This window comes from Aeromonas schubertii (assembly GCF_000820105.1).
Classification (GTDB): Bacteria; Pseudomonadota; Gammaproteobacteria; order Enterobacterales; family Aeromonadaceae; genus Aeromonas; species Aeromonas schubertii.
Window position 1 is genome coordinate 1 of sequence record NZ_CDDB01000011.1, and the last position, 113,207, is coordinate 113,207.

Annotated in this window: 110 protein-coding genes, 4 tRNA genes and 2 pseudogenes (1 of these 116 running past the window's edge); 64 read left to right on the top strand and 52 right to left on the bottom strand. The window is 58.4% G+C overall.

Going from position 1 to position 113,207, the window contains the following annotated elements; all coding sequences use genetic code 11:
- Positions 1-53 precede the first annotated feature (53 nt).
- The 6 genes from BN1133_RS02415 to queF all read right to left on the bottom strand — a co-directional run bounded on the left by BN1133_RS02415 (position 54) and on the right by queF (position 8,322).
- Complete coding sequence (locus BN1133_RS02415) at positions 54-1,061, bottom strand: isocitrate dehydrogenase (RefSeq protein ID WP_050664965.1); 1,008 nt, start codon at positions 1,059-1,061, stop codon at positions 54-56.
- Between the two features lie 111 nt (positions 1,062-1,172).
- The gene (xni, locus tag BN1133_RS02420; protein ID WP_050664966.1) at positions 1,173-1,949 is read right to left on the bottom strand and encodes a flap endonuclease Xni; all 777 of its coding nucleotides are present in this window, start codon (positions 1,947-1,949) and stop codon (positions 1,173-1,175) included.
- Between the two features lie 68 nt (positions 1,950-2,017).
- The gene (ppnN, locus tag BN1133_RS02425) at positions 2,018-3,373 is read right to left on the bottom strand and encodes a nucleotide 5'-monophosphate nucleosidase PpnN (protein ID WP_050664967.1); all 1,356 of its coding nucleotides are present in this window, start codon (positions 3,371-3,373) and stop codon (positions 2,018-2,020) included.
- Between the two features lie 145 nt (positions 3,374-3,518).
- Positions 3,519-5,081, bottom strand: coding sequence for a GGDEF domain-containing protein (locus BN1133_RS02430; RefSeq protein WP_050664968.1), 1,563 nt, complete (start codon positions 5,079-5,081; stop codon positions 3,519-3,521).
- A gap of 51 nt (positions 5,082-5,132) precedes the next feature.
- Positions 5,133-7,400: a tetratricopeptide repeat protein gene (locus BN1133_RS02435; protein WP_050664969.1), complete on the bottom strand. Its 2,268-nt coding sequence runs from the start codon at positions 7,398-7,400 to the stop codon at positions 5,133-5,135.
- A 73-nt stretch (positions 7,401-7,473) separates the two neighbouring features.
- A complete protein-coding gene (gene queF, locus BN1133_RS02440; protein ID WP_050664970.1) occupies positions 7,474-8,322 on the bottom strand; it encodes an NADPH-dependent 7-cyano-7-deazaguanine reductase QueF in 849 nt (282 codons plus the stop codon).
- Positions 8,323-8,376: 54 nt separating this feature from the next.
- Here queF and syd point away from each other — a divergent pair, with 54 nt between their 5' ends.
- Positions 8,377-8,916: a SecY-interacting protein gene (gene syd / locus BN1133_RS02445; RefSeq protein WP_050664971.1), complete on the top strand. Its 540-nt coding sequence runs from the start codon at positions 8,377-8,379 to the stop codon at positions 8,914-8,916.
- Here the strand turns inward: syd and yddG are convergent, their stop codons facing one another.
- From yddG to BN1133_RS02475, 6 genes and pseudogenes are all read right to left on the bottom strand, one after another.
- Positions 8,917-9,810, bottom strand: coding sequence for an aromatic amino acid DMT transporter YddG (gene yddG / locus BN1133_RS02450; RefSeq protein ID WP_197273644.1), 894 nt, complete (start codon positions 9,808-9,810; stop codon positions 8,917-8,919).
- A 42-nt stretch (positions 9,811-9,852) separates the two neighbouring features.
- Positions 9,853-10,623 (bottom strand): Zn-ribbon-containing protein, encoded by a 771-nt coding sequence (locus BN1133_RS02455; RefSeq protein ID WP_050664972.1) that lies wholly within the window; start codon positions 10,621-10,623, stop codon positions 9,853-9,855.
- A gap of 30 nt (positions 10,624-10,653) precedes the next feature.
- Positions 10,654-10,917, bottom strand: a complete 264-nt coding sequence (locus BN1133_RS02460; RefSeq protein WP_050664973.1) for a hypothetical protein — start codon at positions 10,915-10,917, stop codon at positions 10,654-10,656.
- Between the two features lie 19 nt (positions 10,918-10,936).
- Positions 10,937-11,167, bottom strand: a complete 231-nt coding sequence (locus BN1133_RS02465; protein WP_050665118.1) for a DUF2789 domain-containing protein — start codon at positions 11,165-11,167, stop codon at positions 10,937-10,939.
- A 96-nt stretch (positions 11,168-11,263) separates the two neighbouring features.
- Positions 11,264-11,527 (bottom strand): annotated as a pseudogene (locus tag BN1133_RS02470) (DUF3301 domain-containing protein); the annotation flags it as partial.
- The gene (locus tag BN1133_RS02475) at positions 11,524-12,558 is read right to left on the bottom strand and encodes a DUF3549 family protein (RefSeq protein ID WP_050664974.1); all 1,035 of its coding nucleotides are present in this window, start codon (positions 12,556-12,558) and stop codon (positions 11,524-11,526) included. The pseudogene BN1133_RS02470 and the gene BN1133_RS02475, both read right to left, overlap by 4 nt.
- 171 nt (positions 12,559-12,729) lie before the next feature.
- Here BN1133_RS02475 and BN1133_RS02480 point away from each other — a divergent pair, with 171 nt between their 5' ends.
- The 3 genes from BN1133_RS02480 to BN1133_RS02490 are packed head-to-tail and all read left to right on the top strand — an operon-like array spanning position 12,730 to position 14,297.
- Entirely contained in the window at positions 12,730-13,068 is a 339-nt protein-coding gene (locus BN1133_RS02480) for a YqcC family protein (protein WP_050664975.1), read from the top strand.
- On the top strand, positions 13,065-13,805 hold the full coding sequence (gene truC / locus BN1133_RS02485) for a tRNA pseudouridine(65) synthase TruC (RefSeq protein ID WP_050664976.1): 741 nt from the start codon (positions 13,065-13,067) through the stop codon (positions 13,803-13,805). Before BN1133_RS02480 ends, truC begins: the two co-directional genes overlap by 4 nt.
- 48 nt (positions 13,806-13,853) lie before the next feature.
- Entirely contained in the window at positions 13,854-14,297 is a 444-nt protein-coding gene (locus BN1133_RS02490) for a flavodoxin (protein ID WP_050664977.1), read from the top strand.
- Between the two features lie 61 nt (positions 14,298-14,358).
- On the opposite strand, the gene BN1133_RS02495 is transcribed toward BN1133_RS02490, so the two are convergent.
- Together BN1133_RS02495 and BN1133_RS02500 are read right to left on the bottom strand one after the other, a co-directional pair.
- Positions 14,359-14,787: a PliI family lysozyme inhibitor of I-type lysozyme gene (locus BN1133_RS02495; protein ID WP_050664978.1), complete on the bottom strand. Its 429-nt coding sequence runs from the start codon at positions 14,785-14,787 to the stop codon at positions 14,359-14,361.
- A gap of 19 nt (positions 14,788-14,806) precedes the next feature.
- The gene (locus tag BN1133_RS02500) at positions 14,807-16,834 is read right to left on the bottom strand and encodes a M13 family metallopeptidase (RefSeq protein ID WP_050664979.1); all 2,028 of its coding nucleotides are present in this window, start codon (positions 16,832-16,834) and stop codon (positions 14,807-14,809) included.
- A gap of 204 nt (positions 16,835-17,038) precedes the next feature.
- On the opposite strand from BN1133_RS02500, the gene tilS reads away from it, so the two are divergent.
- A complete protein-coding gene (gene tilS, locus BN1133_RS02505; protein WP_082177870.1) occupies positions 17,039-18,373 on the top strand; it encodes a tRNA lysidine(34) synthetase TilS in 1,335 nt (444 codons plus the stop codon).
- On the opposite strand, the gene BN1133_RS02510 is transcribed toward tilS, so the two are convergent.
- The gene (locus tag BN1133_RS02510; protein ID WP_050664980.1) at positions 18,370-19,221 is read right to left on the bottom strand and encodes a GGDEF domain-containing protein; all 852 of its coding nucleotides are present in this window, start codon (positions 19,219-19,221) and stop codon (positions 18,370-18,372) included. The two genes, tilS and BN1133_RS02510, sit on opposite strands and share 4 nt — an antisense overlap.
- Positions 19,222-19,381: 160 nt before the next feature.
- Between BN1133_RS02510 and BN1133_RS02515 the strand changes: the two genes are divergently transcribed.
- A complete protein-coding gene (locus BN1133_RS02515; protein ID WP_050664981.1) occupies positions 19,382-21,331 on the top strand; it encodes a cation:proton antiporter domain-containing protein in 1,950 nt (649 codons plus the stop codon).
- 2 nt (positions 21,332-21,333) lie between these two features.
- Here the strand turns inward: BN1133_RS02515 and BN1133_RS02520 are convergent, their stop codons facing one another.
- From BN1133_RS02520 to BN1133_RS02550, 7 genes are all read right to left on the bottom strand, one after another.
- Positions 21,334-22,479 (bottom strand): patatin-like phospholipase family protein, encoded by a 1,146-nt coding sequence (locus BN1133_RS02520; protein ID WP_050664982.1) that lies wholly within the window; start codon positions 22,477-22,479, stop codon positions 21,334-21,336.
- Positions 22,480-22,584: 105 nt separating this feature from the next.
- Positions 22,585-23,211: a response regulator transcription factor gene (locus BN1133_RS02525; protein ID WP_050664983.1), complete on the bottom strand. Its 627-nt coding sequence runs from the start codon at positions 23,209-23,211 to the stop codon at positions 22,585-22,587.
- Between the two features lie 128 nt (positions 23,212-23,339).
- A tRNA-Tyr gene (locus BN1133_RS02530) sits at positions 23,340-23,424 on the bottom strand.
- Positions 23,425-23,444: 20 nt separating this feature from the next.
- Positions 23,445-23,529, bottom strand: a tRNA-Tyr gene (locus BN1133_RS02535).
- 33 nt (positions 23,530-23,562) lie between these two features.
- Positions 23,563-23,647 (bottom strand) — tRNA-Tyr (locus tag BN1133_RS02540).
- Between the two features lie 130 nt (positions 23,648-23,777).
- Positions 23,778-24,257, bottom strand: a complete 480-nt coding sequence (locus BN1133_RS02545; protein ID WP_050664984.1) for a C40 family peptidase — start codon at positions 24,255-24,257, stop codon at positions 23,778-23,780.
- 78 nt (positions 24,258-24,335) lie between these two features.
- Positions 24,336-24,728: a hypothetical protein gene (locus BN1133_RS02550; RefSeq protein WP_050664985.1), complete on the bottom strand. Its 393-nt coding sequence runs from the start codon at positions 24,726-24,728 to the stop codon at positions 24,336-24,338.
- Positions 24,729-25,115: 387 nt separating this feature from the next.
- Here BN1133_RS02550 and BN1133_RS19480 point away from each other — a divergent pair, with 387 nt between their 5' ends.
- Positions 25,116-26,450 carry a tyrosine-type recombinase/integrase gene (locus BN1133_RS19480; protein WP_082177871.1) on the top strand — a complete coding sequence of 445 codons (1,335 nt, stop codon included), beginning with the start codon at positions 25,116-25,118 and terminating at the stop codon, positions 26,448-26,450.
- Between the two features lie 9 nt (positions 26,451-26,459).
- Here the strand turns inward: BN1133_RS19480 and BN1133_RS19955 are convergent, their stop codons facing one another.
- Positions 26,460-27,383: a hypothetical protein gene (locus tag BN1133_RS19955; RefSeq protein WP_153006713.1), complete on the bottom strand. Its 924-nt coding sequence runs from the start codon at positions 27,381-27,383 to the stop codon at positions 26,460-26,462.
- Positions 27,384-27,865: 482 nt separating this feature from the next.
- On the opposite strand from BN1133_RS19955, the gene BN1133_RS19485 reads away from it, so the two are divergent.
- From BN1133_RS19485 to BN1133_RS02560, 3 genes are all read left to right on the top strand, one after another.
- Positions 27,866-28,042, top strand: a complete 177-nt coding sequence (locus BN1133_RS19485) for a helix-turn-helix transcriptional regulator (protein WP_013724060.1) — start codon at positions 27,866-27,868, stop codon at positions 28,040-28,042.
- Between the two features lie 388 nt (positions 28,043-28,430).
- Positions 28,431-29,099 (top strand): YagK/YfjJ domain-containing protein, encoded by a 669-nt coding sequence (locus BN1133_RS02555; RefSeq protein WP_050664986.1) that lies wholly within the window; start codon positions 28,431-28,433, stop codon positions 29,097-29,099.
- A 123-nt stretch (positions 29,100-29,222) separates the two neighbouring features.
- On the top strand, positions 29,223-30,245 hold the full coding sequence (locus BN1133_RS02560; RefSeq protein WP_050664987.1) for a Fic family protein: 1,023 nt from the start codon (positions 29,223-29,225) through the stop codon (positions 30,243-30,245).
- 38 nt (positions 30,246-30,283) lie between these two features.
- Here the strand turns inward: BN1133_RS02560 and umuC are convergent, their stop codons facing one another.
- Together umuC and umuD are read right to left on the bottom strand one after the other, a co-directional pair.
- On the bottom strand, positions 30,284-31,543 hold the full coding sequence (gene umuC, locus BN1133_RS02565) for a translesion error-prone DNA polymerase V subunit UmuC (RefSeq protein WP_050664988.1): 1,260 nt from the start codon (positions 31,541-31,543) through the stop codon (positions 30,284-30,286).
- Positions 31,524-31,967, bottom strand: coding sequence for a translesion error-prone DNA polymerase V autoproteolytic subunit (gene umuD / locus BN1133_RS02570; protein ID WP_050664989.1), 444 nt, complete (start codon positions 31,965-31,967; stop codon positions 31,524-31,526). The genes umuC and umuD overlap by 20 nt, the downstream gene beginning before the upstream one ends.
- A gap of 116 nt (positions 31,968-32,083) precedes the next feature.
- On the opposite strand from umuD, the gene BN1133_RS02575 reads away from it, so the two are divergent.
- On the top strand, positions 32,084-32,272 hold the full coding sequence (locus BN1133_RS02575) for a DUF3283 family protein (protein WP_050664990.1): 189 nt from the start codon (positions 32,084-32,086) through the stop codon (positions 32,270-32,272).
- 44 nt (positions 32,273-32,316) lie between these two features.
- On the opposite strand, the gene BN1133_RS02580 is transcribed toward BN1133_RS02575, so the two are convergent.
- Positions 32,317-33,234: a BrxR family helix-turn-helix transcriptional regulator gene (locus BN1133_RS02580; protein WP_050664991.1), complete on the bottom strand. Its 918-nt coding sequence runs from the start codon at positions 33,232-33,234 to the stop codon at positions 32,317-32,319.
- A 203-nt stretch (positions 33,235-33,437) separates the two neighbouring features.
- On the opposite strand from BN1133_RS02580, the gene BN1133_RS02585 reads away from it, so the two are divergent.
- From BN1133_RS02585 to brxL, 13 genes are all read left to right on the top strand, one after another.
- Positions 33,438-34,757: an ADP-ribosylglycohydrolase family protein gene (locus BN1133_RS02585; RefSeq protein WP_197273645.1), complete on the top strand. Its 1,320-nt coding sequence runs from the start codon at positions 33,438-33,440 to the stop codon at positions 34,755-34,757.
- A gap of 87 nt (positions 34,758-34,844) precedes the next feature.
- Entirely contained in the window at positions 34,845-36,128 is a 1,284-nt protein-coding gene (locus BN1133_RS02595; protein ID WP_231686229.1) for a metallophosphoesterase, read from the top strand.
- A 44-nt stretch (positions 36,129-36,172) separates the two neighbouring features.
- Positions 36,173-36,457: a hypothetical protein gene (locus BN1133_RS02600; RefSeq protein ID WP_050664993.1), complete on the top strand. Its 285-nt coding sequence runs from the start codon at positions 36,173-36,175 to the stop codon at positions 36,455-36,457.
- Between the two features lie 680 nt (positions 36,458-37,137).
- Entirely contained in the window at positions 37,138-37,737 is a 600-nt protein-coding gene (locus BN1133_RS02605; protein ID WP_050664994.1) for a DUF1819 family protein, read from the top strand.
- Positions 37,734-38,357, top strand: a complete 624-nt coding sequence (locus BN1133_RS02610; protein ID WP_050664995.1) for a DUF1788 domain-containing protein — start codon at positions 37,734-37,736, stop codon at positions 38,355-38,357. The genes BN1133_RS02605 and BN1133_RS02610 overlap by 4 nt, the downstream gene beginning before the upstream one ends.
- 173 nt (positions 38,358-38,530) lie before the next feature.
- Positions 38,531-42,226 carry a BREX system P-loop protein BrxC gene (brxC, locus tag BN1133_RS02615; protein ID WP_050664996.1) on the top strand — a complete coding sequence of 1,232 codons (3,696 nt, stop codon included), beginning with the start codon at positions 38,531-38,533 and terminating at the stop codon, positions 42,224-42,226.
- 74 nt (positions 42,227-42,300) lie between these two features.
- On the top strand, positions 42,301-43,545 hold the full coding sequence (locus tag BN1133_RS02620; RefSeq protein WP_050664997.1) for an AAA family ATPase: 1,245 nt from the start codon (positions 42,301-42,303) through the stop codon (positions 43,543-43,545).
- 2 nt (positions 43,546-43,547) lie between these two features.
- Positions 43,548-44,309, top strand: a complete 762-nt coding sequence (locus BN1133_RS02625) for a hypothetical protein (RefSeq protein WP_050664998.1) — start codon at positions 43,548-43,550, stop codon at positions 44,307-44,309.
- A gap of 50 nt (positions 44,310-44,359) precedes the next feature.
- Entirely contained in the window at positions 44,360-48,040 is a 3,681-nt protein-coding gene (pglX, locus tag BN1133_RS02630; RefSeq protein ID WP_050664999.1) for a BREX-1 system adenine-specific DNA-methyltransferase PglX, read from the top strand.
- Between the two features lie 155 nt (positions 48,041-48,195).
- Positions 48,196-48,906, top strand: a complete 711-nt coding sequence (locus tag BN1133_RS02635; protein WP_153006715.1) for a DUF3944 domain-containing protein — start codon at positions 48,196-48,198, stop codon at positions 48,904-48,906.
- 39 nt (positions 48,907-48,945) lie between these two features.
- A complete protein-coding gene (locus BN1133_RS02640; RefSeq protein WP_050665001.1) occupies positions 48,946-49,896 on the top strand; it encodes a hypothetical protein in 951 nt (316 codons plus the stop codon).
- Positions 49,897-50,113: 217 nt separating this feature from the next.
- Positions 50,114-52,759, top strand: coding sequence for a BREX-1 system phosphatase PglZ type A (pglZ, locus tag BN1133_RS02645; protein WP_050665002.1), 2,646 nt, complete (start codon positions 50,114-50,116; stop codon positions 52,757-52,759).
- Positions 52,760-52,861: 102 nt separating this feature from the next.
- On the top strand, positions 52,862-55,108 hold the full coding sequence (brxL, locus tag BN1133_RS02650; protein ID WP_050665003.1) for a protease Lon-related BREX system protein BrxL: 2,247 nt from the start codon (positions 52,862-52,864) through the stop codon (positions 55,106-55,108).
- 59 nt (positions 55,109-55,167) lie between these two features.
- Here the strand turns inward: brxL and BN1133_RS19495 are convergent, their stop codons facing one another.
- From BN1133_RS19495 to BN1133_RS02685, 8 genes are all read right to left on the bottom strand, one after another.
- On the bottom strand, positions 55,168-55,512 hold the full coding sequence (locus BN1133_RS19495; RefSeq protein WP_082177875.1) for a type IV toxin-antitoxin system YeeU family antitoxin: 345 nt from the start codon (positions 55,510-55,512) through the stop codon (positions 55,168-55,170).
- Between the two features lie 91 nt (positions 55,513-55,603).
- Positions 55,604-56,101, bottom strand: a complete 498-nt coding sequence (radC, locus tag BN1133_RS02655; protein WP_050665004.1) for a RadC family protein — start codon at positions 56,099-56,101, stop codon at positions 55,604-55,606.
- Between the two features lie 111 nt (positions 56,102-56,212).
- Positions 56,213-56,470, bottom strand: coding sequence for a hypothetical protein (locus BN1133_RS02660; RefSeq protein WP_050665005.1), 258 nt, complete (start codon positions 56,468-56,470; stop codon positions 56,213-56,215).
- Positions 56,463-56,873 (bottom strand): hypothetical protein, encoded by a 411-nt coding sequence (locus tag BN1133_RS02665; protein WP_050665006.1) that lies wholly within the window; start codon positions 56,871-56,873, stop codon positions 56,463-56,465. The genes BN1133_RS02660 and BN1133_RS02665 overlap by 8 nt, the downstream gene beginning before the upstream one ends.
- A 9-nt stretch (positions 56,874-56,882) precedes the next feature.
- Positions 56,883-57,308, bottom strand: coding sequence for a DUF2787 domain-containing protein (locus BN1133_RS02670; protein ID WP_050665007.1), 426 nt, complete (start codon positions 57,306-57,308; stop codon positions 56,883-56,885).
- A gap of 61 nt (positions 57,309-57,369) precedes the next feature.
- Positions 57,370-57,948 carry a lecithin retinol acyltransferase family protein gene (locus BN1133_RS02675; protein WP_050665008.1) on the bottom strand — a complete coding sequence of 193 codons (579 nt, stop codon included), beginning with the start codon at positions 57,946-57,948 and terminating at the stop codon, positions 57,370-57,372.
- An 87-nt stretch (positions 57,949-58,035) separates the two neighbouring features.
- Positions 58,036-58,485 carry an IrmA family protein gene (locus BN1133_RS02680; RefSeq protein ID WP_050665009.1) on the bottom strand — a complete coding sequence of 150 codons (450 nt, stop codon included), beginning with the start codon at positions 58,483-58,485 and terminating at the stop codon, positions 58,036-58,038.
- Between the two features lie 8 nt (positions 58,486-58,493).
- The gene (locus BN1133_RS02685; protein ID WP_050665010.1) at positions 58,494-59,306 is read right to left on the bottom strand and encodes a hypothetical protein; all 813 of its coding nucleotides are present in this window, start codon (positions 59,304-59,306) and stop codon (positions 58,494-58,496) included.
- Between the two features lie 161 nt (positions 59,307-59,467).
- On the opposite strand from BN1133_RS02685, the gene BN1133_RS02690 reads away from it, so the two are divergent.
- Entirely contained in the window at positions 59,468-59,818 is a 351-nt protein-coding gene (locus BN1133_RS02690; RefSeq protein ID WP_050665011.1) for a helix-turn-helix domain-containing protein, read from the top strand.
- Between the two features lie 11 nt (positions 59,819-59,829).
- Here BN1133_RS02690 and BN1133_RS02695 read toward each other — a convergent pair whose 3' ends face one another.
- The 5 genes from BN1133_RS02695 to BN1133_RS02715 all read right to left on the bottom strand — a co-directional run bounded on the left by BN1133_RS02695 (position 59,830) and on the right by BN1133_RS02715 (position 64,331).
- Positions 59,830-60,810 (bottom strand): recombination directionality factor, encoded by a 981-nt coding sequence (locus BN1133_RS02695; protein WP_050665012.1) that lies wholly within the window; start codon positions 60,808-60,810, stop codon positions 59,830-59,832.
- Positions 60,807-61,796 (bottom strand): YqaJ viral recombinase family nuclease, encoded by a 990-nt coding sequence (locus BN1133_RS02700; protein WP_050665013.1) that lies wholly within the window; start codon positions 61,794-61,796, stop codon positions 60,807-60,809. Before BN1133_RS02700 ends, BN1133_RS02695 begins: the two co-directional genes overlap by 4 nt.
- A gap of 94 nt (positions 61,797-61,890) precedes the next feature.
- Positions 61,891-62,841 carry a DUF932 domain-containing protein gene (locus BN1133_RS02705; protein WP_050665014.1) on the bottom strand — a complete coding sequence of 317 codons (951 nt, stop codon included), beginning with the start codon at positions 62,839-62,841 and terminating at the stop codon, positions 61,891-61,893.
- A gap of 209 nt (positions 62,842-63,050) precedes the next feature.
- A tRNA-Arg gene (locus BN1133_RS02710) sits at positions 63,051-63,127 on the bottom strand.
- Positions 63,128-63,179: 52 nt separating this feature from the next.
- A complete protein-coding gene (locus BN1133_RS02715; RefSeq protein WP_050665015.1) occupies positions 63,180-64,331 on the bottom strand; it encodes a flagella assembly protein FlgT in 1,152 nt (383 codons plus the stop codon).
- A gap of 185 nt (positions 64,332-64,516) precedes the next feature.
- Here BN1133_RS02715 and BN1133_RS02720 point away from each other — a divergent pair, with 185 nt between their 5' ends.
- Together BN1133_RS02720 and BN1133_RS02725 are read left to right on the top strand one after the other, a co-directional pair.
- On the top strand, positions 64,517-65,137 hold the full coding sequence (locus BN1133_RS02720; RefSeq protein ID WP_050665016.1) for a FlgO family outer membrane protein: 621 nt from the start codon (positions 64,517-64,519) through the stop codon (positions 65,135-65,137).
- A gap of 10 nt (positions 65,138-65,147) precedes the next feature.
- The gene (locus tag BN1133_RS02725; protein ID WP_050665017.1) at positions 65,148-65,567 is read left to right on the top strand and encodes an LPP20 family lipoprotein; all 420 of its coding nucleotides are present in this window, start codon (positions 65,148-65,150) and stop codon (positions 65,565-65,567) included.
- Positions 65,568-65,617: 50 nt separating this feature from the next.
- On the opposite strand, the gene pheA is transcribed toward BN1133_RS02725, so the two are convergent.
- Entirely contained in the window at positions 65,618-66,787 is a 1,170-nt protein-coding gene (gene pheA / locus BN1133_RS02730; RefSeq protein ID WP_050665018.1) for a prephenate dehydratase, read from the bottom strand.
- Between the two features lie 330 nt (positions 66,788-67,117).
- On the opposite strand from pheA, the gene BN1133_RS02735 reads away from it, so the two are divergent.
- From BN1133_RS02735 to BN1133_RS02795, 13 genes are all read left to right on the top strand, one after another.
- Entirely contained in the window at positions 67,118-67,711 is a 594-nt protein-coding gene (locus BN1133_RS02735) for an HAD family hydrolase (protein ID WP_050665019.1), read from the top strand.
- Between the two features lie 10 nt (positions 67,712-67,721).
- Positions 67,722-68,570: an adenine nucleotide alpha-hydrolase family protein gene (locus tag BN1133_RS02740; RefSeq protein ID WP_050665020.1), complete on the top strand. Its 849-nt coding sequence runs from the start codon at positions 67,722-67,724 to the stop codon at positions 68,568-68,570.
- Positions 68,571-68,649: 79 nt separating this feature from the next.
- Positions 68,650-69,198: a DUF3157 family protein gene (locus tag BN1133_RS02745; protein ID WP_050665021.1), complete on the top strand. Its 549-nt coding sequence runs from the start codon at positions 68,650-68,652 to the stop codon at positions 69,196-69,198.
- Positions 69,199-69,333: 135 nt separating this feature from the next.
- Complete coding sequence (locus BN1133_RS02750; RefSeq protein WP_050665022.1) at positions 69,334-69,972, top strand: outer membrane beta-barrel protein; 639 nt, start codon at positions 69,334-69,336, stop codon at positions 69,970-69,972.
- A 139-nt stretch (positions 69,973-70,111) separates the two neighbouring features.
- Positions 70,112-71,050: a YbgA family protein gene (locus BN1133_RS02755; protein ID WP_050665023.1), complete on the top strand. Its 939-nt coding sequence runs from the start codon at positions 70,112-70,114 to the stop codon at positions 71,048-71,050.
- Positions 71,047-71,862 carry a MerR family transcriptional regulator gene (locus BN1133_RS02760; RefSeq protein ID WP_160327885.1) on the top strand — a complete coding sequence of 272 codons (816 nt, stop codon included), beginning with the start codon at positions 71,047-71,049 and terminating at the stop codon, positions 71,860-71,862. Before BN1133_RS02755 ends, BN1133_RS02760 begins: the two co-directional genes overlap by 4 nt.
- 1 nt (position 71,863) lies before the next feature.
- A complete protein-coding gene (gene phrB, locus BN1133_RS02765; protein WP_050665025.1) occupies positions 71,864-73,258 on the top strand; it encodes a deoxyribodipyrimidine photo-lyase in 1,395 nt (464 codons plus the stop codon).
- 194 nt (positions 73,259-73,452) lie between these two features.
- Positions 73,453-73,677 carry a TIGR02450 family Trp-rich protein gene (locus tag BN1133_RS02770; RefSeq protein ID WP_160327886.1) on the top strand — a complete coding sequence of 75 codons (225 nt, stop codon included), beginning with the start codon at positions 73,453-73,455 and terminating at the stop codon, positions 73,675-73,677.
- 148 nt (positions 73,678-73,825) lie between these two features.
- Positions 73,826-74,293: a Dps family protein gene (locus BN1133_RS02775; RefSeq protein WP_050665027.1), complete on the top strand. Its 468-nt coding sequence runs from the start codon at positions 73,826-73,828 to the stop codon at positions 74,291-74,293.
- Between the two features lie 189 nt (positions 74,294-74,482).
- Positions 74,483-76,132 (top strand): hydroxylamine reductase, encoded by a 1,650-nt coding sequence (gene hcp / locus BN1133_RS02780; protein ID WP_050665028.1) that lies wholly within the window; start codon positions 74,483-74,485, stop codon positions 76,130-76,132.
- Positions 76,133-76,204: 72 nt separating this feature from the next.
- A complete protein-coding gene (locus tag BN1133_RS02785; protein ID WP_050665029.1) occupies positions 76,205-77,194 on the top strand; it encodes an FAD-binding oxidoreductase in 990 nt (329 codons plus the stop codon).
- 84 nt (positions 77,195-77,278) lie between these two features.
- On the top strand, positions 77,279-78,292 hold the full coding sequence (galE, locus tag BN1133_RS02790) for a UDP-glucose 4-epimerase GalE (protein ID WP_050665030.1): 1,014 nt from the start codon (positions 77,279-77,281) through the stop codon (positions 78,290-78,292).
- A 143-nt stretch (positions 78,293-78,435) separates the two neighbouring features.
- Entirely contained in the window at positions 78,436-80,976 is a 2,541-nt protein-coding gene (locus tag BN1133_RS02795; protein WP_050665031.1) for a family 14 glycosylhydrolase, read from the top strand.
- Between the two features lie 27 nt (positions 80,977-81,003).
- Here the strand turns inward: BN1133_RS02795 and BN1133_RS02800 are convergent, their stop codons facing one another.
- Positions 81,004-82,854: a DUF3413 domain-containing protein gene (locus BN1133_RS02800; protein WP_050665032.1), complete on the bottom strand. Its 1,851-nt coding sequence runs from the start codon at positions 82,852-82,854 to the stop codon at positions 81,004-81,006.
- Positions 82,855-82,893: 39 nt separating this feature from the next.
- Positions 82,894-83,121 (bottom strand): YejL family protein, encoded by a 228-nt coding sequence (locus BN1133_RS02805; protein ID WP_050665033.1) that lies wholly within the window; start codon positions 83,119-83,121, stop codon positions 82,894-82,896.
- Between the two features lie 73 nt (positions 83,122-83,194).
- On the opposite strand from BN1133_RS02805, the gene yejK reads away from it, so the two are divergent.
- The 5 genes from yejK (at position 83,195) to BN1133_RS02830 (ending at position 89,624) form a co-directional block, all read left to right on the top strand.
- A complete protein-coding gene (gene yejK / locus BN1133_RS02810; protein ID WP_050665034.1) occupies positions 83,195-84,214 on the top strand; it encodes a nucleoid-associated protein YejK in 1,020 nt (339 codons plus the stop codon).
- A gap of 405 nt (positions 84,215-84,619) precedes the next feature.
- Positions 84,620-85,801 (top strand): maltose/maltodextrin ABC transporter substrate-binding protein MalE, encoded by a 1,182-nt coding sequence (gene malE, locus BN1133_RS02815; RefSeq protein WP_050665035.1) that lies wholly within the window; start codon positions 84,620-84,622, stop codon positions 85,799-85,801.
- 72 nt (positions 85,802-85,873) lie between these two features.
- Entirely contained in the window at positions 85,874-87,523 is a 1,650-nt protein-coding gene (gene malF / locus BN1133_RS02820; RefSeq protein WP_050665036.1) for a maltose ABC transporter permease MalF, read from the top strand.
- Positions 87,524-87,533: 10 nt separating this feature from the next.
- Entirely contained in the window at positions 87,534-88,424 is an 891-nt protein-coding gene (gene malG / locus BN1133_RS02825) for a maltose ABC transporter permease MalG (RefSeq protein ID WP_050665037.1), read from the top strand.
- 63 nt (positions 88,425-88,487) lie between these two features.
- Entirely contained in the window at positions 88,488-89,624 is a 1,137-nt protein-coding gene (locus tag BN1133_RS02830) for an ABC transporter ATP-binding protein (RefSeq protein ID WP_050665038.1), read from the top strand.
- A gap of 83 nt (positions 89,625-89,707) precedes the next feature.
- Here the strand turns inward: BN1133_RS02830 and ppk2 are convergent, their stop codons facing one another.
- On the bottom strand, positions 89,708-90,511 hold the full coding sequence (ppk2, locus tag BN1133_RS02835; RefSeq protein ID WP_050665039.1) for a polyphosphate kinase 2: 804 nt from the start codon (positions 90,509-90,511) through the stop codon (positions 89,708-89,710).
- Positions 90,512-90,617: 106 nt separating this feature from the next.
- Here ppk2 and BN1133_RS02840 point away from each other — a divergent pair, with 106 nt between their 5' ends.
- Positions 90,618-91,418 carry an alpha/beta fold hydrolase gene (locus BN1133_RS02840; protein WP_050665040.1) on the top strand — a complete coding sequence of 267 codons (801 nt, stop codon included), beginning with the start codon at positions 90,618-90,620 and terminating at the stop codon, positions 91,416-91,418.
- 63 nt (positions 91,419-91,481) lie between these two features.
- Here BN1133_RS02840 and BN1133_RS02845 read toward each other — a convergent pair.
- From BN1133_RS02845 to BN1133_RS02855, 3 genes and pseudogenes are all read right to left on the bottom strand, one after another.
- Positions 91,482-92,276, bottom strand: a pseudogene (locus BN1133_RS02845) (MipA/OmpV family protein).
- A gap of 65 nt (positions 92,277-92,341) precedes the next feature.
- Positions 92,342-93,412 (bottom strand): AI-2E family transporter, encoded by a 1,071-nt coding sequence (locus tag BN1133_RS02850; protein ID WP_050665041.1) that lies wholly within the window; start codon positions 93,410-93,412, stop codon positions 92,342-92,344.
- Positions 93,413-93,646: a sulfurtransferase TusA family protein gene (locus tag BN1133_RS02855; protein WP_050665042.1), complete on the bottom strand. Its 234-nt coding sequence runs from the start codon at positions 93,644-93,646 to the stop codon at positions 93,413-93,415.
- Positions 93,647-93,762: 116 nt separating this feature from the next.
- Between BN1133_RS02855 and bepA the strand changes: the two genes are divergently transcribed.
- The gene (bepA, locus tag BN1133_RS02860) at positions 93,763-95,220 is read left to right on the top strand and encodes a beta-barrel assembly-enhancing protease (protein WP_050665043.1); all 1,458 of its coding nucleotides are present in this window, start codon (positions 93,763-93,765) and stop codon (positions 95,218-95,220) included.
- A gap of 43 nt (positions 95,221-95,263) precedes the next feature.
- On the opposite strand, the gene BN1133_RS02865 is transcribed toward bepA, so the two are convergent.
- Positions 95,264-95,755 (bottom strand): TlpA family protein disulfide reductase, encoded by a 492-nt coding sequence (locus BN1133_RS02865; protein WP_082177876.1) that lies wholly within the window; start codon positions 95,753-95,755, stop codon positions 95,264-95,266.
- Between the two features lie 67 nt (positions 95,756-95,822).
- Between BN1133_RS02865 and arsC the strand changes: the two genes are divergently transcribed.
- Both arsC and BN1133_RS02875 read left to right on the top strand, forming a co-directional pair.
- Complete coding sequence (gene arsC, locus BN1133_RS02870) at positions 95,823-96,173, top strand: arsenate reductase (glutaredoxin) (protein WP_050665045.1); 351 nt, start codon at positions 95,823-95,825, stop codon at positions 96,171-96,173.
- A complete protein-coding gene (locus BN1133_RS02875) occupies positions 96,170-96,553 on the top strand; it encodes a DUF2069 domain-containing protein (RefSeq protein WP_050665046.1) in 384 nt (127 codons plus the stop codon). Before arsC ends, BN1133_RS02875 begins: the two co-directional genes overlap by 4 nt.
- 12 nt (positions 96,554-96,565) lie before the next feature.
- On the opposite strand, the gene BN1133_RS02880 is transcribed toward BN1133_RS02875, so the two are convergent.
- Together BN1133_RS02880 and BN1133_RS02885 are read right to left on the bottom strand one after the other, a co-directional pair.
- Positions 96,566-97,183 (bottom strand): acyl carrier protein phosphodiesterase, encoded by a 618-nt coding sequence (locus tag BN1133_RS02880; protein ID WP_050665047.1) that lies wholly within the window; start codon positions 97,181-97,183, stop codon positions 96,566-96,568.
- Between the two features lie 342 nt (positions 97,184-97,525).
- A complete protein-coding gene (locus tag BN1133_RS02885; RefSeq protein WP_050665048.1) occupies positions 97,526-97,972 on the bottom strand; it encodes a CBS domain-containing protein in 447 nt (148 codons plus the stop codon).
- Between the two features lie 224 nt (positions 97,973-98,196).
- Here BN1133_RS02885 and queA point away from each other — a divergent pair, with 224 nt between their 5' ends.
- The 7 genes from queA (at position 98,197) to nlpI (ending at position 105,120) form a co-directional block, all read left to right on the top strand.
- Positions 98,197-99,246 carry a tRNA preQ1(34) S-adenosylmethionine ribosyltransferase-isomerase QueA gene (gene queA, locus BN1133_RS02890; RefSeq protein WP_050665049.1) on the top strand — a complete coding sequence of 350 codons (1,050 nt, stop codon included), beginning with the start codon at positions 98,197-98,199 and terminating at the stop codon, positions 99,244-99,246.
- A gap of 71 nt (positions 99,247-99,317) precedes the next feature.
- The gene (gene tgt / locus BN1133_RS02895) at positions 99,318-100,454 is read left to right on the top strand and encodes a tRNA guanosine(34) transglycosylase Tgt (RefSeq protein ID WP_050665050.1); all 1,137 of its coding nucleotides are present in this window, start codon (positions 99,318-99,320) and stop codon (positions 100,452-100,454) included.
- A gap of 54 nt (positions 100,455-100,508) precedes the next feature.
- Positions 100,509-100,844 carry a preprotein translocase subunit YajC gene (gene yajC / locus BN1133_RS02900; RefSeq protein ID WP_050665051.1) on the top strand — a complete coding sequence of 112 codons (336 nt, stop codon included), beginning with the start codon at positions 100,509-100,511 and terminating at the stop codon, positions 100,842-100,844.
- A gap of 18 nt (positions 100,845-100,862) precedes the next feature.
- Positions 100,863-102,707 carry a protein translocase subunit SecD gene (gene secD, locus BN1133_RS02905; RefSeq protein WP_050665052.1) on the top strand — a complete coding sequence of 615 codons (1,845 nt, stop codon included), beginning with the start codon at positions 100,863-100,865 and terminating at the stop codon, positions 102,705-102,707.
- 11 nt (positions 102,708-102,718) lie between these two features.
- Positions 102,719-103,666 (top strand): protein translocase subunit SecF, encoded by a 948-nt coding sequence (secF, locus tag BN1133_RS02910; RefSeq protein WP_050665053.1) that lies wholly within the window; start codon positions 102,719-102,721, stop codon positions 103,664-103,666.
- A gap of 54 nt (positions 103,667-103,720) precedes the next feature.
- Positions 103,721-104,089, top strand: a complete 369-nt coding sequence (locus tag BN1133_RS02915) for a rhodanese-like domain-containing protein (RefSeq protein WP_050665054.1) — start codon at positions 103,721-103,723, stop codon at positions 104,087-104,089.
- An 89-nt stretch (positions 104,090-104,178) separates the two neighbouring features.
- Positions 104,179-105,120 carry a lipoprotein NlpI gene (gene nlpI / locus BN1133_RS02920; protein ID WP_317986266.1) on the top strand — a complete coding sequence of 314 codons (942 nt, stop codon included), beginning with the start codon at positions 104,179-104,181 and terminating at the stop codon, positions 105,118-105,120.
- A gap of 16 nt (positions 105,121-105,136) precedes the next feature.
- Here the strand turns inward: nlpI and BN1133_RS02925 are convergent, their stop codons facing one another.
- Both BN1133_RS02925 and ubiU read right to left on the bottom strand, forming a co-directional pair.
- Entirely contained in the window at positions 105,137-106,006 is an 870-nt protein-coding gene (locus BN1133_RS02925; RefSeq protein ID WP_050665056.1) for a U32 family peptidase, read from the bottom strand.
- 9 nt (positions 106,007-106,015) lie between these two features.
- Positions 106,016-107,011, bottom strand: coding sequence for a ubiquinone anaerobic biosynthesis protein UbiU (gene ubiU, locus BN1133_RS02930; RefSeq protein WP_050665057.1), 996 nt, complete (start codon positions 107,009-107,011; stop codon positions 106,016-106,018).
- A 182-nt stretch (positions 107,012-107,193) separates the two neighbouring features.
- Between ubiU and ubiT the strand changes: the two genes are divergently transcribed.
- Positions 107,194-107,721 carry a ubiquinone anaerobic biosynthesis accessory factor UbiT gene (gene ubiT, locus BN1133_RS02935; protein ID WP_050665058.1) on the top strand — a complete coding sequence of 176 codons (528 nt, stop codon included), beginning with the start codon at positions 107,194-107,196 and terminating at the stop codon, positions 107,719-107,721.
- On the opposite strand, the gene BN1133_RS02940 is transcribed toward ubiT, so the two are convergent.
- Entirely contained in the window at positions 107,662-108,093 is a 432-nt protein-coding gene (locus tag BN1133_RS02940) for a hypothetical protein (RefSeq protein ID WP_050665059.1), read from the bottom strand. The genes ubiT and BN1133_RS02940 overlap by 60 nt on opposite strands.
- Before the next feature lie 176 nt (positions 108,094-108,269).
- Between BN1133_RS02940 and trmJ the strand changes: the two genes are divergently transcribed.
- From trmJ to hscA, 7 genes are all read left to right on the top strand, one after another.
- A complete protein-coding gene (gene trmJ / locus BN1133_RS02945) occupies positions 108,270-108,995 on the top strand; it encodes a tRNA (cytosine(32)/uridine(32)-2'-O)-methyltransferase TrmJ (RefSeq protein ID WP_050665060.1) in 726 nt (241 codons plus the stop codon).
- Positions 108,996-109,087: 92 nt separating this feature from the next.
- The gene (gene iscR / locus BN1133_RS02950) at positions 109,088-109,594 is read left to right on the top strand and encodes a Fe-S cluster assembly transcriptional regulator IscR (RefSeq protein WP_050665061.1); all 507 of its coding nucleotides are present in this window, start codon (positions 109,088-109,090) and stop codon (positions 109,592-109,594) included.
- A 56-nt stretch (positions 109,595-109,650) separates the two neighbouring features.
- On the top strand, positions 109,651-110,865 hold the full coding sequence (locus BN1133_RS02955) for an IscS subfamily cysteine desulfurase (RefSeq protein ID WP_050665062.1): 1,215 nt from the start codon (positions 109,651-109,653) through the stop codon (positions 110,863-110,865).
- Between the two features lie 33 nt (positions 110,866-110,898).
- Complete coding sequence (iscU, locus tag BN1133_RS02960) at positions 110,899-111,285, top strand: Fe-S cluster assembly scaffold IscU (RefSeq protein WP_050665063.1); 387 nt, start codon at positions 110,899-110,901, stop codon at positions 111,283-111,285.
- Positions 111,286-111,295: 10 nt separating this feature from the next.
- The gene (gene iscA, locus BN1133_RS02965; RefSeq protein WP_050665064.1) at positions 111,296-111,619 is read left to right on the top strand and encodes an iron-sulfur cluster assembly protein IscA; all 324 of its coding nucleotides are present in this window, start codon (positions 111,296-111,298) and stop codon (positions 111,617-111,619) included.
- A gap of 12 nt (positions 111,620-111,631) precedes the next feature.
- Positions 111,632-112,150, top strand: a complete 519-nt coding sequence (hscB, locus tag BN1133_RS02970) for a co-chaperone HscB (protein ID WP_050665065.1) — start codon at positions 111,632-111,634, stop codon at positions 112,148-112,150.
- A 6-nt stretch (positions 112,151-112,156) separates the two neighbouring features.
- On the top strand, positions 112,157-113,207 hold the 5' portion of the coding sequence (gene hscA, locus BN1133_RS02975) for a Fe-S protein assembly chaperone HscA (protein WP_050665066.1). 788 nt of this gene lie beyond the right edge of the window; only the first 1,051 of its 1,839 coding nucleotides appear in the window; its start codon is at positions 112,157-112,159; its stop codon lies beyond the right edge, outside the window.

A 113,207-nucleotide genomic window follows, 5' to 3' on the forward strand; every position in this document is an offset into this window, starting at 1 on the left:
TCCTTAACTGATCGGCATTAGCCGTAAAGGCTCCTTTTGCGTCTCTTTAATAATCAGAGTTTGGCCATCACGGCCTGGGTAAACTGGTCAGTGGTGGCGCAGCCACCCAGATCTCGAGTCACGCACTGACCCGCCTCTATGGTGCTGCGCACTGCGGTCAGAATGCGCTCGGCCTTCTCTTGCATGCCGAGATACTCAAGCATCTGCACCGAGGCAAGGATCACTGACGTGGGGTTGGCAATATTCTTGCCGGCGATATCGGGCGCGGAGCCGTGTACCGCTTCGAAGATGGCGGCGCCGCTGCCGATATTGGCCCCCGGTGCCATGCCAAGGCCCCCCACCAGACCGGCGCAGAGATCCGAGAGGATGTCGCCAAACAGGTTGGTGGTGACGATCACATCGAAGCGCTCAGGGTACATCACCAGGTTCATGCAGGCGGCGTCGACGATCATCTCCTCACACTGGATCTCCGGGTGGCGTGCCGCTACCTGGCGCGCGACCTCCAGGAAGAGACCCGAGGTGGATTTGAGAATGTTGGCCTTGTGCACCACGGTCACCTTCTGGCGGCCCTCTTTCTTGGCCAGATCAAAGGCAAACTCGACGATGCGTTCGGCCCCTTCGCGGGTGACTATGCTCATTGCCTCGGCGCTGTTGTTATCATCGCTGCGGCGTTGACCGGCACCGGAATACATCCCCTCCGTATTCTCACGTACCGTAATGATGTCGATGTTCTCGTAACGGCTCTTGGTCCCCTTGAAGGAGATAACCGGGCGCACGTTGGCGTAGAGGTTAAATTTCTTGCGCAAGGAGACGTTGATGGAGGTGAAGCCACCACCAACCGGCGTCGTCAGGGGGCCCTTGAGGGTCACCTTGTTCTGGTCGATGAGATCCAGGGTTGCCTGGGGCAGCAGCTCACCATGTTTTTCGAGCGCAGTCAGGCCGGCGTCGGCGTAGTCGTAGTCGAAATCGCAACCCGCTTTTTGCAGGATCTGGATGGCGGAGTCGATGATGCTGGGGCCGATGCCGTCACCCGGGATGACGGTGATTCTTGTTTTGGACATAGGGCACTTCCGAGGTACAGATAGGTGTAGAAGTCGGTGTTTCTTATACCATTTTAGAAACATTTCCTCCATTTTTCTTTACATCATGGCGCCATTTTGAGCGCCTTCTCCTCAGTCGGGGGAGGGGAGTCTCAGATCCTTGAGATTAAACCCGAGTTCGATGTCGTCTCTCAGCCGCACCAGCTCAAAGGCCAGGCGGGCCTCATCGGCGTGAGCCTGCACCTTCTTTACCCCCTTGTCGTCGCTCTCTGCTGCCAGCAGGGCTGCCAGGCTGTCGTGGTCCTGCAGCAGCGCCGTGGCACTCTTGGGCCCGATCCCCGGTACCCCCTTGATACCGCTACCTCCCACACCGGTCAGGGCCCAGTAGTCGACCAGCCGACCTGGCGCCACGCCAAACTGACTCTGGACGAAGGGCAGATCGAGCCAGCGCTTGTTGAAGTAGTCGCGGATGCGGATCTCCGGGCAGAGCAGTTGGCAAAACCCCTTGTCGGTCGACACTATGGTCACACACTGGCCGTGACGGGCCATCTTGCGGGCCAGGGTCGCGATCAGATCGTCCGCCTCATCGGTCTCCGAGAGCAGGGCATCGATGCCGAGCTCCCAGAAGGCATCCTGCAGACTATCGAGTCCGGCACGCAGTTCCGGCGGCATGGGGGTTCTTCCCTCCTTGTAGGCGGGAAAGCGTGCCTTTCGCCAGCCGTCCACCTCGGCGTCGAAGACCGCGATGGCATGGGTGGGGGCCGCCCGGGTGAGCAGTTTGCGGGTGGTATTGAGCAGGGTTGCCCGGGTCGCGATGAGGGCCTGATCCGGCGTCAGAGACTGGCTGGCTTGCACCGCGTGAATGCGGCGGATGAGATTGAGGGCATCGATGATCAGCAGATGGGACATGGAGGGCTCGCTCGGTTCGGGCCCGCCATTGTAACAAAAGGGGGCGCGTCGCGCCCCCTTGCGGCGTCTTAACGGACTATCTCGTAGCAAGGCACATAGGCCGAGCCCGGCAACTTCATCCGTTGCTGCTTGACGAAGCTTTGCAGCAGCTTGTCCATCAGCAACATAAGCTCCTTGTCCCCATGGATCTTGAAGGGCCCCTTCTTCTCGATGGCGCGGATGCCCCCCTCCTTGACGTTCCCGGCTACGATGCCGGAGAAGGCGCGTCGCAAGTTGGCCGCCAGGGATTGGGGCGGCTGGTTGCGATGCAGGTTGAGACTACCCATGGTCTCGTGGTTGGGCTCGAAGGGCAGCTGGAACTCCGGCTCTATCTTGAGAGACCAGTTGAAGGAGTAAGCATCCCCGACGGATTTGCGATACTCGCGGATCTTGGGCATCGCCTCTTTCAGGGCGCGGGCAACCTCGGGTGCATCGCCGATGATGATGCGATAGAGGCGGGTGGCTGCCTCGCCCAGGGTGGCACGCACGAAGTCGTCGATGGCGGTGAAGTAGTCGGCGCTCTCTTTGGGGCCCGTCAGTATGATGGGAATAGGCTGACGCTCGTTGGCCGGGTTCATCATGATACCGAGCAGGTAGAGCAGCTCTTCGGCCGTGCCGACCCCGCCGGGGAAGATGATGATGCCGTGACCGAGGCGTACGAAGGCCTCCAGTCGCTTCTCGATATCCGGCAGGATCACCAGCTCGTTGACGATGGGGTTGGGCGGCTCGGCGGCGATGATCGAGGGTTCGGTCAGGCCGATATAGCGACTGTTCTTGATACGCTGCTTGGCGTGTCCCACGGCGGCTCCCTTCATGGGCCCCTCCATGGCGCCCGGACCACACCCGGTACAGATGTTGAGCTCGCGCAGGCCCAGCTCATTGCCGACGGCGCGGGTGTAGTTGTACTCGACCTCGTTGATGGAGTGGCCACCCCAGCAGACGACCAGATTGGGATCGGCGCCGGGCAGGATAGCCTTGGCATTGCGCAAGATGGCAAAGACCACGTTGGTGATATGAGTGGAGTTGGTCAGGTTGACCTGGCGATTGGACTCGAGCTGATTGGAGACATAGAGGATATCGCGCAGCACCGAGAAGAGGTGTTCCTGGATACCGCGAATGATCTCGCCATCGACGAAGGCGTGCTCGGGGGCGTTGAAGAGCTCCAGCTTGACCCCCCGCTCACGACGAATCACATGGATGTCGAAGCTCTTGTAGCGCTCCAGTATCTCCTTGGAGCTGTCGGTGTGGCTGCCGGAGTTGAGTACCGCCAGGGAGCAGTTACGAAACAGCTGATAGATATCGCTGGTAGCGGTCTGCTTCAGGCGATCCACCTCGAGCTGTGACAGCAGATCCATGCTGCCGACCGGATTGATGTGGGTGATCATAGGCCCCCCTTAGGGTTGTTCTTATCATTCTTCCTGATTCATCAAAGGGATACCGACTGGTATCCCTTCCATCCGATACTAGATGCAAGCGGGGCAAAAGGGGAATAGGGGGCGAGTTCGTCTGCTGCTTTTTTGTGCTTCCCGATCAGAACACCAGGTTGACCTGGTCGCGCCCCGAGTGCTTGGAGTTGTAGAGCGCCTGATCGGCTCGCTCGAAAGCATCCGTGGGCTGGTCCCCCTCCTTGAACAGGGTGGCGCCGATGGAGATGGTGATCTCTACCCGGGCATCCTTGAAGCGGAACGGGATGCTCTTGATGGTCTGGCGCAGCTTGTCGAGGGGTTTTTGGAACTTGTCGGGGTTGATATTGGGCAGCAGGATCACAAACTCCTCACCACCGAAGCGGGCGATGAAGTCCGTATCGCGCAGGGTCCGTTGCAGCGCCTTGGCCACAACCTTGAGGGCCTTGTCACCGGCCATGTGGCCATAGTTGTCGTTGATGGTCTTGAAGTGGTCTATGTCTACCACCGCCAGACAGAGGGGGGTCTGGTAGCGCAGCCAGCGTTTGTACTCGAGCTCGAGCCGCTCGTCGAGGGCCGCCCGGTTGTGTACCTGGGTCAGGCTGTCGAGGAACAACTTGTGCTTCTGGATGGTGAGACGCTTCTTGTATTCGGCGGTCTCATCCTTCATCAGTCGCAGCTTGGCCTCCATGGCGGAGAGGCGGGTCATCAGGCCACGCTCGCGTTGATAGAGGGCATCCCGTTCGCTGAGCAGGTGCGAGATGGCGTCCATATGGCGGTGGATGGCGAGCTTGAGCTCTTCGACCGTCTGCTGGTTGCCAAGCGTCTTGCCGATGGCCTGCAGCTCCTTGTTGAGGGCCAGTCTGCTGAGGGTGGTTTCATCTTGCAGGCTACGCCCCTCGTCGAGGGTCTCGGTAAAGCTGAAGTGAACGGCGTTAAGGCTTTCGTTGAGGCTGCTCAGGAAGGAGTGGGAGGCTTTGCGCTCCTCACGGGTCCCCTGAATGATCAGCTCAATGACCTGCAGGGCCATATTGGCCAGGTTTTCCAGGGGAACCCCTTGCAGCAACTCGCGGCGGATGCTGTCCAGCTGTTCGCCAGTCTGGCCGGCGAAGTCGAGCTCTGTGATGAGTCGTTGCAGTTCGTCGGCCAGTTGGCCTGACGAGCCGGGCTCCAGCTCCGCGTCGGGGAGGGGGACGTCCTGATTTTCTTGAAGCAGGGGGGATTGGGCGGACTGGTACTTCAGGGCTTGCTGGTAATACTCAAGCAACTTCAATACTTTGCGATGATAATCGCCAAAGCTGTAGCCATCGTCGGCGAGCAGATGCTCGCGCAGGGTCTGGCAGGCCTTCTCGGTGAAGTCTCGTACCGGACGGATATTTTTTGCGCCAAAATGGACCGCATCACGAACCGAATCGATCGAGTCTTGAACGGCGTCAGAGTGACGCTGCAGCAGCCGCTCGATGAGTACCATCTCAGCATCGAGAGTCATATAGGTGTGGTTGACGTCGATCCGCTGCTTGAGCTTCGCGAGTCGGGTGTCGAGCTCGCGATCATGACCCCGGCAGGCCAGCATCAATTTGGTAAGGAATTGGGTAATCCGGGTGCGCTCGACGACCGTCTGCTCCCTCAATTCGCTCAGCTTAACTCTCAGCTCGTTCATCTGTTCTGCCGAAGTGGCCATGTCCTTCATAAAAGAGGTCACCTGTCATTGTTATTATGAGCATAAAAAACGGTCGCGTCGTCAGTGTTCAGATGCCTGCTTCCTGGCCAGCATATGCCACTCAATCCACTGTTTTTCATGTGAAGAATTCACTTTAACCAGCCCTTTGTCAATTGCCATCAGGCAGCGCTCCCAGACATCCCCATGGAAGAACGCCGCCTGTTGGCAATCCACGGCGGCCAGTTCAACCCAGGCTGCCCGGCCGTCGCTGCGGCCGGCCGATACCGCACCGGCCAGGGCCAGGTAGCAGAGGTCAAACAGACGGCGATGATCGAAGGCGCCGGCCGCCTTGGGCAGGAAGGGGTAGCTGATGATACCGAGGGCTACCCGGCGATCGAGCTCCAGGTCGCTTGGGAAGGCATCGAGCCAGGCGATGAGCTCATCGGCCAGGCGGGGGAGATCGGTCACATGGCGCTGGGGGACGACATAGAGCAGATGCCCCTCGCGCAGATCGTAGATGCGGCCATCCCTGGGCTTGCCCGCCTCCAGATAGTGGCCAAAGGCCTGCTCCAGCTCGCAGGCGACCTGATGTCCGAAGCGTTCGCGGCAATCGATCAGGAAGGGGACCTTGAACAGCAGGTAATGGAGCTTGTCATCGAATGCCTTCTCCCCCTCTTCGGTCAGATACCAGAGATCCGAGCTCTGCTGGCGTTTGGCCATCTCCTCCGGGGTGCGTTGCAGCAGCCGTTGCCAGTTGGGCAGGCCGGTTCTGGCCTCTTTTTGCAAAGCCCGGCCGAGCGCCTTGTTTTGCAGGCGCAGGGTGCGCAACTTGAGCCAGAGCGTAAAGAAGAGCCAGATGAAGAGTGCCAGTGAGAGGCCGGTCAGTATGGAGGTCCACTGGTAGCGCTGGCGAGAGCGCTGTTCCTCTTTGAGGGTCTTGTCGAGCTGGCTGATCATCTGCTCCCGCTCGACCCGTTGATAATGCTCTTCCAGCCCATCCTGATAGAGGTCGGTCTGCTGCTGGCGTACCTGTTCGCTGCTCTGGTGGAAGCGTTTGTAGCTGGCCAGCGCCTGCTGATAGAAGCCCTTCTGCTCATAGGCTCCCGCCAGCAAGCGGTAGAGCGCGATCTGCCGCGCTTTGTCCCCGAGTTGATTGGCCAGGGTCAGGGCATTTTCGAGCTGCAAGATGGCGATGCCCGCCTCGCGCTGGCGCAGGTGCAGCTCCCCCAGCAGTTGCAATGTGTCGACCAGGGGCGCCTTGTCGTCGCCAAACTCATAGGCCTGGCGGGCGGCGTTGAGGTAGTTGCGCGCCAGCACCAGATTACCCGCCTGCAGGTAGGTCTTGCCAATTTCGAACTTGAGCCTGGCCCCTTGCTGCTGCGGGGCCCTGTCGTCTTGCAGATCCAGGGCGTTGAAGAAATAGACCAGGGCCATGTTGAGATCACCCTGCTCCCGGTTGAGCTGGGCCAGGGCGATTAACGCCTGCTGCAGGGGGCGAGGATCCCCCAGATTCTGATAGTGATCGGCCGAGCTGCTGGCGAATTCGAGCGCCTTCTTGAGGTTACCCTCGTCGCGATAGAGGGCGGCGATCTGGGCGGTCAGCATGCCAAGGAAGAAGTGTTGCTCCATCCCCTCGACCCGCTTGAGGGCATCGAGATATTGACCCAGCGCCATCTCGGGTTGGCGGATGGCCAGATAGAAGTCACCCTGCACGGCCCCGTACCAGGCGAGCTGGATGGGGTCTGCGCTCTTCTCTGCCGCCTTCTGGCTCTTTGCCAGCAAGTCTTTGGCCTGCTCGAGCTGATGATGGCCGATGGCCAGGGAGGCCTCCAGCAGGGGGGCATAGACTTGCAAGGGATGGGCCCGGAGCGCCGGCTCTGCAAGCAGGCGATCGAGCTGTCCCAGCAGAGGGCGAGCCTCATGAAGGCGGCGCTCATCCCGGGTCAACAAGCGGGAGTTGAGGTAGAGGGTGCTTGCCAGCTGGCTGGTGAACCCTTCCTTCTGGGCAACTTCCTGGGCCTGGGTCAGGGTGGCCAACGCGGCCTGAATCTCGCTGGCCTGGGCCAGACAGATACCCTTGAGCATCAGTGCGGCATTGACCTGCTCCTGGGTACGGTAATTGAGCAGTGGCTCCCGATAGGAGTTGGTCTGGCTGCTGCTCAGCACCTGGGTCGGATTTTCCCCGATGCGCTGGAGGAAGGCATCGGCGAGGCGCACGCACTCACGGGGCTGGTTGAAGGCCTGAGCCTGGGCCGAGATGAGCTCGCTGGGCAGGGATGTCTTGGCCAACTCCAGTTCGGGAGTCGACAGGGAAGACATCATCATGGCCAGAAAGAGCAGTTGGTTCATTGTCAGTAACAGCGCGCAAGGGGTCAGGGCATGTTAGCCAAGGGGCCCCTTGCGCGTCCAGCGCTGGAAAAGATTACTGGCGAATCAGTCGGATATTCGCGGGGGAGCGCTCAAAATCGCTACGGAACGGGTTGATATCCAGTCCGCCACGACGGGTATAACGGGCATAGACGGTGAGTCGGTGGCAGCCACACAGGGCCTTGAGGTCGGTAAAGATCCGCTCGACACACTGCTCATGGAACTCGTTGTGTTGACGAAACGAGATCAGGTAGCGCAGCAGCTTCTCCCGGTCGATACGTGGGCCCTGATAGTGGATCACCACTGAGCCCCAGTCCGGCTGGGAGGTGACCAGGCAGTTGGACTTGAGCAGGTGACTGTGCAGTGTCTCTTCCACCTCCTCGTCGCCGGTGGCGCCGTCGAGCCAGGCGCTGTCGAAGTGGTAGTCGTTTACCTCGATGTCGAGGTGATCGATACACTCCCCGGGCAGGGTGGCGATGGTGGCCGGTGCCTCATCGAGGTGCCACAGGGTCACCGCTACCGGCGCGCCGGCACAGGCCCCGAGATCTTGCTCGAGCAGCGCCTGTACGGCAGCCAGGCTCTCGCAGCGGGTCTGGTTGAAGGAGTTGAGGTAAAGCTTGAATGACTTGGATTCAATCAGATTCGTGCTGGTGGCCGGAATGCGAACCTCTCCCAGGGCGACCACGGGCTTGCCCTTGCTATCGAGCCAGGAGAGTTCATAGAGGGTCCAGATATCCTCTCCCTGGAAGGGCAGGGCATCGCCCAGAGAGAGGTCATCGCGGTTCAGGCTGCGCGGGACCGGTTGCAGCAGGCTTGGTGTGTAGCTGCTGATGTAGTCGGATTTCTGGCCGAGGGAGAGGCCGGCCAGAGCCTTGGCGCCGGCGTAACGGTCTTGGTTGGTCATGGTGTCGATGTCGCATAAAATGACGGGCTTTGGCGGCAATTGTGGTGAATTTGGATGACGGATCAAGTGTTGTGTGCGCTGGGGCGCCTGTTTGTACGCTGGCAGCAGCTGGGGGAGAGCCGGGGCAGCCTGCCCCTGTGCGAGTTTGAGGCGGGATGGCATTCCCCGTGTGAGCTTGGAGAGCCCCACGATGGGCGGGTCGCCTGGCGTCCTGCCGCTCGCCCCGAGGCGGAGGACTTCTCCGCGCTCGAGCAGGCCCTCGAACTCCCCTTGCACCCCTCCATCAAGGCCCTCTATGGCCACTGGTTCAGCCGCCCCCTCACCCTCTGGTTCAAGGGGCTGCGCCTCTGCCTCATCCAGCCATGGAACCAGGAGGATCTGGATCTCCTCAAGGAGAACCTCATCGGTCACCTGCTCATGCAGCGCAAGCTCGGGCGTACACCGACCCTGTTTCTGGCCAGTTGCCGGGACGAGATGGGGATCATCAGCCTCGATAACGGGAGTGGTGAGGTGCTCTTCGAGCGGCTCGACAGCGACAAACGCACCATCATAGCGCCGGATCTGGCGACCTTCCTCGACCGCTTGCTCCCCTGATTAGCTACGGCTGCCCCACCAGCAGAGCAGGGAGCCCAGGCTGACCATGGCCACCCCGCCGAAGAAGCCGGCCCCGGGGGTAACGCCGAGCCAGAGGCTGGCGAGCACCATGGAGAGGATGGGGGTGAAGTAGGAGGCGCTGGCCAGCAGGGTCAGGTTGCCCCCCTGCACCCCATGATTCCAGCAGGAGTAGGCGGTGGCGGTAAAGACGCCGAGCAGCAGCACCTGCAGCAGGCCCCCCGGGTGGAAGGGGAGAGGGGGCTCTTCCCCCAGCAGGTACTTGCCCCACAGCATCAGGGCGGTGGCGGCGAGAAACAGGGGGATGACCCGCTCCCCGCGACCGAGCAGGCGCGTCACCAGGGAGTAACAGGCCCAGATAAAGGCGGCGGCCAGAGCCAGCAGATAGGCCGTCGGATTGTCGATGATGCTCTGCCAGCTATGGGTGAGTGACCCCCCACCATTCCCCTGCATCACCCGGCCGATCCCCGCCAGACAGAGACCGAGCCCGGGCAGCAACAGGAGCGAGCCCCGTTGCTGACGGCTCAAGACCGCCAGCAACACGGTCAGGCTCGGCCAGAGGTAGTTGAGCATGCCGAGCTCGAGGGCCTGGGCCCTGTCATGGGCGAGGCCGAGTGCCAGAGCCAGCGAGATCTCGTAGGCCACAAACAGACCTCCTCCAATCAGCAGGTAGGCACGTGGAATGGCGCTCAGGCGCGGCCAGCCCGATGCCAGGGTGGCGAGCAGGGCGCTGGCGCTGAAGATGAGCGCCGCCCCGCCGGTCGGCCCGAAGATCTCCGAGATACTGCGAAACAGTCCGATCGACCCACTCCAGAGCAAGACGGCGGTCATGCCGATCAGGGTGGCCCGGCGACGGGAGTGCGGGGAGAGGGGCAAGGGATCAGCTCCGTCTGGATGATGGCCCACGGGGCACGAACATTACTCCTTGAAATCCCAGGAGATGTTGGAAACCAGCCGGCAATCGTCGCACTTGAAGTCGAAGATCTCGTGAAGGGGCGCGGGGAGGCGCCACTGTCCGCCGCACTGGGGGCAGGGACGGGTGAGCTCCTCCTCACGGCTGCCGCCGACCCGATAGAGGTAGTAGTAGGTCGGCGTCTTGGTCAGGTATTCGATGCGCTTGCACAGATCCCAGCCACGGCGATGGAGACGGCTTCCTACCTCGCCAATTTCGTGCAGGGCCGCGTGCTCGGCGATGGAGCCGTTCATCTGCAGCTGATCGCATGCCTCCCAATCCTCCTGCCACTTGATCACCTGCTTGTGATCCCCGTTGGCCACAGGCGGGATGCGGTAGAGGGGGATGGGGGCGAAGTGATCCCCGCAGCGCAGGGGTGAGCAGGTGTGCAGGAAGCTGGTGTAGAGCACCTGCCAGCTCGGGCTTTCGCACGGATCTGTGCTGTCGGAGAAAAGATCCGGGCCATCGAGCTCCACCTTGGGGGCGAGCAGGCCGGCGTCGCTCAGGCGCAGCTCGGCCAGTTGCACCTGTTCGCTGTGATGGCGTGGGTGCAGGCTGTCTGGCTCGGGGCAGACCACCCGGCTCTTGAACCACCCCTCCTGCACGCTGGTGGGGAGCTCGCGCCCGATGATTTGGCCGTTGTAGCGCAGGGCATCGAGATAACCGAGGATCCCCTGCTCGGCACGGGAGAGGGTGGTGTCTTCGAAGCATTCGAAGATGAGGTCGACAAGGTACATGAGGTGTCCAACGGGGCGGAGCGGCCGCCCTTAGCGTGATTGCAGCAGGGTGATCAGGGTATCGAGTTTGGTCTCGATGCGGGTCAGGCGTGCCTCCAGGCTATCGGCTGGGGCCTCGGGTTGTGCGGGGGCCGAGGGGAGGGGGTTCCCCTGTTTCCAGCTGGCCAGCACCGACATCAGCTCGGCCATGGGGACCGGTTCACCGAGGCGGGCCTTGATCATGGCGGTGGTCGGGGTGGTACCCCGTTCGGCCAGCTCGTTGGCGATACGCAAGATGGCGTCGCGATGGGACATCTTTCTCTCCAATACAGGGTTAGCGGCGCAGTTGTCGGTCCAGCTCGTCGATGCAGCTCGACCAGTCAGAGTCGTTATAGAGGGCATCGCGCAGGAAGTCGGCCTGAGCCCGGCTCCAGAAGGTGGCTTCGGGCAGCAGGGTGTGCGAGTCCAGGGCGTGACTGTTGATGAACCGGCGAATGCTGAGCTCGTCTGAGGGCAGCCCCAACTGCGCGAACAGGTGGCTCAGGGTGTGATGCGGGCTCTCCATGGTTTTCGTCTCCAGCTTGACTGGATCTGAGTATAGTTCTGCCTCCATCACCCTCCCCGAGCGGTCGTTCCCGCTCATGCGAAAGGGGGGGAGGTCTATCCCCTCTATCTGGTTGCCACGCAGGCGCAGCTGGCCCGTGTAGTGGCTCTCCCCGTCGCTCGAGAATTCAAACTGGTAGCAGTTGACCAGACCGCTACGCCCAAAGCGCCGGTGGCTCAGGGCCACCGAGAGGAGCTGCAGTCCGTTGGCCTTGCAGTAGCGGCGCAGGGCCAGGGCGGCGAGCTCGCTCTTTTGCCGCTCACGCCAGAACAGGGCTGCCCCGAGCAGGAGCAGCAGGATCAGCCAGAGTTCGCTGCTCATCCGCCGTGTGCCGCCTTGAAGAGCTCGCCGATGGCCTGGCCCAGGGCCGCGCTGCGGTTGGGGTCGCGCAGCTTGCCCAGCAACCCGGGTCGCAGGTTGGGCAGGGTGACCAGCTCGGCAAAGAGTTGGCCAAAGAGGCGGGTGTCGAGGGCGGCCAGGGCCTCGAGGAAGGCGCCAAGCAGGGCCTCGTCCTCCAGATCGCCGGGCAGGCGCCCGGCAATGGCGAGCAGCAGGGCCTGGCTCGGATGGGTGGTGAGCAGGGTCAGCAGCTTGGCCCGGCGCAGGGCCTGGGGCGGACAGGAGGCCTGGGCCCGGCACAGGTGCGCCAGGGTCTCGTCACTCGGCTCGGCGCGCTCCTGCTCCTGATTGATGCGCTCGATGAGCGCCCCTTGCAGGGCCGGGGGCAGGGCGACCGACTCCAACGCCTGACACAGGGCGTGCAGCACGGGCTCGGGCAGGCGCGGCAGGCTCTTGCACACCAGAGGGAGGATGTCTTGATCACTCACCCGCTCGGCCAGGTCGGCAAAGCCCTGCAGACCGAGCTGTTGCCAGCCATCGCTCCGGGGATCGGCGAGGTAGCCGCACAGGGGGGCGAGATAGGCCGAAGAGGGTTGGGCCAGCCGGCGTGACAGGTGGGCATGGAGCGCCGCCATCTTGGCCTCGGCCGGGCGGAAGGTCCAGGGGTTGTTGGCCAGCTTCTCGGCCTTGGCCTCGTCGAGCTCGCCGGTGAGCTGGTAGCCCAGGGTCTCGACCACCAGATCCATAAACTGTTTGGGGCCGGCCCCCATCAGCAGCCCCTGCTCGTCGAGGGGGAAGGTGAGGAACCAGAGATAGTGCTTGCCCCCTTCCTGATAGAAGTGCACCGCCAGCCAGGCCTTCTGCTGCAGGGGCCAGGGGTAGGGCTCCTGCTGGCGCTCGATGTGCTCGAACCGGTCGCGCTCCAAAACTCTGAGCTGGCGGCCCAGATCGAACAGCTGGAATTCGGTGCCGGCTTGAGTCAGAAATTGGGTCAGGGTATCGATGGTGGACATGCCTTGCTCTCGAGTCTGGGGGTTGGTGCCCGATTATAGGGAGCCTGAGTGCCGGCGCAAACCGTTCCCTGCGGTGCATAATCAAAAGAGCCTGCTCTGCCGCGTCAAGGCGGCATGGTATAGTAGCGCCCCCCCGCGCCCCTGGGCGCCCGGCAAATTAAGGACGTTCCCATGTTCAACAAGCACCTGCTGGTCTCAGAGCTTCTGATGGAGATGACTGTGGAGATGCAGCGCATCGGTCGCTGGCAGAGTGAGGCACCGAGTGCCGAGGCCCTGGCCAGCCAGCTCCCCTTCTGTGTCGATACCCTCAGCTTCGATCAGTGGATCCAGTTCATTCTGATCCCGCGCATGCAGCAGCTCATCCTGCTGGAGGCCGAGTTGCCAAGCAGCGTCTCCCTCTATCCCATGGCCAGCGAGGTTTATAAGGAGGAGCTGGCCGAGGTGGAGCAGTTGCTGCGTCTCATCGGCCGCTTCGATCTGTTGCTCTCGGGTAAAGTGGTGGACCGATGAGGCTCGAGCTCCTCTATCAGGATGACTGGCTGGTGGCAGTGAACAAGCCCTCCGGTCTGCTGGTGCATCGCAGCTGGCTCGACAAGCACGAGACCCGTTTTGCCATGCAGATGACCCGGGATCTTATCGGTGGCCGTCATGTCTACCCGGTGCACCGGCTCGATCGCCCCACCTCGGGAGTGCTGCTGTTTGCCCTCGACCCGCAGACCGCCCGCACCCTGACCGAGGCCTTTGCCAACCGTCAGGTCCACAAGGAGTACCTGGCGCTGGTGCGCGGCTGGGTGCCCGAGCAGGGGCTCATCGACTATCCGCTCAAGGAGCAGCTCGACAAGATTGCCGACGCCTTCAGCAGTCCCGACAAGCCGGCCCAGGATGCGGTCACCAGCTATCGCCGGCTGCAGCGGGTGGAGCTCCCCCATGCGGTTTCCAAGAAGCACCCTACCAGTCGCTACAGCCTGGTGCGGCTGCACCCGCACACCGGGCGCAAGCATCAGCTGCGCCGCCATCTCGACCATATCTTCCATCCCATCATAGGGGATACCACCCACGGTGACGGGCGCCACAACCGCTTCTTCAAGCAGGAGCTGGGCTCGGATCGGCTACTGCTTATTTCCCGTAACCTGAGCTTTACCCATCCGGTGCTCAAGGTGCCGATGCGCATCCAGGCGCCGCTCGGACGCGAGGTGCTGGCCCTGTTCGAGCGACTCGGTTGGCCGGCCAGCGAGAGTGACTATTGATCCCCCTCTGTGCCATGCTGGGGCTTATCGTGGAGAAGGAGAGTGACGATGGCGCAAGTGGATCTGTTTGTGGGGACCGTCTATGGCTCGGCGGCGCTGGTGGCCGAGCAGCTGGCTCGTGAGCTCAAGCGTGGCGGGCACAGGGTCACAATCAATGAGGAGGCGCGGGCCAGGGATCTCAGCCCGGAGCGTTTCCTGCTGCTTGTCACCTCCACCACGGGGCAGGGGGATATACCGGAAAACCTGGCTCCTTTCGCCGACGATCTGCGCCACCAGTCTCCCTGGCTCTCTCCCCTGCGCTACGCCCTGATTGCCATGGGCGACAGTGGTTATGGCGATACTTATTGCGGAGCCGGTCGAACCCTGGATGGTCTGCTGCAAGAGCTGGGGGCCCATCCCCTGGTGCCCCGTCTCGAGATCGATGCCGGGCAAGAGGATGAGCCGGAGCGTCCGGCCCTGGCCTGGCTCAAGGGGTGGATGGGCCATCTCTGAGCCTTCGGGGGCCTAGATAGCAAACAGGGGAGCCATGGCTCCCCTGTCCGGTTATGGTCGATCACTCCTGCGGCGCCCTGAGTGCCTTGACCAGATCGCTGTCCGGGGGCAGATCCACCACCTGACTGTAGCTCTCTATGCCCTCCGGGGTAACGGTGAAGGCATCGGCCGAGAGATAGCCACCGCTGCCGGCACTTTGGGCCACCACGATCAACTCTGGTTGCTTGTCATCGTTGAGATCGACCAGCCTGGCCGCGACCAGGCTGCCGTTGCGGGGCATGATGATGCCGGCGATAAAGTCATCGAGAGGAAACCGGGGATTGCTCCCGGAGTAGAGGCGAAGGGCATAGCTGCCGATAGAGGCAGGCTCGCCGCTCCCCTGCTCCAGCGTGATCACCAGTCCCGTTGGCAGGGTCAACTGCCGCGGGAGCTCTCCCGCCTGCGTGGCGCCGGCCATGGCCAGCAACAGGGTAAAGCCCCATCTTTTCATCATCATTTCCTCAGGGTCATCACCAGATCTTGACCCGTTTTTCCGGTGGCAGGTAGAGCTTGTCGCCGGGTTTGACGTTAAAGGCATCGTAGAATGCCGGAATGTTTGGCACCACACCGTTGACCCGATACTCGGGCGGAGAGTGGGGGTCGGAGCGCAGCAGCATCTGCATCAGCTCGGGGCGATACTTGCCCTTCCACACCTGGGCCCAACCCAGGAAGAAGCGCTGCTCGCCGCTATAGCCATCGATGACCGGCGCCCCCTTGCCATCGAGGGAGAGGAGATAAGCCTTGTGGGCTATGGTAAGGCCACCCAGATCGCCGATGTTCTCACCCAGGGTGAAGGCGCCGTTGACGTACTGTCCCTCGATGGGCTCGAAGCGGTTGTACTGGGCTACCAGGCGGCTGGTGCGGAAGCGGAACTCCTTGAGATCTTGTGCACTCCACCAGTTGGTGAGGACGCCGTCGCCATCCGATTTTGCTCCCTGATCATCAAAACCGTGTCCCATCTCGTGGCCAATGACCCCGCCGATGGCACCGTAGTTGACCGCATCGTCCGCCTGCATATCGAAGAAGGGGGGCTGCAGTATGGCCGCCGGGAAGACGATCTCGTTGTTGCTCGGGTTGTAGTAGGCGTTCACCGTCTGCGGCGTCATGTGCCACTCGTCCCGATCCACCGGCTTGCCGAGGCGCGCCAGGTTATCGGCGTATTCAAATTCGCTGGCCCGCAGCAGGTTGCCCACCAGATCGTCGGCGCGCAGGGAGAGGGCGCTGTAGTCCTTCCACTTGTCCGGGTAACCAATCTTGGGGCGGAACTTGGCCAGCTTCTCGAGGGCCTTGGCCTTGGTGGGCTCGCTCATCCAGTCGAGTTCCCGGATGCTCTCGCCGTAGGCGGTGCGCAAATTCTCCACCAACTGCTCCATGCGCGCCTTGGCGGCGGGGGGGAAGTAGCGGGCCACATAGCGCTCGCCGACCGCCTCACCCAGATGATCGTCGAGCACTCCCAGGGCACGCTCCCAGTCCGGACGCTGCTGCGGCGTACCGCTCAGGGTGGTGCCGAAGAAGGCGAAGTTGAGGCGGTCGGTCTCCTTGTCCAGATAGGGGGCCCAACTGCTGATGAGATGCCAGCGCAGGTAGGCGCGCCAGTCTGCCAGGGGCGTCTCCTGCATCAGCGCATCGACACCGGCCAGGTAGTCGGGCTGGCCGACGATGAGGCGCTGTTGCTTCGCAAGCCCGGTATCGTCGAGCCAGCGTCCCCAGTCGAAACGGCTGGCCAGTTGTTTAAGCTCGGCCTGGCTCTTGGGGTTATAGCCCTTCTCCCGGTCGCGCAGGGTGACATTGTCCCATTGCAGCCTGGCGATCCGGGTCTCCAGGGCCAGGATGCGGGCGGCTTGGGTATCGGCCTCGGCAGCGGGGATGCCGCTGCGGGCCAGCATGGCGGCGATATGAGCCTGGTACTTTTGCTGCAGTGCGCGCGCCTCGGCGTCGTCTTTGAGGTAGTAGTCCCGATCCGGCAGGCCGAGGCCGCTCTGGTAGAGGGTGACGCTGTAGCTGTCGGGATCTTTCTCGTCGGCCCCGATCCAGAAGGCGAAGGGGGCGCCGCCACCGATGCGTGCACTGCGGGCGAAGGCGTGGGCCAGATCGCTTTGGCTCTGGACCTTGTCTATCTCGGCAAGCAGCGGGCTGAGGGGGGCCATGCCCAGGGCATCGCGCCGGGTGCGGTCCATGTAACTTTCATAGAGGGCCGCGATCTGCTGATCGCTCCCCTCGCTGGCGTTGGCCTTGACCGCCTCATCCACCAGCACCTTGACGTCGGCCAGGGAGCGATCGCGCAAGGCATAGAAGGCGCCGTCGGCGGGGCGGTCGGCCGGAATCCGGGCCGTACCGAGCCAGTGGCCGTTGGCATAACGGAAGAAGTCATCGCCCGGCTTGACGCCGAGATCCATGTTGGCGCCCTGCAGTCCGCTGTGGCGAGGCGGGGTGCTCTGGCAACCGGCCAACAGGGCCAGGGCCACCAGAGAGGCGCTTAAGGTCAGCTTATGGGTCATTGTTATTCGTCTCTTGCTATCCAATAGGGGTTCAGCCTGTCCATGTTGCCGGGCGGCATGAGGGGAACACTCTATCAGTGCCCGATCCCGTGACTCAAGTGGTGGTACTGTTGCCGGGCGCGATGAGGGGAACACGTTATCACATTGGCCGATGCTGCGATTCAAGTGGTGGTATGATGCCCCGATCTGTACCCGGGATGCCTTATGACCACCTTCAGCGACTCTCCTCTGCGCCTGGCCCTGCATCAGGCGCTCGGCGACTACCCCTCTGCGCCCCTGTGTCTGGCCCTGAGCGGGGGGCTCGACTCTGCCCTGTTACTGACCCTGCTCGCCGCCGACCCGACGTGGCGACATCGCTTGGTGGCGATCCATGTGCACCATGGTCTGAGTCCCCACGCCGACACCTGGATGGCCTTCTGTCAGGCTCGCTGCGACGAGTTGGGGGTGCCCTTGGTGACGGAGCGGGTCCTGCTGGCCAGAGGGACGGGGGAGAGCCTGGAGGCCCAGGCGCGTGAGGCCCGTTATGAGGTGTTGCGAACCCGTCTTCCGGTGGGAGGCGTGCTGCTCACGGCCCATCACGGAGACGATCAGCTCGAGACCCTGCTGCTGGCCCTCAAGCGGGGTAGTGGTGTGCGCGGCCTGGGGGCGATGCGCCCTGCGCAGCCGTTTGGAGAGGGGGTACATCTGCGCCCCTGGCTCTCTTTCTCCCGCCAGCAACTGGCCGCGGCGGCGCAGCACGCCGGGATAGATTGGGTCGATGACGAGAGCAACGGCGACGCTCGCTTCGATCGCAACTTCTTGCGCCTGCACCTGGTGCCCTTGCTGCGCGAGCGCTGGCCCGCCATCTTGCAGACGGCCGGGCGCAGCGCCGAGCTTTGTGCCGAGAGTTCGGCGCTGCTCGACGAGGTGGCGGCCGAGGATCTGCAGCGCGCCTCCTGCGGGGAGGGGCTGGCCATCGCCGCTCTGGGGGCGTTTTCGGCTACCCGTCGTCATAACTTGCTGCGTTACTGGCTCCGGCACTGTGGTGCCAGCGCGCCCTCTCGCGAGCAGTTGCAGCGCCTCTGGCTCGAGGTGGCCTGTGCCAGGGAGGATGCCAATCCTTGCCTCAGCTGGGATGAGTGGAGTTGTCGCCGCCATGACGGGGCGCTTCACCTGCTGCGTCGTAGCGAGGGAGAGGCCCGCCCCCTGGCGTGGCAGGGGAGCCTGCAGCCGGGTCTGTCGTTGACGCTTCCCGAGGGGTTGGGGCACCTGCAACTGCGGGAGACACAAGGGGGGGCACTGCGATTGCCCCGGCAGGGGGAGCTGCTGTCGGTACGCTTCGACGTGCCCCCAGGATGCCGCTTGCATCCAGAGGGGCGGGCTGGCAGCAGAAGGCTCAAGAAGCTGTGGCAGGAGTATGGGATCCCCTCCTGGCAGCGAGGGCGCATCCCCATCCTCTATTACGGCGAGACTCCGGCGGCGGTGCTCGGGGTCTTCATCTGCCAGGGATTCATCTGTGAGGCCGGCAGGGGGCTCGCCTGGCAGTGGTGCCAGGACTAGCCGCGCCGCACCTTGCGCAGGTAGAGGTCGGCATCGGCCAGCTCATAGAGCTGGTGAACGCTCATGCCAGGATGCCAGCTGGCTCCGCCCATGCTGCAGCCCACCGAGAAGGTGGAGAGCTCACGGTGGCAGGCCAGCTGCTCGTTGAGCCTGAGCCAGACCGGCTGCCAGGCGGCCGGCTCGGCCGGCTGCAGGATCAGGGCAAACTCGTCGCCGCCGAGGCGGAAGGCCTGATCCGTGGTGCGGATCACCTCCTGCAGCAGGTGGGCAAAGCGGGTGAGCACCAGATCGCCGACCGGGTGCCCCCAGGTGTCGTTGATCTGCTTGAAGCGATCCAGATCGACCAGCGCCAGCACCAGGCCACGGGAGTCGCGGCTGTGCTGCTCCACCGCCCGGCCAATGGCCTCGTCAAAATAGGCGCGGTTGCCCAGGGCCGTGAGGTGATCGAGGCGCACCTGCAGTTGCAGCTGCTCCAGGCGCAGCATCAGGCGCAGGGGTTGCACCAGCACCAGGTGATACTGCTCCAGCAGTCGCAATTGTCCCTGGCTCGGGGTCTGATCCAGCCCATAGTGGATGAGGCCGAGCAGGTGGTTGTCACTGCCGCGCAGCTCGAAGCTGTGATGCAGTACGGCGCCCTCGCTGTTGATGATGTGGCGGGGTTGTCCGCAGTCGATGAGCAAAGAGCGGATCCGGACAATCTTTGCCGCCTCGCTGGCAAAGGTTGCCAGCAAGTCGCTCAGGCTCTGTTGGGCGAGCAGCGACTCGATCAGCGTGATCCGCTCCGCACTCGAGAGGCAGGTCAGGCGTTCACTCTGTCTGACCCAGTGGTCGAGCCCCTGGCTCAACATGCCGGCCGTCGTTGTATTGTCCACAGCCTACTCCTTACAACCCGGGGAATGACATTTTCCCCCTCTTCACGCAACACTTCTGCAAACAACGTGCCGAAAAGATGATCACTGCCTCCCGATTTGGCTGACTAGACTTAAGTCAATCAAACAGGAGGAAAAATTGTACCGGGAACTGCTGCTACTCCTGCTCGTCGCCGTCCTCTTGGTGGCACTTTTCCGACGCCTCGGGTTGCCGGCGATCCTCGCCTACCTGTTGGTGGGGGTGCTGCTGGGCCCCTATGGCAGCGGGGCGGTCAGCAATCAGGAGGTGATGCATACCCTGGGCGATCTGGGGGTCGTCTTTTTGATGTTCTCCCTCGGTCTGGAGTTCTCCCTGCCACGACTCATCGCCATGCGCCGCCTGGTGCTTGGTGTCGGTCTGCTGCAGGTATTGCTCACCTCCCTGCTCTGTGTGGCGGTCCTGCTGGCCTGGTCGTTCTCCCTGCCCCAGGCCCTGGTGGTGGGGGGCACCCTGGCCATGTCCTCGACGGCGGTGGTGATCAAGCAGCTGGGCGACGAGAACTTGCTGCATACCCGGCGTGCCCAGCTGGGGGTGAGTGTGCTCCTGTTTCAGGATCTGGCGGTGGTTCCCCTGTTGGTGATGATCCCCATTTTTGCCGAGCCTGAGGTGGAGGGGGTTGCCCTGCTCCAGCTGGTGCTGATCGCCTCGGGCAAGGGGATGCTGGCGCTGGTGGGCCTGTTGGCGGTGGGGAAGTGGCTGCTGCCCAGACTCTTCTTTGAGGTGGCCCGGGTTCGCTCTGACGAACTCTTCGTGATGACGACCCTGCTGGTGGCGCTGCTCGCGGCCCTGCTGACCAACTGGCTGGGCCTCTCCATGGCACTGGGGGCCTTCCTGGCCGGCATGATGCTGGGGGAGTCCCATTACCGGCACCAGCTTGAGGTCGATATTCGCCCCTTTCGCGACATGTTGATGGGGCTCTTCTTCGTCACCGTCGGCATGAGCATGGAGTGGCAGCGGGTGGCCCAGCACTGGTCCTGGGTGATGGGGGCCGTGCTCGCGCTCATGCTCTGCAAGGCGGTGCTGGTCATGTTGGCCGGGCGCCTGATGGGGGAGCGCAAACGAGACAGTTTGGCCGCCGGCATCATGCTGAGCCAGATGGGGGAGTTCGGCTTCGTGCTGCTGGCGCTGGCGGCCCAACACGGTCTGCTCAGCCGCGACCAGACCTCCCTGCTCATCGGGGTCGGGGTGCTCTCCATTGCCATGACTCCCTGGCTTATCAACCGCTCCCAGGCATGGGCCGCCTCATTGACCCGCTCACGGCTGCTCGCCCAGTCCGAAGTGGCCCAGAGCGGCCTGGGCAAGTGCGATCATGTGATCATCGCCGGCTTTGGCCGGGTCGGTCAGACCTGTGCCCGCTTCTTAAGGCTCGAGGAGATCCCCTTTCTGGCACTGGATCTCGATCCGGAGCGAGTCAGCGAGGCCAGGCTGGCCGGAGAGCAGGTGGCCTTTGGGGATGCGGGACGACGGGAGATCCTGCTGGCGGCCGGTCTGTCACGGGCCCGGCTGCTCATCATTACCTTCGACGACAGGCGGCGTATCGAAGGGATGCTGGCGCTGGTCAAGGAGCTGGCGCCCGGGGTCAAGACGCTGGTGCGCACTCGGGATGATACCCATCTCGAGGCTTACCTGGCGGCCGGCGCCCAGGAGATAGTACCCGAGTCCCAGGAGGGGGCGCTGATGCTGGTCTCCCATGTGCTGGTGAATTGCGACATTCCTATCGGGCGCATCATCCGCCGTATGGAGCAGGAGCGGCGCACCCACTATCGCTTCTTGCACGGCTTCTACTGGGGTGACCAGAGCGGCGCCGGGATCGAGCGGGAGCTGGTGCTGGAGCGGTTGCATCCGGTGCTGCTGGAGGGGCAGGCCTGGGCCATAGGGCGACGCATCGAGGAGTTGGGGTTGGCGGTGCATATCAAGGAGGTGCTGCGCGAGCAGGAGAGCCTGGAGCCCCTGTCGACCCTGCGTCTGATGAAGGGGGATACCATCATTTTGTTTGGCAACAGTGCCGACATCGAGCAGGGGGTCCAGCGACTGTTGGAGGGGGGCTAGCCTCAGGCCGGTTGCTCCGCCCGGTAGGGGGGGATGAGATCGAGAAAGGCGCAGACGCGCTCCTGATCGGCCAGGGTATCTTCATAGCCCAGTCGGATGAGGCGTTGGCAATAGCCCGGATGAAACATCAGGAAGCTGGCCAGGGTGCTCGGCTCATCCCCCTTGACCCCCAGGATCCGCAGCAGGCGACGCACATGGACGGGGAGCCTGGGCAGATAGGGGATCGCCAGTTCGTCGAGATCCTGGCTCGGCTTGAGCAGACAGGTTTCGACCGACTTGAGTTTGAGTCGCTCACGCTCCCCCCGCGGCAGCATGGCGAGCGTCTTGTTGATGCGCCACAGTCGCTCGAGATCCGAGTTGAGGGTGTCGGTGAAGACGGTGTTGAGCAGGTGGCTGGCGATCTCCGAGCTGGTCAGGCTGTGGCTGTGGGGCCGCTCCTTGTGGGGGGCATCGAGGGAGATCACCAATATATGCTCGGCCCCCAGGTGGATGGCCGGGCTTAGGGGGCTGAGCTGATGGATGGAGCCATCCCCATAGTAGTGCCCCTCGATCATCAGGGGGGGGAAGACGAAGGGGAGCGCCGCCGAAGCCAGCAGATGGTCGGTATTGATGACGGTTCTGACGCCACGGCGCCTCGCGCGCTCCCACGGGAGGTGATCGGGTCGCCCCTGAAAGAAGGTGGTGGACTGGCCACCATAGTAGTCTGACGCCGTGATAGCCAGCGCCTCCAGAGTGCCGTAGAGGAGGTTGTCGTCGATCCGCTCATAGTCGATGAGCTGATCCAGCAGGCGGCGCAGGGGGTCGTGGGAGAAGAGGTTAAAGGCCGGGTTGGGGGTGGGGCGAATCAGCCCCGCCGATCCCTCAAACAGGAGGCGGCGCAGCACCTGACCTGGAAAGAAGGTAAAGATATGGCGCGTCTCGAAGCGGCGCCACACCCACTCCAGCTTGCGTGCTCCCAACTGAAAGCAGGAGGCATAGCAGGCCAGGGCCGTCACGTTGATAGCCCCGGCCGAGGTACCGCAGAGGATCGGGAACGGGATCCCGATATTGCGCGGGTAGAGTTCGGCGATGGCCTTGATGGCCCCCACTTGATAGGCGGCGCGGGCGCCCCCCCCGGTCAACAGCAGTGCGGTGTTGGGCCTCGACATACAGCATGTTCCTACGACTTTTTTTTTAACTATAAGTCGCTGTCATCGAAGACCATTTTTTTTTCGTTATCGGGCTATCCGGGTTGCCGGCGCCGACCTGTTCGTCTACAGGTCGAGCTGCTGCAGGGCGATCACCGCCTGGGTGCGATTCTTGACCCCCAGTTTGCGGAAGATGGCGGTGATATGGGCCTTGATGGTCGCCTCGGAGACGCTGAGCTCCCAGGCGATCTGCTTGTTGAGGCTGCCATCGCGCAGCATCAGCAGCACCTTGTATTGCTGGGGAGTCAGGCTGGAGAGTCGCTCGGCCAGGGGATACTCCTCCTGTTGCAAGGCGATGCCCTCCGGCAACCAGGTGTCGCCACCGAGTACCGTCGTGAGCGCGTCGACCAGGGTCTTCATGGGGGAGGACTTGGGGATAAAACCGAGGGCCCCCATGGCCATCACCTGACCGATAATGGCGGGCTCCTCGGCTGCCGAGACCACGACCACCGGCAGATCCGGGTATTGGCCACGAAGGTGGGCGAGCCCCTCCAGGCCATTGGCCCCGGGCATCTTCAAATCAAGCAGCAACAGATCCACCTCGTCATGCTCTCCCAACAGGGCAAGCAAGGAATCGATAGAGTCTGCCTCGAGCAGGTGTGCCTGGTTCATGGCCAGGTGTACAGCCTGATAGAGGGCACCGCGAAAGAGAGGGTGATCGTCGGCGATGACGATGGTGAGTGAGCTGTCCATGGCGTTGTTAACAGATTGTTTTGTCAGGAAGCTAACACCCCGGAACGGTCGGGTCAAATGAGGGGAGGGACAAATGTGAGACGGGTGGAAAAGCGAAACCCCGGCACTGGGCCGGGGTCTCTGAATAGTGGTGGAGGGAGAAGGATTCGAACCTTCGAAGGCAGAGCCGTCAGATTTACAGTCTGATCCCTTTGGCCGCTCGGGAACCCCTCCACAGATTGTGTTCAGGAAAGTGGTGGAGGGAGAAGGATTCGAACCTTCGAAGGCAGAGCCGTCAGATTTACAGTCTGATCCCTTTGGCCGCTCGGGAACCCCTCCACGGGGTACTTCCTGATTGTCGCACTTGGTAGATGGTGGAGGGAGAAGGATTCGAACCTTCGAAGGCAGAGCCGTCAGATTTACAGTCTGATCCCTTTGGCCGCTCGGGAACCCCTCCTCAAGTGCGAGGCGAATACTACCAGAAACTTTTCGCTTGTGAACCCCGAAAAATAAAAAGATTGGTAAAAAAGCCTGTTTCACCCTGTTTTTTGGTTTGTTTGCTTATTTTTCGCCCTTTTGTGAGCGTTTCATGACCCGGAAGCGCCTTGCTGCGCCATCATCAGGATGGGATCCATGCGGCGGGCCTGCCAGTAATGGCGTTTCCAGTAGACGTTATCGAGGCGCGAGCGGATCACCCCCTTGCTGGTCGAGGCGTGGATAAATTCACCGCCCCCCGTATAGACACCCACATGGTATTGGTTCCAGCCGGTCTTGAAAAAGACCAGGTCCCCGTGACGCAGAGCGGAGCGGGAGACGGGAAGGCCGAGTTCGGCCTGGGATTCGGTGGTGCGGGGCAGGGGCAGCCCCAGTACCTGGCGATAGGCGAGCTGGGTAAAGGCTGAGCAGTCCAGGCCGTTGCGGGAGCTGCCGCCGAGTCGGTAGGGGACACCGCGCCACTCCTGATAGAAGCCTTCGAAGGCAGAGTGTGTTGACACCGGGGGAGGTGGAGGTGGCGTGGACGAGCAGGCAGCCAGCAGCATGAGAGTGGAAAGAAGAAGGTATCGCATCGACGTCTCCGCAAGATCCTTGTCTTATGGAGTGTAAAGCAGGGGGGTATTCAAAGAAAACCCGATGCCGATACCGGTTCAGTCGTGAAACAGGATAGCGCCCTCCCGATGCCATTCGGGAGGCTCGCCGGCGGGAGGGGTGCCCAGCACGAGCAGGGGGGCACCCGCTTTGAGCAGCGCGCGAAGAGCCCGCAGATCAGCATGCCAGTGATGCTCGCCGCCAATGCGGCAGGCCCCGTCGAAGGGGACGATCGAGCTCATGCGATGCAGGGGGACGGCCCGTACCGGTACCCCTCCCCGGGCTGAGGCGGTCATGGCGGCCGGAATGGCGTCGCAACAGGCGCTCACCACCATGCCGGCCTCGCGCAATGCATGGCAGAGGTGACCGTCATCGCCGCTGATGAGGATGTGGGCGCCGGGAGTCAACCGGTCGAGCAGTGGAGCCAGCTCAATCTGGTTCGGATGGGTCATGGGATTAGCCCTCCCGTCATAAGAGGAGAACACGGGACCTCGCAACATGAGGGACTCCCGCTTCGCCCTTCGACTTAGAGTGTAACGGCTGCCGCGCGGCCCCGCGGGACCTGCGGCCGGAAAGACCAAGGGGTTGGCATCGTGATGATGCCAACCCCTTGTTTTGTATGGCGCTCCCGACAGGAGTCGAACCTGTGGCCTGTCCCTTAGGAGCCAAGGTAGGTAGTGTTTCAGAAGGTTTTATAAAGTTGAGTTGCTGATGGTAACTGATTGTTTTTAATGTTTATTTTTCTTGTGTTGGGTTTCAGCTAGTTTCATGAAGTCTCACCCTATATCATGTTTGCTGTGGTACCCCAAGTGGTACCCCAAACAGGGGGAGAGAATGCTATGGCAAGAAAACCGGTAACGCAGGATCGAGAGATCCCCTCATTGATTTTGCAAGGTGAGGCTTCGATTACCCGCTATGCGGTGAAATCTCCTCATGGCGGTGGATTAGCCATTGAAGTTAGGGCTGGGAAGAGCAAGCGGTTTGTCTATCGTTATCGGATTGCTGGTACTCAGGCGACAGTTGTTCTGGGTAATTACCCGGCGTTGTCGTTGGCGCGAGCCAGGCTTGAGCATGCAGAGCTGGCTGCCTTGGTAAAGAAAGGGATAGATCCACGCAAGCATGTAGCTAGTGAAAAGGCTAAAAATGAAACCGCCCTGACGATGGATGAGTTACTTGGGCGATGGCTCGATGCACAACGTATTGCTCAGGTCGTCAAACCCAAGACCCTCCAATGTCATCAGGATCGTTGGAATCGTCATCTCAAGAAGACCCTCGGCAATATTCGTTTAATCGATCTGACTCGTGCACACCTGGCACAAGCGTTAGAGATAACTCGGCGTGCAACAAAAGACGAAACCCGTAAGGGGTTGGGAACGCTGAACCAGATGTTGGATTATGCGGTGGTTCACTGCCTTATCGAGGCCAACCCTGCGAGACTGTTGCGGCCCAAGGATTTTGGTGCCAGTGCTGGTTCGCCAAGAGAGAGATGGCTGACAGTCCCCGAATTGCGCAGGCTATGGAAGGCGATGGATGAGGATCTTGGCAGTGGTGGTAGCTTGGCGGCTGGAGGGCGTGGTGTTTCTCGCCATGCCACTATTTCTCTACCAGCAGCGAATGCGATCAAGCTATTAATACTGACTGGATGTCGTAGAGGTGAAGTCGCCAATATGCGTTTTTCACATATTAGAGACGATATGTGGACGATCCCTGATACCAAGAATGGGAGGCCACATTCGGTATTCTTATCTCGACAGGCGAAAGCGTTGATTGATGAACAGGCACTATATGTAAACGGTGACTTTGTTTTTGAATCAGACAGACCTAAAAGTGATGTTATTGAGCCAATTTTAGTTGACTCGATAACTAGAGCTTTAAGGCGTTTAATTTCTCGTTCACTATCTGATATGGAGCCATTTACCGTACATGACTTACGACGTAGTGCTGCAACCAATTGGGCTGAGAGATTAGATGCAGAAGAGAGAGTGATCGAATTATGTTTGAATCATCTCCCACTCAATAAGTTGGTTAGAACCTATCATCGTTCGCGACATGATGATAAGAAAAAAATGCTATGGCAACGCTGGGGCGAATTGGTTGAACTTGAGATAGCAAATGAGCCGCAAAAAAATAATAATCATGGGAATGTTATTGAATTCATCAAAAAAGTAAAATAAAAAGGCGGACTAGTGTCCGCCTTCTTTTATTTTTTCATATTCTTCTCTAATCAGTCTTGTGACTACCTCATTTTTTCTTCTATCTGTGTTTTCACAGATAAAGTCTAGTTTTTTAATAATATCTTCAGATAGCACAATGCTTACCGCCTTTTTGCCGTTGTTCTTATCACGATATGCCTTTTGTGACCAAGCTGATTTCATTTTTGCTAGCAATAATTCTCTTCTATCTTCAGAGTCGTTGAGTAAGTCGAAGGTTGTTATTATTCCATTTAAGTGATTTTTTGGATGCCCATTTTCGACAAACCATATCGGATTGCTACCTTTGTAAAGGTAGTTCCAAGCCCACTCTTTATTGTTTGAGTCTGCCCATTGGACAACATCACGTATCTTACTTACGAATATCCACTTTTCTTTTAAAGTATTAAGTATGGTGTTTTTTATTTTTGGTTCATTGTTCAATAAATCAAAAAAACAAATGATAGCTGCTTTCTTTGCTTTACTATCTTTTGGCAGGAGTGGGATTTTATTTATCTCAAAGAGATAGTTGTTAGTTAAGTTAAGACTTACTCCATTATTGAAAATATCCACTTTATCTATATTAAGATTATAGTATGATGTTGATGGTTTTAAAATTCTAACGCAAGACCAAATATAATCGCATAACCTTTCATTTTCTGTATCAATCCAGTCAAAGTTACTTAGTTTAATGCATTCAAAATTGATATAATCAATCAACGTAACCTTGTCAATGTTTTGTTCGGCACGGAAAACTTTATATGCCGCGCGGTTTAATATAGCGCTGGCGTTTTTTTGAATTTCTTTTAAAAAGGTATTTTCATCATAAATATGATTGAAGTCTACATTCGGAATTATTTTTGATAGATAGTTTACTTGTCTATTTGTAAGGCCAATTGAATTGATTGTTTGAGGCATTTTAGTGTCCACTCTTTTCAATTACTTAGTAATTTATTGTGTAATTAATGTGTTTTTGTCATGTATCTATGACTGCTTATGGAGTGATTTTCAACTCAATTATGTCACATTTCTGAGCATGATCACTTAAGTTGGATGTTCTATCTATGCTGGATTTATGTTGTTTAAGGCTCAATGCTACATAAAGTGCTTATGGCTTTGTGCTGCAGTCATTGTGTCTACCTGGAACAAGATTGCATCACTCATCCGCTTGACCTTGTAACAGTAATGAAGGGGTTGAGCTGTTATCTAGATATCCATTTTGAATAATAAAGCGTTACTCTTATGTATGACCATAAATGTCATATGCAGTACAAGTAATGCTTTTATGTATGTTGCAGGACTTATAGTGCGGTGTGTCCTGTAGTTGTTTTTGCTGGTGCTCTGATGAGGCATGTTTTTTACATGTGGACATTCTCCTATGGACGACAAAGGAGCTCATCATGAAACTACTTAAGTTGAAAGATGTCATGGCAATGACATCACTCTCTAAGGCATCTGTTTACCGTCAGATGAATGACGGGAAATTTCCAGCATCAGTCAAGATCGGCCCAAGATCTGTTGCTTGGGTTAGCTCTGAAATAGAGTCATGGATTGAAGAGAAAATAAATCTTCGCTAGGGGTAATTTCTGACGAGCAATTGAAATGAATTGGCTCGTTGCTCAGGCTAGAAGTCTGGTCCTATCAGGGATTAGAGTTATTTAGCTGGTTTGACATTCAATGCTTTGATGTCGGCAATAGTAATATATAAATAAAGAGTGTAAATAAGGAGTGAAAATAAACACTAAATAAAATTGCATACACAGTATGTATATCGGCAGTGCAGATATGTGGATGTCATAACCATCAGCATACCGAAATTCATAACCCATCATATCGCTAAGTTGATAGCACCGTTTCAAACCCTCAATGAAAGTGTGCTAGTGCACACTCGCAAACAGCCACCTTAATTCTAATACCGGCATACATTCTCAGAATGTAGCCCTTCTTCTATCTATGGAGTTTAATATGTTTAACACTCTTAATGAATATCGAGTGGCGGCTGAACGCCACTATCAGAATAGTGGGTATACTTTCGATAAGGATAACCTCAGTAAAATTGTTGCTGTGATGAATCATGCTTTTGCTCAATACTCTAGGGTATTTGCTTTTAGAGTTGACCTTCGCTTCCCTGATAATTTGTTTACCAGGATGCTATCAGAAGGTAGTTCACGTTATCATGGCGCTGTGTTGAAAGCATTCTTTGCGGAGCTTGAAAAACTGTTTGTTCTGGATCAGCTGTCCCAAGCTACAAATGGGAAAAGGGTTCGCAAAACAGAAATCAGATATGTTTGGGCGAGGGAGCAAACAGCAGAGGCTGTCGTTCCTCACTATCACTTGATGTTTTTCTTAAATGGGGATGCCTATTGCTCTCTGGGGAGATTTAAGTCTGAGAATATGAATCTGGCAAACAAGCTTAGAGTGGCTTGGCATCGAGCTGTCTTTGAGGCGGATGTATCAATTGATTTTTGCAGGAGGCGAGGGTTAGTTGAACTTTCAGAGAAGGGACAGCACGAAGTTTTTTCAGGTGATCCTGTGGCTATAAAAAAAGTGCTACTCCATGCGGCCTACCTTGCCAAAAAGGAATCGAAGCGCCGTGGAGAGGGATATCAGTGTTTCGGGGGGAGTAACCTTTGAAGGCTTATTGGTGTTGATAAAAAGACTTTTACTGCAGTTTTAGATGGCATCTGATCTGGGAGTTTCTGCTCCCGGATCTGTTAAGCTAACCCTCATTTGTTATCGCATCAGTTGGAGTAACCCATGGCAGCCTATTCCCCTCCCTTCACCCTGACCCACGCCATGTTGAGTCGAGTGGCGGAGATCGCCGAGTTGGTGGGGCAGTGGCGGTTTACTCAGAGCTCTCAGGTGCCGATGCTGCGTCGAGAGAACCGGATCCGCACCATCCAAGCCTCGCTAGCTATTGAGCACAATACTCTGAGTGTTGAGCAGGTGACGGCAGTGATTGAGGGGAAGATGGTGCTTGGGCTTCCACGGGAAATCCAAGAGGTTCGTAATGCATTTGCGGCCTATGAAGCAATGCCTGATTGGGATCCGGCTTCAGCGGAAGACTTACTTGGTGCTCATGGACTCCTGATGCGTGGACTCTGTGATGATGCGGGTCACTGGCGTAGCGGTGGCGTAGGTATCTATCGAGGCGAGCAGTTAGTGCATATGGCTCCCCCTGCGAACCAGGTCCCTCGTCTAATGGGACAGCTATTGACTTGGCTGGCTGAGACCGAGGCTCATCCGCTGATCGCTTCCTGTGCCTTGCATTATGAGTTGGAGTTTATTCATCCCTTTGCGGATGGAAATGGTCGGATGGGACGTTTATGGCAGACGGTGATATTGAGTCGCTGGCAGCCAGTAATGGCCTTCTTACCAGTGGAGACGGTGATCAAAGCTCGGCAAGATCACTACTATCAGCAGCTAAGTCAGGCTGATAGTCGCAGTGATTGTACCGATTTCATCCTCTTTTTGCTGGAAGCGCTGCGCGATGCGCTGACCCAAGCGATTGCGATTCAACCAACAGCAGTATCACCTCATCAGGAAAAAATGCGGGTAGAAATGAAGGTTGAAACGCAGGTAGAAAAACGGGTGAAAACACCGCAGGCTATCTTGGCGGAATTGGCGGCTGAGCCGACCATAACTCTCAAGCAAGTTGCAGAGCGGATTGGCAAGTCGACCAGTACAGTGGAGAGAGCTGTGGCCGTGCTGGTCAAAGACGGACGATTACGCTTTGTTGGACCGCGTAAGAGCGGACGTTGGGAGGTTACTGGATCCTGACGTGTAATCATCTAGCCTCGCAGCTAACCGACTCAGGGCTACCTCGCCACCGGCAGGTCCTCCCAGCGGGTGGTGTAGCAGGGGCTCAGGTGCTCTTGTCGCATCATCCACTCAGGCGACCCCGTACCTTGGCTGGCAAAGCCTACGCGCCCCAATCCCTTGGCTTTGATCTGGTCCATCACTGCCATCAGCGCATCTGATTGAGCGGAGGACGGGGCAAACAGATCGGCCTGTTGCTGCCCCTTGGGGGTGAACTCACTCAGCATGATGCCCCCCTTCTGATAGCGGTAACCGTCGCGCCAAATCTGCGGTAGCAGCACGTTCACTTGCTGCAGCAGCAACCGGGTATCATCGCTAGGGCAGACCAGCCGGACGCCAGCCTGCTCACTGTAGTAAGGCGCTCGTTCGTCAAAGGGGCTGGTTCGCACGAACAGGTGCACCCGCTGGCAACACATCCCCTCGGCCCGCAGCTTCTCGGCTGCGCGAGCCATAAAGCCTGACAACGCTTGAGCCATTTCTCCACGGCCAGTCACGCGCTCACCAAAGGAACGGCTCGAGAGGATCTGCAACTTCGCCGCGGGTTCAACGGTCAGCTCTGCGCAAGGCAGGCCACGCAGCTCCTGTACGATCCGCTCGACCACCACGCCGTATTGGGCGCGTAACCCTTTGGCGTCGCTAGCCACCAGGTCAGCAACGGTGTTGATGCCTTGTGCCACCAACTTGGCCCCCAAGCGCAGTCCTATTCCCCACACCTCGTCCACCGGGGTGATAGCCATCAGCCGGGCACGGCGCAGCTCGTCACGCAAGTCCACAACGCCGCCCGTGGCAGGCCACTTTTTGGCTGCATAGTTGGCCAGCTTGGCGAGGGTCTTGGTGGGGCCAATCCCGACTCCTACCGTTAGGCCGGTCCACTGCCACACTCGCTGCCGGATCTGTTGTCCATAGGCTGTCAGGTCCCCGGCAAACGACTCCGACAACGCCATGAACGCTTCATCGATGGAGTAGACCTCAAGCTCAGGGGCCATGGTCTCCAACGTGCTCATCACCCTGCCAGACATATCGCCGTAGAGCGCGTAGTTGGAGCTGAATGCCACACCGCCATGCGCCTCGAACTGCTCGCGGATCTTGAAGTAGGGCCCGGCCATCTTGATACCCATCGCCTTGGCTTCGGGGCTGCGCGACACCACGCATCCATCGTTGTTGGAGAGCACCACGATCGGGCGGCCACGCAGCTCAGGGCGAAACAGCCGCTCACAGCTGGCGTAGAAGTTGTTTACATCAACGAGCGCTATAGCCATCACGCTGCCTCAGATTGCCAATCACATGGGTGACCACTCCGAACAACTCCAGGGAGAGGCTCATACAAGGGTCGACAGGCGCGAACGCCGGATTGGCTGGCAACAGCCGCAACCTCGGCTTGAGCTGCAAGGTCTTTACCGTGAAGCCGCCATCGAGTAGTGCAATCACCACATCACCATGGCGCGGGGTGAGGCTCTTATCGACCACCAGCAAGTCACCGGGAAAGATGCCGACCCCGGTCATGCTCTCCCCCTCGGCACGCAGATAGAAGGTTGCTGCAGGGTGGGCCACGCAGTGGGTGTTGAGGTCCAACTTCCCTTCCAGATAGTCGCTGGCTGGGCTGGGAAAGCCGCAAGAGGCGCGGTGCAAGAACAGCGGGATGGTCACCTCGGCGGGTGATGGGTCTGGGGTTAACAACTTCATGGTAATAACGCCTGTATTTATATACAGGTATTATAGCGCACCACCTTTGAACCAGCGCAAGTCCCGCATGCCAGTGATGGCGTACCATGGTGCCAACAAATAACAAAGAGGTCAGTATGAGTCACAATCTGTGTGCCCTACCGAAAGAGCAGCAAGAACGGGTCGAAGTCGAGAAGGCCGCCGCGTATGCGGTATGGAAAGAGCGCAACGGTCACTTGGCCAGCGCAGAAAGCGAAGCAAGCCAGCATAAGGGTGAGTTGGGCAGCTACTTTCTTGAGCAAGTAAGTAGGTACAAACGGGGCTAGCCTTCCTGTAGCCATGTTTTTATTCTGGGAATACCCTAAGTACCTTAACTCTCGCGCAAATCCGGGCGTCGGAGCTTGAAGATGCAGCCCTTGGCTACCAACTCGTCCCGGTTTGCCAGCACCAGCGGGTAGAGCAGCGGATGCTGTTCGTGATCGCCGTTATAGCTCACCTGCATGCGCTCCAGCGCGTAATGCATCAAAGGGATGCGCTGATTGAGCAGCAGCTTGCCATCCGGCATGGCATAGTCACTGGCAATGATGGCCTGTTGTCCTGCGCTGAGGGTTGGGTTGGGTATGACCACCGCAGTGACCTGAGTGCTCCACTCAAGATCCTGATCCCGGCCGTGAGGGGAGGTATCCAGTAGCTCAGGTTCCCCACGAAAGCGGCTCATCACAAAATCCAGATACACCCCTTTTTTCTCGCAGTAAGCGCGAACGTGCCAGCGGATCCCGTCATAGACCAGGGTATGGGGCACGATATTGCGGCCGCTCTGCTCCTCTGAGCTGAGGGATACGTAATCGACATCGACCCGCAACTGACCGCGAGCCGCTTGCACCAGACCCCGCACAATCTTGGGGTCGATATGGCGGTTGGGTACCTCCAAGATCTCGATATGGCCGTAGCGCAAATCCATCAGCGGCAGGGTCAACAGCTCCGCTTCATGTTGGCGTTGGTGCTGTTTTTCACGATGTAACAACATCAGGTACTCATCTACTTTTCCTTCACTAAAGCGGGGCACAAATTGCGCGGTAGGTTTGTACCCTTTCAGGCGTCGGTCATAGACCAGCCCTTCTGGTGAGTAGTAGGTCAGGTAGTGATTGATATCCCGTGATGCTTGCTGGCGGCCGATATTGAAGGCGGTCATCAAATGATTGGTGGTCAGCCGCCCCTCCCACTGCAACACGATCTCCAGCAGACGAAAGCGCATGGTCTGATCCCAGGTGAGCTCTTTGGGGGTCATATGTGCTCCAAAATGCGACATGTGTATGTAGCCAGTATTTTCATGTGTATTTAGACTACACATACTCATTCTACTTGATCAGTCAATCAGCAGGGTAATGGGGGGCTTTCCTTCACTGGACAATTTTCCACATCATTGGCTCGCAACAGTCTCAGTCTTGCCAGAGCATTGGTGCCTCTCTCTCTTCCATGGAAATTACACGTATGAAAAACAGACAAAGCGCCTCCAAGGGATGCCTGCTGGGCCTCGCTATTGGCGATGCATTGGGGACAACCCTAGAGTTTGCTCCCCGTGATAGTTACACGACATTGACAGATATGATCGGGGGCGGGCCATTTAAGCTCGAAGCTGGTCAATGGACCGATGATACCAGCATGGCGCTATGCCTAGCTGACAGCCTGTTGGCATGTCATCGTCATGACCCGCTCGATCAGTTAGCTCGCTATCAACGTTGGTATCGGCAGGGTGAAAACTCAGTGACAGGCTATTGCTTTGACATCGGTAGCACTGTCAGAAGTGCGCTGCGTCGGTATGGCCAAAGCGGCGATCCTTATCCCGGCAGTGAAGATGCCATGAGTGCAGGAAACGGCAGCTTGATGCGATTAGCTCCCATAGTTCTCTTTTACAGTCAGCATAGGGTGCAAAGAGAGAATGCTCTGCAATATCTCTTGAATATGGTTGCACTGAGTTCTCGTACTACCCATGGTGAGGCTCGAGCCGTTGCGGCATGTCAGTTGATGGCGCTGTTTATTGATAAGGCGTTGCTCATCGATCCCTCCCAAGATGATGGCAAAGATGCGGTGCTGAAACTGACGGAGTCTGAGCTGAGTGCGTTGGGAGTATTGCCTGAGGAGATAGCCTCGATCGCGTGTGGAACTTATCGCCACAAGACTCGCCACGAGATTTCCAGTAGTGGTTATGTTGTGCACAGTCTGGAGGCGGCACTATGGAGCTTCTGGCATAGCACTACATTTGCCGAAGGTGCTTTGCTGGCTGCCAATCTAGGGGATGATGCCGACACTGTCGCTGCCATTTATGGTCAACTGGCCGGTGCCTATTACGGCGAAGAAGGAATCCCGGCTAGTTGGCGTGAGCGTTTAGCCTGGTATGACAAGATTTCTAATATGGCACTGACTCTACATGACGCCAATACCTGCCGCTTGCCTCAGGACTGCGAATTGGCCGAACTGGTTATGCGTATGCAAGGTGCTGTGGATCAGAGTGAAGATCAGCAGGCATCGGTGCTCGCCTCCGCCTGCTATGAGCTGGGAATTATGCAGCCAATCGGTTCGGATTGGCCACAAGCCAGCGCTGTAATGGCGCAGCCATCATCCCTGACACCGGCAGAGCAAGAGCAGGCACAGAGTGCCGTAATTGCGACCTGGTCCAGGCTCGACTGCTGCTGCATGTTGACCGCACTCATTCGGATGGATCGTTTGTGCGACAACCTTCTCTATGATGCTGTGCGCAGTGGCCTTGTTGCCATGATATTGCAGAGACTGTCTCAACTACTGGAGGTTTAGTTGGGTACTATCGGCTCTCAAGCTGGATCGTCTGTCATTTCATTCTCAATTGCTCAATCTTCTTCACCTCCAGATTTTAGGTAGTTCATGACGCGACAACATTTGATTTTTATCGGCGATATACATGGGCAACACGGGAAGCTGCGTGCGCTGCTCGAGCATCTCGATTTTATTCCTGATCCGCACCAAGAACGCCGCAAGTTGGTTTTTCTCGGTGATTTGATCGATAACGGGCCAGGGCATGAGATAGATCATCGAGGGGCGCTGACCATGGTCAAGGCCCTGTGTGAGCAGAAACTTGCCTGTTGCGTGATGGGCAACCATGAATTTAATGCTGTGGGTTGGGCGCTACGTCACCCCCAAACAGGCTTGCCGCTTCGTCGCCACAGCGATAACAACCGCAAACAACACCAGCGTTTTCTAGATGATGTGGAGGAGGGGAGCGAGCAACATCAGGCCTGGATCCACTGGTTTATGACGCAGCCCCTCTTTCATGACTTCGGCCATGTCAGGGCTATTCATGCCTGTTGGCACGAGGGCTCCATCCAAAGGATCCGGCCATATCTCAACGAGGACAACAGCCTGAAGGCTGAGCATTGGCCCGATGCCTTCGACGAGCGACACGAGCTGTATCAGCTGTGTGAAACCTTGCTCAAGGGACCAGAGTTGGCATTGCCGCAAGGTTACAGCTTCTTGGATAAATCCGGCACCGAGCGTCACCGGGTCCGTATCAAGTGGTGGTGTGAAGAGGCCAAGACCTATCGCGATATAGCCCAAGTACAACCCGAGATGGTCAGTGGGATCCCCTCTGTGCCTCTGGCTGGAGAGCACCGTAATCCGGTGATCGAAACCCCGGTTGTTATTGGTCACTACACACTGACAGGGCTCCCGGCTCCACTGAGCGATAAGGTGGTGTGTGTCGATTACAACGCGGCGAGTACCCAAGGGGCGTTGGTGGCCTACTGCTGGTGGAATGATGAAACGCCGCATCAGTTGCATGAACGCAACTTTGAATACCTGGGCACCATGGCGTTCGGTCAGGAGGGGTTGGTGGCAATGATGGCGTTGTTCAATCAACTTGCAGGTCGTTATCCCCCCGTGTCATTGACGCCAGATCAATGTGAGGTGATTCGTCACTGTCTGCTGAACCATTGGGATCCCGCCTTCGTAAGCGGGCTCGAGGAGTGCCGGAGTGAATATGACGACCACATCACTACGCTTGCTACCTTGGCTCAACAAGCGAGCTGGGGCGATTTATCCGCTTATCTGATGGGAATAACCAAAGTCTATTTCAATCAGGATCTGGATCCTGTTTGTGCGGACCGTTTGGCCAAGCGGTTGCGGTTGATTATGAATCAAGACAGGGATTGATCCCGGGCCCGCATCGATAACTTATTTAGCAGGAAAGCAGAAACATGAAACGATATTTGAAAGTGGGTGATCGCTGCAAACAGTGTGACACCCCTCGGGTAGACATTAGCCATGAGATACTACTCGAGATTCAACGTGAGCTTCACCCGTCGATTAAATCAATTCCTGCGAGTGTGCTGGCAAAGGGCAGGGATATTTATGCGATCTGCCCGTGTTGCGATCTTTATGCGCTGGGCATGGATCTGGAGACCGGTTACCCCTTTACCGAGGTTGATGGGCAGACCACCACCATTCACGAGCTCACTTCAAGGCCAGAATGGCGATGGTAAATCGCATTCCTGCCTGAAAACACGACATGTGCAAAACCCCAGTATCGAAGCTGTGCGGCTGGCCCGGTATAGTCAGCCGAGTTCACGTCAGAGGGGATATGCGATGAGTAACCAACCCGGCTTTTGGTTAGCGACACGCCCGTTGTCACTGATCGCCCTGTTGCTGGGCCTAACGCCGCAAATCGTGTTTGCTGCCAACTGCACCTATCGGTAAGGTACGTTGGGCCATACCCACTACCGGTGTGACGATGGCAAGCAGGGTGTCCTGCGTGAGGATACTCTCGGCAATATCAGGGATTCGGGCTCGGGCATCACCTGGCGCACTGATGTCTTGGGCAGCCTCAAGGGCAGTGACGGTACAACCTACCGTGAAGATGCATTGGGTAATGTGCGTGGTAGCAACCCAAAAACTGGGGAGCGGGTGATCTGGCGTGAGGATAGCCTCGGCAATTTACGTGCTTCCGACGGTACCGTCTGTAGAACCAACGCTCTGGGGCAGTTGAAATGCAGTGGTGAAAGCCTGCCGCCAGTCTTGTTGGGGCAATGACCATCGAAAATGAGGTAGTTGTCGTCGTTCAGGCAGCCCCAGAGGGATAACTGTGCGCTTGGTTAAAGGCAATGTGGCTCGTTTCGCGTATGATAACCGCGTCTTAGAACCCATTGTCGAATAGAGAGTAGTTATGACGGCCAAAGCATATCTGGGCGACATCATCGGTGGCAGTATCATGTTGCGTGAGAGCAGAGTGGTTGCTGAACTACTGCTACAACATCAGGATGAAGTGAGCTGGAGTGATGCCATTGTTAACGAAAATGCATTACAAAAAACCTCTGTGCATAGTGCTAAGCGGATGGCATCAACTCTTCGCAAAAGACTTGAGCCGATGGGACGGGATTTCTGGACTGCACTGCTGCAGGTGTCTGATGACCTGGCAAAGCAGATGTTACTGCTGGCAACCATATGTCAGTCTCCCGTTCTAGGCGATTTTATGGCAACGGTTGTTTCCGATGCTAGGCGCATGTATCGAGAATCACTGCGTAGCGATGACTGGCAGGAATTTATTTTGTCTCGGCAACGGGTTGTTGATGGCCTTGAACAATTTTCAGCGAGCTCAATTCAGAAAATGGGGAATAACGTTTTTAAGATCCTGGCAGATGTTGGGTATCTGGAGTCTGGTCGTTCGAGAAAATTGCAGAATCTTTACCTGTTACCCGAAGTGAGAGAGTGGTCGATGCGCTTGGGCTGTCCAAAAGCCTATGAGGCGATGGAGTCAGCACGATGAAGGTGCGGTGGGATAGCGAGCCGCAACTTAAGGCTCGCTTGGAGCAGATAGAAGCGCGCTTGCAAAGTGACAGTTTCTTGAACAACCGAGAATTGGGAGGGGAGATCGGATTTTATATCTTCGATTATCCGCCTCAATTTGAGTTGATCGTGCGCGAGTATCTCGAATCAAGCCTGCTCCAGGTGCGCAAGCAAGGGCTGCAATTTTTGCACCTCAACTTGTTTGAAGAACTACTCGACATGTTGCAGGGACGAAAGCTGTTAGATAAGGCCTTTGAACTGGAATTGAAAAAAGGGACGGATGAGTTGGCCAAAGCGTTGAAAGGCCCTCTCGAGCAAGGGCGTGTTGCCCAGCATTTGATGAGCAAAATTCGTCCGACCAATCCGCAGTTTGTGCTGTTGTCCGGCCTTGGCCAATGTTGGCCATTACTTCGTGGCCACAGCTTGCTCAATGCTCTTCATGCACATATGGGCGCGATCCCTCTGGTGCTGTTTTATCCAGGGCGATACAACGGTCTTGAGCTCTATCCCTTTGACCTGGATCGCGCCGAAGTGGCAACAGCCAATTACTATCGTGCGTTCCAGCTAGTGCCGCATGCTTCAAAATACCAAGGTGGATAGCCACCTTGGTTTTCAGAGATAGGCCAATGAGCTGTGACTGAAGTGGCATAGAGGGGTTGTTTCGTTACAAAAACTTTCGAACCTCAGCTGTTGGTAAGCCAATGGCGCGATAACGTAAATCACTAAACCGCTACAAGAACGGTAACCTGCAAACAAGAGACATGGGATCATCGATGCAAATCAAAGAGCTATTTACCAAACAACTGGATCGTCCAATCAATGGCGTGGTGAAAGCCGAACAGCTGGATGAGCAAATTATCTGGACTGAGTTGGATGAATATGTGGTGACCCGTGAACTTGATCGCCATCTCCGCCATTTCTTCGAGACCTATTTGCCTGGCGTCACCCATCCTGATGATCCCAGCGTGGCTGGTAAGATAGGTATCTGGGTCTCCGGTTACTTTGGCTCCGGTAAATCGCACTTTATCAAAATTCTCTCTTATCTGTTGGGTAACCAGAGAGCCGTTCACGGTGAGCAGAGCAAAGCTGCTATCGATTTTTTCAAAGATAAGATCAGTGACAACCTGCTCTACAGCGATATTCACGCAGCGGTGAATCGTCAAACTGAGGTGATTCTTTTTAACATCGACAGTCGTGCTGATACTGAAGATAAAGAAGATGCCATCCTGAAAGTGTTCCTGCGGGTGTTTAACGAGCGGCTCGGCTATTGCGCCGATCATCCTCATATTGCACACCTTGAGCGAGAGCTCGATGCTCGTAATCAATATCAAGCGTTCAAGAGCAAATTTGCCGAGTTGACTGGCTCCTCTTGGGAAGAGGAACGTGATGCTTATGGCTTCTGCCGCGATGAAATGGCGCAAGCCTGGGCTCACGCCACAGGCCAATCGGAAGCCTCCTCGGTGCAGAGCATGGAAAACTTGGAGTCCATGTTTACGCTCGATATCAGCAACTTCTGCAAGTGGGTGCGGGAGTATCTGGATCGCAGTGCCCAAGAGAGTGGAGGTGATGGCAAACGCATCATCTTCCTGGTTGATGAAGTCGGTCAGTTTATTGGCAATAACACCCAGATGATGCTCAAACTGCAGACCATCACTGAGAATCTGGGGACTGCATGTGGTGGACGTGCATGGGTTATCGTTACCTCACAAGAGGATATCGATGCCGTACTTGGCGATCTCAGTGCGAAAAAAGGGCAGGATTTCTCAAAAATCCAGGGACGTTTTCATACCCGGATCTCCCTCTCCTCGTCCAATACCAACGAAGTCATCCAAAAGCGTCTGCTCGAAAAAACAGAAGCGGCTAAAGATCAGCTTGCTGAGTTGTTTATTCAGAAAGGCGATATCTTGCGCAACCAGCTGGCGTTTGATGCAACTACGACTGCCGAGTTGGCGAACTATCGCGACAACGTCGAATTTGTCGATCACTACCCTTTCATTCCCTATCAGTACTTGCTTGTGCAGAAGGTGTTTGAAGCGATCCGCAAAGTGGGGGCAACAGGTAAACACCTTTCTCGTGGTGAACGTTCTTTGCTGGACGCGTTCCAAAATGCGGCACGTCAGCAGATGAATCAAGGTGTTGGGGTATTGGTGCCGTTCCATGCCTTCTATCCGGCTATCGAATCGTTTCTGGATACCAACGTCAAACGCATTTTCGAACAGGCGGCTGAGAAACAGAGCCTCGACCCTTATGATGTCAGCATCCTCAAGTCACTGTTTTTGATCCGTTATGTCGATCTGGTTAAGTCCACGCTCGATAATCTGGTGACCCTCTCAATCGAAGAGATTGATACCGATAAAGTCGCGCTCAGAAAACGGATCGAGGCCAGCTTGCAGCGCTTGGAGAATCAACTGCTGATCGCCCGCAACGGTGATGAATATGTGTTCCTCACCAACGAAGAGAAAGAGGTCGAGCAGGAGATCAAACACACTCTGGTCGAGAGCACTGAAATTACACGTCTGCTGTCGAAGGTCATTTTTGATGAGGTAATGGGAGGGCGCCGCCAGTATCGTTATCCTGTCAACAAACAAGACTATCCAGTGAGTCGTTTCTGTAACGGTCATCCTTTCGATGGCAGCTTGCAGACTGATCTGGTGCTCAAAGTCATCTCTCCGCTTGATGCCAACTTCGATGGTTACAACGATCAGGGCTGCAAGGCGCTCAGTCTGGAAGGTCAAGGTAGCATCGTGATCCGCTTGCCTGATGAAAAGCGGCTATGGGACGAATTTGATACCTGGCTTAAAACCGAGAAGTTTCTGGCTGGTAACCGTATCCAGCGGCCGGAACAAGAGAAGCTGTTGGCTGAAAAGGCGTTGGAGAATACTCAGCGCCGCAATCGTCTGAAGTCGCTGTTTGAGGAGTTGGTAAAGCAGGCTCAGTTTTTTGCTATTGGCAACGAGCTACAGACCAAGTCAGGCAGTGTCGCGAATATGCTCGATGAAGCCTTTAGCTACGTGATCGAGAATTCGTTCCAAAAGCTCAGTTTGCTCAAGAGCTGCGGTGCCAACCCGATGCAAGAGCTTAAAGCGGTGATCGTTGCTGATGATACGGCGCAGCTCAACATGCATCTGGGTGACCAGGATCCGAACAGCAGTGCCAAGCAAGAAATTGAGTTTTACCTGAATGTATCGGAAGAGGCGAACAAGCCGGTCTACCTCAAAGAGTTGCTTGAGCGTTTCAGTGCTCGCCCTTATGGCTGGAACCGTGATGAAGTGATGCTGCAAGTCGCCCATCTGGTGTTGCTGGGTAAGGCTGCCCTATCGACCCCTAACGGCGATCTGCCACTTAATCGCAGCTATGACCAGTTCACCTCGGTGCGCAGCCATACCAGTCTGCGTATTCGCCGGGTGCGCCAGCATAGCGAGCAGCAGATTGTGAAGGCTGCACGTCTTGCCAAAGAGATCTTCCAAAAACCTTTCGATAGCAGTGAAAAAGAGCTGGCGAGCAAGCTGCAAGGCGAGCTAAGCCAGTGGCAGAAACTGCTTCAAGAGTTCGAGTTCAAGGCAAAGCAAGGCCATTGCCCTGGACAAAGCGTGCTGGAGAGTGGCAAACGACTGGTGGCAGGCCTGTTGGATCTGGGAAATAACAGTTATGCCCTGATCGAAGCGCTATGTGCCCAGGCCAATGATTTGCAGGATTTTGCTGAAGATTTTGAAGAGGTTGAAGAGTTCTATACCCGACAGTTTGACACCTGGCTGCAACTGCACCGCGCCTTGGGGGAACAGTTCCGCGCTAACCGTCATGCGCTTGAGCAAGACCCGGATGCCGCAGCGCTATTGGCACAACTGCAAGCTATTCATGATGACAAGCAGCCCTATGCCAAGTTGCGTAACGTCGGCACCTTGGTTGAGCAGATTAGCGCGATTAACCTTCGTTTGGTTGAGCAGCAGCGGGTAGTGAGCCTGCAAGCTATCGAACGAACCCAAATGGGAATCAAATCTTCCGTCAGTGACTTGCCAAGCGATCTACAAAATCAGGCCATGCGCCCCTTTGTATTGCTCAAAGAACGGGTCAGCAAGAGCGTCTCGCTCCATGAGCTGGTTAGTCTGGTCAAGGAGGCTGATGACGAAGAAGACAAGGTGATCGAGCTTATCAACCGCTTCAGTGCGCAGCAGTTGCAGGAAGAAAAAGACCGTGCTGAAGCTGCCAGAAATGTTGGCGTATCCGCACCGTCACAGGTCCAGGAGCCAGCCGCAGGGACGAGCTGCGGTAGCGCCCAGGCGACTGTTGAAAAGCCGGTTGCCAAACCTAAGCCCACCCCTAAGCCGATCGAACTGGTCTCCCCCACCGAGCTGCTGGGCGATAACCACCTCTTTATTGAGACTGAGCAGGATATCGAAGCCTATCTGGGCAAGTTGCGTAGCCGCTTGCAGCAGGCCATTGATGGTGGCAAACGGGTGCGGATCAAATAACGATCAAATAGATACTCCTCTTGCCTATGTTGGCAAGAGGAGTATCTGCGGAACAATCAAAAAAGGAGCAGCACATGCTGACCCATTTTGAAATAGACAACTTTAAATCGTTGGTTGGTTTTAGCCTGCCGCTTTCTCGCTTTAACTGTTTGATTGGGCTTAATGGTGCGGGAAAAACCACTGTGCTGCAGGCGCTCGATTTCGCCTCTCATGTCATGAGTGGCGAGGTAAGGGAGTGGCTGGATGCCCGTGGCTGGTCGGCTGCCGATCTCACGAGTCGCCTCGGTAATAAATCCAATATTGAACTGGCGTTAGAGTTAGATATCGATGGGTTGTTACTGCGATGGGAGGCAACGTTTAATCGCGTTCGACTAGCATGCACACGGGAGGAGGTGAAAGTAAGAAGCTCAGTACTGGAGGGTGCCAGGCAATACGAAATCATTGTTCGTGTAGATGGTGCAATCTACGAGCTTAAATCGGGTAAATATTGGCACCGCTCGGAAAGTGCAGACCCATCACAATGGAACGAAATTCCTTTTATTTACGAAGGCTCACTGCTTTCTCAGCTCAAAGACAATCAGCTCTCACCATTGCTACGTGAACTGCGCGAACGTATCAAAGCGATTCGTTCTCTCGATCTACTCTCACCAGAACAGCTGCGGCGTAAAACCCGTCTGTCGGATTTGACGGATGACATAGGCAGTGGTGGTCAGCAACTGGGCGCTTTTATTCACCAGCTTAAAGCTGTGCAGCGAGATCAACTGCTGCAAAGATTGCAGCGTTACTATCCTCAGGTCACCAAGATCCACACCAGCGTATTGCGCGGTGGCGCGATCAAATTGGAATTACATGAGAGCTATCAAGCGACTGCCCAAGATGGGCAGGAAAGCTTGCTGGCACAAGACATGGTCACCGAGGCCCGCCATATCAACGACGGTATGCTGCGTCTGCTGGCTATTTTGGCTCAGCAATTCAGCCCATATCAGTTTGTACTGTTCGACGAAGTTGAGAATGGCGTCAACCCCGAGATCACCGAGGCGCTGGTGGATGCGTTGGTTAGCTCATCCAAGCAACTGCTGGTGACCACTCACAGTCCTCTGGTGCTCAACTACTTAGAAGATGACATTGCCCGCCAGAGTGTGCTGTTGATCTACAAGCGGCCAGATGGCATCAGCCGGGCGATACGCCTGTTTGATGTGCCCATGGCCGCCGAGCGGTTGGAATGTCTCTCGCCGGGAGAGTCGATGCTGGATCTGTCGCTGACTCGAGTCGCAGAGGCTGCTGAGCAGATGGTTGATCCCTCCCGTGGTGAGGGTTAACCATGCTGCGTACCCTACTAACCTTCGGTGAAGGCCCGACCGATATGGGCCGTAGTCGTAATGCCCAAGCCTATGCTCATGGCGACGATCTGGAGGTCGGTCCCATGCTACGCCTGGCTCATCGGTTGTTGGGGCGTCATTTACCAGACTGGAATACTGACCTGTTCGACTTGCAGCAGGAGCACGCCATTCCCTCGGTATTGGTGGCCCCGGCAGAGATGAAGTCCTTGGTAAAAAGCTCTGCCATCAAATTGCCCAGTAAAAAGACCAAGCAAGGCTATCTCATTCATAGCAAGCGAGGCGCAGTATTGGGTGAGCTAGCTCAGCAGACCGGTTCACTCACCGAAGCTCAGCTGGCGATCTACTTTCACGACACAGACGGCACCAATCGCGAGCCTCATGACCCGAACGATCTAGTGCAGGCCGTGAATGAAGGGTTTCGCGCCGCAGGCTTTGCGGGTCAAGGCGTTGCCATGGTGCCGCAACCGACTTCAGAAGCCTGGCTTATCTGCTCGTGTAAGCCTGATGCCTATCAACATTGTGCCCAGCTTGAAACCCAGCTATCCGGCAATGATCGCTCACCTGCTCGCGCCCCCAAGCTGGTGCTGGGGCACCATTTGGGAAACCCCGATTATCACCGCGGTGATCTCTTACCTGTGGTGAATGCTATCGAACTCGACCGGTTGGATATGCCGACCTTTAACCAGTTTCGAGATGATTTAAAGCAAGGGATCCGCAATCTGTGCGGGGCGGTAGATGACTAAGCCCGTCATCAGCTAGCACACGTTGCTCAAATAAAAATAATGAGAAAAAGATGAACACCAACAACTTGAAAAAAGTCGCCCCTCGGGCGCGTACCGCCTTTATTAAAGCCATTACCGCCCGTGCCGGTGAGTTTGGTATCACCGCCAAGGGTGTGAGTGCCCCAACAATCAGTGGCGATGTATTGCAAGTGGCGGGTTTTACCCATCCTGCTCGCTTTGCCCCGGCCATTACCCGTCTGCAAGAGCGAGTGGCAAACGAGGGATTTGCTCAACTGATCGAGCAGATGGCCTACACCTGGTTCAACCGTTTCTGCGCTATCCGCTTTATGGAGCTGAAAAGCGAAGAGGGATATCTCGAGCACGGGGTGCGCCTGCTTTCGCACCCTACCCAGCCCCAGGGTTTTGAGGTGCTCGACCGAGCGCCTGAGGTGATCGAATCCTTAATGAGCGAAGGGGTTTCCCTTGATAAGTCAGCGCTGCTCGAGTTGATGCTGGCGGGGAACGAGCAAGAGGCGTTATTCCGTGAGCTGTTGCTCGGTCAGTGCCACCGCCTGCATCAGGCGATGCCTTTTCTGTTTGAAGCCATCGACGACGAAACCGAGTTGCTGCTGCCCACCGGCCTGACCCGTACCGATGCATTCTGGCGTGAACTGGTGGATGGGATACCGGAAGAGGACTGGACTCAGGTTGAGGTGATTGGCTGGCTCTATCAGTTCTATATCAGCGAGAAAAAAGAGCAGGTGATCGGCAAGGTGGTGAAATCGGAAGATATCCCGGCGGCCACCCAGCTGTTTACCCCTAACTGGATCGTCCAATATCTGGTGCAAAATTCGGTGGGGCGCTATTGGCTGCAGACCTATCCCGATTCTCCATTACAGCAGGCCATGCCCTACTATGTCGCCTCTGGTGAGCAGCCAGATGAGGTGCTAGCTGAACTTGCTCAGATGACTCCTGCGAGTATCGAGCCTGAGTCCATCAAGGTGCTCGATCCCGCCTGTGGCTCTGGCCATATTCTGGTGGAAGCCTATAACCTGCTTTATCGCATCTACGAAGAGCGCGGTTACCGCAGCCGCGATATCCCCACGCTTATCCTGAGCCACAACCTCTATGGCCTCGATATTGACGACCGCGCCGCACAACTGGCCGGTTTCGCCCTGCTGATGCGTGCCCGTCAGGATGATCGCCGTCTCTTCTCACGGGAGATCAAGCTTAACGTCCACGCTTTGCAGGAGAGCCGCCACCTCAATATTCCCACACTGTGGCAAGCCCTTAACCTCAATGCCGAGTGGGATCGTGGTCAAAGCCAGGATCTGTTTGCTGTTGCACCGGCCAGCTTGGCGAGTAATGACCCGCGCTTGGGTCTGCTGAACGATTTGCACCTGCGTTTCCTGTCTGCCAAAACCTTGGGGTCGCTTATCGAAGTGCCCGCCGAGCAGGTGCAGGCCATCGACGAACTCTGTGCCACGCTACAAACCCTGAGCATCAGTGGTGATGCCATGCAAAAACCAGCCGCCCAGGAATTACTGCCACTGCTCAAGCAAGCCAGCGTATTGGCTACACGCTATGATGCAGTGATCGCAAATCCACCATATATAGGTTATCGATATTTAAATCAGGATGTTAAGAGTTATTTAGATGTACACTACAAAATTGGCAGTAAGGATTTATATGCTGCATTTATTATTGCCAATTTAAAACTTGTTAAAGAGAATTGTTTTTCCTCATTCATGACCCCAATGGTTTGGATGTTCATAGATTCTTTTTCGTCGCTTCGTAAATTTTTGTGTTTGAATAACACGATTACATCACTAATACAACTAGAATATAATGCATCAGGTAGTGTGCGAGTGCCACTATGTACATTTACGGTTAAAAAAGGCTTAGTGCACAAATCACATCAAGGTACATTCATTCGTTTGACAGATTTTCCTGGCGATGAGATGCAACCGATAAAAGTTATAGAAGCTATTAAAAAAAGATCTTGTGGCTGGCTCTATGAGGCTAAGCCAGCTAGCTTTGATAATATAGATGGAACTCCAATATCGTACTGGCTTGGAGAAAATGATTTATCGGTTGTTCGCTCTTTACCAAAGATGTCTACGTTTGCAAATGCAAAGCAAGGTCTTTCGACAGGAGATACAAATAGATTTTTGAGATTCTGGTTTGAGGTGAGTCTTGACAATGTGGCGTTTGGATGTAGAAATTCCGAAGAATTTATTCTTTCTGGTCGTAAATGGTGCACATATAACAAAGGTGGCGCATTCAGGAAATGGTATGGGAATGTTGATTATGTTGTAAATTGGGCAAATTCTGGCGCTGAGTTGGAAGCGTTTAAACCTAAGTCTGTTATAAGAAGTAAGTCATATTACTTCAAAGAGTCTATTAGTTGGTCAGATGTAACTTCATCTATAACTTCGTTTAGAAGTTATCCCAATGGATTCATATTCGATACTGTTGGGCATTCAGCATTTTTTTCAAATCAAGAGACTAGTTATAAAGCACTAGGATTCTGTAACTCTCAATATATAAAGAGGTTGATTCCTGCAATTAATCCAACATTGCATTTCTCTGGTGGTTATTTCTTAAAGCTGCCATTTATAAATAATGCAACAACTCAAGATGTTGACATCATAAAGAAATTAATAGAAATACATGCATATGATTGGAGTAGTGTAGAAACATCATTTGATTTCAAAAATAGCTTTTTGTGTTGCTTGCCAGTTGTTCATGGGAAAGATAAGTTACAAGATAAAGTACAATGTTACTATGAACATAATGTTGATTTGATTTCAAAAGTACAAAGTTTGGAAAATGACCTTCAACTTTATTATTCCAAACACTTAGGGGTTGAATATGTAGAGGTTCCTATCAATGAGGTTACTCTCACATGCAATCCCCATTATAGATATGGTGGAAACTTAACTTATGAAGAGCGTGATGCTCGCTTGCAATGTGATACTATCTGTGAGCTGATCTCCTACGCCATTGGCTGCATGATGGGCCGCTATTCCCTCGACCGTGAGGGGCTGGTGTACGCCCATACCGGTAATGAGGGCTTTAAGGCTCTGGTGGAAGAGGGCGCTTATGCCAGCTTTGCCGCCGATGAGGATGGCATCCTGCCGCTCACCGCCGATAACTGGTTCCCCGATGATGTGGCGGCGCGATTCGAGCAGTTTGTCCGCACCGCCTGGGGGGCTGAGACGTTGGAAGAGAACCTGCAATTTATCGCCGATAGCCTCTGCCTTGCAGCGATCAAGCCGGCGAAAAAGGGCGGCGAAACCGCCCGCGAAACCGTGCGCCGTTATCTCTCGACCCAGTTCTATAAAGACCACCTCAAGACCTACAAGAAGCGCCCCATCTACTGGCTGTTTAGTTCAGGTAAAGAGAAGGCCTTTGAGTGTCTGGTCTATCTGCACCGCTATAACGAAGCGACCCTGCCGCGAATGCGCACCGAGTACGTGACACCACTGCTCGGTCAGATGGCCGGGCGTATCGAACGCTTGCGCCTGCAGCAAACCGAGGCCAGCACCAGCGATGCCAAACGCATTGGCAAAGAAATTGACAGCCTAACCAAACAGTTGGCCGAGCTGCGCGCCTTTGATGATCAGCTGAAACACCACGCAGATATGCGCATCCGGCTTGATCTCGATGACGGGGTCAAGGTCAACTATGGCAAGTTCGGTACCCTGCTTAGCGATGTGAAAGCCATCACCGGCGATAAGGGCGAGTGATCGACCTATCGTCCATCAAATCAAGGCGAGAGCTGCCGCTTGTGCGGCAGCTCTCATTTTGCTTATTGTCGTTCAAGGTAGAGGGTTATCCCTTGGACTTGACTGGTGAGGGCGTAGTATTTTATTGATATTTATCATGAATTGGTGGCGTGAATATGGATATTAATATTGCAAGCAGATATTACAAGTACAGAGAAGATGAAGATCTGGCATTTATTGCTCACTGCACCCATGAGCAACTCGCGCCACTGGTTAGTTATTTGACAATTGATCGTGATGGCAAGCCAAGATTGGCTGAAACCTTGACCAATAACCCCGAATTTAAAGCAAACAAGCATGATTTTTCTCGGGCATGGCAAGCCATCTGCACAGAACTGCAAACATATGGCAACTCGACAACATTAAATATCGTGACCAGAAAGGGGGCCGCGTATAAGGATATTGTGCAGTTTACTGCAAAATCCGTTGGCTGCGTGATAGACAAGCAGAGTGATGTGCAGACCCTCGAGCAGGCGATAGTGGCCAAGGTGCTGGAGTTGCAGATGGATAAGATGACGCAGGCTGAGCGGGAAGCGTTTATTAAAACCATGAAGAATGACTATCAAGTGAATAATATCGACCCTTTAAAGTGGACGGTCAGGGATTTTAGTGTGATATCGGGCGTACTGGCGGGTGCATTCGGTGGGGCTGCTGCGGCTGGAGCTATGTTGCTGCCAAGAGCATTATTATTTTCTAGTCCACTTGGGCTCGTCGGTGGATTATTCAGTGCTGTGGTAGAGGGGCCTGCACTGCGAGTCACCTTGCCGTGCGTTATCCATATCACCATGTTGCGTGAGTTCCATCGTCACGGTAACCCGTTCAACTGAATCTGATAACACAAGTCTTGACAACACAAGGATATTAAGATGCTTGAAGAGACGCTCAAAGTGATTATGGTGCCTGATTGGGCCAAAGTTGACCCTGAGATTCGCGAGTTGATCGAAACGGGCCATATGCGCCTGCGTGAAGGCGTCATTTATTGGGCCAAGGGTAAAAAACTGGTAGAAGGCGCGGGGAGTATTGTCAAGCACCTTCCCTTTAAAGAGATGACGGTAGATGTCAGCCAGGGCGTTAATGTCGAGCAGTTGATGAAAGCCACCGCCGCCATGCAGAAAAGCATCGGCCTAGCGGTCGGGTTATCAACCGGGATTATTCTCGCTGCGATAGTGATTCAAACCGCCTATCTCTCTCAAAAGCTCAATAAAATCCAGGCGTCGATAGATAAAATTGCTGTTGAAATTCAAACTCAAAATCAGCTCTTTTATCTTGAAAAACTTTCATCGTATATGGGTAGCATTATGGCGGCCCATGAGATGTTGGCTGTTTCTAAAGAGAGCGAGGCATACCCTGAGGTGATTGCACCATTATTGGCAACACTTGCTCAGCAAAGAAACGAATTGTGTACATTCTTGATGAACCTGATTGGCTGGATCGACCACAGTAAAGCAATCGAGAATAAAATTACCGATGAACATGCTGCATTGATAGTTGATTTTGTGACAAGCGTATTGGACGTTATGCCAAAATCAATTTATGTGGAGTCTGCACTTTATACCATTCTTGGTAAATATCATCATGCGGATGCACTTGTTGAGTCGGCAGCAATAAAATATAAGTCTGTTTTGAACTCTTATCGGTTATGGGCAAAGGATGGCTATGATCAGTGGTTAACCGGCAAGGCCAGCCGCAGTAGTCATCTATTGGTTAATAAGTTTGAAGATATTAAAAGCCTGTTGCGCTCTATCGAAAATCAGCTGCTGCTGGGCAACAGTCAGCAATTATGCAAACAGCAATTGGAGTATGTTGTGACACCGTAACATAGTGCTGGGTTGTCAGAGGCTATCAAGAGGACAGGCAACTGGCCTGTCTTCTCTACCACCTGGCTGAGTCCACTAGTGGCGCTTGCCAAGGCGTACCATTCGATGGCCCCTGGCCTTACGCTATACGGATTGTTCCATGAACTCTAAGAGCATTTCGATTACCATATGGTTTTGTTGTAAATCGGAGCCTAATGGCTTGTCGTGACGGATTTTTATGGATATCACCCAGCTCCAAACCGGGCTAAATAAGAAATTCGAGCAGAGCCGGATCGTCTTTTGGCATGATCCCGAGCAGAGCTTTACAGCACAGCTGGCAGAGCTTGCCGATCCCCAGGCCGGTTTGACCCGCGAAGGCCAGCCTGTGGTGGTGCTCAACATGTCACAGCACTCCCAATTACAGGTGAGAAGGCGCATAGAACTCGATGAGCAGACCACGCCATTTCTGCTCTACTGGCCAAGCCCTGAGCCTGCAGCAGCCAAAGATTGGCTGCTCGATATGCGTCGCTACAGCGCTACTTTTTATGCCGATGCGGCATCGATCCTGCTCAACGAGCTGGGTCTTGCCAATATGGCGTTGCGTGATTATATCGCGTCACGCAGCAGCTTTTTTGCCAACAAGGAGCGTACCTCAGCCCTCAAGCGTCGTTTGGATGGCCGCAGTGGGGTGGAAGACTCGCTGTCGCTCGATCTAAAGATGATCAGCGTGTTGTTGGGTTGTCTTGCTCAACCTGCTGATGTAGTCAGGGAACTAGGCGCTCGCCTGTTGGATACTCATCTTGAGCCCGCAGATGCTCTGGCATCACTTGACCAACATGGGTTGCTGCCGAGCCTTTGGCAGTTGTTAGAACGGGATTATGGTTATCAGGTCGCCGAAGAAAATAAGGCGTCTTTGCGGGAGTTTATCCGCAAGCTTTTTGCCAGTGAGAGTTATGAGTTGCTGGAGGTGACCAAGCAGGAGCAGCGCCCGGCTTGGTTGCAATCGCAGTTGCTGGTGACGCCGACCGGCCGAGCCAATGCCATGGCATTGCTGGCGGGTTGGCGCGATTCATTACAACACAGGGGGGCGTTTGCCCAGCTTTCACAAGAGGTGGCGACGCAGCTTGAGTTGTCAAACAGGTTGAATAGCCTGACGACTCAGGAGGTATGGTGTTGGGCAGAGGTGACCAGTTTTGAAGCGGTTGAGCAGGCCTTGATCCGAGAGTTGGTTGCTGGATTGATGGGGGGCGATCTCGGTTTGAGTCGCAGCGACTTTAGTCAGCTCATCTCGCGCCGTCGTCAGGGCTTTTGGCCCGGGTTCGACCCCAAGTATGCCTATCTTTATCAGGCGCTGCAGCATGCTGAAAATCTGTTGGAACTGCGCAGAAACTACCCGGATGGTTTTCATTTTTCATCGGCTCAGGCCATGTATCAGGCTTATGAAACCGAGTTGTTCCAGTTTGATGCTGCATATCGTCTCTTTAACGAGGCATTACTCCATTTGCAGGGGCAGGCAGTTGAGGTATTGGCCGCTTTAGCCGACAAGATCGAAGATCTCTATGTTAACTGGTACCTCTACCAGCTTGGCTTGGCATGGGATGGATTGCTGGCCAAGCAGCAACTGCTGGCACGCTGGGAGTTGGGCGTACCAACACAAGCACGATTCTACGATACCGTTGTTAAGCAGCGTTTTGCCCAGGCAGGGGTAAAGCGGCAGTTTGTGATCATCAGTGATGCGCTGCGCTACGAGGTAGCTCATGAGTTGCAGGGGCAAATCAACGAGGCCAAGCGTTTTGCCGCCAAGCTCACTAGTCAGCTGGGAGTGTTGCCCAGTTACACTCAGCTCGGGATGGCTGCCCTGTTACCCCACCAGCAGATTGATTATGCACAAGGGAGTGCGACTGTATTGGTGGATGGTCAAAGTAGTGCCGGATTTGATAATCGCAGCGCAATTTTGGCTAAAGTGGGGGGCATTGCGATATCAGCCAAGTCGCTGCAAGGTTGGACCCGCGCTCAGGCCAATGAGGTGATTGGCGATGCTCGGGTGATCTATGTCTATCACGATGTCATTGATGCCATCGGTGACAAGCAGGCGACTGAGCAGCAAACATTTTCGGCAGTTCGTCAGGCCATCGATGAGCTCAATAATCTGGTCAGCAAGATCATCAATGGTTTTGGTGTTACCCGAGTCGTCGTCACGGCAGATCATGGGTTCTTGTTCCAGCGTGAGGCGCCGGAAAGTGGGGTTAAAGCCCAACTACAGACAGAGCCTTCTGGCACGCTTGAGGCCAAAAAACGCTATCTGATCGGACGGCAGTTGCCTGTTAATGAAGATGTCTGGCAGGGCAGGATCTGCGACACGGTCGGCGGAGATTCCGATGTCGGATTCTGGCTGCCCAAGGGGGTAAGCCGTTTCCACTTTGTGGGCGGTGCCCGTTTTGTGCATGGCGGGGCCATGTTGCAGGAGATCTGTGTGCCGGTGATGGAAGTGCAGGAGCTTCGCGGCAAAAAGCAGGCGCAGCATGAGAAGAGCAAGGTGAATATTGTACCTGCCTATCAGCCCATCAAGTTGGTCAATGCCATCGACAAAATCCGGTTCTTGCAGACCGATGCCGTTGATGAACGGCATAAGCCGCGCACGGTGCGTTTTGTGGTGATGGATGCCAATGGACAGCATGTATCTGCTATCGAGAAGCTCAGCTTTGATGCCGCTTCCGGTACCCTTGAGCAGCGCCAGCAGGATGTTCGCTTGAAGCTGACTGGTACCAATTTTGACCGCAAGGCGCAATATATGTTGCTGCTGGAAGATGATGAGGATGGCATTGAGCTGGCCCGCTACCCGGTGACCATTGATCTGGCGATCCAGAACGACTTCGGTTTTTAATACCGGAAATTGTTGAGACGATTTGTCAGTGATGAGCCCGAATCCCTTGAACTTTTATTGATGAAATAAGGCATAGCTCAGGTTATGCCTTGGAGTGACCCGATGCCACATGATGAAATGAGTGCAACTGAAGGCGAGTATGTCGGTAAAGATCAACCGGACGAGCAGGCCACATCTGTTACCCATATCACCAACAATGTGCTGATCCAACAGATGGATGTGTACCCTGGAAGTAAGCCAAGTGGTGATGAGAACATTCCTGAGCACGGTTTGATATCCGGTTATCCGTTCGCAGGGGCAGCAGATGAGTTGGCTCAGCATGCCAGCATGGATCTCGATGCTCGCCTGAATCGCTATTTCAAAGGCAAAGTGGTGCGCAAGGATCTGACCAAACAGCTCAAGGAAGGGGCCAATGTCCCCGTCTATGTCCTGGAATATTTGCTCGGGATGTATTGTGCCTCTGATGATGATGAAGTGGTGCGCGAAGGGTTAGAAAACGTCAAGAAGATCCTGGCCGAGAACTATGTGCGTCCCGACGAGGCAGAGAAGGTCAAGTCACTGATCCGTGAGCGTGGCAGCTTCAAGGTGATTGACAAGGTGGGGGTCAAACTCAATCAGAAAAAGGATGTCTACGAGGCGCAGCTCTCCAATCTAGGCATCAAGGATGCGGTGATCCCTGCCAATATCGTCAAGCAAAACGAGAAACTGCTGACCGGCGGGATCTGGTGCATCATCACCCTCAATTACTTCTATGAGGAAGGGCAGAAGATCTCGCCCTTCTCAATTTTTACCCTGAAGCCGATCCAGATGCCCTCCATGGATATGGAGGAGCTGTTCGCGGCTCGTGCCCATTTCAATACCGATCAGTGGCTGGATGTGCTAATCCGCTCCATCGGCATGGAGCCGACCAACTTGCAGCAACGGGTCAAGTGGCATCTGCTGACCCGGATGATCCCCTTTGTTGAAAACAACTACAACGTATGCGAGCTGGGGCCGAGGGGGACGGGTAAAAGCCATGTCTATAAGGAGTGTTCACCCAACTCTTTGTTGGTCTCAGGTGGGCAGACAACGGTAGCTAACTTGTTTTACAACATGAGTTCGCGCCAGGTTGGTCTGGTGGGCATGTGGGATGTGGTGGCTTTTGATGAGGTGGCGGGGATCACCTTCAAGGATAAAGACGGCGTACAGATCATGAAGGATTACATGGCCTCAGGGTCCTTCTCCCGTGGTCGTGATTCAATCGAGGCAAAAGCCTCCATGGTCTTTGTCGGCAACATCAACCAGAGTGTTGAGACCCTGGTCAAGACCAGCCATCTGCTTGCGCCGTTCCCGGAGGCGATGATCGATACGGCCTTCTTCGATCGTTTTCATGCCTATATCCCCGGTTGGGATATTCCCAAGATGCGGCCAGAATTTTTCACCAACAACTATGGCCTGATCACCGATTATCTCGCCGAGTATATGCGCGAGATGCGTAAGCGCAGTTTCTCCGACGCCATCGATCGTTACTTCAAGCTGGGCAACAACTTGAATCAGCGTGATGTAATCGCCGTTAGGCGTACTGTGTCTGGGCTGTTGAAGTTGCTCCATCCACATGGTGTGTTTGATAAAGAAGATGTGCGCCGCTGTTTGACTTATGCACTGGAACTGCGTCGGCGCATCAAGGAGCAGCTCAAGAAACTTGGTGGTATGGAGTTTTTTGATGTGCATTTCAGCTACCTCGATAATCAGACCTTGGAAGAGTTCTTTGTCAATGTGCCGGAACAAGGTGGCAGCCAGTTGATTCCGGAAGGATTGGGTAAGCCCGGGGTGGTGCATATGGTCACCAAGGGCGGGGCAGGGCAATTAGGCCTTTATCGTTTTGAAACCCAAATGACACCCGGCAATGGCAAGCATTCAACCTCAGGCCTGGGTTCCAATACGCCAGCGAAGGAGGCGATCCGGGTCGGTTTCGATTACTTCAAAGGCAACCTGAATCGGGTCAGCGCAACGGCCAAGTTCTCCGAGCATGAGTACCATTTGCATGTGGTCGAGCTACATAACTCCGGCCCCAGCACCAAAACCAGTCTTGCCGCGCTGGTGGCGTTTTGTTCCATTCTGATGGGCAAGCCGGTGCAGGAGCAGATGGTGGTGCTGGGTGACATGACGCTAGGCGGTGTGGTCAATCCGGTTGAGGATTTGGCTGGCAGTCTGCAACTGGCAATGGACAGTGGCGGAAAACGAGTATTGCTGCCGATGGCGTCAGCCTCGGATATTCCAACCGTACCGGCGGAGATCTTCTCCAAGTTTCAAATCAGCTTTTATGCTGATCCGGTGGATGCCGTCTACAAGGCATTAGGGGTTCAGTAGTCAGCCAAAAAAAGAAGTCTCAGATAGGGTGAGCTACATGCTCACCCTCTGCCTCAGATTTATCTTTTCGTGGCTTGAACATTACCGCATTCCTGCCGGTAGACATCCAGATAGAGATATCCGTAGCTGGCTTTGGGATTAGCCAGACATACCCATTCCCCTTGCTGTAACGTCACCAATTTATCTTGGTCACTCAGTAGTTCTCCTTGTTGAAAGAGCTTGCTAAGGCGCTCAATAAAACTCGGTATAACGGTATCAATGTCGGTAAGCCATTGCTCGTCAGCATCGCCATAGACGCCGCAGCGATCCCAAAGCAGGGAAACCCTGCTTCGTTCAACAATTGCACGTGCGCCAAAACGTGGTTGGACTTGGGTGTGTAATCCCCAACTCCCTATGGTTCCCATTTTCTGTGTACTCCTAATGATGGTAAGTCGTTGTAGAGCTCACTGCTGGCCATGCCTTCTTCCTCCATGGACTCCCTGACCGGCGTGGTAGTTACAAATTCCCTCGTTCTGCCAGCGACACCACACCCTCAGTACCGACGACCAGATGATCCAAAATCCGGATATCCACCAGTGCCAGGGCATTCTGTAGGCGCAGGGTGATCTCGATATCTGCCCGGCTGGGTTCCGGGTATCCCGACGGGTGGTTATGCACCAGCATCAGGGCGGCAGCATTGTGGTGCAGTGCTCGCTTGACGACATCGCGGGGGTAGACGGTCGCAGCGGACAGGGTGCCAAGGAACAGTTCCTCGTAGGCCAGGATCCGGTGTTGGTTATCGAGGAACAGTGCCGCAAAAACTTCTCGATCCCGTGTTTGCAGCAGCCCTTGCAGGGCCTGATGGGCCAAGTGTTTATCGGTAATAGCTTCTCCCTTAGCCAGTTTCTGCCGGGCAACAGCTTGGGCGATGGTGAGCAGGTCATCGTCGGTGACAAGGTCAGTCACCCGGTAGGTGCCGGGTTGCTCCCCGGCGGTGAGTTTTTGATGCAACATGATTAGGCTCCATACGCCATCGCCCCACCGCATTGGACGCGGCAGGCTAGGCGAAGTAGTTGGTTAATGGGTTACTGAATGGGGTGTGACCGCAGGCTTGGCTGGCTGTGTTCAGGCCGCCAAGGTGTGCGGGGTGTAGTCGTGTAGCGGAATGTGGTAACTGGTGGCGAGCATGGTGCCTAACTGGGTTAGCCAGCGGTGATCCGGATGATCGCACAGCCATTGCGCCAGTCTGTCACCCAGTTCGTTTTCATAGCGTAGGTAGAGGGCGTAACCGGCCACCGGCTGGCCTTGGTCATGGACCACTTCAATCTGACCATTGTGCTCAAGGTAAGCCTCCAGCTCGATGGCGATCATGGCGTTAATCATCTTCGGTCTCCTTGTCGGGGATGGGGTCACTCGCCACGGCATAGCCGCGATGAATACAGATGCGTTGCAGGTCGGTCAAAAAGCTTGCCAGTACACAAGGCTGCTCGGTGAGCGGCACCGGCCCTGCTTGGCAATGCCAGAAGCAATTGCGCTTGGGGTCGATGCAGATCTCATCTCTCGGCTGACTCATGGTGTGCCAGTCCTCAGCATTGGTGAGGGAGAGCAGTTGCCACTGCGACCCGGACCAACGGACTTGCAGGGTGACTGTGCGGAAGTATGGGCTATCCGGTGTCAGGTGAAGCAGCCAACGCTGACCACTGTGGGTGGGGGTTAGCTTGGCGCTGGTGGCGACTCGTCCCAGCCACAGGCGTGTGTAGTGGGAGAGCGCTAATTCTTGGATCATCGTTACCTCCTAATCTCCTGCGACCGTGACGCTGAAGCATTCCAACCGGCAGTAGGCAATGAAGTTGCTTTGCCAGATGTTGAACAATTCCCGCGCTTCGGCCAGCCGCAGAGGCCCCCAGCCCAGCATGGTGTGGTCCCCATCGAGGAAGTTGAAATCGAGCTCCTTGCAGAGCTCGGCATCCTGGCCCAGCCCTTGGTAGCTACAGTCGGTGACGTAATCGAACAGCCAGCCATCGAGCCCACGTATCAGACGGATCTCGACTGGGTGCACGCCGCCTTGCTCGGCGCTATAACCGGGGTTACGAAAGTTGAAGGTCAGTTGGGTTAAGCGCTCAATATTGAGCTCGGTTTTAGCTATTTCTTGGTCGAGCAGAGCCAGCAATGCTTGGGCAACGGGCAGGGCAAAGCCGTCCCGGAAAAAGGGAATTGTCATGGTGTTTCCTCATTGAGTTCAAGCAGGGGGGAGCCCCCTGCTTTTGCTTTGAAGTGATGGGTCAGTCGTTTAACCAATCCCACAGCTTGCTGACGCCATAGGCTGCGACGGCACCCACGGCAAGGGGGGCTAACAATGGGGCTGTGGCAATACCGGTCACCGATACTACCGTTGCAGTTGCGCCACTACCGCCAGCTGTTGTGGCTAGTGTGCTGGCAGCAAGTCCTGCCGTTGCACTGGTGGCCGCCTTACCTAACGTGTGACGAGCGACTTCGGCAGCCACCACCGTTGCTACAGCGGTCTGCAGCAGCTTGGGGGGACGGGCAAGTCCATCGATGCACCAGGTAACAAATTGCTCGCCACTGGCAAATGGCTGGCCTTGTTCACCTTCGTTGAGCCGTGCGTAAGCCCGTGTCAGGATCTCCTCTCGACTGAACAGCCGTTGGGCATGGGGCTTGACCTCAATAGCGCAGTGCTGACTGAATTCAGTCAGCGAGGTCAGCATCAACTGGCCTGAGTGCTCTCCAGAAGTGAATGGTAGACAGTGAATGACCTGGTCATGGCCAACAAAGAGGCCATGATGATGGCCTTCAGGCTGTGGTGTTACCAAGTGATCGCCGATAATGAAATGTCGTGTCATGGGGTGATGTTCCTCATCAAGAGTTGGAAATGAAAAAGGGCGTCACCGTGATGGTGACGCCCTTTGGCTTTGTTTTTGCTGAGCGGGCTACTTGTTGCCCACGGTGATCTTCAGTGGTTGATGAAACTCAGGGGTGAAGGTCGAAACTGGCAGTCGGGTGACTTCGTTGTGAGCGAGCACCTCGGTCGCCTGAATGATGGCGATGGACTTGGCCTGCTCTACCTGTCCGCAGTCAACCTCCGTAAAGCCACCGCCATAGCGAGTGGCTGAGCTCCCGCCGAACGATTCAACCTCCAGAGTTGATTTGGCCAGCGCTTTGCCCTTCTTGTCATTGAATTGCAGCGTGATGTACAGCCGACCAAACTCATCGGCCCCACCGCTATCGAGGGAGAAGTGGTAGGCGCAGACGCCCTGGTTGGCGTAGACGGTGTCAGTGTGCTGGATAGCTAGAGATCGCTGATCTTCTGCATGGCTGACGGTTGTACAGAACAGTGCGGCAACAACGGTAGTCAATAGCGTGTTCTTGATAGTTATCATTTGGTTGATTACCCCCGGTAATATTCACACGGTGTTTGAAGCTGAACGGGCTTCATCTTCCATATCGCGACGGCAGTCTCGTCTTTATAAGCTGTGACTTTGGATGCGGCCAAGAGGGTGCTGACAAGGTCAGTCCATTGCGCCTGATTGGTTACCTTCGCGGAGAGACGCTTGCCATCGACCTCAATGGCATCGACAAATTGGCTACCTTTGCCATTGGTGTGTACCAGGCTTGAGGTGGAGCGCCCATCTGAGGTTTCAAATTTACGAGAGCACTTAAGCGTTAACAGATTCACGCCTTGGAATAGGTCGTATTGGGTGCCTTGGTTACTCATTTGCCATTCGGCATGTCCTACAGGCTCTTCAATCGACACAGGTTGTTTTTTTGCGTTCTCTTCTGCCTTTTTCCAGGATGCAACCTTACCCTCCTTACGTTCTTCCAGGTACATCCAGGTATCCAGTGGATAACGCTTGATGAGTCGGTCACCGACCATGACATCGATGTTGTTCAGCCGATTGTAGGTATTGACCTCGATACTGGCCGAGGTGCTGCAGGTGCCGGTATCGAGCTTTTTAAAGCTGCGGCTAGCGTGTTCGGCAACCAGCAGGTCACCGATGGCACAGCCTGTTTGGGAGCGGTTGTTTACCAAGGCAATGTAGTGGCTGTTTTTGTAGAGCAGCTCACAGGTACTTTTGTTATTACACGCTTGAGCCAGGGTGGTGCCATCACTGTCTTGATAGGACCAGATGTCATTGGTGTTGCTGGCCATGATACTCGGTGCAGTGACTGCCAGGGTGAACAATGGAACGAGTCGTTTCATGAGAACTCCTATTGGTAGTAAGTCGTAGAGAAGGGGATAACCCTAGTCCGGTGAGATAGGCAGAAAATGCCCAATATCAACCTTTTGGGTTGATCCTCACCTTTTGTGGTTCTTCATGTCAACGAGTCCACCCCCAACTATAGGGGTTGGTTGGAGGACTTATGACAGATATCAACTTTGAGCAGTTAGCCAAGAGCGTGGGTAAGGCGATTGGGCGTCAGCGTAACCAGGCCGGGTTTACTCAGGAGCAGGTGGCTGAACACCTCAATATCGGGATGGAAGCCGTTTCCCGGATGGAGCGAGGGATTGTGGTGCCGACCGTGGTGCGGCTGGCGGAGCTCGCTCAGCTGTTTGGCTGTGAGCTGGCGGACTTTCTGCGCGAGACCAGTAACCGCCCGACCGAGCAGGGCATTGTGCTGAGCCAGCAACTGGCTCGGCTTGATGATGCTGACCGAACCTTGTTGCTGGAAACGGTAGAACGGTTGGTGGAGCGGTTGGCGCGTCCAAGCTGATTATCCGCCATTCACTGGGGAGGGGATGGGCTCCCTTTTCCCAATTTGTTGGTGAGTGGGCTCCTTCTTGGTTGCGGCCTCTGTGACGCTATGGTTGCTTGGCTTTGCGGTGCGTTAAGCGAGGTAGTCGCCACTGCATCAGCGTTACCATTCGCTGTCTCGTCGCTGTTAGCTTCGGGATAGAACTCCTCCAGCAGCATCGGCACCTCTTCATCGATATCCTCAAACTGGCCGTTACGCAGCAACTCGCGAGCAGCCTGCTCCATCTGCTTGATGGCCAAGCCTGCTTCTTGGTCACGCTGGGCCGTCTCCTGTGCCAACCTGACTGCCTCAGTCAGGTTGGTCTCTTCCCGCAAGGTCAAATCCACGTAGTAGACCGGTGTGCGGTAGGACTGTGTAGTGCTCTTGGCCCGCAGCCGCAGGGTGAGTGGCAGATAGCGGGTATGACCACCGCTCACAGCCTCCAGGTACTTGAGCCGGGCCGCCAGGGTGCGAACCGAGTTGTAGCCGGTGGTGCGGAAGATAAAGCTGCCCAGCTCATCCCCTTGTCCCTCCACAAACAGGTTCAGTCGTCCGTACAGCTTGCAGCCCTGTTGCCCTGCAAAGGCACAGCGCTCTGGTCCAGGGCAGCTGACCTCCTCCATGCCTTGCGCCCCCACGCGTCTTGCCACCTCCCCATTCCCGACACAGAGCGGCCTGCCGGTTTGCCGGTCAAATGCGCTGTATTCCGCCCGCAGGTTCAGGTCGCTGTCGTTGAACAGCACTCGCACCGGAATGGCGCGGATCTTGGTTTGCTCCTGCCCTTGGCCACTTTTCTGCGATGAGTAGTGTTGATGCAGGGGATGGAGCAACCATCCCCCCTTTTGCTGTATCTGGGTGGTGAGGGTGAAGCTGTCGTCCTTCTCCGGTACCCACTTATCCTGTTTTTGCACCAGCTTGCCGATGCAGATCCGCCCGATCACGGGCGGGGTAATCGCCAGTCCTTTGATCATGGTGTTTGCCTCAAGGGTTGAATGGTGAAACGGCGCACGCCGGGCACTGGTTTGACGTAACGGGTGAGCAGGTCAGGATGATCCTGACCGAGCTTATCCAGATCCGGTGCCAGCCGGTCTTTGCTGCGCTTCCAAGTGATCTTGCCATCGGCAAACAGCCCTGCTGTCGCTTCACCCAAGGTGGCTTGCAACCGCTGCTTGAGCTGCGACTCTTGCAGCTCGACGGCTTCCTTTTGCTGACGCAATCGCAATAGCTCCCCAAACAGCTGGTTGAACTCGGGGGAATCGGAGAGATCCACCGTCTGGCCATCGTCACGGGGAAACAGCCAGCTCAGGGCATTGGCGGCATCACTGGATCCGTCAGGCTCAGGCTGCTGATCTTGTTGAACCATCTGCCAGAACTGCGCCTCCCGCTCGGTGAGATCTTGGAGCTTCTCCTCATCACGTTCGATGCGGTAAATCCGAAAATCCTGGCCGCCGATGAGCACTGCCACCTCAGCCCAGGCATGGCCGGTAACAGCCAGCTGATGCAGTACCTGACACTGGTAAGCCACCGGCACTCCTTCCTCCCACTGGGGAGCGCTGTGATAGCTGGCAGTTTTGATCTCCAGAATGCCCGGCCCATCGGGGTGGCCGACTACCTCCCGATCGAGGTTGGCGAGCATGAAGGGTTGCGCGGGGTGTTGCAGCACTGCATTGACCCGTCGCACACGAAAGCCGGTGCGTTTGGCATAGACCTGCGCTAACACAGGCTCCAGCTCAATGCCCCACAGCACGGCTTCCTTGTGGGAGATATCCTCCGGCTCCTTGCGACCGGTCTTCTCCAGCCAGAGGCTGAGCGGGCATTTGTAGGGGGAGAGCCCCACTGCGACGGCGGCATCGGAGGAACCAATGCCGAGTTTACGGATAGCGAGCCACTGCTCGCGGGTTAACTGGGTAGTAGAGGCTAGCCGCAGGGCTTGGCCGTATTTGGCTTTTGCTTTCATGACTATTCCTTGTTGACGGCATAAATGGCTACGCCCGGATTGGCTTGCGCCAGTCCGGGTGAGGTCGTTATGCGGTTTGAATGGGGAAGCGTAATTACTGCAGCAGAGTGAGTGCCTGATTCAGGGCTTGGGATTTGAGTTGGGAGCCCTGACCAAACCAGGCGGAGTCGAGCCGGTGATCCTGGCTGCGGGCACGGCGGTGGTGATCCACGTATTCAGTGACCGCATTGACCAGCCCCCAGGCGGTATTGCGGGAGCTCGCAAGTTCTGAGCCCATGCCTGCGCCCTGATAGAGTTCATGCAGTCGTTGTACCGGCTTGGTGAGAATGATGTTCTCCTCATCGAGCGGTTGCGCCAACAGATCGCTGAAAAAGCGCAGCGCCTCTTCGGGGGCGACGGGCCGCTGTGCCAGCGCCTTGGTCTGTGCCTTGAACTCATCCCAATGGGAGAGCCCCAGCCCGAGCGACTCTTTGACGGTCGCCGCATCGAACTGAGTGGAGTGGGGCACCTTGATGGCGCCGGTAGCGCCGCGCAGTGCCATCTGCAGGGTGTTGTTGCAGACTACTCGCAGCGAGGTGAACTGTGCCGTGGTGCAGAGTGAGCCGTCGCAACTGGTCGCCAGCAGCAGATAGGACTTTACCAAGTCATTGCCTTTGAGTTTTAGATCTTGGCCGGTCTTAGCGAGTGCCCACAGCTTGCGGCCACCTTTGAGCGAGCCTGCTGTTTCCAGCTCAAAGCCACCGGCTTCCACTAGGTCTTGATAGAAGTGCAGTACCTCATGAGGCTGTACCACGTTGTAGCGACTTGAGACCACCGACAGGGGGGCAAGGGTATCGGAGCGATAAAGTACCTTGCTGTCGCTGTAGGGGCGGATATGTAGTGCATCGGAGGCGACGTTAAACATCACGTCGCTCTGCTCGATGGTCCAATCCATCCCGGCTGCCTGTAGCCAGATATCGAGAGATTGTTGCGGGGGCAAAATATTGCCAAGGCCATGCCAGGGTGTTTGACCGGTGTAGGCCATCGTATCGATCCGGTGAGCCATGAGAAATCTCCAATGAAAAAGGGACTGCACAGAGCAGTCCCTTGGGTAGGTTCATGGAGATAATATATATCTGAAATTAATTGAAATGAGACTCATTTATCTCTATGGTTTGTAGCTATGGAATGCGCGCTGTGGTACCCCGTGTGGTACCCCAGGCCAAAAACGACCAAGGGGTTAGCACCATGAAGATGCTAACCCCTTGTTTTATATGGCGCTCCCGACTGGAGTCGAACCAGTGGCCTGTCCCTTAGGAGGGGACCGCTCTATCCTACTGAGCTACGGGAGCGGCGCGTGGGCGGCATTATACAGCAAGATGATCGTAATTAAAGCCTTGATTTCTATTCCAATATGGCAAAGTCGCCGATCTGGATATTAAATGGCTCATAGCGGCTCTGGGTGCGCAAAATTGCACCATCGTCGAACACCTGAACCACCTCGAAGAGGCCGGTGGCGGGGTTGCGCAGGGCCCGGGCATCCCCATAGGCATCCACGAAATCGGCCCTGTGCTGGATGCGGAACTGGTCCCCGAGCTTGACCCCGTTGCGCCGTCCCAGGTTGATGTGAGGGCCTCGCTCGTTCTGGGCGATGACGCGGGCCATGACGGGGGCGCAGGCAAGCTCGCCGGCCACATCCTGGGCGGCCCGCTCGAGCAGATGGTCGACCTCCTGGCCATAGCTGGAGCTCCAGAAACGGCTGTCAGTGGTTCCCACCTGCTCGCGTTTGTCGAAGGTCCACAGGGCTGCCCCCTCATAGGCCTTACGGCTCAGCATGGCGCCGTTGATGCCGTCAAACAGGTAGAGCTGCAGGCGGAAGTGGCGCAGGGGATCCTGATACCAGGCGGTGAGGGCATTGCCCTGACTCTCCACCGAGACATCGTCGATGCTCCCCAGCAGCAAATACTGGCTGTCGGTGCGTTGACTCAGCGCCTTGATCTCTTCCATGTAACTGCGATCCCCCTGCTGCAGATATAGGGGATCGATACGCAGGTTTTCGTCCAGCCAGCGCCGTGCCACCAAGGCCTTGTCGTTGTCGGCGATCTTCTCGAACAGGCGGCGTGATACGGAGGGGGGAAGGTCATTGAGGGCGCCGTAACTGGTCTGCTCGGGGTTGCGCAGACGCAGGCGTACCAGCGTCAGATCCTTGGCGTAACGTTGGGAGGGGCAGAGCTGACGTTCGGCACGGATGTCGGCGCGCAGGGTGATAAACATGCGGTTGTTACGCACCTCTTCGCGCAGCAACTGGTATTGACGGATTTCGCCCCCCGAGCGTACCTGAAAGCGATCCTGCTTGATGCTGCCATTTTCCAGGCGTTGCAGGCTGGAGACGGAGGCGCCGCTGTCGAGCAGGGCCTGGCGCAGGGCATCCCGGGTGGCCTGCTCGCGGGCATAGGCTTCATCGCCACCCGTGATGGCGGCACTGCCCCTGGCCTGGATCCAGGCGGCCTGGGCCGGAAGAGTAAGCAGCAGGGCGAGCAACAGGGGGCATTTCATGGCAGTGACCTTTGCTTGTAATGTGGGGCCTCGGTGACGTCACTCTGACTGGGGCGAGGCGATGGCTCCTCTTATCAAAGCAAGAATCATGCAAGGTTTTACTCTTCTTCTTCTGTCATTAAATGAACTCAAGAGTTTGTAGTATGAACCGATAACCGGACATGACCTCTTTCAGGATGATGTTCATGAAGCGTGTGATGATGACGGCCCTGCTCTGCATGAGCCTGCTCGGCTGTTCGACTGATCCTATCGATCGGGGGGTGGGCGATCCTCGTCAGGCGATGCCGGGCATGGAGCTTACCTGGCTGACGGCGCGCATGGCCGATCAGATGATGGAAAAGCGCTCCCCCTCGACCCTGACCGAGCCCATTGCGGTGGCGGCCTTTGTCGATCTCGATACGCTGCAGGATACCAACTGGATGGGCCTGCAACTGCAGGAGAGTTTTATCCACGAGCTCAACCGCCGCGGTGAGGTGGTGGTGGACTTCAAGTTGACCGGAGCCATCAAGGTGACCCCCCAGGGGGACTTCGTCCTCAGCCGTAACTACAAGGACTTGGCGGGACGCCTGCCCATCTCCCGTATTCTGGTGGGGACCTTTAGCCGTAACAAGCAAGGGGTACTGGTCAATGCCCGCATCATCGACATGCGCACCAAGATGGTCGAAACCACGGCACAGAACCTGATCCCCCAGGCCTACCTGAATGGGGCGGCCAACTCCTTCGGTCGGGCCTCCCCCAACCGGGGCTATGTCTATCGCAGTAACATCGTCGGCCCGAGCGGCCGGCTGGTAAACCCTGTCTATTGAGGAGACGGTCATGAGAGTGCTCTGGATCCTGCTCGGCGCCCTGCTGCTCACCGGCTGCAGTGGTAATCGGGTCGTGGACTACACCAATCAGAAGCCGGACGACTTTCCCGTGATCCGTGCCGTGGGCTATGCGGTGATCAGCATCCAACCCGGCCCGAGCCAGGATGAGAAGATGCTTCAAGCGATCCGGGCTTCCAAGATGGATGCCTATCGGGAGCTTGCGGAGTCCCTCAATGGCCAGCAGGTGATGGGCCGCTCCAGTTACAAGGATCTGACCCAGGTCTCCAATGCTCTCGATGTGTCGGTTGAGGGCATAGTACGCGGAGCCAGGGTGGTACGCAGTTATCCCAACGGCAATACCTATGCCACCGAGATGGAACTCGACACCCGGGATCTCTACAACATCAATCAGCTGGCTTACGGTTACTGAAGGCAGATATACAAAAGAGGCGGGGTGACCCGCCTCTTTGGTTTTTATCACTACCCCAGCAACACGGGGGGGACGTCGGTCGGTTTGACATCCTCGCTCGGATAGCAACCAAGCACCTTGATGTGGCGGGTGATCTTGGTCAGCTCCACCAGGGCGGCCTGCATCTGGGGAGTTTGCAGATTGGCCGAGACATCCAGATAGAACATCTCTTCCCAGGGATTGCCCTGCACCGGACGGGACTCGAGCTTGGTCATGTTGATCTGGTGGCTGCGCAGTACCAGCAGTGCCTCAACCAGGGAGCCCGCCTGCTGGGAGGTGGACATGATGAGGGTGGTCTTGGCCGGGATCTGGGGGGCCACCTCGATGGGCTTGCGGGCCACCACGATGAAGCGGCTGTAGTTCTCCTTCTGGTTGGCCAGATGGGTGGCCAGCACCTCGAGGCCATAGAGCTCGCCGCCGGCAGCACTGCCGATGGCTGCGGCTTCGGGACTGGCCAGCTCGCGCACCTTCATCATGGCGCTGGAGGAGGAGTCGCAGATCTCGTGGCGTACCCCCTCAAGCTTGCCCAGATAGTGGGAGCACTGTTGGAACACCTGAGGGTGGGCGTAGAGGGTCTTGATGCGGGTGAGATCGGTGGCGACGGCGGTGAGGATGCAGTGCTCGATGGGGTAGGTGAGCTCACCGACGATGGAGAGGTTGGTGTGCTGCATCACGTCGTAGACCTCGTTGATGGAGCCCGAGCTGGTGTTCTCGATGGGCAGGACGCCATAGGCCGCCTGCCCCGACTCCACCGCATCGATCACCTCGCGAAAGTTGTGGCAGTTCACCTCGATGACCTGATCCTTGTAGCGCGCCAGATAGCGGCGGGCGGCCAGGCTGGAGTAAGAGCCCCGTGGTCCCAGATAGGCGACGCTGGTCATGGGCTCCTGCTGCCCCGGATTGAGCAGCCCTTGCAGGTAAGCCTGCTGGGAGAGCACCGAGTCCTCGATGATGGTGTGGTAGATGCGGGTCACGTACTGGGCATCGAGACCGAGGGGGCGCCCCTTCTGGATCAGGTTGACCAGCAGATCCTGCTCGCGCTGGTGATCCCGTATGGGGCGTGGATTGGCCTGTTTGGCCTTGGCCACCTCAATGCTGAGGCTCTTGCGCCGGGCCAGCAGGGCCAGCAGCTCCGTGTCGAGTTGGGTGATCTCTTCTCTGATGTGCTCGAGCAATGCCATTGCTTGTTCCCTGTGATGTGCCGTCATGGCTTATAAAAAAACAGAGCCTCCGCGGGGGGAGGCTCGATTCGTCTTTGGTCTCGTTAACGACGCGCAGCCACCCTCAGTCAGGCTGAGTAAAGAAGAAGAAACCAAAGAGGAATAGGGTCTGCATGGGGAGGTCTCCCTGTCGTCAATCCTCTAACCATTAAGGGATTTGCCGGTGGCTTGCAAGTAAAAAATGGCGTGACAGGGCACAGGTCAGCGCTCTCTTTGCCGGTTGTGGCACTGGTTCTTGGGCGCGGCTCACGGCATCATGGGCGACAATAATGACGGTTGGCGGGAGGTATCATGGCGTTGATTTTCGATCTGGGGCGAGTGATCGTCAGTTGGGATCCCGAGGGCATAGTGAAGGCGGTGCGAGGGTCGGCCGGCGCCGCCGAGCTGGCCCGGGTGCTGTTCGATCATCCCGATTGGCTGGAGGTGGACCGGGGGACCCTCTCCCTGCACACCATGGCGCGCCGTGCCGAGGCGCGAACCGGCCTCTCCATGGCCGAGAATCTGGCCATTCTGGAGGCGGTGCCTCCCTCCCTGGTACCCAACCCCGCCATGCTCTCCCTGCTCGCCGAGCTGCATCAGCGTGGTCACCACCTCTATGCCCTCTCCAACATGGGGCACGCCAGCATCGATTATCTCGAGCAGCACTGCGACTTCTGGCGCTTCTTCAGGGGGAAGGTCGTGTCGGCCAGGGTGCGCATGATGAAGCCAGAGCCCGATATCTACCGCTATCTGCTGGTGGCTCACGACCTCAAGGCCCGGGATTGCCTCTTTATCGATGACAGTGCCGCCAATATCGAGGCGGCCGCCCGGGTCGGCATTCAGGGGATCCTGTTTACGGATGCGAGCCAGTGTCGCCACGAACTGCAGGCCTTCGGCAAGCTGTAAGGTAACCCTCATGTCCGACAATATTGTCTCTCTGAGCCCCGTGCGCGATCAGCTGTTTCTGGCAAGAGAACAGCGACTGATGGCTCAGCTCGCCGCCCATCCGCGGCTGATCGTCTCCTTCTCGGGCAGGATGGAGTCCTGCTATGCCATGGAACTCTGCCGCGCCGCCGGCGTGTCGGTGCGGGCCTTTACGGTCGACAGCCCAAACCGTAGCCGGCGTGATATCGCCCGCTCCCGTCGTTACTGTGAGTACCATGGCATCGATCAGGTCCTTATCAAGAGCGAGGAGATGATCTTCTTCGATCACGACGGCATCGCCACCCAGGCGCCTGACCCCGTTCGCTGGCTGAGCCGCTTTCGGGACGCCCACCCGGGGCTTGCGACCGTTCCACTGTTGGTGGCGGCCTCGGTGGAAGATGCCGAGGCCTATCGTGCCCACTTTGGCCCCCCTCCGGCCAACACCCTCTGGACCTTTGCCGAGGAGGGGATGACCACCCGCGACTTTCGTTACGGTTTTCACCAGCGCCAACTGGCCGTCTGGGGAAGCAACGAGACCGGTTGTCTGAGCCTGCGTTTCTCCAGCGAGGAGGACATGGACGGGGATCGGCTGCGCATGGTGGACATGGCCGAGCAGATCCTGGCCGATATGGGGTTACCCGAGGCGCGGGTCTTCTTTCACTACCTGTCGGATGGGGAGACCATGCTCGGTCGGGTGCGGGTGGATGAGCGGGAGCTGGCGACCGCCTTCGATCGGCGCGAAGAGATCCTTGGCGCCCTGCAGGCGTGCGGCTTCGATCTGGTGACTCTCGATCTGCACCGGATGGCGCACGACCACGCTCTCGAGCAGTGCCGGCCGTAGGCAGTGTGATCCCGGTCGTGGGCAGAGGGGGCCGACGCGATTATACTTGCCACCCTTTGCCCATCACGAGAATCACCCGATGAAGAGCCTTCTTTCCACCCTGCTGCTGGTTCCAGCCCTGACAGTCGCGGCGCCCCTGACCCAGGTCACCCTGCCCGATGGTACCCAGATCCAGCTTAACGACGATCACACCTGGGAGTATCTGGTGGTCAAACCGGCCGAGCCGATCGTGACGGCGACCGCAACCAGCGGTGCGCCCGTGGCGACTGTGCTGACCGAGCAGGCCAAGGCGCGACCCGAGCTGCTGAGCCAGGCCACCAAGGAGGGGATCGCCGTTGCCCTGAGCGGTGTAGAAGGGGATGAGACCCTCACCCTGCACTTCGAGGCGCACAACCAGGGGAGCCGCAATGCCATCCTGGTGACTGGCTGGGTGACCCTGTTCGATCAGGACGGTCGCCAGCTGGTGCGTGAGCCGGCTCGCTTCTGGGTGGCCGAGACCCGTATGCCCGAAACCTATCTGCGCAAGGGTGAGCAGCGCGCGGCCCGCGACCTTGAGCTGGCACGCCCGGCGGGCCTGACCGGCAAGCCCCTGGTGCGTGTCGAGCTCGACGAGATCGCCTTTCGCTGAGACATGACTGCTTACCGGCTGCAAAAATTGCTTACAACTGCAATGCTCCGGTAACAGCTTGTGGCTCGGCCGGGCCGCAGGGTAGAGGCACAATGACTCCCGTTCCAATCCATCCTTGAAACGGAGTTTGATACCATGAAGAAGATCACCCTCTCCCTGCTGGCCCTCTCTGCCCTGACCGCCCACTCTGCCTTCGCGGCCGACGCCTTCAGTTATGCCAAGGGCGCTGCCACCTGGGCACACACCAAGTCCGATTATCTCAAGGACTTGAACAGCCCCCGTGACAGTGAGTCGACCCGCGACTTTGGCGGTGTGACCCTGGATCTCTCCAAGTCCTTTGCCGGTAACTTCTATGGTCGCCTCGGCAGCGAGTACACCTCTCGCCAGCATGGCAACGACGGCATGGGCATCTACAACGCCGGTATCGGTATGTTTACCCCCCTCAGCACCGGCTTGAACCTCTACGGTGAGATGGGCGCCATGGGCTACACCCTGGAGCGCGAGCTGGCTCACGATGTGAAAGGGTGGGATGCGATCTCTCGCAAGAGCAGCGGCAGCCTGTACGGCGAAGTGGGTCTGCGTTACGACGTTGGCAATGTGGAGCTCTCCACCGCCTACCGTTACGCCAACATGACCAAGGACATGCACGACTTCAAGGTGGGGGCTGCCTACAAGCTGAGCCCTGCCTGGGCCCTGACCGCCGACTACACCTATCGCAACTGGGATCTGCAGAAGGGTTCCATCTCCAGCCTGGGCGTGAAATACAGCTTCTGATCCCCTGTCTGGTTTCCACCTCCTTTGGCCCGGTGCATCTGCCCGGGCCTTTTTCATGGCGGTACGGGATAAACTTATACAACTTGCATTTTCTTGTACAACCACTATAAAGAGAAATAGTTGTGCAAGGAGGTGTGTCATGTACAAGATTAATGTCGGGATCAGTGCCTGTCTGCTCGGGGCCGAGGTGCGCTATGACGGGGGCCACAAGCGCTCCCCCTTCTGCGAGCGTGAACTGGCCCAACACTTCGATTTTCATCCCCTCTGTCCCGAGATGGCCATCGGTCTCGGGGCGCCACGCCCCACCATACGTCTGGTGCGCCGCGATGGCACCATTCGAGCCGAGGCGAGCAACGGCAGCTTTGACGTGACCGAGCGTCTCATCGCGTTTAGCGAACAGAAGGTACGCGAGCTCGACTTCCTCAGCGGCTACATCCTCTGCGCCAAGTCCCCCAGCTGCGGCATGGAGCGGGTGAAGGTCTACGGAGGCGAGGGGGCTGCCAAGGAGGGGGTTGGGCTGTTTGCCCAGGCCCTGATGAAGGCGCATCCCCTGTTACCGGTGGAGGAGGAGGGGAGGCTCAACGATCCCATCTTGCGTGAGAACTTCGTGCTGCGAGTCTTTGCCTACCACGACTGGCAGCGGCTGGCACGCCAGGAGCTGAGCGCGGCGCGCCTTATCGCCTTTCACTCCCGTTACAAGTATCTGGTGCTCTCCCATGCCCCCGATGCCTACCGTCGTCTTGGCAGCCTGCTCGGACGCCTCGACGAGCGACCCCTCGATGAGGTGGCTGACACCTATATCGCCGGTCTGATGGCGGCCCTGACCCGGCGTGCCAACCGCAAGGGGCACTCCAATGTGTTGCAGCATCTGCAGGGCTATTTCAAGCGCCACCTGAGCTCACCCCAGCGCCAGGAGCTGGCCGAGGTGATCCACAAGTATCGGGTCGGCCTGTTGCCACTGTTGGTCCCCATGACCCTGATCCGTCACTACCTGCGTGAATTTCCGAACCCCTATCTGGCGTCGCAGGTCTACCTGCAGCCCCATCCCGAATCCTTGAAGTTGAGGTACAGCCTGTGACCGAACCCTCTCTCTACCCCATTCGTGACGTGGCACGTCTGACCGGGGTCAACCCGGTCACCCTGAGGGCCTGGCAGCGCCGTTATGGTCTGGTGGTGCCACAGCGTACCGAGAAGGGGCATCGCCTCTACAGCGAGCAGGATATCGCCCTGATCCGGCGTATTCTCGCCTGGCTCGAGCTGGGGGTCAGCATCGGTCAGGTGCGTCCACTGCTGGAGCAGGATCCCCCGGCTGCGAAAGGCCTGCCGGATCACTGGCAGGAGAAGGTGGAGTCCCTCGACTCGGCCTTGTTGGTCTTGAATCAGCGCCAACTGGAGTCGCTTCTCGGTGAGCTGACCGCCAATTACCCGCTGCCTCTGCTGCGCCGCCAGGTCTTTTCCCCCTGGCTGGCACATCTGGCCCGCCATCTGGAGCGTCCCGATGGTGCGGCGCTGTACGCCTATGCCCTGAACTTCCTCGAGATCTATTTTGGCCGTCGTCTGGTGACCCAGGACAAAGGGGATCCCCTGACTCTGGCTGGCGTGGGGCGCCTGCCACCGCTCGAGCTGGTGCTGTGCGCCATGGAGGCCCGCGAGGCGGGCTTTATGGTCACTTTGCTGCCGCAGTTGACGGCCCGCGAGGCCCGTCTGTTGGCGCCACGTCTGAGCGGCCCCCTGCTGGTGCTGGTGGGGGCAGGAGTACCCGGCGAGGTGAGCGATAGCTGGCCCGAGGGGACAGTGCTGCTCGGTGAGATGCTCTCCCTCTATCCCGACTACGCAGGTGGTGCCTTCCCCGGGGTTGGGGAGTGGCTAGCCGCAAGAGAGGGGGCCTGATATGCAGCTCGTCTGGTTTCGCCAGGATCTGCGGATCGTCGATCACCGCGCCCTGACTCAGGCCTGCCAGCGCGCCCGCGAGCGCGGCGAGGCGGTGGCTGGACTCTTTATCATCAGCCGTGAGCAGTGGCGTCATCACCATATGGCCGCCGTGCGCGAGCGCTTCTTGCTCGAGCGGGTCAACGAGCTGGGCGCCGAGCTGGCGCGCCTCGGCCTCCCGCTGCATCTTATCGAGGTGCCCTGGTTTGAGGAGATACCCGCCGCTTTGGCAAGCTGGGCGCAGGAGAGGGGGGTGAGCGAGCTGCATGCCCTGAGCGCCATCGAGATTGACGAGCGGCGCCGGGATGAGGCCGTCGCGGCGGCCCTGCCCATCCCCTGTCACTTCATCCCCGGCTGCTGCGTCTTCGCACCGGGGGAGATCCTCACCGGCAAGGGGGAGCCCTTCAAGGTGTTCACCCCCTTCAGCCGGGCCTGGCTTGGGCAACTGGCGTCGCGGGGATTTTCCCTGCTGCCGCCTCCTCGTCCGGTTGCGGCCCCATTGTCGTGGCAGCCTCTGTCATTGCCCGAGCGCAGCGAGCACGAGCAGCGGGTGCTGGCCCATTGGCCGGTAGCCGAGGGGGAGGCCGAGGGGCGCCTGTGCAGTTTTGTGGAGGAGGGGCTGCTTGCCTATGGGCAGTGGCGCGATTTTCCAGCGCAGGATGGCACCTCAAGCCTCTCTGCCTATCTGGCCGCGGGAGTCTTGAGCCCCAACCAGTGCCTCGCGGCCATCCAGACTGGCCTAGGCACCCTTCCTATGGAGAAGGAGGCGCCCGGTTTTGCCTGGCTCAATGAGCTCATCTGGCGCGAATTCTACCGCCATCTGCTCTACCTGGCGCCGCGCCTCTCCAGAAACCAGCCGTTTCAACAGCACACCCGGGCGCTGGCCTGGAGCCATGATGAGGAGCATTTCCTCGCCTGGTGTGAGGGGCGTACCGGTTATCCCATCGTCGATGCGGCCATGCGCTGCCTGCGGCAGACCGGTTGGATGCACAACCGGCTGCGCATGATAGTGGCGAGCTTTCTCACCAAGGATCTGCACATCTCCTGGCGCCGGGGGGAGGATTATTTCATGAGCCAGCTGATCGACGGGGATCTGGCCGCCAACAACGGTGGCTGGCAATGGGCGGCCGGCACCGGAGCCGATGCGGCGCCCTATTTCCGGGTCTTTAACCCCACCACCCAGGGGCAGCGCTTCGATCCTGAAGGGGCCTTTATTCGCCGCTGGGTACCCGAGCTGGCGGCCCTGCCCGCCACCCGTCTGCATCAGCCCGGTCCCGTCGGCGCCTATCCGGCCCCCATCGTCGATCACGGCGCGGCCCGTCTGCGCGCCATCGCCATGTTTAAAGCGTTGGGGTGAGTCATCGATGCCTCTGTTTCTTCGTCGCTTTGGGAAGGGGAGAGAGGGGCTGGCGCGGCCATATCAGACTACGCCTTCATCCGGCTGAGATAGACTTGCTATTGGGGGCAGGGGTGTGTGCGCTGGTACAGCCCCTTCTCTGGCTGGTGCTGTTGCCCTTGATGATCAGGGCAACCGGATGGGGAGGCGAGATCATGAGCCATGACGAGACCCTGCTCTTTACCAAGTGGACCCGGGAGCCGGAGCCTTCCGGTGTGAGGTCAGCCCTTACGGATCACTTTCTGGTGGTCTCCTGTCATCGCAATGGGATTGGCGTGCTCGAGCGCGTCACCTTGCAAAATGTCAATGATCTCTCCGAGATGGAGGTCGAGAGTCATGAGTTACAGGGCTCGGGCCGTTGGCATCGTGGTTGGGATTAGTTCCGGGAAGCCAACGTCTCCTGTTTTATCCTCTCCTGACAAGGGCTCACTGATAGCCTGCAACTATCAAGTTCCCAGGCAGCAACTATTATCCCTCCACTTCCTGAGTGATTATTCTGGCTCTGTTCCCAAGATTTGGAGGTGTTTCATGAAAAATGCTATCGGTCTCGATGCCGCTCAATCCCAGGCGCTGGCCGCCGAGCTTAACCAGCTCCTCTCCAGCTACCAGATCCTCTACATGAACGTGCGCGGTTTTCACTGGAATATTCGCGGCAACCAATTCTTCGAGCTGCACCTGAAGTTCGAGGAGATCTACAACGATCTGCTGCTCAAGGTCGATGAGCTGGCCGAGCGGATCCTCACCCTGGGGGCCGTGCCCGAGCACAGTTTCAGCCGCTATCTGACCCTCTCCTCCATCGCCGAGGCACAGGGCGTTCACGATGGGCGCGCCTGCATCGAATCCCTGCTGGCGGGTTTTCGCGAGCTGCTGATGGCCCAGCGCGCCATATTGAGCCAGGCCGCCGAGGCCGGCGACGAAGGTACCGGCTCCCTGCTCTCTGACTACATCCAGCAGCAAGAGAAGCTGGTGTGGATGTTGCGAGCCTATCTCGACTAAGACATTTTTTCCTTCCTTGCCATACCGTTATCCACCCTTTACCGCCCTCTGGGCGGTTTTTTTATGGTGATGAAATTGATTCAGATCAAACGAATATAAACTAACAATCAGAATGCCTATTCAATCGGCGGGGTCAGGCATAGAATCGCCGCAAAACAGACAAATGAAATGTCAATTAGGAGTGGCATCATGTTTTGTGTGCAATGTGAACAGACCATCCGTACCCCGGCCGGCAACGGCTGCGCCTTCGCCCAGGGCATGTGCGGCAAGACCGCCGAGACCTCCGATCTGCAGGACGTGCTCATCTATACCCTGCAAGGGGTGAGTGCCTGGGCCGAGCTTGCTCGCGAGCACGGCATCGTGGATCGCGCCATCGACGCCTTCGTCCCCCAAGCCTTCTTTGCCACCCTGACCAACGTCAACTTCGACTCCGATCGCATCATCGCCTACGTGCGCCAGGCTCTCGCCTTCCGTCAGCAACTGGCCGGGCGCATCGGTGCCTTCGCCGTGGATCTCACCGCCCTGCCTGCCGCGGCCACCTTCGAGCCGGGTGAAGAGAAATTGAGCCAGCTCGCCGTGGCTCCCCAGGCCGCCGTCAATCGCGGCAAGGATCGGGTCAGCGAGGATGTCATGGGGCTGCGCCTGCTCTGCCTCTACGGCCTCAAGGGGGCTGCCGCCTACATGGAGCACGCCCGGGTGCTGGGGGAGCAGGACGATGCCATTGGCGCCGAGTTCCATCGCATCATGGCCTGGCTGGCCACCGATCCCGCCGAGGTTGCCCCCTTGCTCCAGTGCGCCATGGACATTGGCCTGCTCAACTTCAAGATAATGGAGATGCTCGATCGTGGTGAGACCAATGCCTTTGGCCATCCGGAGCCGACCCGGGTGCGCGTTACCCCGGTGCCGGGCAAGTGCATCCTGGTCTCCGGCCACGACATGGTGGACCTCAAACTCATCCTTGAGCAGACCGCTGGCACCGGTATCAACGTCTATACCCATGGTGAGATGCTGCCGGCCCTGGCCTACCCCTTCTTCAAGCAGTATCCGCACCTGGTGGGCAACTATGGCTCAGCCTGGCAGAACCAGCAAAAAGAGTTCGCCAACTTCCCGGGCGCCGTGGTGATGACCTCCAACTGCATCATAGACCCCAACGTGGGCAGCTATAGCGATCGTATCTTCACTCGCTCCATCGTCGGCTGGCCCGGTGTCACCCATCTGGAAGGGGAGGATTTCTCCGCCGTGATCGCCAAGGCCCAGGTACTGGATGGCTTCAAGCATGAAGAGCTGGAGCACTTCATCACCATCGGCTTTGCCCGCAATGCCCTGATGCAGGCGGCCCCCGCCGTTATCGACAGGGTCAAGAGCGGCGACATCAAGCACTTCTTCCTGGTCGGTGGCTGTGACGGCGATCGTGCCGAGCGCGCCTACTACACCGAATTTGCCAAGGCAGTGCCGCAGGACAGCCTGCTGCTCACCCTGGGCTGCGGCAAGTACAAGTTCAACAAGCTGGAGTTCGGCGATATCCAGGGCATTCCGCGCCTGCTCGATGTGGGTCAGTGCAACGATGCCTACTCTGCCATCCAGCTCGCCCTGGCCCTGGCCGATGCCTTCGAGTGCGGGGTCAACGACCTGCCCCTGACCCTGGTGCTCTCCTGGTTCGAGCAAAAAGCCATCGTCATCCTGCTCACCCTGCTGGCGCTGGGTGTGAAGAATATTCGCACCGGCCCGACCGCGCCCCCCTTCCTCACGCCTCATCTCATCCAGGTGTTGGAGGAGCAGTTTGGCCTCAAGGGAACCACCACGGCCGAGGCCGATCTGGCCGAGATCCTGGCGGCCTGATCCCCGTCTCTTATCTGCGTTTGGCGAGCCGCCCGGCTCGCCTTTTTTCACCTCGCACCGAGGAGCCTGACCATGACCTCACTTAGCCTCACCTGCATTGGCCGCCGCGCCGAGACCCACGACGTGGTGAGCTGGCAACTTGCCCCCCAGGAGGGGAGTCTGCCGCCCGTGCTTGCCGGCCAGTGCGTGACCCTGCATACCGAGATTGACGGTGTCTCCCACCGCCGCGCCTACACCCTGTCGTCGGCCCCCCATGATCCCTTCTGGACAGTCACCATCAAGGCCGTGGGCAAGGTTTCCAGCCATCTGCACCAGAGCCTGATGGTGGGCGATACCATCCGGGTCGACGGTCCCTTCGGGGAGTTCAACCTGAGCGCATTGCCTTGCGATCGCCCTTTGCTGCTCAGCGCCGGCTCTGGCGTTACCCCCATGTGGGCCATGCTGCGCGATGAGCTGGCCAAACGGAGCGATGCCGATATCCGCTTTATTCACAGTGCCCGCTCGCCACAGGATGTGATCTTTGGCCGGGAGCTGGCCTCCCTGGCCGAGGCACACCCCGGCGTGCGCCACGCCCTGGTGCTGGAAGAGGCGCCAGCCGATCACCCCTGGGTGGGGCGTCTCACGCCGGACATGCTCAGAGAGTTGGCACCGGATCTGCTTGGCCGCCATGTCTACCTGTGTGGTCCTGCCCCCTATATGGAGGCGGTGGGCGCCATGCTGGTCGAGCTGGGGCTGCCTGCCGGACAACTGCATCAGGAGTCCTTTGGTTTGCCAGTCGCCGAGCCTGTACCCGAGTCCCTGGATCACTTCTGGCTGACCCTGAAAAAGAGTGGCAAGCGGGTGAGGATATTGCCGGGGCAAACCCTGCTGGCGGCGCTGGAAGCGGCAGGGGAGAGCATGCAGGCTGCCTGCCGGGCCGGTGTGTGTGGGGCCTGTCGCTGCACCACCACGGGTGAGATCGAGCGCCAGAGTGTGGTGACCCTGAGTACACAGGATCTGGAGAGTGGTGTGGCCCTGGCCTGCTCCTGCACCGCCAGAGGGGATGTCAGCCTCGACTATTAAGGTGTCAATTGTGTCATCATCTTTTCCCGACGGGAGTGGCAGGGTAGACTCTGTCCCGGTTTTTAACGACTGCGGGATAACAAGATGACCATTTTGGTAACGGGTGGAGCCGGTTATATCGGCTCCCATACGCTGGTAGAGCTGCTCTCTGATGGGCAGCAGGTGGTGGTGCTGGACAACCTTTCCAATTCGTCACCGGAGTCTCTCAAGCGAGTCGAGCAGATCACCGGCAAGGGGGTCACCTTCGTCGAGGGAGATGTGCTGGACAGAGCCTGTCTGCAGCGTCTGTTTGCCGAGCACAAGATAGAGGCGGTCATTCACTTCGCCGGCCTCAAGGCGGTGGGGGAGTCGACCCGGATCCCGCTCACCTACTACCAGAACAATGTTACCGGCACCCTGGTTTTGTGCGAGGAAATGGCCAGGGCCGGGGTGTTTCGCCTGGTGTTCAGCTCCTCGGCCACCGTCTACGGGGATCCCGCTTCGGTGCCCATCCGCGAGCACTTCCCGACCGGGGCCACCAACCCCTATGGCCGCTCCAAGCTGATGGTCGAAGAGATGCTGCGCGATCTCAGCGCCTCCGATCCCCGCTGGTCCATCGTGCTGCTGCGTTACTTCAACCCGGTCGGCGCCCATGAGAGCGGCCTCATCGGTGAAGACCCGAGCGGTATCCCCAACAACCTGCTCCCCTACATCAGCCAGGTTGGGGTCGGCAAGCTCAAGGAGTTGGGCGTGTTTGGCAACGACTACCCCACGGTCGATGGCACCGGGGTGCGTGATTACATCCACGTGGTGGATCTCGCCATCGGCCATCTCAAGGCGCTGGCGCGTATCGCAGCCGACACCGGCGTCTTCACCTACAACCTGGGGACGGGTCAGGGCTACTCGGTGCTGGAGATGGTCAGGGCGTTCGAGGTGGCGAGCGGTCGCCCCATCCCTTACCAGATCAAGCCTCGCCGGCCTGGGGATATTGCCGAGTGCTGGGCCGATCCGGCTCTGGCTCGTGACGAGCTGGGCTGGCAGGCCGAGCGGGGGCTCGAGCAGATGATGGTCGATACCTGGCGCTGGCAGAGCGGTAATCCCAACGGCTACCACGGCTAACGAGAGAGGCGCCCAGGGGGCGCCTCTTGCTCTCTCTGTGAAGAGGATCTCAGTTTTCTGTTCTGAAAAGCCTACCAAATTTGCGCTTTTCTTCGTTTGATGTGAGAAACGGTGGCTCATCATCCCGGTTAAGAGCCATCCTCATGACAAGGTCACCTCACCCCCTTCACCTCTGGGCTCATCTCGGCGGCGACCCTCACCCCCGCAGAGTCCGCGAGGATCTGCCCGCCCGCCTCTCACTGGCCCGCTCACTGGGTATCGAGGGGGTCGTGGTGCCCATCCTGTGGCGGCATCTGGCGCCTGATACACCCCGTCAAATGAGTGAGGCCGCCGCATGGCAGCCCCTGCTTCGCCTCTGTCACACCATCGCCGACAGCGGCCTGGCGCTGATCCCTGAGGTACACCTGGCGGCCGCAGGCTCCGGCTATGACCGACTGCTGCCGGACTGGCTGTGGGGATGGGCCGGTGAGCGTCTGCCGGTGTCGGCATCGGCGGATCTGTTGCGATACCGCGATGAGGCCGGGGTGGACAGCTCCCTCTCGATCAGCTGGTGGGGCGAGTCATTGATAGCCCCTCTGATGCGCCAGTGGCTCTCACTGCTGACTGAGCAACTGAGCCCGCTGGCGGCCGCCATCCCGCATCTGCAACTGGGGATGGGGCCCGCCGGGGAGTGGCGCTACCCCGATTTTGCCCGGCACGGGTGGCCACTGTTTGGGCGCGCCGGTCTTGCCGCCTTGCGGCAGGACATGGTGGCGCGCTATGGCTCGCCAGAGGATTGGCAGTGCGCCTGGCAAATGCCCGATGTGCAGGAAGCGGGGCTGCGCACCCTCCTCTCGACGCCGGGAGAGGCGATCCAGCAGGAGGTGGCGTCATGGCTGGCGCGGGGGATTGCCCATCAGGGACGGGGCTGGCTGTCGCAGGTTGCGGGTCTGCTACAGGGTCCGTGGCAGCACACGACTCTGGGGGCGCGTCTGGCCATGGGGCATACTCCCGTGCTGGCCGAGCCCGGGGCGATTGGCGCCTGGCTTGACGAGGCCTTGCCTGACACCCTGCCGGTCGAGCGGCTCAGGATCTGGTTGGCGGGTGGGGAAGAGGAGGAGGCGCTTTGCGCCTGGCAGCAGACCTGTGCCGGCAGGGGGATGGGCACTCTGATTGAGAACCGTGGCTTCCTGCCCGGTGACGATCACCCCAGTTGGGAGCGTTTCAGGATGGCGGCCTTGCAGGGGGCTTCATGCCGGGGTTGGGTGTGGCGCGATCTGGAGCGGCTCGATCCGGTGGCAGAGCGCATACGCCGCCTGGCCAGGTTGCGCCACTCTCGGGGCGAGGATGAGCACCAGCGCCGCAAGGAGTTCCGTGTCATGGGCCCCTTGCATCTGAAAGTGGGCAACCAGCGCCAGGTGTTGAGCGAGCAGGAGTGGCTGCGCTTCGAGGAGGAGGTCGCCACCCTGCGCCGGCTTGGGGTGACCGCCATCTCGACCGATATCTGGTGGGGACTGGTGGAGGGGCGTCAGCCCGGGTGCTTCGACTGGCGGTACTACGACAGGCTGGTTGCACTGCTCGCGCGCCAGCAGATGCGCTGGGTTCCCATCCTCTCGTTTCATCAGGCCGGTGGCAACGTCAACGATGACTTTACCCAGACCATACCGCTTTGGCTCTGGGGCACCCTCTTGTCCCGTCATCCCGAGCTGGGCTCGGTGCGAGAGCTGCAATACGTGAGCGAGACCGGAGATGCCTCCATGGAGTATCTCTCCCTCTGGGCCGATGAGTGGGTGCTTCCCTACTATCGCGCCTTTATGGCGGCGTTTCGTGACCACTATCGGCCCCATGCTGACCTGATGGCCGAGATCAACGTCAGCCTGGGCCCCGCCGGTGAGCTGCGATATCCCAGCTATAACGCTCACGATTGGGGCAACTACCCCAACCGGGGCACACTCCAGTGTTACAGCGAGTTGGCCAGGCTTGACTGGTGTGCTCACCTGGCGCGTCGCTATCAGGACATTCGGGTACTGAATTACACCTTTGGCACTCACCATGAGACGTTTGAAGCGATCCCGCTGCCGCAGGCCGATCTCCTGTTCGAAAACCGTGCCTACCAGCACTCGGCCTGGGGGAGGGAGTATCTGGGGTGGTACCACGATGCCCTGGTCAGCCATGGGCGCCGGATCACCGACTGTGCCCTCGCTGTGTTTGACGAGCCACACTGGTCGCGGGTGCCCATCGGCATCAAGATCCCCGGTATCCATTGGGAGATCGGCGATCCGCACCAGCCCAGAGTCGCCGAGATCACCGCAGGACTGTTGCGTCCACACCCGGCCATGGGACCACACAACCAGCGAGAGTATGTACAACTGCTCGATGCCCTGGTGCCCGCCGGGCTGCGGGGACGGGTGGTGGTGCATTTTACCTGTCTCGAGATGCAGAACCGCCCCTATGAGGGGTACTCCCAGGCCGCCGATCTGGTGGGCTGGTTTGCGGCGGCGGCCCATGAGCTGGGGATCCGTCTGATGGGGGAGAATGCCCTGGCCGGCGAGCTGTATGGGGAGACAGGCTGGCGCCAGATGGAGAAGGCGTTGGCAGAGACGCCGGGCTTTGGCGGGTTAACCCTGCTGCGTATGCAGCACTTCTTCGATGAGGACCGCACCCCTCTCGAACAGTTACAGCGCCTCATCACCCGCTTCCAATGAAAACACCCCGCCGTGGCGGGGTGTGGATTATTGGCGATAGAAGCGGTTGAGTTCGTTCATCACCTGCACCAATACCCCCATGTCGGGGTTGGTGTGGCGCAGGGGCGTGTAGTCGCTTCGGTGCAGCAGCTCGAAGTCACCCCGTTTGTCGAAGTGGGTGATCACATCCCCTTGATAGATGGCAAACTCCTGGCCGTCTCCGCTCAGTGTCCAGCTGCGATTGCCGGGCATGAAGAGGGATTGCCCGCTGGCGTAGTCCCGCGGGGCATTGCGCACCCCCAGCAAGCCCTGCATCAGGGTGGGGGCGAGATCCAGATGACTGGTGTCCTGGGTCATCACGGCCGGTTGCATGCCGGGCCAGGCGATGACCAGAGGCACCTGTACCTGGTATGGGGAGAAGTTGTTGCCATAACCCCAGTTGTTGCGTCCGGTGTCGTTGAACTCCATGCCATGGTCGGAGGTGATGATGACGATGGTCTTGTCGAGCACGCCCTGCTGCTGGAGCCGGTTGGTGAGCTGCTCGAGCAGCTGGTCGACGTAGAAGACGGCGTTTTTGTAACTGTTCTCCAGCCGCTGACGGTTCTCTTTACGGTAGGCCGTGGCCGGATTGAACTGCTTGAGCGTCGGCTGGAAGGGACCCTGGAACTGCTCTGGCGTGCTGTAACGGCCGACCGAGGTGAGATAGAGCAGGGAGAACCAGGGACGCTCGTCGCTGTTTTTCTCCAGCCAGGCTCCCCATTGCTCGAGCAGGGCGCCATCTTGCGGCTGCTGGGAGATGAAGACAGGTTTGCGCAAGCCGGCCAGCAAGGTATTGCGATACTGACGCTCGGAGGCCAGCGGGCCAAAGAGGCCGAATTGATAATCCTGGCGCAGCATTTCGTCGAACAGCAGGGGAGGGCGCTTCTCCCGACCCATGTCGGCCATGTAGTGACCCGGCAGTCCGTAGAAGAGGGTAAAGAGGCCGCTAAGATTGCCGTTGCCACCGGAGAGGTGGGAGCGGTAGAGCAGATGCTGATCGGCAAAGCGCTGCAGATTCGGCATGTTGATGTTGTTGAGCATGTCAAAGCGCAGGGAATCGACCACGACGACCTGCAGGTTGTAACGCTGCTCCGGGACATCGACGCTCAGGGTACGCAGGGGGTAGCGCAGCCGTTCATTGCCCTCGCTCTCCTGCTGGCTCTTGGCCGCCTTCTCGAACTCGGCCAGATCCAGCCAGCCATGTTTGGCCAGGAAGGTGCGGGCCGTCATGGGATAGGAGAGAGGGAAGTTGGCCTTCTGGGCCGTTATCGGTTGATAGAGCGTGGCATCGGCCCAGCTGTTGACCAGGTGGGTCAACATGAAGCAGATAAGCAGCAGTACGCCTACGTGATTGCCATACTGGCGACGCTTGCGCTTGTTGATCTTGCGCCAGGTGTAGGCCGAGAGCAGCAGCTCGATCAGCAGCAGGCTGGGCACCGCGATGAAGAGCATGCTCCAGCTGGTCCCCTCCTCGGTCTGGGCCTGCTCCAGCAGCAGCGGCCACATCTGGCCGTTGAGGTGAAACTTGAAGAGCCGGAAGATCTGGGTGTCGAGCAGCAGTAACAGCAGTGCGAGCGTGCTGACCACCACGGCACTGAAGCGCAGCACCTTCTCCTTTGGCAGCACGAAGCTCAAGGGGAAGATGGTGAGCAGATAGGTGACGAAGCCGAGAAACGAGAAGTGGCCGATCCAGCTGACCACCAGATAGGCAACTCCGAGTGTGGTCGACGGCCAGGGGATCGCGCCCAGATAGCGGGTGGCGATCAGCATGGCCAGCAGAATATTAAAGAAGCAGAACCAATGTCCCCAGGTGATCAGGCGAGAGACATTATCACGATAGGGGTTACCGGTTTCGACCATACTCGTCCATCAGGTTCAGGTTGGATACGGACCGGAAGCTCAGTGGGGCTGGTTGCCTTTGTCCACGGAGGCGGTCAGGGCCTGCACGAACTTGTCGGCGATGGCCTGGCGTTGTGCCTGGGGCAGTTCGTTGATGATATTGGTGGCGAGATTGCCCAGCACCATGAGGCTGAGATCCACCGGGGCCTTGTGCTGTTCCAGCACGGCGATGAGATCGTTCATCAGGGCGTCAAACTGCTCGTTTTTGTACTTTGATACGATGGGCATAATCTTGGATTCATCTCGGTTCAAAGCGCCTTATAATACCCCACCCTCTTGGCTAACACTATGGCTTTGTGACATGAGTCTCGATATCGACAAGATCATCCTTCACTCCCTGCGACTGGACGCCGAAGGCCGTCCCCAGGCGGATTCCCACTCTCAGCTGCTGGTCGTCGACGATGCCGTGCAGGGGCTGATGGCCGAGTTGCACCGCATCTACAACGGCAAGGGGGGCAAGGGGTTTGGTTACTTCCCCGCCGCCTCCGATGAGGAGGAGGCACCGGATCCCCGGTTTCGTGACGCACTGACGGCCCTGCGCCAGGGGGCGCTGGATTTTGTCCCCTTCTCCGAGCAGTTGACCGGCGCCCTGGTTGAGACGCTGGTTCGCCATGGCCTCGACGAGCATGGCGTCCTGTTGGTGGCGCGCTACCAGTATGTGGGGGTGGATTATCTGCTGCTGGCGCTGCTCGACAGCAAGGAGAGCGTGACCGTGAGCGACCGCCTGGAGCTGCGCCACATCCAGTATCTCGACATCGGCAAGATGAATCTGGTGGCCCGGGTCGATCTCACCGAGTGGCAAACCCAGGGCGACTCGCGCCGTTATGTCACCTTCAGCAAGGGGCGGGTTGGACGTAAATTGGGGGATCTCTTTATCGAGCTGTTCGGTATCCGTGAGGGGATGGATCCCAAGTTGCAAAACAAGGGGCTGCTGCAGGCGGTTGAGGAGTATTGCGAGACTCGGCAGATGCCCGCCGAGGAGAGCCGTGAATACAAGAAGCAGGTGTTTAAATATTGCACTGAGCAGGCGAGCGCCGGTGAGGAGATCGAGCTGCGGGAGCTGTCGGCCGAGTTGCCCGGCAAGGACGATCTCGACTTCTACAGCTTCGTCGGTGATGAGTACCAGCTCGAGGAGCGTTTCCCGGTCGATCGCAGCACCTTGCGCGGCCTGACCAAGTTTGTGGGGTCCGGGGGCGGGCTCACCCTGAGTTTCGATCAGAAGCTGCTCGGCAGCCGGGTCTTCTACGATCCCGATACGGATACCCTGACCGTCAAGGGGGTGCCGCCCAATCTCAAGGACCAGCTGTTGCGCCAAGGCTGATGACGTGATTGAGATCACAAATACACCAAAAGCCCCCATCCGGGGGCTTTTTGATGCCTGCCGCAGGGCGAGTTGGAAATTCCTCTGCGGCTTTTAGTAACAAAATACGCTCATCACGCAGATGAAAGGGTTTTCAGTTATTTGAAAACCCTTTCATTTGTGTAATTTAATTTCTGTATGGTAATTATTTTCCCTGTTTCATTTCGTTACATGAGATCTCAATCACGATATTGCCTAGGTATTGAAAATGCTTTCATAAGTTATTGGAAGAAAAGACGTAATTGCATTTCAAAAAATGCGAGTTGCGTCATGTGAGTCAAAATTGGCATCGGCTACTATGAGCCCCGCACACACAGTTATTTGCAGCGTCGACACTCTTCGCTGTCCCACGACAAGGAAAGGCTCATGAAAAAGAAATTGATCTCCTCCCTGATTGCTCTGGCCACCCTGGGTGTTGCCGGTACTGCGACCGCTGCCATCGAGGAGGGTCAGCTGACCATCTGGATCAACGGTGACAAGGGCTACAATGGTCTGGCTGAAATCGGCAAGAAGTTCGAGGCCGAGACCGGCGTCAAGGTGACCGTGGCTCACCCGGATCAGGTAGAAGTGAAGTTCCAGCAGGCCGCCTCCACCGGCAACGGTCCGGACATCTTCTTCTGGGCTCACGACCGCTACGGTGAGTGGGTCAAGTCCGGTCTGCTGGTGCCTGTCACCCCGAGCGATGCCGAGAAGGCCAAGTTTGAGCAGTTTGCCTGGGACGCCATGACGGTCGATGGCAAGGTCTACGGGTATCCGGTGGCTGTCGAAGCCGTGAGCCTCATCTATAACAAGGATCTGCTGCCCGAGCCGCCGAAGACCTTCGAAGAGATCGCCCAGATCGACGAGAAGCTGAAGAAAGATGGCAAGCGCGCCATCATGTGGGCCTATGACACCCCCTACTTCAGCTATCCGCTGGTAGCCGCCAACGGGGGTTATGCCTTCAAGAAAACGGCCGCCGGTTATGACGTGAAAGACACTGGTGTGGCCAATGCCGGTGCCAAGGCGGGCGTCAAATATATCTCCGACATGATCAAGAACGGCAACCTGGAGAAGGGCATCGACTACGGTGTGATGGATGCCAAGTTCAACAAGGGCGAAGTGGCCATGATGATCAACGGCCCCTGGGCCTGGAGCAACCTGGACAAGACTGGTCTGAAGTATGGCGTCGCTCCGCTGCCGACCCTGAATGGCAAACCGGCCAAGGCCTTCGTGGGCGTGCTGGGTGCCACCATCAACGCCGCCAGCCCGAACAAGGATCTGGCCATCGAGTTCCTCGAGAACTACCTGCTGACCGATGGCGGTCTGGCGCCGATGAACGCCGACAAGCCCCTGGGTGCCGTGGCGCTCAAGTCCTTCCAGAAGACCCTGGAAGCCGATGCCCGCATCAAGGCCACCATGGCCAACGCCCAGGCCGGCGAGCCGATGCCGTCCGTGCCGGAAATGAGCCGCTTCTGGTCTTCCTTTGAGACTGCGCTGAAGAACGTCACCTCTGGCCGTCAGGGTGTTGACGAGGCTCTGGATACTGCTGCCAAGCGTATCGTTCAGTAATTGCACCACCCCGCGGGAGGCCAACTGCCTCCCGCACTCTCTACTCTCTTGGCGTTATAAAGGTTAATTGGCATGGAAGTAGTACCTTCTATCGAATCCTATGCCGGTCCGAAGAAAGACAAGTATGTCTGGCTGAAGTGGACCATGGCGGCCCTGGTTGCCGTCCTCAATGGTTATGCGGCAGTCATGATGTATGCCAGCGGCGAGTGGGTATTTGCCCTGCTCGACCTGGTGGTCGTCTCTGTCGGACTCTATGTCTTCATGAACAAGAAGACCTATGCTCACCGCTACATTTTCCCCGGTGTGGCCGGCATGGTTGTTTTTATCATCTTCCCTCTTGCCTACACGATCGGCATCGCCTTCACCAACTACTCGGGTGCCAACCTCCTCTCCATGGAGCAGGCCCGGGAGTATCACCTCAAAAAAACCTACAAGGTGCAGGGCGGTGAGTACGATTTCACCCTGGTTAGTGGTGAAAACAATCAGTTTCAGCTGCTGCTGAAACAGGGAGACCAAGCCTTTATCAGCCATCCGCTGAGCCTGATGGACAACAAGACGCTGGATCTGGCCACCAAGCAGGGTGTCGCCGCCGGCGATGCCAAAGAGGTGCCTCTGCAGCCGGTGACCGGCGAGGTCACCGCGACAGCGGCCCCGATCCGCGAGATTGTGAGCCATCGCAGCGACCTTAATCGTCTCAGCCTGCGTCTGCCGGACGGTGTCACCCTGACCATGAGCAGCCTGCGCAAGTTCGCCGCTCAGAAGAGCCAATACAGCCGTTTGACCGACGGTGCCGTGCTCAAGTCCGGTGTGGTCATCAAGGATGGCAACCTGCTGCGCGACAACCAGAGCGGTCAGCTGATGCTGCCCAATCAGGAGACCGGTTTCTACCAGTACATTGACGAGCAGGGTCAGTTTGTCGGCAAGAGCGTCGCCCCCGGCTTCGTGGTCGCCGTCGGCTGGAAGAACTTTGCCCGTATCGTCACGGACCCGGGTATCCAGGGGCCCTTCCTGCAGATCTTTATCTGGACCGTCATCTTCTCCGCCTGTTCGGTCGCCTTCACCCTCGCCATCGGAATGGTGCTGGCTTGTCTGGTGCAGTGGGAAGAGCTCAAGGGGCGCGGCTTCTATCGGGTCATGCTGATCCTGCCCTATGCGATCCCGGCGTTCATCTCGATCCTGGTGTTCAAGGGCCTCTTCAACCAGAACTTCGGTGAGATCAACCTCTTTCTCGAGGCGGCCTTCGGCATCAAGCCGGACTGGTACACCAGTCCCATGCTGGCCAAGACCATGATCCTCATCGTCAACACCTGGCTGGGTTATCCCTACATGATGATCCTCTGCATGGGTCTGCTCAAGGCCATCCCGGAGGATCTCTACGAGGCCTCCGCCATGGACGGAGCCGGTCCCATCCAGAACTTCTTCAAGATCACAGTACCCCTGTTGATGAAGCCGCTGACGCCCCTGCTGATTGCGTCGTTTGCCTTCAACTTCAACAACTTCGTCTTGATCCAGCTGCTCACCAACGGGGCGCCGGACATCATAGGTGCCACCACCCCGGCCGGGACCACGGATCTCTTGGTGAGCTACACCTACCGGATCGCGTTCCAGGGATCGGGCGGTCAGGACTACGGTCTGGCCAGCGCCATCGCCACCGCCATCTTCCTGATTGTCGGTGCACTGGCCCTGCTCAACCTGAAGCTGACCAAAGCGGACAAGATCTAAGGAGAGACCCATGGCAATCGTACAACCCAAATCGGTGAAGTATCGGGTCTGGGCCACCCATCTGGTGATGTGGAGCTTCGTGGCGCTGATCATCTTCCCGCTGATCATGGTCATCGCCATTTCCTTTAGAAACGGCAACTTCTCGGTGGGGGAGATCATCCCCACCAATCCGACCCTGGATCACTGGCGGCTGGCGCTGGGCATCCCGGTCACCAATCCGGATGGCAGCATCACCCCGCCGCCGTTCCCGGTGCTGACCTGGCTGTGGAACTCCATCAAGATAGCGGGCCTCACCGCCCTGTTTATCGTGGTGCTCTCCACCACCTGCGCCTACGCCTTCGCCCGTCTGCGTTTCCGTGGCAAGGCCACCATCCTCAAGGGGATGCTGGTGTTCCAGATGTTCCCGGCCGTGCTGGCGCTGGTGGCCATCTACGCCCTGTTTAACAAGATTGGTGAATACATCCCCTGGCTCGGGCTCAACACCCATGGCGGCCTGATTTTGGCCTACATGGGGGGGATTGCCCTGCACGTGTGGACCATCAAGGGCTACTTCGAGACCATCGACTCCTCCCTGGAAGAGGCGGCGGCCATCGACGGCGCCACGCCGTGGCAGGCGTTCCGCCTGATCCTGCTGCCCCTGTCGGTGCCGATCCTGGCGGTGGTCTTCATCCTCGCCTTCATCGGGTCGATCACCGAGGTGCCCATGGCCTCCATCCTGTTGTCGGATGTGAACAGCCTGACCCTGGCGGTCGGTGCCCAGCAATACCTCTACCCCCAGAACTACCTGTGGGGTGACTTCGCCGCGGCGGCCGTGCTCTCCGGCTTCCCCATCACGGTCGTCTTCCTGCTGGCCCAGCGCTGGCTGGTGGGTGGTCTGACGGCGGGCGGCGTCAAGGGCTGATGCATTCACAGGCGGCGGGAGTGCCCGCCGCCAGGTTAAAACGATTTTTGAGCGGAGCCTGTCATGGCAGAAGTTGTACTTAAAAGCGTTCGCAAGAACTACGATCCGGCGGTCCACAAGGACACCCTGCGCAACATCAACCTGGACATCAAGGAAGGGGAGTTTATCGTCTTCGTCGGCCCGTCCGGCTGCGGTAAGTCCACCCTGCTGCGGATGATCGCGGGTCTGGAGGATATCACCAGCGGCGAGCTCTCCATCGGTGGTCGTTACATGAACGATGTCCCGCCGGTCGAGCGCAACGTGGGCATGGTGTTCCAGTCCTACGCCCTCTATCCGCACATGAACATCTACGAGAACATGGCCTTCGGCCTCAAGCTCAAGAAGATGGACAAGGAGACCATCCACAAGCGGGTGATGCGCGCCGCCGAGATCCTCGGCCTAGAGCCTCTGCTCGAGCGCAAGCCCAAGGCTCTCTCCGGCGGTCAGCGTCAGCGGGTGGCCATCGGTCGCTCCATCGTTCAGCAGCCCCAGGTGTTCCTGTTCGACGAGCCGCTCTCCAACCTTGACGCCGCCCTGCGGGTCAAGATGCGTATCGAGATCGCCAAGCTGCACAAGGAACTCAACTCCACCATCATCTATGTGACCCACGATCAGGTCGAGGCCATGACCCTGGCCAACCGTATCGTGGTGCTGAGCCCCCTCAAGGGTGAGGCCGAGAGCAACCTGGAGCAGTTTGGTACCCCGCTCGAGCTCTACCACAACCCGGACAACAAGTTCGTGGCCGGCTTTATCGGCTCTCCCAAGATGAACTTCCTCAAGGGGACCCTGACCGAGATCGGTGAGCAGGAGTGTGTGGTGACCCTGACCACGGGGGACAAGGTGCGCGCCCGGGTCGATGCCCGTCGCGGCCAGGTGGGGGATGCCGTGGAGCTGGGGGTGCGCCCCGAGCATCTGGTGGCGACCGACCACGACCACGCCCACAGCGTGGTGACCGGCACGGTACAGGTGGCCGAGCACCTGGGGGCCGAGTCCTTCGTCTACATGGAGGTGGATGGTCACGACTTTACCGTCAAGGCCAATGCGGACCTGGAGGTCGAGGCGCGCCAGCAGTTCAGCGTCGGGATCCCGGCCGAAGCCTGCTACCTGTTCGACGCCAAGGAGCGGGCCTTCCCCCGTACCGCCCGTTACAACCGCACCTAAGGTGCAAGCTCCCGGCCAGGAGGGCCGGGAGTTCGGATTTCCAATGCAGTGTTATCACTTTTGCCGGCCCTTGGGCCGGCTTTTTATTGCAGCTCGGCGGTGATATCCGGCACAAAGGTCTGGCTGGTGATGGGGGGCCGCTCGTACCCTTCCTGATTGATGGGCGGCAGCTTTATCTTCTCGTACTGGATCGCCTCGTAGGGGATCTTGGAAAGCAGGTGGGTGATGCAGTTGAGCCGGGCCCGCCGCTTGTCATCGGCATCCACCACGAACCAGGGGCTGTCCTGGGTATCCGTGTAGGTGAACATGTCATCCTTGGCCCGGGAGTATTCGGCCCAGCGGGAGCGGGACTGCAGATCCATGGGGCTGAACTTCCAGCGCTTGATGGGGGTGTTGATGCGCTCCTTGAAGCGCTTCTCCTGCTCCTCATCGCTCACCGAGAACCAGTACTTGATGAGGATGATGCCGGCGCGGATCAGCATCCGCTCGAACTCGGGGCAGGCGCGCAGAAACTCCCGGTACTCCTCGTCGCTGCAAAAGCCCATCACCCGTTCGACCCCGGCCCGGTTATACCAGGAGCGGTCAAACAGCACCATCTCGCCGGCGGCCGGCAGGTGGGCGACATAGCGTTGAAAGTACCATTGGGAGCGCTCTCTGTCCGAGGGGGCGGGCAGGGCGGTGACCCGGCAGACCCGGGGGTTGAGCGGCTCGGTGATCGCCTTGATGACCCCCCCCTTGCCGGCGGCGTCGCGCCCCTCGAACAGCACCACCACCTTGAGGTGTTCCTGCTTGACCCACTCCTGCAGCTTGACCAGCTCCTCCTGCAGATGGGCAAGGTGGTGCTCGTAGAGCTTCTTGTCGAGCCGTTTGATCTTCTCTTTGGCCATCCTTCTCTCTCCTTGTCGGTCTCTGATGAGCATGCACTAATCGGAGCAGGGGTGACCAGTCTCCCTGTGCTAAACTGCCGCACCTGTCATGAGAATGGATCTATCGATGAAACAGCGGATCGAGCTCGGCGGGCGCAGTCTCGCCTATCTGGACGAGGGCCAGGGCCCCGTCATCCTGTTTGGCCACAGCTACCTGTGGGACAGCGCCATGTGGGCACCCCAGCTGGAGGCCCTCAAGGGGCAGTATCGCTGCATCGTCCCCGAGCTGTGGGGACACGGGGAGTCCGATGGCCTGGCGGCCGGGCGCCTCACCCTGGCGGATCTCGCCCGGGATCATCTGGCCCTGCTCGATGCCCTCGGCGTCGGGGAGTTTATCCTGGTGGGACTCTCCATCGGTGGCATGTGGGGGGTAGAGCTGGCCAGGATGGTGCCAGAGCGCATCAAGGGGCTGGTGCTGATGGATACCTTCGTCGGCCTCGAGCCCCAGATCACCTGCGAGCGCTACCTCGGCATGCTGGGGGCCATCGAGCAGCTCGGCTCCATTCCGGCACCCATCGTCGAGCAGGTGGCGCCACTGTTTTTCGCCAACCAGCCAGACCCGGCCCTGATGGCCGGTTTCAAGGCCCGTCTGGCTGCCTGGCCGGCGGACAAGGTGGCGGCCATGGTGGCGGTGGGGCGCAGCTTCGTCACCCGCGCCGATCGCATGGAGTGGCTCGAAGAGATCCCCTGTCCGGCCCTGGTGATGACAGGTTGTGAGGACAAGGCGCGCCCCGTGCTGGAAGGCTACCTGATGGCCGAGGTGCTGGCGTGTCCTCTGGTGGAGATCCCCGGGGCGGGCCATATCGCTACCCTGGAGAATCCGGCGTTCGTCAACCAGCGGTTGATGCACTTCCTGGCGCAGCTGTGAGAGAGGGGTAACCCCGAATAAGAAAAGGAGCCGTCGGCTCCTTTTTTCGTGGCGAAGAGGGTATCACCAGATATAGCCGAGTCCCATCCCGGCATAGAGCTCGCCCCTGTGCTGGACGATGGGGCTCTGCGCGATATCGTCATCATAGCGCTCGTAGTTGACACCAAAGCCGCCAATCCAGTTGGCACTGAATCGATAGCTGCCGATGAGCGAGACCATGGGGGAGAGGGTGGTGCCCGTGTTCCACGCCGGTCGGCCGGCCCTGGCCTCCTCCTGTGAGACGCCGCCAAAGTAGTAGTTGGCGAGATTGTGACTGCGCAGCATCACACCGGCCCCCGGCATCAGCAGCAGCGGGCCACGGATGATGGGGAAGTTGGCCCACAGCATCACCTCCTGACCGTTGCTGTTGCCGGTCACATCTGTGGTGGCTCGCATGCTCAGCAGGGCATAGGGAGTGATGAGATCGGCCCCCAGGCCCGCCTCAAATTCCCCCTTGCGCTTGTGCATGCCGCCGAGAAAGGGGTCATCATCCGGGTCCAGATTGCCAAAGCGCATCCGGCCGAAGGCATAGGTCGACAGGCCCCCCTCCCGGGTGAGGTAGTAGCGGGCCCGATCGCCCAGGTACATGAGATCGTCCCCAAAGTAGAGGGCGCCCGGAATGGGGAGCAAGGCATCGTCCTAGTGCTGGTAGCGTGCCTGGCCACCGATGAGTGCACCGCCCAGCACCAATCCCTTGGGAATGGGGCTGGTGGGGCTGTCACTGGAGAAGGCGCCCAGGGCGCCGAGATCGATATCGGCCCGGGCCTGCCCCGCCAGGAGCAGGGGGAGTAACAGCAGAAGACGAGGGGTGTGGGTCATGGGCCACTTCCTTATGCCAGGGGGGAACCCCAGTGTAGCGGGCCCCCCCTCAGGTGGGAAGGCGCCTATCCCTGGCTAAGCGGGAGCTCGTCGCGCTTGGGCCAGACATTGAGTACCGCCTTGACCAGGGTGGCCAGCGGGATGGCGAAGAAGACCCCCCAAAAGCCCCACAGTCCGCCGAAGAAGAGCACGGCCACTATGATGGCGACCGGGTGCAGGTTGACCGCCTCGGAGAAGAGCACCGGGACCAGCACATTGCCATCGAGGGCCTGGATCACCAGATAGAGGATCATCAACCAGGCAAATTCGGGAGTCAGGCCCCACTGAAACAGCCCCACCATGGCGACCGGAACCGTCACCACCACGGCCCCTATATAGGGAATGAGTACCGAGAAGCCCACCGCCACCGCCAGCAGGGCCGAGTAGCGCAGCCCCAGGAAGGCAAACGGGATATAGGTGGCCACCCCGACGATAAGGATCTCCATCACCTTGCCGCGGATGTAGTTGACTATCTGGTCGTTCATCTCCAGCCACACCTGGCGTACCAGGGCTCGGTTGCGCGGCAGGAAGCGCTGCAGGCCGCCGAGCAGAGCCTGCTTGTCTTTGAGCATGAAAAAGACCAGCAGGGGGACCAGGATGAGATAGATGAGCAGGGTCACTATGCTCACCAGCGAGCTTAAGGAGGCGGCGACCAGGCTCTCCCCCAGAGAGAGAATGCGCTGGCGAATGGTGTCGATGACGCTCTCTACCAGGGAGATGTCGACCAGATCCGGGTACTTCTCCGGCAGGTTGCGCACGAAGTCCTGGGTGTGGGCCAGCATGGTGGGCGCCTCCTTGGCCAGGTTGATCCCCTGTACGACCAGGGTTGGCACCAGGCCCAGCAAGAGCATGATCATGCAGGCGAGAAAGAGGGTGACCACCAGCGCCGTGGCGAGGGTACGCGACAACCCCAGTCGTTGTAGCCGGGCTACCGGCCACTCCAGCAGGTAGGCGAGCACCAGGGCAACCAGAAAGGGGCCAAGCAGATTGCCAAACCACCAGAGGACGGCGAAGCCGCTGAGCAGCAGCAGGAAGAGGGCGACCGCATCGGGATCGGAGAAACGGGACTTGTACCAGCGCCTGATGACATCAAACATTCAGAGCAATTCCTTGTGGCAGACCTGCACCCGCAAGTGCAGATGATCGGCAGACTCCTCGCAAGTCTCCCAGTGGTGGCCCATTCGGGTGAGGTAACGGGGGATATCCCGGCGTGAACCCGGATCGCTGAGCAGCAGCTCGCGCGTCTCCCCCGTGGCGGCCTCACGCAACCAGAGTTTGACCCGGATCAGGGGCTCGGGGCAGCGCAGGGCTCGCAGATCCACTCTCTCCATCGTCTCTCCCTCGTGACGGCAGGCTATTATTGCCCCGCGGCGAGTGTTAAACAACGCTTGTGGGGGCCAGATGGCAAGGTTATCCTGCGCAGGCCCATCCCAAGGAGAGAGAGAGCGTGGCCAGAAAATCCCTCGTCGCCGCCAGTATTCCCCTGCTGATCGCCGCCCTCAGCGGTGCGACCGCGCCGGCGCTGGCCAGCAATCAGTTGCCCGATATAGGGACCGCCGGTGTCGTGGCCCTGCCCATCGAGCAGGAGGTGCGCTACGGGGATGCCTTCATGCGTTTTGCCCGTGCCGGTCTGCCGGTCATCGATGACCCTGTGCTGAGCGAATACCTCGACAGCATAGGGCAGCGTCTGCTGGCCAACGCAGACGGGGTACGTTTCCCCTTTACCTTCTTTCTGGTCAACGACAGCAGCATCAACGCCGCCGCCTTTCTCGGTGGGCGCGTCAAGGTGCATACCGGGCTGTTTCTCTATGCCGACAACGAGAGCGAGCTCGCCTCGGTATTGGCCCACGAAATCACCCACGTGACCCAGCGCCACATCGCCCGCTATCTCGAGGCCCAGGCCAGCAATACCCCCCTGACTCTGGCCGGTTTGGTGGGCTCGATTGCGCTCGCGGTGATCAACCCCACCGCCGGTATCGCGGCGCTGCAGACCACCCTTGGCTTGTCGATGCAGTCGGCCATCAACTACACCCGCGACAACGAGTTCGAGGCCGACCGTATCGGCATGAAGACCCTCTATGACGCCGGGTTCGAGCCCATGGGAATGGCCAACTTCTTCCAGAAGCTGGCGGCGGAGTACCGCTATACCAGCAAACCCCCCGAGATGCTGCTCACCCACCCCCTGCCCGAGACCCGCATCTCGGAGGCGCGGGCGAGAGCCGCCAGCTACCAGGCCCGGCGGGTGCCCCCCAGCCTCGACTTCCTGATGGCCAAGGCCCGTATTCAGGTGCGTTACGGTAACGAGAGTGCCGATGGCATGCTCACCTATTTCGATGCCCGCCTCGCCAAGGGGGACTATGGCCTCAAGGATGCGGCCCTGTATGGCAAGGCACTGGCGTTGGTGCAGCTCAAACGTTACGACGAGGCCGATGTCATCATGAAGGAGCTGGCGAGCCGCCACCCTGAAGATCTCTTCGTCATCGATACCCAGACCGATATCGACATGGCCAAGGGGCGCAGCCAGGAGGCGATCGCCCGTCTCAAGTCGGCCCAGCGGCGCATGCCCGACAACGAGGTGGTTATCATCAACCTGGCCAATGCCCTGCTCGAGAGTGGCCAGACCAAGCAGGCCATCGCCCTGCTCGATCCCTATGTGCGCGCCCACGGGGATAACAGCCTGGCCTGGAGCATGCTTTCCGATGCCTATCGCAAGGCCGGACGCATGACCGACCTGCACCTGGCGAGGGCCGAGCAACTGGCCCTGCGCGGTGACTATCAGGCCGCCATCGACGAGATGGTGGTGGGGCGAGGCACGACCAGTGACAAACTGACCCTGGCGCGAATCGAGGCGCGCATCGCCCAATTGGAGCAGGCGCAGAAGGAGCTGGAGTCTCTCAAGCGCTAACGTCAACAAGCGAAAGAAGCGGCCCCGTGAAGGGGCCGCGTCGTTACTGTTTGGAGCTGTAGATCATCCAGGGCTCGGGGCGGGGCAGAGGGGTGAGCATGGTGGTGACCAGCTCATCGACCTTGCGGGCCGAGAGCTCACCCGTGATGGTCTCCTTGAGCTGGCCGCTGGCATCGAGCAGATAGCTGGTGGGAAGCGCCCGGGGCTTGGGATAGGGGAGCCTGGCATTGGGCAGTGCTCTGAGCAGGGGGAGCTCGGGAGCGAGCGGGGCGCCCTGGCGGCCAAGCTCCTCTTGGGAGGTGGCATCATAGCTCACCAGCAAGACCTGAAGACCGCGCCGGGTCACCATCTCCTGCAGCAGGGGAAGTTCGCTTTGGCAGGGGGCGCACCAGGGGGCGTAGTAGCTGATCAGCAGGGGGCGACCATAAAACTCGCTGAGGGCAACCCGAGCCCCCGATGCCTTCTCAAACTGGGTGATCTCGCCACAGCCACCGAGCAGCAGACCGGCCACAACTGCCCAACAAATTCGTTTCATTCAGTTATGTTTCTCCACGTGTTTCCCCTACAATGGCGGCCGTTGATTAGCTGCCACGGGAGGCCTCATGAGCCGAGTCAGAATTTACCACAATCCGCGCTGTTCCAAGAGCCGGGAAACCCTGGCCCTGCTCTCCGAGCAAGGGATTGAGCCCACCGTCACCCTTTACCTGGAGCAGGCCCCCGGCGAGGCGGAGATCCGTGAGCTGTTGGTACTGCTGGGGTTTGACGATCCGCGTCAACTGATGCGTACCAAGGAGGAGCTCTATCGTGAGTTGGGGCTGGCCGAGCAGTCGGGGGATGCCCTGATCCGCGCCATGGCCGAGCATCCCAAGCTTATCGAGCGTCCCATCGTGGTCTGTGACGGGCGTGCCCGCATCGGTCGTCCGCCCGAGCAGGTGCTGGAGATCATCAAGTGACGAGCTCCCTTGCCCGTATCCTGGCCCTCTTCGGCTATCTGGGGCTGCTGGTCTGGGTCGTGCTGTGGCACGGTTGGCTCTCACCCCATCCGGAGATCAGCAACACCCTGCTGCTGACCATCTGGGTGGTGCCCCTGCTGTTTCCCCTGTGGGGGATCCTGCTGGGCAAGCCCTATACCCATGCCTGGGCTAACTTCGTGCTGATGTTCTATTTTCTGCACTCCCTGACTCTGATCACCACGGACGAGGGGGAACGCCTTCTGGCGCTGGTCGAGCTGCTGCTTGCCACCATCGCCTTCGTGGGTTGCACCTACTATGCCCGGCTGCGCGGCCGGGAGCTGGGACTCGGGATAAAGAAAGAGAAACAGCAGGCGAAGTAAGAGAGAGGCGGGTTATCCCGCCTCTTCTCGTTTCAGCCGTTTGGCCTCACCCAGAGCAAACGCCATCAGGTCGGGATAGAAACGCAGAAAGCCCTGCTCCATCTCGCCTCTGTGTGGCAGGGACAAGTCGCGAACGCCCTCTCCCAGGGGAAGGGGGCGGCGCAGACGACGACCGATCCCGTCGAGCGCCCGGGCCGTTCCCTCCCACTCTGCATAACTCTCCAGCCACCCTTGTTCGGCCATATGGCGCAGGGGCAAGGGGAGCCCGGCCGGGAGGTGCCCGGGGTGGTGGGGACGCACGGTGAGCAGGGCACGGTAGTGCCTGGCGAGAAAGGCAGGCAGGGGATCGGCGGCGAAGCGCGTCCAGTGGCGGCTTAGCCAGTGGTCATAGAGCATGTCGATCAGAATGGGACCATAGCGGCGCCAGGGGGGCGAGAGGCTGGCGACGGCGGCCCTGTGTTCGGGGTGGTTATCGGTAAAACCGTCGATGGTGCGGTGCAGACGAATGCCGAGTCTGAGCTCGGGGGAGAGATCGCCGGCCAGGGGCCCTTTGACGAAGTCTCCCAGCAGATTGCCCAGGGGAGAGGTATGGGTGTGATCTGCCAGATGGAGGTGGGCCAGGTAGTTCATGGGGTATCTCGTTTCGGATTCCCTCAGGCTAGCGGATACGAAGACAAAAAAAAACCGGCCAGAGGCCGGAGAATCAACAAGGAATGGCTTTACAAAGTGCTGCCATGGGCAGCAAAGACAAACTATGGGGTGTTGCAAACATGCACACGGGAAGAACACGCAACGGGAGCACACTCCGCAGCCCATCCTTCAGCAATATTGCGGAGTGAATAGTAGTGTGATCTGGCTCACATTGCAAGGTGTTGTTGTAATAAAACTGGCAAACTGAAACACTTTCAGTTGATGAGGTGTTTTTTAGCGCAAAAATTTTATTTTTTGTAATTTTATTACGTTTATTTTAGATCATTCATCATCATAAGGCTCCCGCTCCTCCATCACCTCGAGCAGGTTGATGGCGACGCCGATGAAGTCGCTGTCGGTGACGATGCCGATGAGCTTGCCCCGCTCTACCACCGGTAGGCAGCCATATTTGTGGCGCTGCAGATAGAGGGCTGCCTCCTTGATCCCCGCGTGGGGGTCGACCCAGGCCACGTTGCGGGTCATCAGCTCCTCGAGCCGCACGCTGTCGGTGAACTCCGCCTCCCGCTCCTGGGTGGTAACAAAGAGCTTGGACTCCCGGGTGGCCAGTACATCGCTCAGGGTCACCAGACCCAGCAGCTGATGCTCACCGTCGACGACGGGAATGTGGCGGATTTTCTCCTGGTTCATCAGATCGATGGCCTGCTTGAGGCTGTTTTCCGGTCCCAGGGTGAAGGGTTTCTCGGTCATGATTTCGGACAGGGTGATCATGGCGGCCTCCTCGCTACTGCCTTCCTGATCCACATTACTCGGGGGGGCGTGACAGCGATTGATCAAGGTCAAGACATTTTGTTAAAACCGCTGCAACTTGTGCCTGCTCACAAAATTGGGCGGTGACGGTTGCCACGGGTCGAAAGATGGCGAATCGGGGCCATTTTGAGTTGCCACGAAGGGGGGGGATAACTAGACTAGCCGCCGGTTTTCCGAGGTGTGCGATGCAAGTATCCGATTTCCATTTCGACCTTCCCGATGAGCTGATCGCTCGATATCCCACCGCCGTGCGTACCGCCAGCCGCCTGCTGCAGCTGGATGGCGAGAGCGGTGAGCGTCGTCACGGCCAGTTCGTCGATGTGCTCGACCTGCTTAATCCCGGCGATCTGCTGGTCTTCAATAACACCCGCGTCATTCCGGCCCGTCTGTTTGGCCAGAAGGCGAGCGGCGGCAAGCTGGAGGTCCTGGTCGAGCGGATCATCGGCGATCATGCCGTGCTGGCCCATGTGCGCGCCTCCAAGGCGCCCAAACCCGGTACTCGCCTGATCCTGGATGGTGGCGTAGAGGCCGAGATGCGTGCCCGTCATGATGCCCTGTTCGAGATCCACTTCCTCGACCCGCGTCCCGTGCTGGCGATCCTGGAGGCCATCGGTCACATGCCGCTGCCCCCCTATATCGACCGACCCGATGAGGATGCGGACAAGGAGCGCTACCAGACCGTCTACAACGCCAAGCCCGGTGCGGTGGCCGCACCCACTGCCGGTCTGCACTTTGACCAGGCGCTGCTCGAGCAGATCCGCGCCAAGGGCGTCGAGACCGCTTTTGTGACGCTTCACGTGGGGGCGGGCACCTTCCAGCCGGTACGGGTCGACAAGATTGAAGATCACCACATGCACTCGGAGTATGCCGAGGTACCCCAGGAGGTGGTGGACTCCATCGCCGCAACCCGGGCCCGGGGTGGCCGGGTGATCGCCGTCGGCACCACCTCGGTGCGCTCCCTCGAGAGCGCCGCCCGGGTGACCCTGGCCCAGGGCCAGCCGTTGGTGCCCTTTTTCAGCGACACCGACATCTTCATCTACCCGGGGTTCGAGTTTCAGGTGGTGGATGCCATGGTCACCAACTTCCACCTGCCCGAGTCAACCCTCATCATGTTGATCAGCGCCTTCGCCGGCTATGACAACGTGATGACGGCCTACCGTGAGGCGGTGGCCGAGCAGTACCGTTTCTTTAGCTACGGGGATGCCATGTTCATCACCCGTCGCCGCAGCCGCTGACCGTCGGCGACTGCTAGCGGGGCACAGCCCCACACCGTCAGACTGTTTCTCTGGCTTTTTCGAGGTAAACGATGAAATTTGAACTGAAAACCACCGATGGGCGCGCCCGTCGCGGCCAGCTGGTGTTCGAGCGTGGCACAGTACAGACTCCGGCCTTCATGCCGGTGGGCACCTATGGCACCGTCAAGGGGATGACCCCGGAAGAGGTGCGCCAGAGCGGTGCCGAGATCCTGCTGGGCAACACCTTCCACCTCTGGCTGCGTCCGGGGCAAGAGGTGATGCGTCTGCACGGGGATCTGCATGATTTCATGAACTGGCACGGCCCCATCCTGACCGACTCCGGTGGCTTCCAGGTATTCAGCCTCGGCGACATCCGCAAGATCACCGAGGAGGGGGTCACCTTCCGTCACCCCATCAACGGCGACAAGATCTTCCTTTCCCCCGAGAAGTCGATGGAGATCCAGTACGATCTGGGCTCCGATATCGTGATGATCTTCGACGAGTGCACTCCCTATCCCGCGACCTATGAAGAGGCGCGCAAGTCCATGGAGATGTCCCTGCGCTGGGCCAAGCGCTCACGCCAGCGTTTCGACGAACTGGGCAACAAGAATGCCCTGTTTGGCATCATCCAGGGCTCTGTCTATGAGCCCCTGCGCGACGTCTCCCTGGACGGCTTGCTGGAGATCGGTTTCGACGGCTACGCCGTGGGTGGTCTCGCCGTGGGTGAGCCGAAAGAGGACATGCATCGCATCCTCGAGCACGTCTGTCCCAAGATCCCGGCCGACAAGCCGCGCTATCTGATGGGGGTGGGCAAACCGGAGGATCTGGTGGAAGGGGTGCGTCGCGGTATCGACATGTTCGACTGCGTAATGCCGACCCGCAACGCCCGTAACGGTCATCTTTTCACCACCGACGGTGTGGTCAAGATCCGTAATGCCAAGCACAAGGATGACACCAGCCCCCTGGATGCCGAGTGCGACTGTTACACCTGTCAAAACTACAGCCGTAGCTACTTGCATCACCTGGACAAGTGTAATGAAATCCTCGGCGCCCGACTCAACACCATCCACAACCTGCGCTACTACCAACGTGTGATGCAGGGTTTGCGGGACGCGATCGAGCAGGGTAAATTAGACGACTTTGTAACTGAGTTTTACCGTCGGCAAGGGAAGCCCGTTCCCCCCCTGGCAGAAGCGGCCACCGAGTAAGGCCCCTTCGTTTATTTGAACTCACGGATTATTACTGACCAGAGAGGTTTTTAAATGAGCATTATCTCCAAGGCTTACGCTGACGCCGGTGTTGCCGCTCCCCAGGGTGGCGGTATGGAAATGATCATCATGCTGGCCGTGTTCGGCCTCATCTTCTACTTCATGATCTACCGCCCCCAGGCCAAGCGCGTGAAGGAGCACAAGACTCTGATGAGCTCCCTCTCCAAGGGTGACGAGGTGCTTACCTCCGGTGGTCTGGTTGGCAAGATCGCCAAGGTCTCTGCCGAGAACGACTACATTCTGCTCTCCCTGAACGATCAGACCCAGGTCACCATCAAGCGTGACTTCGTGACGGCCGTTCTGCCCAAGGGCTCTATCCAGTCCCTGTAATCTCCCGAGGAGCACAGCGTGTTAAACCGCTTTCCGCTGTGGAAGAACCTGATGGTGATCCTGGTGATCGCCATCGGTTTTCTCTATGCAGCCCCCAATCTCTACGGTGAAGATCCGGCACTGCAGGTCTCTGCCAGCCGTGGCGCCGAGGTGCAACTGAGCACCCTGGAGCAGGTCAAAGGCATCCTCGATGAAGCCGGCATTCCCATCAAGCATGCCGCATTCGAACAGGGCCAGATCCTGGTTCGTTTCACCAATACCGAAGCCCAGCTCAAGGCGCGCGATCTCGTGGCCGCCAAGCTGGGTGATAACTTTGTGGTCGCCCTCAACCTGGCGCCCTCCACGCCAGCCTGGCTGGAGAGCGTGGGCGCCGCCCCCCTCAAGCTCGGTCTCGACCTGCGTGGTGGTGTGCACTTCCTGATGGAGGTGGACATGGACGAGGCGATCGCCAAGCAGCAAGAGCAGATGGTGCAGGATTTTCGCACCGAGCTGCGTAACCAGAAGATCCGCTATTCCGGTGTGAATCGCAGTGGCGATCAGGTGCTGGTGCGTTTCCGCGATCAGGAGAGCCTGGACAAGGCGGCCTCCCATCTGCGTCGTCTGAACCCTGAGCTCACCTTCAACAAGGAGTCAGCGGACGGCCAGTTCGCCCTGCGCGCCGCCATGAGCGAGCAGAAGCTCAAGGAGGTACGCAAGTACGCCCTGGAGCAGAACATCACCATCATCCGTAACCGGGTCAACGAGCTGGGTGTGGCCGAGCCGCTGGTGCAGCAACAGGGTGCCGAGCGCATCGTGGTCGAACTGCCCGGTATTCAGGACACCGCCCGCGCCAAGGAGATCCTGGGCGCCACCGCGACCCTGGAGTTCCACATGGTGGACGAGACTGCCGACGCCCAGTCCGGTCGCGTGCCGCCGAGCTCCAAGCTCTATACGGATCGCAACGGCCGTCCCGTGGTGCTGCAAAAGCGCATCATCCTGACCGGTGATCATATCGTCGGTGCCCAATCGGGCTTTGACGAGTACAGCCGTCCCCAGGTGAACATCAAGCTCGATGGCCAGGGTGGCAACAAGATGTCTGCCTTCACCAAGGACAACGTCGGCAAGGGCATGGCCACCGTCTTTATCGAGTACAAGCCGGTTGGTGAGCCAGGTCCGGATGGCAAGCGCAAGTTCCGCAAGAATGAAGAGGTGATCAACGTCGCCACCATTCAGTCGCGTCTGGGTAGCCAGTTCCGCATCACCGGCATCGACAACGCCAACGAGGCCCACAACCTGGCCCTGTTGCTGCGCGCCGGTGCCCTGATTGCCCCGATCCAGATCGTCGAGGAGCGCACCATAGGCCCGAGCCTGGGCCAGCAAAACATCGACAGTGGCCTGCAAGCCATGATGTGGAGCATGGTGGTCATCGTGCTGTTCATGGGCATCTACTACCGGGTCTTCGGTTGGGTCGCCAACCTGGCGTTGTGCCTCAACCTGGTGCTGCTGGTGGGGGTGATGTCGATGATTCCGGGGGCCACCATGACCCTGCCGGGGATCGCCGGTATCGTCCTGACCCTGGGGATGGCCATCGATGCCAACGTGCTCATCTATGAGCGGATCCGTGAGGAGCTGCGCAACGGGCGCGGGGTACAGCAGGCGATCCATCTGGGTTTTGACCGAGCCTTCTCCACCATCGCCGACTCCAACATCACCTCGCTGATTACCTCGGTGATCCTGTTTGGCATCGGTAGTGGTCCCATCAAGGGCTTCGCGCTGACCCTGGGGATCGGTCTGACCGTCTCCATGTTCACCGCCATCACCGTCTCGCGCGCCATCATCAACCTCGGTTGGGGTGGTCGTCGCCTCGACAAGTTGCCCATCTGAGGGGAGTTGCGATGTTTCAGATTCTGCATTTTGAAAGGCCGATCCCCTTCATGCGCTTCGCCAAGCCGGGGGTGATCTTCTCCCTGGCACTGGTGGTGCTCTCCATGGTGACCCTGGCCCAGAAGGGGCTGAACTGGGGGCTGGACTTTACCGGCGGTACCATCATTGAGGTGGGCTTCCAGCAGACCGTCTCCCTCGATGAGGTGCGCTCCGCCCTGGAGTCCAACCAGATCGAGGGGGCGACCCTGCAGCACTTTGGCTCGAGCCAGGATGTGCTGATCCGCCTGGCGCCCAAAGAGGGCATCAAGGTGGATGAGCAGGGGCGTCAGGTATTGGCGGCGGCCCAGACCCTCAACCCGGCGGCAGCGCTCAAACGGGTGGAGTTCGTCGGCCCCTCGGTCGGTGCCGAGCTGGCGACCGATGGTGCCCTGGCCATGCTGGCCTCCATCATCTGTATCCTCATCTACGTGGCGTTTCGTTTCGAGTGGCGTCTGGCCATGGGGGGCATCATCTCCCTGGCTCACGACATCGCCATCACCCTCGGCATCTTTGCCTGGTTCCAGATCGAGTTCGATCTGACCGTGGTGGCGGCGCTGATGACGGTGGTGGGCTACTCCCTCAACGATACGATCGTGGTGTTTGACCGTCTGCGGGAGAACTTCCGCAAGATCCGCAAAGGGGATACGGCCTACATTCTGGATCTCTCCATGACCGAGACCCTGAGCCGTACCATCATCACCTCGGGCCTGACCCTGGTGGTGGTGTTGGCCCTCTTCTTCAAGGGCGGCCCGCTCATTCACGGTTTTGCCACTGCCATGCTGGCAGGGGTTGCGTTCGGTACCTACTCATCCATCTATGTGGCGAGTGCTTTTGCCATGTACATGGGGGTCAAGCGTGAACACATGCTGCCTCCCCAGGTGGAGAAGGAAGGGGCTGATCAGCAGGAGATCATGCCGTAAGATGAGGAGCGCCCTTCGGGGCGCTCTTCTTATTTCATCGCCAAGGAGTGACCCATGCAGCACAATCCCCGTTTTCTTGCCCTGGTCAATGAGGCGCGTCGCCACGTCGAGGAGACCGATGTTCACACCATCCGCCGTTGGCAGGAGGCCGGACGCGACTTCATCCTGGTGGATGTGCGCGAGGAGAGCGAGTGGGCCAGAGGACACCTGCCGGGCGCCGTTTATCTGGGGCGCGGCATCGTCGAGCGCGATATCGAGACCCGCTTCCCCGATCCCGATAGCGAACTCTACCTCTATTGCGGTGGCGGCTTTCGCTCTGTGCTGGTGGCCGAGAGTCTGCAAAAGATGGGATATGGCAAGGTGGTGAGCGTGGACGGCGGATTTCGTGGCTGGTGCGAGGCCGGCTACCCGGTCGAGGCATGAATTATTTTGTGTCGACACGGTCAGCCACATGACAAACCCGATCCGGCCCTTTACCATAGGCGGGTAAAGCTAATGCGGCGGAGTTTTCGTTGAGCAACTGGAAAGGAATCAGGTACCTGGTAGGTATCCTGTTGGCACTACCCCTCCTGGGATGCAGCAGTGTAGGTCAAACTGACGCACCCAAGTCCCAGCCCAAGCCGGAGCCTGCCTCTCTCATCCTGGCCACCCCCCTTCAGGTCTCCTATCAGAGCGAGCTGGCCCTGGCCCGTCTCGGGCAGATGTTGAGCGAGATGGAGCTGACCAAGGAGCAGAGGGCCGAGCTCTTCTATGAGCGTGCCGTGGTCTTTGACAAGGTGGGTCTGCGCTCCCTGGCGCGCCTGGACTTTACCCGCGCCCTGCGGGAGAAGCCCGACTTCGCCGAGGCCTATAACTTCATCGGCGTCTATCTGGTCCAACAGCAGAACTACGATGAGGCTTATGAGGCCTTTGATTCGGCCCTCGAGCTGGCACCTGACTATGACTACGCCTATTTGAATCGTGGCATTGCCCTCTATTACGGCAATCGTTCCGATCTGGCCGCCGCCGATATCAAGCGCTTCTACGAGGCGCAGCCGGAAGATCCCTATCGCCAGCTCTGGCTCTACATGGCCGAGGCCAAACTCGATCCGGCCAAGGCCAGAAGCAATCTGCGCGATCGTTTCAGCCGGGGTCACGACGGCAACTGGAACTGGGATCTGGTGCGTCTCTATCTGGGGGATATCAATCCGACCCAGCTGATGGGGAACGTGGTCAAGGGGGTCAAGGATAATCGTGAGTTGGCCGAGCGCCTGTGCGAGACCTACTTCTATCTGGGCAAGCTGGAGCTGGCCAAGGGCAATCGCAAGGAGGCCATCAGCTACTTCAAGCTGGCGCTGGCCAATAATGTCTACGACTTTATCGAACACCGCTATGCCTTGCTGGAGCTGGAGCTGATGTCCCGCAAGAAACAGAGTGGCGGTGACGCCAACGCAAAAAAACAGGCCTCGATTTGAGGCCTGATTTTTTTGGTCAGGAGACCAGTTTCATGCCGGGGATCTGCCGCCAGTAACCGTTGCAGTCGTGGCCGGTGAGAGGCTGCGGCGCCTCACCCTGCCGATTGGCCAGGAAACGGTCCAGCCAGAGCAGGGTGTCGTCTCCCTCGGGGCTGAGGCGTACCACGTCGACCAGCCCGGTCATGGAAGGCAGATCGTTGACCAGGTTGTAGCAGTAGCCTGACTGGGTCTGGATGCCGTTGAGGTTGAAGACGCTCTGCCCCTCCCGGCTGTTGGCCTGACGCCCTGTGGGGTAGTCGATGCAGGCCAGTTCGCACTGATCCTTGGGACGGTCGAGGGAGCGGGCGGTGAAGCAGCGGGCAGAGTAGGCGAGCGGCAGATGGCCGTAGGCGAAGAGCTCCACTTCGAATTTTTCCCGCAGCGGAGCGCACTCCCGGCGCAGGGCGCAGAGCCAGTCGCGAGAGAGCTCCACCGGCATCACCCAGCGCTTCATCCCCTGGCGCAGCAGCAGGCGCAGCACGTCGGCGTTGTAGGCGTTGATGGCCGGACCGCAGACAAACGGTACCCCCGCCTCGGCGGCGAGCTGAACGGCGCCAAGATCGTTGGCCTCTATCATCCACTCCCCGTTATCCACCATCCGCTTGACCTCCTTGAGCTCGGAGGGGGCGCTGATGAGGGCCAGGGTCGAGAGTACCACCTGCTTGCCGGCATCGCTCAGCTGGCGGGCCACCGCCAGCCAGTCATCGACCTTCATCTCACGACGCTTGCTGCAGACTGTCTCCCCCAGATAGACGATATCGGCCCGACTGCCGGCCACCTTCTCGTAGAAGGCCTGGGTCTGTGCCTTGGGCCAGTAGAAGAGCAGGGGCCCGAGTGAAAATTGCATATGGCCTCCTTACTGCCACTGACGATGGTAGGCGCCGAGGGTAGTCTGGCTCCCCTCGGAGATGCGGGCGAGCTGGGCATCCCACTCGGGTTTGACGCTGTAGCCTGCCGGATTGGCCTGGTAGGCGTCGATAGCGGCACGCCATACCCGGGTAACTTGCTCCACATAGGCCGGGCTGCGCTGGCGTCCCTCGATCTTGACCGACTGGATACCGGTCTGGAACAGCTCGGGCAAGAGCCCCAGGGTGTTGAGGCTGGTGGGCTCTTCCAGGGCGTGATAGAGCTGGCCATCCACCTCGAAGCGCCCCTTGCACAGGGTCGGATAACCGGCGTTTTCCCCGGGCCCGTAACGGTCGATCAGTACCTCGCTCAGTCGTGACTCCAGGCCCAAGGGGGTTTCTTCCCAGCGCACATACTTGGCCGGAGAGCAGGCCCCTACCGTGTTGGGACTCTCGCCGGTCAGGTAGGAGGAGAGATAGCAGCGTCCCTCGGCCATGATGCAGAGGCTGCCGAAGGCAAACACCTCGAGGCCGACGTCCGTCTCCCGGGCCAGCTGCCTGACCTGGTGCATGGAGAGGACCCGCGGCAGCACCACCCGTTTGACGTTGAAGTGCTGCTGGTAGAAGCGGATCGCCGCCGCATTGGTGGCCGAGGCCTGCACCGAGACATGCAGCTCCATGTCGGGGTAGCGCTCCCTGGCGTAATCGAGCACGGCGAGATCGGCGATGATGAGTGCATCGGCACCGATCGCTGCCCCCTTGTCTACCGCTGACTTCCAGCGGGCATCGGCCCCGGGATGGGCGAAGGTGTTGATGGCGATGTGGAGCTTGCGCCCGTGATCGTGCACATAGTTGACCGCCTTCTCCAGCTTGCCGCCGTCGAAGTTGAGGCCGGCGAAGTGGCGGGCGTTGGTGTCATCCTTGAAGCCGATGTAAACGGCATCGGCACCGTTGTCCACGGCGCTCTTCAGGGCCGGCAGGCTCCCCGCCGGGCAGAGTAGTTCCATCAGTGGGCTCCCTGATCGTGAAAATGGAGGGATTGTAGGCAGGGGCGTCGTGGCAGTTATTGACCTGAGGCAGCTTATAGGCCCTTTTACTCTTTGGAGTTAGGCATCATAAGTTTGATTTTCAACAGGATCTGCGTCCTGCCCCTGTGCTTGAATGCCACCACCACAAGAGGAGAAGCACAGTGTTGATCGAATTGCAGCGCCGCCTGGTCGAGCAGGCTCCCGCCATTTTGCGCCCCCCCCTGAAGTGGGTCCCCTTCACGTTGCAGCAGAAGGTGCTGGAGACGCTGCTGACCAAGGCCTTTCATGAGGCCATTGCCGACGGTGACTTCGACTTTCTGGCAGGGCGTTGGCTCAAGGTCGCGGTGACCGATCTGGGTCTGTGCTGGTTTATCACTCAGGAGGAGGGGGCCCTGAGAGTGGCTCAGTGCGCTCCACAGGTCGATGTGAGTTTTAGCGGGGAGGCCAATGATCTCATTCTGATCGCCGGTCGCAAAGAGGATCCGGATGCGCTCTTCTTCCAGCGTCGGCTCAAGATAGAAGGGGATACCGAGCTGGGGCTGGAGGTGAAAAACCTGCTCGACAGCCTCGACATGAGCGCACTGCCCGCCCTGATCAGACTGCCTCTGCAGGACCTGGCGGAATTGGTGTCACGAGTTCGTCGTGCGCCGGTTGCAGACCCGGCGCGCGGGGACTCGGTGGCGCTTTAACTGCTCGCCGGCAAACTCGCGCCTGTGGTGGCGCGAGTGCAGACGTAGGCGCAGGCAGTTGAGGGCCCATAAGGCAGGGAGCAGGGCCAGCCAGGGGCCCAACTCATGCAGACGGGCGATGATGACGGCGGCTGCCAGCAGCATGAAGGGCTGCAGTTCGTAGAACCACTCGGGCTGGAACCAGCGCTTGTCGGGATAGATGACCAGATCGGTGCGCCGGTAGCTCGACCGCATCACCCAGAGCAGGGCGCCACAGCCAAACAACATGCCGCCGGCAAACCAGAGCAGGGGAGCATGTCCCAGACCTGCGACCAGGGCACCCAGTGCCAGACAGCCCAGCGGCATGGATTCGTAGAGTGGGCGCGGCAGCATGGCAGTTTCTCCCTGAGGGCTTCTCTGCTCCAGTCTAGCCAAGGGGGAGGCGAGGATAAGATCGTTTGGTGATAACCGTCCCTCATTTCTGTGTCGCACCGCACCTTTCCCATGCCCAATTTCACCTTTCCTATGCTACAATTGCCCGCCTTATTTTGAGACAAGATTGACGGCTCATGCTGGATCAGGTTCGCATCGTACTGGTTAATACCTCCCACACCGGCAACATGGGGTCTGCGGCCCGCGCCATGAAGACCATGGGGCTGAGCAACCTGGTGTTGGTCGATCCCCAGGCCCTTCCCGATGGCAATGCCAATGCGTTGGCGGCAGGCGCCAGCGATATACTGGCCAAGGCCCGTATCGTGACGACCCTCGAGGAGGCGGTGGCCGATTGTGGCCTGGTCATTGGTACCAGCGCCCGCTCCCGAACCCTGAGCTGGCCCATGCTCGATCCCCGTGAGGCGGGGAAGAAGCTGGTGGCAGAAGGGGCGCGTCATCCTGTGGCTCTGGTGTTCGGCCGTGAACGCACCGGCCTCACCAATGAAGAGCTGCAACGCTGCCACTACCATGTCGCCATCCCGGCCAATCCGGAGTACAGCTCCCTCAACCTGGCCATGGCGGTGCAGACCCTCTGCTATGAGGTGCGCATGCACTGGCTGGCGGGTCAGCAGCCGGTTGCCGAAGTGGATGAGACGGATTATCCCAGCAGTGAACTGATGGAGGGATTCTATGGCCATCTGCAACAGACCCTGTTGCAGACCGGTTTTATCAGTGAGGGGCATCCCGGCCAGGTCATGAGCAAGCTGCGCCGCCTGTTCAATCGGGCTCGCCCCGAATCGGCCGAGCTCAATATACTGCGCGGCATTCTCACCTCGGTGCAGAAACCCCATCCCCCCAAGTAATTCCTACTGTGGCACTCAACTATTATTCTTGACTAAATTAGTCGGGTATGTGAGCATTCACGGCAACGAATTAAGGGATACGGTAAAGCACCATGAGACTGACTTCGAAAGGACGTTATGCAGTGACCGCCATGCTGGATGTAGCATTACATGCTGAGACAGGGCCGGTTCCCTTGGCAGATATTTCGGAGCGTCAGGGCATCTCCCTCTCCTATCTGGAGCAGTTGTTTGCCCGTCTGCGCAAGAATGGCCTGGTCCAGAGCGTTCGCGGTCCCGGCGGTGGTTATCGCCTCGGGCTGGATCCCGATGCCATCTCGGTGGGGCAGGTCATCTCGGCCGTCGACGAGTCGGTCGATGCCACCAAGTGCCTCGGAAAAGGGGATTGCCACGGGGGTACCCAGTGTCTGACCCACTCCCTGTGGCGGGATTTGAGCGAGCGCATTTCCAGCTTTCTCGGCGAGATTACTCTGGGTGAGTTGGTCCGCCAGGCCGACGTGCGCCGCATTGCCGACAAGCAAGATCATCATTTGAAAGGTGCTGTCACCCTGGGTGACCGTGGTGAACAGCACAGCAATCTGAGCCTGAAAGTCCAACTATAAAAGCGTGCTTTCAACAACCCATGACCAGTGGGGTCCCGGTTGTAACGGAGAAAAACATGAAACTGCCAATTTACCTTGATTATTCGGCCACCTGTCCGGTAGATCCGCGCGTCGCAGAGAAGATGATGCAGTGTCTCACCATGGACGGTCTGTTCGGCAACCCGGCCTCTCGTTCCCACCGTTTCGGTTGGCAGGCGGAGGAGGCGGTCGATCTGGCCCGTAATCAGGTGGCAGAGCTGATCGGTGCCGATCCCCGCGAAATCGTCTTCACATCCGGTGCGACCGAGTCCGACAACCTGGCCATCAAGGGCGTTGCTCACTTCTATGCCGGCAAGGGCAAGCACATCATCACCTCCAAGACCGAACACAAGGCGGTGCTCGATACCTGCCGCCAGCTCGAGCGTGAAGGGTTCGAGGTGACCTATCTCGAGCCGATGCCCAACGGTCTGTTCACCCTCGAGATGATCGAAAATGCCATGCGTGACGACACCATCCTGGTGAGCATGATGCACGTGAACAACGAGATCGGCGTGATTCAGGACATTCAGGGGATCGGCGAGCTGTGCCGTGCCCGCAAGGTGCTGCTGCACGTCGATGCTGCCCAGAGCGTGGGCAAGGTCGAGATCGATGTCGAGGCGATGAAGATCGACCTGCTCTCCCTCTCTGCCCACAAGATTTACGGTCCCAAGGGGATCGGTGCCCTCTATGTTCGTCGCAAGCCGCGGGTGCGTATCGAGGCCCAGATGCACGGCGGCGGCCACGAGCGTGGCATGCGCTCCGGCACCCTGGCGACCCACCAGATCGTCGGCATGGGCGAGGCGTTTCGTATCGCCCGTGAAGAGATGGCGACCGAAGAGGCGCGTATCCGCGCTCTGCGTGATCGCCTCTGGAACGGCATCAAGGACATGGAAGAGGTCTATGTCAACGGTGACATGGAGCACCGTGTACCCGGTAACCTCAACGTGAGCTTTGCCTACGTAGAGGGCGAGTCCCTCATCATGGCACTCAAGGACCTGGCGGTCTCCTCCGGCTCGGCCTGTACCTCCGCCAGCCTGGAGCCCTCCTATGTGCTGCGTGCCCTGGGCATGAACGACGAGTTGGCCCACAGCTCCATTCGCTTCACCATCGGTCGCTTCACCACTGAGGAAGAGATCGACTATGCGGTCGAGCTTATCCGCAACTCCATCGGTCGCCTGCGCGAGATGTCCCCCCTGTGGGAGATGTTCAAGGATGGCGTGGATCTGAACACAGTCGAATGGGCCCACCACTGATCGTGGTTTGACGGAATCTGCAGGAGTTAAGTTATGGCTTACAGTGAAAAGGTCATCGACCACTACGAAAACCCCCGCAATGTCGGCGGGTTTGACAAGAACGATCCGAGCGTGGCCACCGGCATGGTGGGCGCTCCCGCCTGTGGCGACGTGATGAAGCTGCAGCTCAAGATCAATGAGGAAGGGGTCATTGAGGACGCCAAGTTCAAGACCTATGGCTGTGGCTCTGCCATCGCCTCCAGCTCGCTGGTGACCGAGTGGGTCAAGGGCAAGACTCTGGACGAGGCGGCTTCTATCAAGAATACCGAGATCGCCGAAGAGCTGGCGCTGCCGCCGGTGAAGATCCACTGCTCCATCCTGGCCGAGGACGCCATCAAGGCCGCCATTGCCGATTACAAGCAGAAGAAAGGGCTCGCCTGAGGTTAGTCATATGGCCATTACCATGACAGACGCCGCCGCGGCGCGAGTTGCATCTTTCCTGACCAACCGGGGCAAGGGCATTGGCCTGCGCCTCGGCGTCAAGACCACCGGCTGCTCCGGTCTTGCCTATGTGCTCGAGTTCGTCGACGAACTCGGCGAGGAGGACCAGGTCTTCGAGGAGAAGGGGGTCAGGATCATCGTCGATGGCAAGAGTCTTTCCCACCTCGACGGTACCGAGCTCGACTTCGTGAAAGAGGGGCTCAACGAGGGCTTCAAATTCAACAACCCCAACGCCAAGGGGGAGTGTGGCTGTGGCGAGAGCTTCAGCGTCTGATTGGAGCATTGCATGAACCACTTCGAGCTGTTCGGCCTGGTGCCGGGCTTTCCCCTTGACGGGGCAGCTCTGGCAGAGACCTACCGTCGGCTGCAGTCCCAATTCCACCCCGATCGCTTTGCCGCTGCCCCGGAAGGGGAGCGGCTCGTCGCCGTTTCCCGCGCAGCCCTCATCAACGAGGCATATGCAGTCCTGAAATCCCCCCTGCGCCGGGCCGAGTACCTCCTCTCTTTGCAGGGCCACGACATCCGTGGTGAGTCTCGTACCCTGCAAGACACCGCCTTCCTGATGCAACAGCTGGAGTGGCGCGAAGCCCTCGAGGATCTGCGCGCGGCCGAGGAGCCGGAGGGGGCCATCGATGCCTTCCGCCGCGAGATCAAGGGGGAGCACAAGGGCTTGATGGGCCGCCTCGAGCATCAGCTGGAGGAGGGGGCCTGGGAGAGCGCGGCCGACACGGTGCGCAAGCTCAAGTTTGTCGACAAGATGCTCGAGGAGCTCGAACGCCTCGAGGATTCCCTGCTGGAACTCTAATTACCCATGGCATTATTGCAAATCGCCGAGCCCGGCCAGAGCGCCGCGCCTCATCAGCACAAACTCGCCGTCGGCATCGATCTCGGCACCACCAACTCCCTGGTCGCCACGGTACGCAGTGGCAAGGCCGAGACCCTGACCGATCACGACGGTTTCGATATCCTGCCCTCCGCCGTTCACTATCTGGCCGAGGGGGTGCGGGTTGGCCGTGACGCCAAGCGCGAGGCGGCCCAGGATCCGGAAAATACCGTTATCTCGGTCAAGCGTCTGATGGGCAAAGCCCTGGTAGACGTGCCGCGCGATCACCTCCCCTACCGCTTCGCCGAGGGGGAACTGCCCAATATCCTCACCCGTCAGGGACCGGTCAATCCGGTGCAGGTCTCTGCCGAGATCCTCAAGGCCCTGGCGGATCGCGGTCGCGAGAGCCTGGGTGGTGAGCTCGACGGCGTGGTCATCACGGTGCCCGCCTACTTCGACGATGCCCAGCGCCAGGGCACCAAGGATGCGGCCCGCCTGGCCGGTCTGCATGTGTTGCGCCTGCTCAACGAGCCGACCGCGGCGGCCATCGCCTATGGCCTCGACTCGGGCCAGGAAGGGGTGATCGCCGTCTATGACCTCGGCGGTGGCACCTTCGATATCTCCATCCTGCGTCTGCATCGTGGCGTGTTCGAGGTGATGGCGACCGGTGGTGACTCCGCCCTCGGTGGGGACGACTTCGATCACCTGCTGGCTCACTGGATCCGGGAGCAGGCCGGTGTCTCGACCCTGAGCCCGGGGGAGCAGCGCCGCCTGCTCGATCTCGCCTGTGACACCAAGCAGCGCCTGACCGATGAGGCCGTCGTTACCGTCGCCTTCGGAAACTGGCAGGGTGAGGTGACCCGCGATCTGTTCGACGAGCTGGTTCAACCCCTGGTCAAGCGCACTCTGCTCGCCTGCCGCCGAGCCCTCAAGGATGCCGGTGTCGAGGCGGATGAAGTGCTCGAGGTGGTGATGGTCGGTGGCTCCACCCGGGTGCCCCTGGTGCGCGAGCGGGTGGGCGAGTTTTTCGGCCGCACCC

Coding starts and splice junctions, on each gene's coding strand:
- BN1133_RS02415 (WP_050664965.1), bottom strand. CDS start 1,061: ATGTCCAAAACAAGAATCACCGTCATCCCGGGTGACGGCATCGGCCCC.
- xni (WP_050664966.1), bottom strand. CDS start 1,949: ATGTCCCATCTGCTGATCATCGATGCCCTCAATCTCATCCGCCGCATT.
- ppnN (WP_050664967.1), bottom strand. CDS start 3,373: ATGATCACCCACATCAATCCGGTCGGCAGCATGGATCTGCTGTCACAG.
- BN1133_RS02430 (WP_050664968.1), bottom strand. CDS start 5,081: ATGAAGGACATGGCCACTTCGGCAGAACAGATGAACGAGCTGAGAGTT.
- BN1133_RS02435 (WP_050664969.1), bottom strand. CDS start 7,400: ATGAACCAACTGCTCTTTCTGGCCATGATGATGTCTTCCCTGTCGACT.
- queF (WP_050664970.1), bottom strand. CDS start 8,322: ATGACCAACCAAGACCGTTACGCCGGCGCCAAGGCTCTGGCCGGCCTC.
- syd (WP_050664971.1), top strand. CDS start 8,377: ATGACGGATCAAGTGTTGTGTGCGCTGGGGCGCCTGTTTGTACGCTGG.
- BN1133_RS02455 (WP_050664972.1), bottom strand. CDS start 10,623: ATGTACCTTGTCGACCTCATCTTCGAATGCTTCGAAGACACCACCCTC.
- BN1133_RS02460 (WP_050664973.1), bottom strand. CDS start 10,917: ATGTCCCATCGCGACGCCATCTTGCGTATCGCCAACGAGCTGGCCGAA.
- BN1133_RS02465 (WP_050665118.1), bottom strand. CDS start 11,167: ATGGAGAGCCCGCATCACACCCTGAGCCACCTGTTCGCGCAGTTGGGG.
- BN1133_RS02475 (WP_050664974.1), bottom strand. CDS start 12,558: ATGTCCACCATCGATACCCTGACCCAATTTCTGACTCAAGCCGGCACC.
- BN1133_RS02480 (WP_050664975.1), top strand. CDS start 12,730: ATGTTCAACAAGCACCTGCTGGTCTCAGAGCTTCTGATGGAGATGACT.
- truC (WP_050664976.1), top strand. CDS start 13,065: ATGAGGCTCGAGCTCCTCTATCAGGATGACTGGCTGGTGGCAGTGAAC.
- BN1133_RS02490 (WP_050664977.1), top strand. CDS start 13,854: ATGGCGCAAGTGGATCTGTTTGTGGGGACCGTCTATGGCTCGGCGGCG.
- BN1133_RS02495 (WP_050664978.1), bottom strand. CDS start 14,787: ATGAAAAGATGGGGCTTTACCCTGTTGCTGGCCATGGCCGGCGCCACG.
- BN1133_RS02500 (WP_050664979.1), bottom strand. CDS start 16,834: ATGACCCATAAGCTGACCTTAAGCGCCTCTCTGGTGGCCCTGGCCCTG.
- tilS (WP_082177870.1), top strand. CDS start 17,039: ATGACCACCTTCAGCGACTCTCCTCTGCGCCTGGCCCTGCATCAGGCG.
- BN1133_RS02510 (WP_050664980.1), bottom strand. CDS start 19,221: ATGTTGAGCCAGGGGCTCGACCACTGGGTCAGACAGAGTGAACGCCTG.
- BN1133_RS02520 (WP_050664982.1), bottom strand. CDS start 22,479: ATGTCGAGGCCCAACACCGCACTGCTGTTGACCGGGGGGGGCGCCCGC.
- BN1133_RS02525 (WP_050664983.1), bottom strand. CDS start 23,211: ATGGACAGCTCACTCACCATCGTCATCGCCGACGATCACCCTCTCTTT.
- BN1133_RS02545 (WP_050664984.1), bottom strand. CDS start 24,257: ATGCGATACCTTCTTCTTTCCACTCTCATGCTGCTGGCTGCCTGCTCG.
- BN1133_RS02550 (WP_050664985.1), bottom strand. CDS start 24,728: ATGACCCATCCGAACCAGATTGAGCTGGCTCCACTGCTCGACCGGTTG.
- BN1133_RS19480 (WP_082177871.1), top strand. CDS start 25,116: ATGGCAAGAAAACCGGTAACGCAGGATCGAGAGATCCCCTCATTGATT.
- BN1133_RS19955 (WP_153006713.1), bottom strand. CDS start 27,383: ATGCCTCAAACAATCAATTCAATTGGCCTTACAAATAGACAAGTAAAC.
- BN1133_RS19485 (WP_013724060.1), top strand. CDS start 27,866: ATGAAACTACTTAAGTTGAAAGATGTCATGGCAATGACATCACTCTCT.
- BN1133_RS02555 (WP_050664986.1), top strand. CDS start 28,431: ATGTTTAACACTCTTAATGAATATCGAGTGGCGGCTGAACGCCACTAT.
- BN1133_RS02560 (WP_050664987.1), top strand. CDS start 29,223: ATGGCAGCCTATTCCCCTCCCTTCACCCTGACCCACGCCATGTTGAGT.
- umuC (WP_050664988.1), bottom strand. CDS start 31,543: ATGGCTATAGCGCTCGTTGATGTAAACAACTTCTACGCCAGCTGTGAG.
- umuD (WP_050664989.1), bottom strand. CDS start 31,967: ATGAAGTTGTTAACCCCAGACCCATCACCCGCCGAGGTGACCATCCCG.
- BN1133_RS02575 (WP_050664990.1), top strand. CDS start 32,084: ATGAGTCACAATCTGTGTGCCCTACCGAAAGAGCAGCAAGAACGGGTC.
- BN1133_RS02580 (WP_050664991.1), bottom strand. CDS start 33,234: ATGACCCCCAAAGAGCTCACCTGGGATCAGACCATGCGCTTTCGTCTG.
- BN1133_RS02585 (WP_197273645.1), top strand. CDS start 33,438: ATGAAAAACAGACAAAGCGCCTCCAAGGGATGCCTGCTGGGCCTCGCT.
- BN1133_RS02595 (WP_231686229.1), top strand. CDS start 34,845: ATGACGCGACAACATTTGATTTTTATCGGCGATATACATGGGCAACAC.
- BN1133_RS02600 (WP_050664993.1), top strand. CDS start 36,173: ATGAAACGATATTTGAAAGTGGGTGATCGCTGCAAACAGTGTGACACC.
- BN1133_RS02605 (WP_050664994.1), top strand. CDS start 37,138: ATGACGGCCAAAGCATATCTGGGCGACATCATCGGTGGCAGTATCATG.
- BN1133_RS02610 (WP_050664995.1), top strand. CDS start 37,734: ATGAAGGTGCGGTGGGATAGCGAGCCGCAACTTAAGGCTCGCTTGGAG.
- brxC (WP_050664996.1), top strand. CDS start 38,531: ATGCAAATCAAAGAGCTATTTACCAAACAACTGGATCGTCCAATCAAT.
- BN1133_RS02620 (WP_050664997.1), top strand. CDS start 42,301: ATGCTGACCCATTTTGAAATAGACAACTTTAAATCGTTGGTTGGTTTT.
- BN1133_RS02625 (WP_050664998.1), top strand. CDS start 43,548: ATGCTGCGTACCCTACTAACCTTCGGTGAAGGCCCGACCGATATGGGC.
- pglX (WP_050664999.1), top strand. CDS start 44,360: ATGAACACCAACAACTTGAAAAAAGTCGCCCCTCGGGCGCGTACCGCC.
- BN1133_RS02635 (WP_153006715.1), top strand. CDS start 48,196: ATGGATATTAATATTGCAAGCAGATATTACAAGTACAGAGAAGATGAA.
- BN1133_RS02640 (WP_050665001.1), top strand. CDS start 48,946: ATGCTTGAAGAGACGCTCAAAGTGATTATGGTGCCTGATTGGGCCAAA.
- pglZ (WP_050665002.1), top strand. CDS start 50,114: ATGGATATCACCCAGCTCCAAACCGGGCTAAATAAGAAATTCGAGCAG.
- brxL (WP_050665003.1), top strand. CDS start 52,862: ATGCCACATGATGAAATGAGTGCAACTGAAGGCGAGTATGTCGGTAAA.
- BN1133_RS19495 (WP_082177875.1), bottom strand. CDS start 55,512: ATGGGAACCATAGGGAGTTGGGGATTACACACCCAAGTCCAACCACGT.
- radC (WP_050665004.1), bottom strand. CDS start 56,101: ATGTTGCATCAAAAACTCACCGCCGGGGAGCAACCCGGCACCTACCGG.
- BN1133_RS02660 (WP_050665005.1), bottom strand. CDS start 56,470: ATGATTAACGCCATGATCGCCATCGAGCTGGAGGCTTACCTTGAGCAC.
- BN1133_RS02665 (WP_050665006.1), bottom strand. CDS start 56,873: ATGATCCAAGAATTAGCGCTCTCCCACTACACACGCCTGTGGCTGGGA.
- BN1133_RS02670 (WP_050665007.1), bottom strand. CDS start 57,308: ATGACAATTCCCTTTTTCCGGGACGGCTTTGCCCTGCCCGTTGCCCAA.
- BN1133_RS02675 (WP_050665008.1), bottom strand. CDS start 57,948: ATGACACGACATTTCATTATCGGCGATCACTTGGTAACACCACAGCCT.
- BN1133_RS02680 (WP_050665009.1), bottom strand. CDS start 58,485: ATGATAACTATCAAGAACACGCTATTGACTACCGTTGTTGCCGCACTG.
- BN1133_RS02685 (WP_050665010.1), bottom strand. CDS start 59,306: ATGAAACGACTCGTTCCATTGTTCACCCTGGCAGTCACTGCACCGAGT.
- BN1133_RS02690 (WP_050665011.1), top strand. CDS start 59,468: ATGACAGATATCAACTTTGAGCAGTTAGCCAAGAGCGTGGGTAAGGCG.
- BN1133_RS02695 (WP_050665012.1), bottom strand. CDS start 60,810: ATGATCAAAGGACTGGCGATTACCCCGCCCGTGATCGGGCGGATCTGC.
- BN1133_RS02700 (WP_050665013.1), bottom strand. CDS start 61,796: ATGAAAGCAAAAGCCAAATACGGCCAAGCCCTGCGGCTAGCCTCTACT.
- BN1133_RS02705 (WP_050665014.1), bottom strand. CDS start 62,841: ATGGCTCACCGGATCGATACGATGGCCTACACCGGTCAAACACCCTGG.
- BN1133_RS02715 (WP_050665015.1), bottom strand. CDS start 64,331: ATGAAATGCCCCCTGTTGCTCGCCCTGCTGCTTACTCTTCCGGCCCAG.
- BN1133_RS02720 (WP_050665016.1), top strand. CDS start 64,517: ATGAAGCGTGTGATGATGACGGCCCTGCTCTGCATGAGCCTGCTCGGC.
- BN1133_RS02725 (WP_050665017.1), top strand. CDS start 65,148: ATGAGAGTGCTCTGGATCCTGCTCGGCGCCCTGCTGCTCACCGGCTGC.
- pheA (WP_050665018.1), bottom strand. CDS start 66,787: ATGGCATTGCTCGAGCACATCAGAGAAGAGATCACCCAACTCGACACG.
- BN1133_RS02735 (WP_050665019.1), top strand. CDS start 67,118: ATGGCGTTGATTTTCGATCTGGGGCGAGTGATCGTCAGTTGGGATCCC.
- BN1133_RS02740 (WP_050665020.1), top strand. CDS start 67,722: ATGTCCGACAATATTGTCTCTCTGAGCCCCGTGCGCGATCAGCTGTTT.
- BN1133_RS02745 (WP_050665021.1), top strand. CDS start 68,650: ATGAAGAGCCTTCTTTCCACCCTGCTGCTGGTTCCAGCCCTGACAGTC.
- BN1133_RS02750 (WP_050665022.1), top strand. CDS start 69,334: ATGAAGAAGATCACCCTCTCCCTGCTGGCCCTCTCTGCCCTGACCGCC.
- BN1133_RS02755 (WP_050665023.1), top strand. CDS start 70,112: ATGTACAAGATTAATGTCGGGATCAGTGCCTGTCTGCTCGGGGCCGAG.
- phrB (WP_050665025.1), top strand. CDS start 71,864: ATGCAGCTCGTCTGGTTTCGCCAGGATCTGCGGATCGTCGATCACCGC.
- BN1133_RS02770 (WP_160327886.1), top strand. CDS start 73,453: ATGAGCCATGACGAGACCCTGCTCTTTACCAAGTGGACCCGGGAGCCG.
- BN1133_RS02775 (WP_050665027.1), top strand. CDS start 73,826: ATGAAAAATGCTATCGGTCTCGATGCCGCTCAATCCCAGGCGCTGGCC.
- hcp (WP_050665028.1), top strand. CDS start 74,483: ATGTTTTGTGTGCAATGTGAACAGACCATCCGTACCCCGGCCGGCAAC.
- BN1133_RS02785 (WP_050665029.1), top strand. CDS start 76,205: ATGACCTCACTTAGCCTCACCTGCATTGGCCGCCGCGCCGAGACCCAC.
- galE (WP_050665030.1), top strand. CDS start 77,279: ATGACCATTTTGGTAACGGGTGGAGCCGGTTATATCGGCTCCCATACG.
- BN1133_RS02795 (WP_050665031.1), top strand. CDS start 78,436: ATGACAAGGTCACCTCACCCCCTTCACCTCTGGGCTCATCTCGGCGGC.
- BN1133_RS02800 (WP_050665032.1), bottom strand. CDS start 82,854: ATGGTCGAAACCGGTAACCCCTATCGTGATAATGTCTCTCGCCTGATC.
- BN1133_RS02805 (WP_050665033.1), bottom strand. CDS start 83,121: ATGCCCATCGTATCAAAGTACAAAAACGAGCAGTTTGACGCCCTGATG.
- yejK (WP_050665034.1), top strand. CDS start 83,195: ATGAGTCTCGATATCGACAAGATCATCCTTCACTCCCTGCGACTGGAC.
- malE (WP_050665035.1), top strand. CDS start 84,620: ATGAAAAAGAAATTGATCTCCTCCCTGATTGCTCTGGCCACCCTGGGT.
- malF (WP_050665036.1), top strand. CDS start 85,874: ATGGAAGTAGTACCTTCTATCGAATCCTATGCCGGTCCGAAGAAAGAC.
- malG (WP_050665037.1), top strand. CDS start 87,534: ATGGCAATCGTACAACCCAAATCGGTGAAGTATCGGGTCTGGGCCACC.
- BN1133_RS02830 (WP_050665038.1), top strand. CDS start 88,488: ATGGCAGAAGTTGTACTTAAAAGCGTTCGCAAGAACTACGATCCGGCG.
- ppk2 (WP_050665039.1), bottom strand. CDS start 90,511: ATGGCCAAAGAGAAGATCAAACGGCTCGACAAGAAGCTCTACGAGCAC.
- BN1133_RS02840 (WP_050665040.1), top strand. CDS start 90,618: ATGAAACAGCGGATCGAGCTCGGCGGGCGCAGTCTCGCCTATCTGGAC.
- BN1133_RS02850 (WP_050665041.1), bottom strand. CDS start 93,412: ATGTTTGATGTCATCAGGCGCTGGTACAAGTCCCGTTTCTCCGATCCC.
- BN1133_RS02855 (WP_050665042.1), bottom strand. CDS start 93,646: ATGGAGAGAGTGGATCTGCGAGCCCTGCGCTGCCCCGAGCCCCTGATC.
- BN1133_RS02865 (WP_082177876.1), bottom strand. CDS start 95,755: ATGAAACGAATTTGTTGGGCAGTTGTGGCCGGTCTGCTGCTCGGTGGC.
- arsC (WP_050665045.1), top strand. CDS start 95,823: ATGAGCCGAGTCAGAATTTACCACAATCCGCGCTGTTCCAAGAGCCGG.
- BN1133_RS02880 (WP_050665047.1), bottom strand. CDS start 97,183: ATGAACTACCTGGCCCACCTCCATCTGGCAGATCACACCCATACCTCT.
- BN1133_RS02885 (WP_050665048.1), bottom strand. CDS start 97,972: ATGATCACCCTGTCCGAAATCATGACCGAGAAACCCTTCACCCTGGGA.
- queA (WP_050665049.1), top strand. CDS start 98,197: ATGCAAGTATCCGATTTCCATTTCGACCTTCCCGATGAGCTGATCGCT.
- tgt (WP_050665050.1), top strand. CDS start 99,318: ATGAAATTTGAACTGAAAACCACCGATGGGCGCGCCCGTCGCGGCCAG.
- yajC (WP_050665051.1), top strand. CDS start 100,509: ATGAGCATTATCTCCAAGGCTTACGCTGACGCCGGTGTTGCCGCTCCC.
- secF (WP_050665053.1), top strand. CDS start 102,719: ATGTTTCAGATTCTGCATTTTGAAAGGCCGATCCCCTTCATGCGCTTC.
- BN1133_RS02915 (WP_050665054.1), top strand. CDS start 103,721: ATGCAGCACAATCCCCGTTTTCTTGCCCTGGTCAATGAGGCGCGTCGC.
- BN1133_RS02925 (WP_050665056.1), bottom strand. CDS start 106,006: ATGCAATTTTCACTCGGGCCCCTGCTCTTCTACTGGCCCAAGGCACAG.
- ubiU (WP_050665057.1), bottom strand. CDS start 107,011: ATGGAACTACTCTGCCCGGCGGGGAGCCTGCCGGCCCTGAAGAGCGCC.
- BN1133_RS02940 (WP_050665059.1), bottom strand. CDS start 108,093: ATGCTGCCGCGCCCACTCTACGAATCCATGCCGCTGGGCTGTCTGGCA.
- trmJ (WP_050665060.1), top strand. CDS start 108,270: ATGCTGGATCAGGTTCGCATCGTACTGGTTAATACCTCCCACACCGGC.
- iscR (WP_050665061.1), top strand. CDS start 109,088: ATGAGACTGACTTCGAAAGGACGTTATGCAGTGACCGCCATGCTGGAT.
- BN1133_RS02955 (WP_050665062.1), top strand. CDS start 109,651: ATGAAACTGCCAATTTACCTTGATTATTCGGCCACCTGTCCGGTAGAT.
- iscU (WP_050665063.1), top strand. CDS start 110,899: ATGGCTTACAGTGAAAAGGTCATCGACCACTACGAAAACCCCCGCAAT.
- iscA (WP_050665064.1), top strand. CDS start 111,296: ATGGCCATTACCATGACAGACGCCGCCGCGGCGCGAGTTGCATCTTTC.
- hscB (WP_050665065.1), top strand. CDS start 111,632: ATGAACCACTTCGAGCTGTTCGGCCTGGTGCCGGGCTTTCCCCTTGAC.